This window comes from Sphingobacterium sp. B16(2022), assembly GCF_012030425.1.
In the GTDB taxonomy this organism is placed as follows: Bacteria; Bacteroidota; Bacteroidia; order Sphingobacteriales; family Sphingobacteriaceae; genus Sphingobacterium; species Sphingobacterium anhuiense.
The window spans coordinates 1-115,343 of sequence record NZ_JAAUVN010000002.1; the positions used below are offsets into that span (position 1 = coordinate 1).

The 115,343-nt window shown below is 35.3% G+C and carries 110 protein-coding genes, 2 tRNA genes and 2 rRNA genes (1 of these 114 running past the window's edge); 47 read left to right on the forward strand and 67 right to left on the reverse strand.

Annotated features, from left to right (window positions below; genetic code table 11):
- The 4 genes from HCX49_RS10385 to HCX49_RS10400 form a co-directional block, all read left to right on the forward strand.
- A 23S ribosomal RNA gene (locus HCX49_RS10385) occupies positions 1–120 on the forward strand; the annotation flags it as partial.
- Positions 121–253: 133 nt separating this feature from the next.
- A 5S ribosomal RNA gene (gene rrf, locus HCX49_RS10390) occupies positions 254–365 on the forward strand.
- Positions 366–460: 95 nt separating this feature from the next.
- Complete coding sequence (locus HCX49_RS10395; protein WP_168127080.1) at positions 461–2,002, forward strand: sulfatase; 1,542 nt, start codon at positions 461–463, stop codon at positions 2,000–2,002.
- 311 nt (positions 2,003–2,313) lie between these two features.
- Positions 2,314–2,517 (forward strand): hypothetical protein, encoded by a 204-nt coding sequence (locus tag HCX49_RS10400; RefSeq protein WP_168127081.1) that lies wholly within the window; start codon positions 2,314–2,316, stop codon positions 2,515–2,517.
- 61 nt (positions 2,518–2,578) lie between these two features.
- On the opposite strand, the gene HCX49_RS10405 is transcribed toward HCX49_RS10400, so the two are convergent.
- Positions 2,579–3,604 (reverse strand): LacI family DNA-binding transcriptional regulator, encoded by a 1,026-nt coding sequence (locus HCX49_RS10405; RefSeq protein ID WP_168127082.1) that lies wholly within the window; start codon positions 3,602–3,604, stop codon positions 2,579–2,581.
- Positions 3,605–3,718: 114 nt separating this feature from the next.
- On the opposite strand from HCX49_RS10405, the gene HCX49_RS10410 reads away from it, so the two are divergent.
- The gene (locus HCX49_RS10410; protein WP_168127083.1) at positions 3,719–4,666 is read left to right on the forward strand and encodes a TIGR01212 family radical SAM protein; all 948 of its coding nucleotides are present in this window, start codon (positions 3,719–3,721) and stop codon (positions 4,664–4,666) included.
- A 32-nt stretch (positions 4,667–4,698) separates the two neighbouring features.
- Here HCX49_RS10410 and HCX49_RS10415 read toward each other — a convergent pair whose 3' ends face one another.
- Both HCX49_RS10415 and HCX49_RS10420 read right to left on the reverse strand, forming a co-directional pair.
- A complete protein-coding gene (locus HCX49_RS10415) occupies positions 4,699–5,169 on the reverse strand; it encodes a nucleoside triphosphate pyrophosphohydrolase family protein (RefSeq protein ID WP_168127084.1) in 471 nt (156 codons plus the stop codon).
- 104 nt (positions 5,170–5,273) lie between these two features.
- Positions 5,274–6,902, reverse strand: a complete 1,629-nt coding sequence (locus HCX49_RS10420; protein WP_168127085.1) for a pseudouridine synthase — start codon at positions 6,900–6,902, stop codon at positions 5,274–5,276.
- A 246-nt stretch (positions 6,903–7,148) separates the two neighbouring features.
- Between HCX49_RS10420 and HCX49_RS10425 the strand changes: the two genes are divergently transcribed.
- The gene (locus HCX49_RS10425; RefSeq protein WP_168127086.1) at positions 7,149–7,955 is read left to right on the forward strand and encodes a lytic transglycosylase domain-containing protein; all 807 of its coding nucleotides are present in this window, start codon (positions 7,149–7,151) and stop codon (positions 7,953–7,955) included.
- 53 nt (positions 7,956–8,008) lie between these two features.
- Here the strand turns inward: HCX49_RS10425 and HCX49_RS10430 are convergent, their stop codons facing one another.
- Entirely contained in the window at positions 8,009–8,665 is a 657-nt protein-coding gene (locus HCX49_RS10430; protein WP_168127087.1) for a LolA family protein, read from the reverse strand.
- Between the two features lie 3 nt (positions 8,666–8,668).
- On the reverse strand, positions 8,669–11,356 hold the full coding sequence (locus HCX49_RS10435) for an FtsK/SpoIIIE family DNA translocase (RefSeq protein WP_168127088.1): 2,688 nt from the start codon (positions 11,354–11,356) through the stop codon (positions 8,669–8,671).
- Between the two features lie 154 nt (positions 11,357–11,510).
- Between HCX49_RS10435 and HCX49_RS10440 the strand changes: the two genes are divergently transcribed.
- Positions 11,511–12,209: a DUF4397 domain-containing protein gene (locus HCX49_RS10440; protein WP_168127089.1), complete on the forward strand. Its 699-nt coding sequence runs from the start codon at positions 11,511–11,513 to the stop codon at positions 12,207–12,209.
- Between the two features lie 71 nt (positions 12,210–12,280).
- Here the strand turns inward: HCX49_RS10440 and HCX49_RS10445 are convergent, their stop codons facing one another.
- Both HCX49_RS10445 and tyrS read right to left on the reverse strand, forming a co-directional pair.
- Positions 12,281–13,255 (reverse strand): energy transducer TonB, encoded by a 975-nt coding sequence (locus HCX49_RS10445; RefSeq protein ID WP_168127090.1) that lies wholly within the window; start codon positions 13,253–13,255, stop codon positions 12,281–12,283.
- A 117-nt stretch (positions 13,256–13,372) separates the two neighbouring features.
- Positions 13,373–14,656, reverse strand: a complete 1,284-nt coding sequence (tyrS, locus tag HCX49_RS10450) for a tyrosine--tRNA ligase (protein ID WP_132771011.1) — start codon at positions 14,654–14,656, stop codon at positions 13,373–13,375.
- Positions 14,657–14,768: 112 nt separating this feature from the next.
- Here tyrS and HCX49_RS10455 point away from each other — a divergent pair, with 112 nt between their 5' ends.
- Positions 14,769–15,452: a hypothetical protein gene (locus HCX49_RS10455; RefSeq protein ID WP_132771010.1), complete on the forward strand. Its 684-nt coding sequence runs from the start codon at positions 14,769–14,771 to the stop codon at positions 15,450–15,452.
- Positions 15,453–15,532: 80 nt separating this feature from the next.
- On the forward strand, positions 15,533–17,227 hold the full coding sequence (locus HCX49_RS10460) for an amino acid permease (RefSeq protein WP_132771009.1): 1,695 nt from the start codon (positions 15,533–15,535) through the stop codon (positions 17,225–17,227).
- Positions 17,228–17,290: 63 nt separating this feature from the next.
- On the opposite strand, the gene rlmF is transcribed toward HCX49_RS10460, so the two are convergent.
- Both rlmF and HCX49_RS10470 read right to left on the reverse strand, forming a co-directional pair.
- Positions 17,291–18,202 carry a 23S rRNA (adenine(1618)-N(6))-methyltransferase RlmF gene (gene rlmF / locus HCX49_RS10465; protein WP_168127091.1) on the reverse strand — a complete coding sequence of 304 codons (912 nt, stop codon included), beginning with the start codon at positions 18,200–18,202 and terminating at the stop codon, positions 17,291–17,293.
- Between the two features lie 139 nt (positions 18,203–18,341).
- The gene (locus tag HCX49_RS10470; protein WP_132771007.1) at positions 18,342–20,288 is read right to left on the reverse strand and encodes a KUP/HAK/KT family potassium transporter; all 1,947 of its coding nucleotides are present in this window, start codon (positions 20,286–20,288) and stop codon (positions 18,342–18,344) included.
- A gap of 257 nt (positions 20,289–20,545) precedes the next feature.
- Between HCX49_RS10470 and HCX49_RS10475 the strand changes: the two genes are divergently transcribed.
- The gene (locus HCX49_RS10475) at positions 20,546–21,019 is read left to right on the forward strand and encodes a T9SS type A sorting domain-containing protein (RefSeq protein ID WP_052764493.1); all 474 of its coding nucleotides are present in this window, start codon (positions 20,546–20,548) and stop codon (positions 21,017–21,019) included.
- A gap of 57 nt (positions 21,020–21,076) precedes the next feature.
- Here HCX49_RS10475 and ispG read toward each other — a convergent pair whose 3' ends face one another.
- Positions 21,077–23,089 (reverse strand): (E)-4-hydroxy-3-methylbut-2-enyl-diphosphate synthase, encoded by a 2,013-nt coding sequence (gene ispG / locus HCX49_RS10480; RefSeq protein WP_183917192.1) that lies wholly within the window; start codon positions 23,087–23,089, stop codon positions 21,077–21,079.
- Positions 23,090–23,135: 46 nt separating this feature from the next.
- Positions 23,136–24,080, reverse strand: coding sequence for a LiaI-LiaF-like domain-containing protein (locus HCX49_RS10485; RefSeq protein ID WP_132843025.1), 945 nt, complete (start codon positions 24,078–24,080; stop codon positions 23,136–23,138).
- Positions 24,081–24,369: 289 nt separating this feature from the next.
- Here HCX49_RS10485 and HCX49_RS10490 point away from each other — a divergent pair, with 289 nt between their 5' ends.
- The 3 genes from HCX49_RS10490 to HCX49_RS10500 are packed head-to-tail and all read left to right on the forward strand — an operon-like array spanning position 24,370 to position 26,834.
- Positions 24,370–25,104: an MlaE family ABC transporter permease gene (locus tag HCX49_RS10490; protein ID WP_021188651.1), complete on the forward strand. Its 735-nt coding sequence runs from the start codon at positions 24,370–24,372 to the stop codon at positions 25,102–25,104.
- Between the two features lie 17 nt (positions 25,105–25,121).
- Entirely contained in the window at positions 25,122–25,874 is a 753-nt protein-coding gene (locus HCX49_RS10495) for an ABC transporter ATP-binding protein (RefSeq protein WP_132771004.1), read from the forward strand.
- A gap of 54 nt (positions 25,875–25,928) precedes the next feature.
- Positions 25,929–26,834 (forward strand): class I SAM-dependent methyltransferase, encoded by a 906-nt coding sequence (locus HCX49_RS10500; RefSeq protein WP_132771003.1) that lies wholly within the window; start codon positions 25,929–25,931, stop codon positions 26,832–26,834.
- 103 nt (positions 26,835–26,937) lie between these two features.
- Here the strand turns inward: HCX49_RS10500 and HCX49_RS10505 are convergent, their stop codons facing one another.
- Together HCX49_RS10505 and HCX49_RS10510 are read right to left on the reverse strand one after the other, a co-directional pair.
- Positions 26,938–28,719 (reverse strand): hypothetical protein, encoded by a 1,782-nt coding sequence (locus tag HCX49_RS10505; RefSeq protein ID WP_132771002.1) that lies wholly within the window; start codon positions 28,717–28,719, stop codon positions 26,938–26,940.
- Positions 28,720–28,954: 235 nt separating this feature from the next.
- Positions 28,955–30,826, reverse strand: a complete 1,872-nt coding sequence (locus tag HCX49_RS10510) for a DNA topoisomerase IV subunit B (protein ID WP_021188656.1) — start codon at positions 30,824–30,826, stop codon at positions 28,955–28,957.
- A 203-nt stretch (positions 30,827–31,029) separates the two neighbouring features.
- Here HCX49_RS10510 and HCX49_RS10515 point away from each other — a divergent pair, with 203 nt between their 5' ends.
- Together HCX49_RS10515 and HCX49_RS10520 are read left to right on the forward strand one after the other, a co-directional pair.
- Entirely contained in the window at positions 31,030–32,160 is a 1,131-nt protein-coding gene (locus tag HCX49_RS10515; RefSeq protein ID WP_132771001.1) for an SPFH domain-containing protein, read from the forward strand.
- Positions 32,161–32,169: 9 nt separating this feature from the next.
- Positions 32,170–33,279 carry a zinc finger domain-containing protein gene (locus HCX49_RS10520; protein WP_168127093.1) on the forward strand — a complete coding sequence of 370 codons (1,110 nt, stop codon included), beginning with the start codon at positions 32,170–32,172 and terminating at the stop codon, positions 33,277–33,279.
- 71 nt (positions 33,280–33,350) lie between these two features.
- Here the strand turns inward: HCX49_RS10520 and HCX49_RS10525 are convergent, their stop codons facing one another.
- From HCX49_RS10525 to HCX49_RS10540, 4 genes are all read right to left on the reverse strand, one after another.
- A complete protein-coding gene (locus tag HCX49_RS10525; RefSeq protein WP_132770999.1) occupies positions 33,351–34,343 on the reverse strand; it encodes a hypothetical protein in 993 nt (330 codons plus the stop codon).
- Positions 34,344–34,371: 28 nt separating this feature from the next.
- Entirely contained in the window at positions 34,372–35,481 is a 1,110-nt protein-coding gene (locus tag HCX49_RS10530; protein ID WP_021188659.1) for a hypothetical protein, read from the reverse strand.
- An 11-nt stretch (positions 35,482–35,492) separates the two neighbouring features.
- Positions 35,493–36,224, reverse strand: a complete 732-nt coding sequence (locus tag HCX49_RS10535) for a hypothetical protein (protein WP_168127094.1) — start codon at positions 36,222–36,224, stop codon at positions 35,493–35,495.
- Between the two features lie 255 nt (positions 36,225–36,479).
- The gene (locus tag HCX49_RS10540) at positions 36,480–36,977 is read right to left on the reverse strand and encodes a phosphomannose isomerase (RefSeq protein WP_021188662.1); all 498 of its coding nucleotides are present in this window, start codon (positions 36,975–36,977) and stop codon (positions 36,480–36,482) included.
- 258 nt (positions 36,978–37,235) lie between these two features.
- Between HCX49_RS10540 and HCX49_RS10545 the strand changes: the two genes are divergently transcribed.
- From HCX49_RS10545 to atpG, 9 genes are all read left to right on the forward strand, one after another.
- On the forward strand, positions 37,236–39,476 hold the full coding sequence (locus HCX49_RS10545) for a helix-turn-helix domain-containing protein (protein WP_168127095.1): 2,241 nt from the start codon (positions 37,236–37,238) through the stop codon (positions 39,474–39,476).
- An 81-nt stretch (positions 39,477–39,557) separates the two neighbouring features.
- Complete coding sequence (locus tag HCX49_RS25565) at positions 39,558–39,746, forward strand: AtpZ/AtpI family protein (protein ID WP_259194211.1); 189 nt, start codon at positions 39,558–39,560, stop codon at positions 39,744–39,746.
- A complete protein-coding gene (locus HCX49_RS10555; RefSeq protein WP_132770996.1) occupies positions 39,739–40,143 on the forward strand; it encodes a hypothetical protein in 405 nt (134 codons plus the stop codon). Before HCX49_RS25565 ends, HCX49_RS10555 begins: the two co-directional genes overlap by 8 nt.
- 32 nt (positions 40,144–40,175) lie before the next feature.
- Positions 40,176–41,333: a F0F1 ATP synthase subunit A gene (atpB, locus tag HCX49_RS10560; RefSeq protein WP_232789408.1), complete on the forward strand. Its 1,158-nt coding sequence runs from the start codon at positions 40,176–40,178 to the stop codon at positions 41,331–41,333.
- 36 nt (positions 41,334–41,369) lie between these two features.
- On the forward strand, positions 41,370–41,558 hold the full coding sequence (gene atpE, locus HCX49_RS10565) for an ATP synthase F0 subunit C (protein WP_021188666.1): 189 nt from the start codon (positions 41,370–41,372) through the stop codon (positions 41,556–41,558).
- 92 nt (positions 41,559–41,650) lie between these two features.
- Positions 41,651–42,151 (forward strand): F0F1 ATP synthase subunit B, encoded by a 501-nt coding sequence (locus tag HCX49_RS10570; RefSeq protein WP_168127096.1) that lies wholly within the window; start codon positions 41,651–41,653, stop codon positions 42,149–42,151.
- Between the two features lie 31 nt (positions 42,152–42,182).
- On the forward strand, positions 42,183–42,728 hold the full coding sequence (locus tag HCX49_RS10575; RefSeq protein ID WP_021188668.1) for a F0F1 ATP synthase subunit delta: 546 nt from the start codon (positions 42,183–42,185) through the stop codon (positions 42,726–42,728).
- A 49-nt stretch (positions 42,729–42,777) separates the two neighbouring features.
- Positions 42,778–44,352, forward strand: a complete 1,575-nt coding sequence (atpA, locus tag HCX49_RS10580) for a F0F1 ATP synthase subunit alpha (RefSeq protein ID WP_021188669.1) — start codon at positions 42,778–42,780, stop codon at positions 44,350–44,352.
- Positions 44,353–44,431: 79 nt separating this feature from the next.
- Positions 44,432–45,325 (forward strand): ATP synthase F1 subunit gamma, encoded by an 894-nt coding sequence (gene atpG / locus HCX49_RS10585; RefSeq protein WP_168127097.1) that lies wholly within the window; start codon positions 44,432–44,434, stop codon positions 45,323–45,325.
- Positions 45,326–45,386: 61 nt separating this feature from the next.
- On the opposite strand, the gene HCX49_RS10590 is transcribed toward atpG, so the two are convergent.
- The 4 genes from HCX49_RS10590 to HCX49_RS10605 all read right to left on the reverse strand — a co-directional run bounded on the left by HCX49_RS10590 (position 45,387) and on the right by HCX49_RS10605 (position 49,156).
- On the reverse strand, positions 45,387–45,875 hold the full coding sequence (locus HCX49_RS10590; protein ID WP_168127098.1) for a GDYXXLXY domain-containing protein: 489 nt from the start codon (positions 45,873–45,875) through the stop codon (positions 45,387–45,389).
- The gene (locus tag HCX49_RS10595; protein ID WP_168127099.1) at positions 45,862–46,953 is read right to left on the reverse strand and encodes a DUF4401 domain-containing protein; all 1,092 of its coding nucleotides are present in this window, start codon (positions 46,951–46,953) and stop codon (positions 45,862–45,864) included. Before HCX49_RS10595 ends, HCX49_RS10590 begins: the two co-directional genes overlap by 14 nt.
- Entirely contained in the window at positions 46,943–48,007 is a 1,065-nt protein-coding gene (locus HCX49_RS10600; protein WP_168127100.1) for a DUF2157 domain-containing protein, read from the reverse strand. The genes HCX49_RS10595 and HCX49_RS10600 overlap by 11 nt, the downstream gene beginning before the upstream one ends.
- Before the next feature lie 102 nt (positions 48,008–48,109).
- Positions 48,110–49,156: a 3-oxoacyl-ACP synthase III family protein gene (locus tag HCX49_RS10605; protein WP_168127101.1), complete on the reverse strand. Its 1,047-nt coding sequence runs from the start codon at positions 49,154–49,156 to the stop codon at positions 48,110–48,112.
- A 72-nt stretch (positions 49,157–49,228) separates the two neighbouring features.
- Here HCX49_RS10605 and HCX49_RS10610 point away from each other — a divergent pair, with 72 nt between their 5' ends.
- The 3 genes from HCX49_RS10610 to HCX49_RS10620 all read left to right on the forward strand — a co-directional run bounded on the left by HCX49_RS10610 (position 49,229) and on the right by HCX49_RS10620 (position 52,927).
- Positions 49,229–49,510 (forward strand): ATP-dependent Clp protease adaptor ClpS, encoded by a 282-nt coding sequence (locus HCX49_RS10610; RefSeq protein ID WP_132770990.1) that lies wholly within the window; start codon positions 49,229–49,231, stop codon positions 49,508–49,510.
- Positions 49,511–49,618: 108 nt separating this feature from the next.
- A complete protein-coding gene (locus HCX49_RS10615; protein WP_168127102.1) occupies positions 49,619–52,063 on the forward strand; it encodes a TonB-dependent receptor domain-containing protein in 2,445 nt (814 codons plus the stop codon).
- A gap of 57 nt (positions 52,064–52,120) precedes the next feature.
- Positions 52,121–52,927: a DUF1080 domain-containing protein gene (locus tag HCX49_RS10620; protein WP_168127103.1), complete on the forward strand. Its 807-nt coding sequence runs from the start codon at positions 52,121–52,123 to the stop codon at positions 52,925–52,927.
- A 77-nt stretch (positions 52,928–53,004) separates the two neighbouring features.
- Here the strand turns inward: HCX49_RS10620 and HCX49_RS10625 are convergent, their stop codons facing one another.
- Positions 53,005–53,709 (reverse strand): YjjG family noncanonical pyrimidine nucleotidase, encoded by a 705-nt coding sequence (locus HCX49_RS10625; protein WP_168127104.1) that lies wholly within the window; start codon positions 53,707–53,709, stop codon positions 53,005–53,007.
- A gap of 133 nt (positions 53,710–53,842) precedes the next feature.
- Here HCX49_RS10625 and HCX49_RS10630 point away from each other — a divergent pair, with 133 nt between their 5' ends.
- The 6 genes from HCX49_RS10630 to HCX49_RS10655 all read left to right on the forward strand — a co-directional run bounded on the left by HCX49_RS10630 (position 53,843) and on the right by HCX49_RS10655 (position 58,938).
- The gene (locus HCX49_RS10630; RefSeq protein WP_132770986.1) at positions 53,843–54,718 is read left to right on the forward strand and encodes a sensor histidine kinase; all 876 of its coding nucleotides are present in this window, start codon (positions 53,843–53,845) and stop codon (positions 54,716–54,718) included.
- Entirely contained in the window at positions 54,708–55,415 is a 708-nt protein-coding gene (locus HCX49_RS10635; RefSeq protein WP_021189964.1) for a response regulator transcription factor, read from the forward strand. Before HCX49_RS10630 ends, HCX49_RS10635 begins: the two co-directional genes overlap by 11 nt.
- A 6-nt stretch (positions 55,416–55,421) precedes the next feature.
- Positions 55,422–55,940, forward strand: a complete 519-nt coding sequence (locus tag HCX49_RS10640) for a hypothetical protein (RefSeq protein ID WP_231577776.1) — start codon at positions 55,422–55,424, stop codon at positions 55,938–55,940.
- Positions 55,940–56,977 carry a uroporphyrinogen decarboxylase gene (hemE, locus tag HCX49_RS10645; protein ID WP_132843008.1) on the forward strand — a complete coding sequence of 346 codons (1,038 nt, stop codon included), beginning with the start codon at positions 55,940–55,942 and terminating at the stop codon, positions 56,975–56,977. The genes HCX49_RS10640 and hemE overlap by 1 nt, the downstream gene beginning before the upstream one ends.
- 121 nt (positions 56,978–57,098) lie before the next feature.
- A complete protein-coding gene (locus tag HCX49_RS10650) occupies positions 57,099–57,644 on the forward strand; it encodes a CopD family protein (RefSeq protein WP_132770985.1) in 546 nt (181 codons plus the stop codon).
- 151 nt (positions 57,645–57,795) lie between these two features.
- Positions 57,796–58,938 carry a DEAD/DEAH box helicase gene (locus tag HCX49_RS10655; RefSeq protein WP_168127105.1) on the forward strand — a complete coding sequence of 381 codons (1,143 nt, stop codon included), beginning with the start codon at positions 57,796–57,798 and terminating at the stop codon, positions 58,936–58,938.
- Positions 58,939–58,978: 40 nt separating this feature from the next.
- Here the strand turns inward: HCX49_RS10655 and HCX49_RS10660 are convergent, their stop codons facing one another.
- The 3 genes from HCX49_RS10660 to HCX49_RS10670 all read right to left on the reverse strand — a co-directional run bounded on the left by HCX49_RS10660 (position 58,979) and on the right by HCX49_RS10670 (position 60,164).
- Positions 58,979–59,431 carry a hypothetical protein gene (locus HCX49_RS10660; RefSeq protein ID WP_132843002.1) on the reverse strand — a complete coding sequence of 151 codons (453 nt, stop codon included), beginning with the start codon at positions 59,429–59,431 and terminating at the stop codon, positions 58,979–58,981.
- A 35-nt stretch (positions 59,432–59,466) separates the two neighbouring features.
- Positions 59,467–59,799, reverse strand: a complete 333-nt coding sequence (locus HCX49_RS10665; RefSeq protein WP_021192112.1) for a low molecular weight protein tyrosine phosphatase family protein — start codon at positions 59,797–59,799, stop codon at positions 59,467–59,469.
- Positions 59,800–59,876: 77 nt separating this feature from the next.
- Complete coding sequence (locus tag HCX49_RS10670) at positions 59,877–60,164, reverse strand: putative quinol monooxygenase (protein WP_132843000.1); 288 nt, start codon at positions 60,162–60,164, stop codon at positions 59,877–59,879.
- Between the two features lie 422 nt (positions 60,165–60,586).
- Here HCX49_RS10670 and HCX49_RS10675 point away from each other — a divergent pair, with 422 nt between their 5' ends.
- Positions 60,587–61,477 carry a sugar phosphate isomerase/epimerase family protein gene (locus tag HCX49_RS10675; protein WP_132842998.1) on the forward strand — a complete coding sequence of 297 codons (891 nt, stop codon included), beginning with the start codon at positions 60,587–60,589 and terminating at the stop codon, positions 61,475–61,477.
- Positions 61,478–61,573: 96 nt separating this feature from the next.
- On the opposite strand, the gene HCX49_RS10680 is transcribed toward HCX49_RS10675, so the two are convergent.
- The 5 genes from HCX49_RS10680 to HCX49_RS10700 all read right to left on the reverse strand — a co-directional run bounded on the left by HCX49_RS10680 (position 61,574) and on the right by HCX49_RS10700 (position 66,707).
- Positions 61,574–63,004: an NAD-dependent succinate-semialdehyde dehydrogenase gene (locus tag HCX49_RS10680; protein ID WP_168127106.1), complete on the reverse strand. Its 1,431-nt coding sequence runs from the start codon at positions 63,002–63,004 to the stop codon at positions 61,574–61,576.
- Between the two features lie 11 nt (positions 63,005–63,015).
- The gene (locus HCX49_RS10685) at positions 63,016–63,414 is read right to left on the reverse strand and encodes a thiol-disulfide oxidoreductase DCC family protein (protein ID WP_168127107.1); all 399 of its coding nucleotides are present in this window, start codon (positions 63,412–63,414) and stop codon (positions 63,016–63,018) included.
- A gap of 56 nt (positions 63,415–63,470) precedes the next feature.
- On the reverse strand, positions 63,471–64,685 hold the full coding sequence (locus HCX49_RS10690; protein WP_132842993.1) for a bifunctional 3,4-dihydroxy-2-butanone-4-phosphate synthase/GTP cyclohydrolase II: 1,215 nt from the start codon (positions 64,683–64,685) through the stop codon (positions 63,471–63,473).
- A gap of 77 nt (positions 64,686–64,762) precedes the next feature.
- Positions 64,763–66,238, reverse strand: a complete 1,476-nt coding sequence (locus HCX49_RS10695) for an LptF/LptG family permease (protein ID WP_031289548.1) — start codon at positions 66,236–66,238, stop codon at positions 64,763–64,765.
- Between the two features lie 91 nt (positions 66,239–66,329).
- Positions 66,330–66,707 carry an START-like domain-containing protein gene (locus tag HCX49_RS10700; RefSeq protein WP_021192118.1) on the reverse strand — a complete coding sequence of 126 codons (378 nt, stop codon included), beginning with the start codon at positions 66,705–66,707 and terminating at the stop codon, positions 66,330–66,332.
- Between the two features lie 60 nt (positions 66,708–66,767).
- On the opposite strand from HCX49_RS10700, the gene HCX49_RS10705 reads away from it, so the two are divergent.
- A tRNA-Met gene (locus HCX49_RS10705) sits at positions 66,768–66,841 on the forward strand.
- A 303-nt stretch (positions 66,842–67,144) separates the two neighbouring features.
- A tRNA-Met gene (locus tag HCX49_RS10710) sits at positions 67,145–67,218 on the forward strand.
- A gap of 232 nt (positions 67,219–67,450) precedes the next feature.
- Here the strand turns inward: HCX49_RS10710 and HCX49_RS10715 are convergent.
- The 23 genes from HCX49_RS10715 to rplM form a co-directional block, all read right to left on the reverse strand.
- Positions 67,451–68,551 (reverse strand): alpha/beta fold hydrolase, encoded by a 1,101-nt coding sequence (locus HCX49_RS10715; protein WP_168127108.1) that lies wholly within the window; start codon positions 68,549–68,551, stop codon positions 67,451–67,453.
- Positions 68,552–68,659: 108 nt separating this feature from the next.
- A complete protein-coding gene (locus HCX49_RS10720) occupies positions 68,660–70,060 on the reverse strand; it encodes an aldehyde dehydrogenase family protein (protein ID WP_132842988.1) in 1,401 nt (466 codons plus the stop codon).
- Between the two features lie 40 nt (positions 70,061–70,100).
- Positions 70,101–71,174: an SO2930 family diheme c-type cytochrome gene (locus HCX49_RS10725; RefSeq protein WP_168127109.1), complete on the reverse strand. Its 1,074-nt coding sequence runs from the start codon at positions 71,172–71,174 to the stop codon at positions 70,101–70,103.
- Positions 71,175–71,176: 2 nt separating this feature from the next.
- Positions 71,177–72,463, reverse strand: coding sequence for a parallel beta-helix domain-containing protein (locus tag HCX49_RS10730; RefSeq protein WP_168127110.1), 1,287 nt, complete (start codon positions 72,461–72,463; stop codon positions 71,177–71,179).
- 37 nt (positions 72,464–72,500) lie between these two features.
- The gene (locus HCX49_RS10735; protein ID WP_168127111.1) at positions 72,501–75,254 is read right to left on the reverse strand and encodes a TonB-dependent receptor; all 2,754 of its coding nucleotides are present in this window, start codon (positions 75,252–75,254) and stop codon (positions 72,501–72,503) included.
- A 92-nt stretch (positions 75,255–75,346) separates the two neighbouring features.
- On the reverse strand, positions 75,347–75,949 hold the full coding sequence (locus HCX49_RS10740; RefSeq protein ID WP_132770972.1) for a TetR/AcrR family transcriptional regulator: 603 nt from the start codon (positions 75,947–75,949) through the stop codon (positions 75,347–75,349).
- 366 nt (positions 75,950–76,315) lie between these two features.
- Positions 76,316–76,744 carry an SRPBCC domain-containing protein gene (locus HCX49_RS10745; RefSeq protein ID WP_168127112.1) on the reverse strand — a complete coding sequence of 143 codons (429 nt, stop codon included), beginning with the start codon at positions 76,742–76,744 and terminating at the stop codon, positions 76,316–76,318.
- A 65-nt stretch (positions 76,745–76,809) separates the two neighbouring features.
- Entirely contained in the window at positions 76,810–78,483 is a 1,674-nt protein-coding gene (locus tag HCX49_RS10750; protein ID WP_168127113.1) for a hypothetical protein, read from the reverse strand.
- 6 nt (positions 78,484–78,489) lie between these two features.
- Entirely contained in the window at positions 78,490–79,266 is a 777-nt protein-coding gene (locus HCX49_RS10755) for an ABC transporter ATP-binding protein (RefSeq protein ID WP_132842974.1), read from the reverse strand.
- A 202-nt stretch (positions 79,267–79,468) separates the two neighbouring features.
- Positions 79,469–79,840 (reverse strand): hypothetical protein, encoded by a 372-nt coding sequence (locus HCX49_RS10760; RefSeq protein WP_132842973.1) that lies wholly within the window; start codon positions 79,838–79,840, stop codon positions 79,469–79,471.
- Positions 79,841–79,897: 57 nt separating this feature from the next.
- Entirely contained in the window at positions 79,898–80,473 is a 576-nt protein-coding gene (locus HCX49_RS10765) for a pentapeptide repeat-containing protein (RefSeq protein ID WP_168127114.1), read from the reverse strand.
- Positions 80,474–80,550: 77 nt separating this feature from the next.
- The gene (locus HCX49_RS10770; RefSeq protein ID WP_168127115.1) at positions 80,551–81,024 is read right to left on the reverse strand and encodes an OsmC family protein; all 474 of its coding nucleotides are present in this window, start codon (positions 81,022–81,024) and stop codon (positions 80,551–80,553) included.
- A gap of 61 nt (positions 81,025–81,085) precedes the next feature.
- Positions 81,086–81,526: a VOC family protein gene (locus tag HCX49_RS10775; RefSeq protein WP_132770966.1), complete on the reverse strand. Its 441-nt coding sequence runs from the start codon at positions 81,524–81,526 to the stop codon at positions 81,086–81,088.
- A gap of 11 nt (positions 81,527–81,537) precedes the next feature.
- Complete coding sequence (locus HCX49_RS10780) at positions 81,538–82,080, reverse strand: SRPBCC family protein (protein ID WP_168127116.1); 543 nt, start codon at positions 82,078–82,080, stop codon at positions 81,538–81,540.
- Between the two features lie 18 nt (positions 82,081–82,098).
- On the reverse strand, positions 82,099–82,557 hold the full coding sequence (locus tag HCX49_RS10785) for an SRPBCC family protein (protein WP_132842963.1): 459 nt from the start codon (positions 82,555–82,557) through the stop codon (positions 82,099–82,101).
- Positions 82,558–82,565: 8 nt separating this feature from the next.
- Complete coding sequence (locus HCX49_RS10790; protein WP_132842961.1) at positions 82,566–83,420, reverse strand: NAD(P)-dependent oxidoreductase; 855 nt, start codon at positions 83,418–83,420, stop codon at positions 82,566–82,568.
- A 190-nt stretch (positions 83,421–83,610) separates the two neighbouring features.
- Entirely contained in the window at positions 83,611–83,838 is a 228-nt protein-coding gene (locus HCX49_RS10795; protein ID WP_021188570.1) for a VF530 family DNA-binding protein, read from the reverse strand.
- Positions 83,822–85,378, reverse strand: coding sequence for a serine hydrolase (locus HCX49_RS10800; protein WP_168127117.1), 1,557 nt, complete (start codon positions 85,376–85,378; stop codon positions 83,822–83,824). Before HCX49_RS10800 ends, HCX49_RS10795 begins: the two co-directional genes overlap by 17 nt.
- An 88-nt stretch (positions 85,379–85,466) precedes the next feature.
- Positions 85,467–86,348, reverse strand: a complete 882-nt coding sequence (locus HCX49_RS10805; RefSeq protein ID WP_021188572.1) for an SDR family oxidoreductase — start codon at positions 86,346–86,348, stop codon at positions 85,467–85,469.
- Between the two features lie 235 nt (positions 86,349–86,583).
- Positions 86,584–87,420 (reverse strand): translation elongation factor Ts, encoded by an 837-nt coding sequence (tsf, locus tag HCX49_RS10810; protein ID WP_021188573.1) that lies wholly within the window; start codon positions 87,418–87,420, stop codon positions 86,584–86,586.
- A 193-nt stretch (positions 87,421–87,613) separates the two neighbouring features.
- Complete coding sequence (gene rpsB, locus HCX49_RS10815) at positions 87,614–88,411, reverse strand: 30S ribosomal protein S2 (RefSeq protein ID WP_021188574.1); 798 nt, start codon at positions 88,409–88,411, stop codon at positions 87,614–87,616.
- An 18-nt stretch (positions 88,412–88,429) separates the two neighbouring features.
- Entirely contained in the window at positions 88,430–88,816 is a 387-nt protein-coding gene (rpsI, locus tag HCX49_RS10820) for a 30S ribosomal protein S9 (RefSeq protein ID WP_021188575.1), read from the reverse strand.
- Positions 88,817–88,827: 11 nt separating this feature from the next.
- Positions 88,828–89,271, reverse strand: a complete 444-nt coding sequence (gene rplM / locus HCX49_RS10825) for a 50S ribosomal protein L13 (protein ID WP_021188576.1) — start codon at positions 89,269–89,271, stop codon at positions 88,828–88,830.
- A gap of 283 nt (positions 89,272–89,554) precedes the next feature.
- Between rplM and HCX49_RS10830 the strand changes: the two genes are divergently transcribed.
- From HCX49_RS10830 to HCX49_RS10850, 5 genes are all read left to right on the forward strand, one after another.
- Positions 89,555–91,264, forward strand: a complete 1,710-nt coding sequence (locus HCX49_RS10830; protein ID WP_132770962.1) for a tetratricopeptide repeat protein — start codon at positions 89,555–89,557, stop codon at positions 91,262–91,264.
- A complete protein-coding gene (locus tag HCX49_RS10835; RefSeq protein ID WP_132770961.1) occupies positions 91,254–92,045 on the forward strand; it encodes a DUF4292 domain-containing protein in 792 nt (263 codons plus the stop codon). Before HCX49_RS10830 ends, HCX49_RS10835 begins: the two co-directional genes overlap by 11 nt.
- 103 nt (positions 92,046–92,148) lie before the next feature.
- Positions 92,149–93,444 (forward strand): murein hydrolase activator EnvC family protein, encoded by a 1,296-nt coding sequence (locus HCX49_RS10840; protein WP_132842951.1) that lies wholly within the window; start codon positions 92,149–92,151, stop codon positions 93,442–93,444.
- 95 nt (positions 93,445–93,539) lie between these two features.
- A complete protein-coding gene (locus HCX49_RS10845; protein ID WP_031287456.1) occupies positions 93,540–93,740 on the forward strand; it encodes a twin-arginine translocase TatA/TatE family subunit in 201 nt (66 codons plus the stop codon).
- A 152-nt stretch (positions 93,741–93,892) separates the two neighbouring features.
- Positions 93,893–95,359 carry a lytic transglycosylase domain-containing protein gene (locus HCX49_RS10850; RefSeq protein WP_168127118.1) on the forward strand — a complete coding sequence of 489 codons (1,467 nt, stop codon included), beginning with the start codon at positions 93,893–93,895 and terminating at the stop codon, positions 95,357–95,359.
- A gap of 80 nt (positions 95,360–95,439) precedes the next feature.
- On the opposite strand, the gene HCX49_RS10855 is transcribed toward HCX49_RS10850, so the two are convergent.
- Together HCX49_RS10855 and HCX49_RS10860 are read right to left on the reverse strand one after the other, a co-directional pair.
- A complete protein-coding gene (locus tag HCX49_RS10855; protein ID WP_132770958.1) occupies positions 95,440–95,952 on the reverse strand; it encodes a phosphoribosyltransferase family protein in 513 nt (170 codons plus the stop codon).
- A 105-nt stretch (positions 95,953–96,057) separates the two neighbouring features.
- Positions 96,058–96,642, reverse strand: coding sequence for a C40 family peptidase (locus HCX49_RS10860; RefSeq protein ID WP_021188582.1), 585 nt, complete (start codon positions 96,640–96,642; stop codon positions 96,058–96,060).
- Between the two features lie 540 nt (positions 96,643–97,182).
- Between HCX49_RS10860 and thrA the strand changes: the two genes are divergently transcribed.
- The 5 genes from thrA to HCX49_RS10885 all read left to right on the forward strand — a co-directional run bounded on the left by thrA (position 97,183) and on the right by HCX49_RS10885 (position 104,559).
- Positions 97,183–99,630 carry a bifunctional aspartate kinase/homoserine dehydrogenase I gene (gene thrA / locus HCX49_RS10865; protein ID WP_168127119.1) on the forward strand — a complete coding sequence of 816 codons (2,448 nt, stop codon included), beginning with the start codon at positions 97,183–97,185 and terminating at the stop codon, positions 99,628–99,630.
- A gap of 55 nt (positions 99,631–99,685) precedes the next feature.
- A complete protein-coding gene (locus tag HCX49_RS10870; protein WP_168127120.1) occupies positions 99,686–100,666 on the forward strand; it encodes a homoserine kinase in 981 nt (326 codons plus the stop codon).
- 7 nt (positions 100,667–100,673) lie between these two features.
- The gene (thrC, locus tag HCX49_RS10875) at positions 100,674–101,981 is read left to right on the forward strand and encodes a threonine synthase (RefSeq protein WP_021192493.1); all 1,308 of its coding nucleotides are present in this window, start codon (positions 100,674–100,676) and stop codon (positions 101,979–101,981) included.
- A gap of 141 nt (positions 101,982–102,122) precedes the next feature.
- Positions 102,123–103,310 (forward strand): class I SAM-dependent rRNA methyltransferase, encoded by a 1,188-nt coding sequence (locus tag HCX49_RS10880; RefSeq protein ID WP_132770955.1) that lies wholly within the window; start codon positions 102,123–102,125, stop codon positions 103,308–103,310.
- 46 nt (positions 103,311–103,356) lie between these two features.
- On the forward strand, positions 103,357–104,559 hold the full coding sequence (locus tag HCX49_RS10885) for an MFS transporter (protein ID WP_168127121.1): 1,203 nt from the start codon (positions 103,357–103,359) through the stop codon (positions 104,557–104,559).
- A 51-nt stretch (positions 104,560–104,610) separates the two neighbouring features.
- Here HCX49_RS10885 and HCX49_RS10890 read toward each other — a convergent pair whose 3' ends face one another.
- From HCX49_RS10890 to HCX49_RS10940, 11 genes are all read right to left on the reverse strand, one after another.
- Positions 104,611–105,372, reverse strand: coding sequence for an SGNH/GDSL hydrolase family protein (locus HCX49_RS10890; protein WP_021192491.1), 762 nt, complete (start codon positions 105,370–105,372; stop codon positions 104,611–104,613).
- A gap of 36 nt (positions 105,373–105,408) precedes the next feature.
- A complete protein-coding gene (locus HCX49_RS10895) occupies positions 105,409–106,596 on the reverse strand; it encodes an aspartate aminotransferase family protein (RefSeq protein WP_132770953.1) in 1,188 nt (395 codons plus the stop codon).
- A gap of 56 nt (positions 106,597–106,652) precedes the next feature.
- Entirely contained in the window at positions 106,653–107,081 is a 429-nt protein-coding gene (locus HCX49_RS10900; protein WP_021192489.1) for a hypothetical protein, read from the reverse strand.
- Positions 107,081–107,905, reverse strand: coding sequence for a hypothetical protein (locus HCX49_RS10905; protein WP_021192488.1), 825 nt, complete (start codon positions 107,903–107,905; stop codon positions 107,081–107,083). Before HCX49_RS10905 ends, HCX49_RS10900 begins: the two co-directional genes overlap by 1 nt.
- Positions 107,906–107,939: 34 nt before the next feature.
- On the reverse strand, positions 107,940–108,485 hold the full coding sequence (locus HCX49_RS10910) for an RNA polymerase sigma factor (protein ID WP_021192487.1): 546 nt from the start codon (positions 108,483–108,485) through the stop codon (positions 107,940–107,942).
- A 26-nt stretch (positions 108,486–108,511) separates the two neighbouring features.
- On the reverse strand, positions 108,512–109,465 hold the full coding sequence (locus HCX49_RS10915; RefSeq protein ID WP_132770951.1) for a transketolase family protein: 954 nt from the start codon (positions 109,463–109,465) through the stop codon (positions 108,512–108,514).
- 114 nt (positions 109,466–109,579) lie between these two features.
- Positions 109,580–110,428, reverse strand: coding sequence for a transketolase (locus HCX49_RS10920; RefSeq protein ID WP_021192485.1), 849 nt, complete (start codon positions 110,426–110,428; stop codon positions 109,580–109,582).
- A gap of 358 nt (positions 110,429–110,786) precedes the next feature.
- The gene (locus tag HCX49_RS10925; RefSeq protein ID WP_021192484.1) at positions 110,787–111,341 is read right to left on the reverse strand and encodes a NifU family protein; all 555 of its coding nucleotides are present in this window, start codon (positions 111,339–111,341) and stop codon (positions 110,787–110,789) included.
- Between the two features lie 74 nt (positions 111,342–111,415).
- Positions 111,416–112,765 carry an adenylosuccinate lyase gene (purB, locus tag HCX49_RS10930; RefSeq protein WP_132770950.1) on the reverse strand — a complete coding sequence of 450 codons (1,350 nt, stop codon included), beginning with the start codon at positions 112,763–112,765 and terminating at the stop codon, positions 111,416–111,418.
- A gap of 125 nt (positions 112,766–112,890) precedes the next feature.
- Positions 112,891–113,109 carry a hypothetical protein gene (locus tag HCX49_RS10935; RefSeq protein WP_021192480.1) on the reverse strand — a complete coding sequence of 73 codons (219 nt, stop codon included), beginning with the start codon at positions 113,107–113,109 and terminating at the stop codon, positions 112,891–112,893.
- 148 nt (positions 113,110–113,257) lie between these two features.
- Entirely contained in the window at positions 113,258–113,482 is a 225-nt protein-coding gene (locus HCX49_RS10940; RefSeq protein WP_021192479.1) for a hypothetical protein, read from the reverse strand.
- Positions 113,483–113,715: 233 nt separating this feature from the next.
- Here HCX49_RS10940 and HCX49_RS10945 point away from each other — a divergent pair, with 233 nt between their 5' ends.
- Positions 113,716–115,065, forward strand: coding sequence for an acyl-CoA dehydrogenase family protein (locus tag HCX49_RS10945; protein WP_132770949.1), 1,350 nt, complete (start codon positions 113,716–113,718; stop codon positions 115,063–115,065).
- A 190-nt stretch (positions 115,066–115,255) separates the two neighbouring features.
- Here HCX49_RS10945 and HCX49_RS10950 read toward each other — a convergent pair whose 3' ends face one another.
- On the reverse strand, positions 115,256–115,343 hold the 3' end of the coding sequence (locus tag HCX49_RS10950) for a ZIP family metal transporter (RefSeq protein WP_132770948.1). The gene runs 731 nt beyond the window's last position; 88 of the gene's 819 nt are visible here — the last part of the coding sequence; the start codon falls outside the window, past its right edge; the stop codon is at positions 115,256–115,258.

Consider the following 115,343-nt stretch of genomic DNA (forward strand, 5'->3'; position numbering starts at 1 on the left):
ACTAGCCACGAGATGAGACTTCCTTATAGGGCCGTAGTAGACTACTACGTTGATAGGTTGCAGGTGTAAAGGTAGAAATACCATAGCTGAGCAATACTAATCACCCGAAGCTTTCTCAAGCAACGCAAACACTGTTGTCTTCCTCTTTTAGTTTTTCTTTCAATTGTCTATAGATTACAGGAGTATTTAGTACATAGTATTTAGAGAAGTCTAACTACTACTATCTAATTACTGCTGATCTAACAAAAACATTTTAGGTGCCTATATCGGCGGTGTCTACCTCTTCCCATTCCGAACAGAGAAGTCAAGCCCGCCAGAGCCGATGGTATTGCCGTAACAGGTGGGAGAGTAGGTCGGTGCCTTTTTTTATACAGAAGCCTTTGCTATACAGCAGAGGCTTTTTTGTGTTTAGACCTTTTTTATCAAGATTATCTTATCTTTAAGAATAATTTTGATCAATATGTCACAACCTACTTTTTATAAACTCTTCGCATTATTTATACCCATATGGTTTTCATATGCTAGTCCAGCTCAGGATGTGAAACATAAGAAGCCGAATATTATTTTTATCTTGTCAGATGATCATACGAATAAAGCAATCGGTGTATATGGCAATAAATTAGCAAAAACTCCTAATATTGACCGGATCGCTAATGAAGGTGCTTTATTTAATAATTTTTTTGTAACCAATTCTATTTGTGGTCCCAGTCGAGCAGCGCTATTAACGGGTAAATATAGTCATGTGAATGGTTTTATTTCAAATGACAAAAAATTTAATATTAATCAGTTTATTTTCTCCAGATCTTTAGCTGAATCTGGATATCAAACTGCATGGATAGGAAAATGGCATCTGGAAACATTACCTCAGGACGCATTCAGTTATTGGACTATTCTTCCTGATCAAGGTCATTATTTTAATCCAGATTTTATTACACAGACGAATGATACGGTTAATCATAAAGGTTATGTCACAGATATTATTACAGACCTTTCAAAGGACTGGATAGAAAAAAGAGATAAGGATAAACCATTTTTTCTTGTAATTGGTGAGAAAGCCACACATCGCGAGTGGTTGCCTGCATTAGAAGATCTCGGAGCATATGATGATGTTACTTTTCCAGTTCCGTCAACTTTCTACGATACTTATGAGAATAGGAAAGCTGCAGCTCATCAGGATATGAGTATTTCAGGAACAATGAAACTGGGCTTTGATCTGAAAGTAAATGTTGATTATGAAACCGACTGGATTTATAGCCGATTGGATAGCGAACAACGTAATGCTTACCGTGCTTATTACGATGATCGGATAAGTAAAGAATTCAATGATAGAAAACTAACCGGTAAGAAGCTCGCAGAGTGGAAATTTCAACGTTACATGCGCGATTACTTCTCTACAGCTAAGGCGTTGGATCGTAATATCGGAAAGATTTTGAATTTCTTGGATGACAATGGTTTGGCTGAAAATACGATTGTTATTTATGGTTCGGACCAAGGGTTTTATTTAGGCGAACATGGATGGTTTGATAAGCGCTTCATATATGAAGAATCTTTGAGAACTCCTTTTATGATCCGCTATCCTAGGGTTATCAAAGCGGGTACAGTCATTGAACAGCCTGTTTTGAATATTGATTGGGCTCCCACATTGTTAGCGATGGCAGATGCTCCTGCTTCAAAAGAAATTCAAGGAAAATCTTTTTTTGATCTTTTAAAAAATGATGAAGTATCTTGGCGCGATCGAATTTATTATCATTATTATGAATATCCACAACCTCATCGTGTGATGCCACATTTTGGTATCAGAACTACAAAGTTTAAGTTGATTCGTTTTTATGGAGAACAAGATTTTTGGGAACTTTACGATCTTGAGAAAGATCCTCAAGAATTGAATAATATTTATAGTGAGGTTGAAAATAGCGAACTATTAATTGCATTAAAAAAGGATCTGGCAATATCAATTAAAGAATACAAGGATGATCTTGCTGCAGAGATAATGAGTAAATAAAACATCTACCTTTTTTTTGTACTTGTATTGACTTTTTAGGGATATGTATGGTACTTTTAGAATTCCTATATCGGATTTATTTTGCCAAGATTATAACTATGACAGCATATATGGCTTTTGCTGGTTGATTAGTTCATCCAATTATTAAGGTTAATCTGATCTCCTATTTAGTTGTAATTTATTATGTCAGATTTATTTGTTGTATAAACTACTTTATAAACAGGCTGTTATGAGATAAAACAGCTGTAATTTTTATCTATGGACTCTTTTGGTATAGTATTTGGCTATTTTCTGAAAAGAATAGGTTATTTATGAAGGCAAAATTTGCAATTTTTTTGGGAGGGTTAATGTTATTGCTGTCTGTTAGTTCTTGTGTAGGATATTATCATGATCATGGTCATAGACCTCAACGGGGGCATCATCACGGTCACCATAAGAAAGGACATAATAAAAATTACAAGAAGGGGCATAACAAGCACCATAAAGGTAATGGAAGAAATAGAGGTGGACATTAACATAATAAGGGGATATATAATCCCCTTATTATGTTATGATATAATGATCATTTCTGACTGCTTAGATAGATTCTCTAATGGTAATCTCTGCATCTAGTTCTATCGTTTCGTAGACAATTTCTCTCTTTTTTAATCGAAATTCTAGGATATGAATCATTTTTTCAAAAGCTAATTTTCCTATTCTTGTAGCTGGTTGAGAAATGCAGGTCAATGGTGGATTAAAAGAAAAGGCATAATTCGTATTTGAAAATCCAATAAGGGCAATTTCCGATGGAATTTTAATTTTTTGTTGTGCTAATAAACCTATTGTACGATTTGTCAATAAGTCTGTAGCAGTAAAAATGGCATCAGGACTTTTATTGTCATTTTTTAATTCTTCTAATTTATTTAGGATTTGCTCTTCAACGATTTGAATTTGTGATAGATCGCATCTCAGTAATTTTTTGTCATCAAATGGGATGTTATTTTGTTTTAAGGCCTCCTGGAAACCTAGAAGTCTTTCATTTGTAACACCATTAGCAACTCCTGTAATGTGCAGTATATTGCTGTAGTTTCTATCAATAAGTTCTTGCGTTGCTTTTTGTGCCGCTTTTTTATTATCAATTCCTATTTTGAAGGTTTGTAAATTATTATTGATACGATCGAAGATAACAATAGGACAGTTGCTATTATGTAGTTGTTGTAAATAACTTAAGTTAGCACTATCTGATACAGGGGAAATTAATATACCATCAACGCCTTTAGAATATAGAATATCAATACATTTTTTTTCTACTGCAGGGCTTTCTCGACTTTGCATAATAATGATATTGTATTTCTGAAAAAGCGAGGACTCTTCTATTCCTTCCAATATTTGTGAAAAGAATGAATTACTGATAGTCGAAACAATAACTCCTATAATATTGGTTTTACCGGTTTTTAAACTTCTAGCTAATGCATTATATTGGTAATTATGTTTATGGGCATAAGCAATGATCTTCTCTTTTGTTTCTTTATTTATTTCGTAACTATCGGATAAGGCTTTGGAAATGGTGGGAGCTGATAAGTTTAGCGCTTTTGCGATATCTTTAAGAGTTAATCTTTTCATAATTTCCTAATATAACTTATAAAGATACTAAATTGTGTAAAGATTCGATCATTGTAAGGGACATAATGTGTTTCCAATAATTAAATCCTATGAAATCTTTCTATCTTTGTATTTATGAGTACATTATTAGATATAGGACAAAAGCCATATAATCATTATGGATCTTACTTGAAAAAGAAATATAATGGTCAACGCGTATATAAAGTCATTGTGGATGGGAATTTTACTTGTCCTAATCGTGATGGAAGTAAGGGGTATGGTGGTTGTTCATATTGTAATGTAGATTCATTTACTCCCGAATCTGCACGTAAATTGCCTACAATTCGTGAACAGGTGGAAGAAGGTATCAAAAGAGCGCGAGAAGGGTATCGTGCTGATAAATTCATTATCTATTTTCAACCCAATACGAATACTTATGCCCCTGCACATTTTTTGAAGGCGATGTATGATGAGGCTTTAGCAGTTTGTCCTGAAGATACTGTTGGTCTTTCTGTTGGAACTAGACCAGATTGTATTGATTTTGAAAAGGTAGCTTTGTTAGAAAGTTATTGTGATCGTTATGATGTTGACCTGGAAATGGGAATGGAATCAATTTATGATGAAACTCTGGATAGAATTAATCGTGGTTGTTCTCATGATGAATTACAAAAAGCACTTAAATTAGTTGAAAATAGTCCATTGGAAATATGTGTACATACAATTTTTGGTTTCCCTTGGGAATCGCATGAAATGATGTTAAGATATGCTGATGAAATAAATAAACACCCGCAGATTAAATTTGTGAAGTTACATCATCTGCATATTGTTGAAGGATCGATCATGGGCGTTCAGTACAAGCGTGAACCTTTTCATGTTTTCTCCATTGATGAATATTGTGACTTTCTAGCAGAATTTATTCCACTATTGCGACCGGATATTGTTATTCAACGATTATTTGGGTTGGCAGATCAAGATTTACTGATTGCTCCAAATTGGGGAATGAAGAAATCAGCTATTCAAACGTACATAGATAAGGCTTTGGAACGTAAAGAGGCCATACAAGGCTCGAAATATATAGGATAAAAAAAGGTTGCTATAATTATAGCAACCTTTTTTTATTTTTCTATGATTGATTTTAAATCGGCCGGAGAGTAATTGATCGATTTTAATGTTTTGTTATCTTCTGTTCTGAATACTAAGAATAGACCATCTACTTCTTTATAGTAACTATCGACACCTTTTGAATTTTTGTAATGTGCTATTGTTGCTTCAGCCTCTTCAATGGATTGACAGGCTTTACTCATGTTTGAACGTTGCACTTCTTCGAATAGCTCATTAAATTTGTCTTTTAAACCAAATTCAAGTACAGCACCTGCTAACACATACTGTATATCACATAATGCATCTGCTACTTCTACAAGATCATTGTTTTGGATAGCTTCTTCCAACTCTTTTAATTCTTCAGCAATAAGAGATACACGTAATGCACTGCGTTTTTCACTTGGGATTGTTGGTTTTTCTAATATCGGATGCTGGAAAACTTTATGAAATTCGGCTACGGATGTTAATGTTTTTGGATCAGTCATGTTATATTTTATTTTTACTAAATTATGCAATATAATCTAATTTAAAAATTGAGTCAAATAAAAAAAGCAGCTGTGAAGCTGCTTTCTATATAAAGGAGTAAATATTAAATTAAATGTTTCAATTGAACTAGCTCGCGCTCTTCAATGTATCTCCAACGACCTCTTGGTAAATCCTTTTTAGTCAAGTTAGCATATACAACACGGTCTAGTTTTACTACTTCATATCCTAACGATTCAAAAATACGTCTTACGATGCGATTTTTACCACTATGGATCTGAACACCAACTTCTCTTTTACTTCCGCCAGTTACGTAGCTTAAATCATCAGGTTTTACAAAACCATCTTCCAGTTCAAGACCGAAAACAATTTTATTAAAATCACCTTGTGTTAAGCTTTTATTCAATTCTACGTTGTAGATTTTACTGATGTTATTACGAGGGTGCGAAAGTTTTTCAGCTAAATTACCATCGTTTGTCATTAATAATAAACCAGTTGTATTTCTATCTAAACGACCTACTGGATAGATACGTTCTTTAGTAGCTTTTGAAACTAATTCCATTACTGTGTGACGCTCCTGAGGATCTTCGGTAGTAGTAATGTAATCTTTAGGTTTATTTAATAGGACATAAACCATTTTTTCACGTTTCAAACGCTCACCATTATATTTAACGTCGTCTTTAGCTGGATCTACTTTAGCACCTAATTCAGTAACGGCTTCACCATTAACACTAACAACGCCAGCTGCGATTAATTCATCTGCTTTTCTTCTAGAACATACTCCAGAATTAGCGATATAACGATTTAAACGAATTAGGCCGTCATTTTGAGAAGATTTTGAACGTTGAGGTCTTTCTGTTGATCTTCTTTCAGTAGAACCCTCTTTACGATCTTCGTCATTATTGAATTTTTTATAAGAAGATTTATATTGTCTATCTGATTTGTCTCTAGCTGGACGTTTAAAGTCAGTTTGATCACCATCAGATTTTTGAAAAGATTTGCCTTCTTTGTTAAAAGGTTTGTCAAAAGTTCTTTTTCTGTCGGAGCTATCACCTTCTTTTCTGAAAGGTCTCTCACCGCCAAAAGATCTACCTTCTTTGTTGAAAGGTTTGTCAAAAGTTCTTTTTCTGTCGGAACTTTCACCTTCTTTTCTGAACGGTCTATCACCACCAAAAGATCTGCCTTCTTTGTTGAAAGGTTTGTCAAAGCTTCTTTTTCTGTCGGAACTTTCGCCTTCTTTTCTGAAAGGTCTATCACCACCAAAAGATCTGCCTTCTTTGTTGAAAGGTTTGTCAAAGCTTCTTTTTCTGTCGGAGCTATCACCCTCTTTTCTGAAAGGTCTATCACCACCAAAAGATCTACCTTCTTTGTTAAAAGGTTTGTCAAAGCTTCTTTTTCTGTCGGAGCTATCACCCTCTTTTCTGAAAGGTCTGTCACCGCCAAAAGATTTACCTTCTTTATTGAAGGGTTTGTCAAAGCTTCTTTTTCTATCGGAGTTTTCGCCATCAAATTTTTTGAAAGGTCTATCACCTCCAAAAGATTTTTTGTCGTTATTATATGGTCTGTCTGTGTTATCTTTATTGCCGAATGATGAACTTCTCGGTCTTTTGTTTTCTTTGAAATTAGAGGATCTATCATCCTTTGAACGATCGCCTCTTGGTTTGAAGTTTTCTGAGGTACTTCTTGAGTTTTTGGACTTGTCATCACGACTGTTCCTTTTATTGCTGAATGGCATCTTATTACTATAAAATAATGTGAACGGCAAATTTACCCATAATTTTCTTTTTTTCTAGAAATAAATTTAATTTTTTTTTTGAGGGATGAAAAGTTACAAAAAAATCAAGCTTGAAACATGTTTAAACCTTGAAAAGGTTAAGTGTTTGTTTTTTAAGTAAATAGTCTTTATCTTTGTAGCCTTGAATTTGTACCAAGCTATTTTTTGATCGATTTTATCGTGGATAGGGTAGCATTAAGGGAGTGAATGTTTAGAAAAAAAGTATTATGTTGTAGTCTGATTTTGTCGGCGTTAGTGTTGTCAAAATTGTACTCAAACCCAAACACAATTGCTGCAGGTGATGATAAGATCATTACTGTGAAAGCGCCAAGTAATCTTTCTAATGGGGAAGATGAAAAGGAGAAAAATGAAAATAATGATAATAATCATTATTTGAGTTCGTTGACATTTGCCAATGATACGTTGCCGATAAATCGGCCACATGTTGAAAGCAAGTTGTTGCGATATTTTAAAAACTTCTCTTTCAAAAAGAGAGGCTCTTACAGTCTACATAAAAAAGCAGAGGCCTATCTGCCGCAGATTGAGAAGATTTTAGCATCCTACGGTATTCCTGAAGACTTTAAGTACGTTCCATTGGTAGAAAGTGGATTGGATCGAGGAGTCGTTTCTTCTAAAGGGGCTGGTGGCTACTGGCAGTTTATGCCTGCAACTGCTAGACTTTATGGATTGAAAGTGAATGGAAATGTTGATGAGAGACGAGATTTGACGAAGTCTACTCATGCCGCCGCTAAGTACATTAAATCACTTTATAAGCAGTTTGGAAACTGGACTCTTGTAGCTGCTGCTTATAATGTAGGTGGAGGAAGTTTAAAGGGTTCTATTAGACGCCAGAAAGAGGATAGTTATTACAATTTAAAGTTGAATAATGAAACTGGTTCTTATGTCTATAAGTTGATTTCGATGAAAGAGATTATCGAGAATCCTGAAAAACATGGTTATACGCGCTATGCGAACCGATCGGATCAGAAAGATCCAAATGAGAATATGTTATAAGAAAAAGGCTTGAATTATATAATTCAAGCCTTTTTTTCTAGTGTCTGTTCTACCTATCTTAGGTCTACAATTTCATAACCGCTGTATTTGCTTTTGTTAAAGCTAAATAAACTGTTATCCAAATTCTTATTGGGAACCTGACTCTTAATCGTGTAACTGTATTGACCACCGTTTTTATCATAGATAGTCGCATCATATATCAGTTTTGTTGCTCTATTGATGCGGAGTTTTATCTTAGAATAGTTCTTTTTACTATCAGTTGGTGTTAAATGAACGACATTTAAAAGTGTGTTTCCAGCTTTTTCATTTGCAATCAAGTTATATTTAAATCCGGTTTTATAAAAGCTAAAAATATTACTGGGATCTATTGCATCTGTGCTATTCTCTATTGCTGCAATCTGAACTTCTTTTTCTTCTTTCAAAATAGTATATAAGCTCTTTGCATCTGATATCATTTCTTGACTATTCATCGTAATATGATATCTATTGTTTTTCTTATCTAAATAGAGTGTCCCTGCGTCGGTGTAGGCAGATTTATTTGAACCCTGAATTGCTGAAAATGAAAACTTTGCTTGTACCGTTTGATAACTATCATACTTTTTACTGACTTCTGTCAATATTTTTTTTGCAGCAGCATCTTGTTGTGCCAGTGCTGGAGTTGCGACTGCTAAGGTTATGAAACCTAGCATGATGCCCATTGTTTTTTTCATCTTTTAATCCTTCCTTAATGTTTCTAAAAACTGTTCTAAAGAATATTCATCGGGATAGAGTACTTCACGGGCCTTGCTTCCTTCAAAAGGACCAACGATTCCTGCAGACTCTAACTGATCAATTATTCTCCCAGCTCTATTGTACCCCAGCTTTAATTTACGCTGGATGAGTGATGTTGACCCCTGTTGATGCATAACAATTAGGCGTGCCGCTTCTTCGAATAATTGATCTCTATCTGAGAAATCAAAATCTGTAGAACCTGAACCATCGCCACTTTCATCAACATATTCAGGTAGCATAAATGCGGATGGATATCCACGTTGACCTCCGATAAAGTCAGAAATCATTTCGACTTCTGGAGTATCTACAAATGCACATTGAATACGAATCAAGTCACTACCTGTTGATAAAAGCATATCTCCACGACCAATTAATTGATCTGCACCTCCTGAATCTAAAATAGTACGTGAATCTACTTTAGATAATACGCGGAATGCCAAACGTGCCGGGAAATTGGCTTTAATCGTACCTGTAATGATATTGACCGAAGGACGTTGGGTGGCAATTACCAAGTGAATACCAACCGCACGTGCTAATTGTGCTAAACGTGCAATGGGTGTTTCAACTTCTTTACCAGCTGTCATCATCAGATCGGCAAACTCATCTACAATAAGAACTATAAAGGGTAAGAATCGATGACCCTCCTCAGGGTTTAATCTGCGATTGACAAATTTTGCATTATATTCTTTCAAATTACGTACTTGTCCATTTTTTAGCAAGTCATAACGTTGATCCATTTCAATACAAAGGGAGTTTAATGTGTTGATAACCTTCTTTGTATCTGTGATAATAGCATCTTCTTCTCCTGGTAATTTCGCGAGAAAGTGTCGCTCTATTTTTTTGAATAAAGAAAGCTCTACTTTTTTTGGATCGACCAATACAAACTTTAATTCTGCAGGATGTTTCTTGTACAGTAGCGATGTTAAGATCGCATTGATACCTACGGATTTACCTTGTCCTGTAGCACCGGCTACCAGTAAGTGGGGCATTTTAGCTAAATCGGCAATATAAACTTCATTCGAAATTGTCTTCCCTAAGGCGATTGGCAAGTCCATATCCGTCTTTTGGAATTTTTCTGTTGCAATAATTGATTTCATGGAAACCATTTCAGGATTGCTATTAGGAACCTCGATACCAATAGTTCCTTTTCCCGGCATCGGAGCAATAATACGGATACCTAAAGCCGCTAAACTCAGTGCAATATCGTCTTCTAGATTTTTAATTTTTGAAATACGTACTCCAGGTTTAGGAATGATTTCATATAATGTTACCGTAGGACCGATTGTAGCCTTGATATGTTCAATCTCAATATTATAATTACGTAAGGTGTCAACAATTTTATTTTTGTTGGCCTCCAGCTCTTGCTGGTTGATCGTGATTTTTCCAGTTCCATAATCTTTTAATAGATCTAAGGTTGGATGTTGATATCCTGATAAATCTAATTTAGGATCATACTGACCGAATTGTGCAACTAGATCATTAGCCGTAATCGTCTTTTCTTCTTTAGGTGATTCTACTTCTAATTCATGACTTTGTACCGGCTTTTCTTCTACAATAGGATCTATTTGAAGAGGTTCGTCTACCGTAAATGAAACGGTATTTTCATTCATTATATTCGTATCCTCATCCGCTGGAGTTGGTTCTTCGATTTCGAATGGGATGAGCACTTTGTTCTCAGGTTTTATTTCCGAAACAGGTAAAATGATTTCTTTATGAGGAGGAGTGAATTCTTCATTTAATTGAATATCAGCATTTCTACTCGATTGAAATCTGTCATTCAGACTAGGTGCAGGTGTATAGGTTTCCCTTCTATTAATTAATGGTTCAGATACTGATGGTTCTGTTGTACGGATGGAGTTTGTGTAGTTTGTTTCTTCTTCTTCCGTATCAAAATTTTCATCTTCCTCATCTTGTTTTTTACGCGAGTCAAAAATACTAAATTTTAGATCTAGGTTATATACCAGTATCAATGTCGTCAAATAGGCAAAGATTAAAATTCCGGCAACACCAACTGTTCCAATTTGAGCTTCTAATAATTTATTAGTCCAGAAACCAAACTTACCTTCTAAAATGTGAGGCACTTTTGTAATGAAGCTATGCAAGAAACCTAATGTAACAGATATAAATACGATCGCGATAAAAGAGTATATAATGGTACGGTAAACTGGTAATATTGATTTTTTGTACAATAATTTATATCCGATTACAAAGAAGACCAGTACAAAGAGGAAGGACGCAATGCCGAACCAATTGTAAATAAATTGGTTTGCAAACAATGCACCATATTTTCCCAATCTATTTTGTACTACAGGTAGTTCGATATCGGGATTGTCAATTTCTTCCGCTGTATTCATCACTACGCCCCAACCACCATTATTGGTTGCAATATAGCTTTGATCTTCAGACCAGGTGAATAAATATGAAACAAAAGCTATCCCCAATAATATCGCACATAGTATCAGGAAAGCCCCTAAAATTTTAATTAATTTTTGTTGCAGTTCTGATAAGTCTCTAGCGGGAGCTTCTTCTTTATTTTCTACTTTCTTATTATTGGGAGCTTCTTTTTTCTGACTCCTTTTAAATGTTGTATTAGCGCTAGATGGTCTAAATGTATTTCCTTTATTTGACATGAATTTTCACAGTTATCCTTCATACAAACTTAAGTATTTAGGAGGAAATTTAATTGGCTTACTAAACCTTTTATTTTTTCTTGTAGCATTTTGTTTCTAACATACGTTTTTTAATGAGACGATCGTTGAATTTTGTTGTAAATAAAAAATGAAAATGAAAAAAGCATTATTTTTTGGAATCAGTATAATGGTTTTTATGCTGACATTAAATTCATGTAATAAGCTGGATGATGATTACGCTTATGTGGAAATCTCGGCTGTGTCTGCTGTGAATGCTGTACCTGGATCTGAAGGATTAGATATTGGTCTCGACCAGAATAAATTGAATAATAACTGGGAGGGTGTTTTCTCCTTTAATCGCGTTTTGAGTTATAAAAATGCGTATCCTGGTAGTAGACTCGTGCGGGTATTTGATCCGAAATCAACTCCTGGTGATACAGCACTAGTGAGTAAAAAAGTAGATTTTACTCCAGGCAAATTTTACAGCCTCTATGTGATCGGTAAAGATAAAGTTGATGTATTGGCTACTGAAGATGATTTTGGAACTTTGAAAACAGGATATGCAAAATTTAGATTTATGAATTTGAGTCCTGAAGCATCTAAGTTGACGCTTACATTAAATGATGTTGATAGTTTAGCTGTTAAAGATAAAGCTTATAAAGAATTGGCTCCTTTTAAGAATATTAAAATTGCTGATGTATATAAACTGAAAATAAATGGTGTTGGTATGACTGAACTGTTGGGAGATTTTAAACCTGAAGATAAGGAAGTTTATACCATTTATGCCGCAGGTTTGAAGTCAAGTAGCGATACCAATAAAAAATATAGCTTCCAAATCGTTAAGCATAAATAAGTAGAAGATCTGGTTATAATTGTGGTTGATTATAATAACTAAGCCTGTTCTGAAAAGAACAGGCTTTTTATTTATCTTGCTGAATTTAAACGAATGGGAAGTAAATATTTGACATTGACCGGTATACCTCTTTGTCGCCCTGGTTCCCATTTTTTCATCTTTTTAGCGACTCTGATTCCAGCTTCACCGGCTCCATAGCCTATATCTCTTTTAAGTTTAAAATCGCGGGGTTCTCCACTTTTATCGATAACGAATTCGATCTCTACTACACCGTGTACACCAGCACGCAGTGCTTGCGTAGGATAATTATAATTTTGACCGATGAAGCTCATCAGTGCTCTAATACCTCCTGGATAAGTAGGTTCTTTCCAGCCTGTAATTGAATCATAAGGTGTTTTATTGCCTATTGAATCTGTGGTAATGCCTGAAATCAGTTTCCCTTCTATGAAAGTTTCTGTAAAGGTATATCGCTTTCCATTAAAGTGCCCCTTCCAATCACCTTGTTTTTTGTGATTGACATAGTTACCTTCTTCGTAACTATAGGAGTTATCTGATACGGCGAAACCATTGCCATCTTTTAGCAGGATCTTTCCTGTTGAATCTGCGTAGGCTAAATAAAGTGTTTCTTCAATTTTATATTTACCTTTTTTATCGATCGCAAAGGGATAATATAGAATAGATTTTATTTTACCATTTTGATGATAGTAGAATGCCGTATCGATCTGTTCTGAATAATTTGAATACATCTGCTCTGATTTGAGATTCCCATTTTCAAACATTTCGTATTTCTTACCTTTAAATTTTGTTCCGGAGATATTGGTTACTTTTCCTTGCAATTTGAGTGCATTATTAGAAAGATAAAATTCTTCAACTAAGGTATCTTTTGTATTTTGATCTGGAATGCTGACAAGACGTACATAATATGCTTTATCTAACTCTTTTGTTACTTCGTTATTTTTTGTATAAAGTGTTTGAATGTTTACTTGTGCATAACTAAAAGTACACGTTATAAGATACAGCAGGCTTATTAATGCGATTTTTCTCATCTAACTTAATGTCTGTTTGGATATGTAATTTTTTTTAAAGTGTAAAGATAGTAAAAGTTCATAAAATAAAAATGACCGATCAAGTCGGTCATTTTTATTTTATGTAATTAAAAAAGTTTATTCAGCAATAATTAAATAGTAGTTTTTCTTTCCTCTTTGTGCAATGATATATTTATCATTAATCAAGTGAGAAGCATTGATTACTTGTTCAATATCTGTCGCTTTTTCGCGGTTGATTGACACACCACCACCTTGTAGCATTTTACGCGCTTCACCTTTAGAAGGGAATACCTGTGTGTTGACTGCTAGTAGATCTAATATGTTAATACCACTGCTCAAAGTTTCTGGTGAAACATTGAATTGCGGAATACCTTCGAATACATCTAAAATAGCTTCATGATCTAATCCATTTAAGAATTCAAGCGTACCATTGCCGAATAAGAAATCAGAAGTTTTGATTGCTGTTTCATATGCTTCTTCCGAGTGTGTACGAATAGTAATGTCTTTTGCTAAGGCTTTTTGTACTGCTCTTGTATGTGGAGCTGCATCGTGCTCGGCAATGATGTTATCAAGTTCTTCTTTAGATTTTAAAGTAAAGATCTTAATCCAATTTTTAGCATCATCGTCCGAAGTATTTAACCAGAACTGGTAATATTTGTATGGTGATGTTTTCTTAGGATCTAACCATACCGCTCCGGATTCAGTTTTACCAAATTTTTGGCCATCAGCTTTTTTAATTAACTGTGTTGTGATAGCAAAAGCAGTCCCTTGATCTTGGCGACGGATAAATTCTGTACCCGTTACGATATTTCCCCACTGATCGGAACCTCCCATTTGTACTTTACAGTTGTGATGTTTCCATAGATAATAGAAGTCATATCCTTGAATCAATTGGTACGAGAATTCTGTAAACGAAAGGCCGTTTTCACCTTCCAAACGTTTTTTTACAGAATCTTTAGACATCATATAGTTAACAGTAATTAATTTACCAACATCACGAATAAAATCTAAAAATTTGAAATCTTTAAACCAATCGTAATTGTTAACCATTTTGGCATCATTTTCACCTTCTCCAAATGCAAGGAATTTACCTAACTGAGTTTTCAAACAATTCACATTGTGATTTAATGTGTGTTCGTCCAATAAGTTACGTTCTGCAGATTTGAATGAAGGGTCTCCAATCATTCCTGTTGCACCACCAACCAAAGCAACAGGCTTGTGTCCTGCATTTTGGAAGTGTATCAACGTCATGATTTGTGTCAAGTGACCTACGTGTAAAGAGTCTCCTGTTGGATCAAAACCAATATAACCAGATACCTTTTCTTTATTTAGTAAGTCCTCAGTTCCGGGCATAATGTCTTGAAGCATGCCTCTCCAGCGTAATTCTTCTACAAAGCTCATTGTGTAAAATGGGTTAAAAATTTTTAATATAAGCCACAAATATAAGAGATTAAGCTGTATATTGAGTGAATATTTCTCGTTAAATGACTACGGTAGGTATAAAAATGCTGTTATGAATTTTTTATCACACTTTTATTTTGAACGTTTTGCGACGACTCCTGAAAGAGTTGTTGGTAGCTTATTACCTGATCTATTGAAAAATGCCGATAAGGCTTTTATCCTCAAACCCAATAATTTTGAAGATCAGATAGGAGCCAAGCCGTTACAATCTGAATTACTTAAAGGGTGGAATGGGCATATTGAAGTTGACCGTCTGTTCCACAATTCGGATTACTTTTTCCACCATACACATGAGATCAAAGAATCTGTCAAGAATGAATTGATCGGACTTCCGATTAGGCCTTCTTTTTTTGCGCATATCGCACTAGAACTGTTATTAGATCATCTTTTAATTGAACATAAAGCTGTTTCTATTGCTAAGTTTTATACCGCCCTTGAGCGGGTAGACCGTAACTCTTTAAGATCTTTTCTAGTTACTAGTGAACTAAAGGATGTCGCGAAGTTTGATACTTTTTTTGATAGATTTATTGCCTCTCAGTACATTTATGAATATACGGATCTGGCACAGGTTACCCGTGCGTTATTTCAGATTTGTAAACGTTTATGGTCTTTTGATGTTCATGAAGATCAAGTTTTATCGGTAAGCAGTAAATTAAGCCTTTATGTAAAAGAAAATATGAAGGATTTTCATGACATCTATCAATATATTCATTATGAAATGATAGATTTTGAATAGTATTTGTGATGCATTACTATTATCCGTATTATTTTTTTTTATTTTCGTAGCAAATTACTTAACATATTAACATAAACTACATGTTTAAAAGACTTTTTCGTAAGAAAAGTGTTGATCAGATTATCTACGACTCGCAACATGGTGAGGGTTCAGGACTTGCAAAGGTACTCGGTGTAAGAGATTTGGTTTCACTAGGTATTGCGGCTATTGTCGGTGCAGGAATTTTCAGCACAATCGGCCTAGCAAGCTATGAAGGGGGACCTGCGGTTTCACTTCTGTTTATTTTTACAGCTTTTGCCTGTGTTTTTACGGCTTTGTCTTATGCTCAGTTTGCCAGTACAGTTCCAGTTTCGGGAAGTGCTTATACTTACGCATATGTTGCCTTTGGGGAATTATTTGCTTGGATTATCGGATGGGCTTTAGTTTTGGAATATGCCGTTTCTAACACCGTAATTGCAATTTCCTGGTCTCAGTATTTTGCTTCAATGCTGGAAGGGTTTGGGATACATATACCCGCTTGGTTATCGATGGCTCCTGGCTATGCATTGGACGCATCACAAAAGCTTGCTGAGCACGGTGCAAATGCATTGACGGCAGCAGATAAGCAGGGATTAGAAGCTTATTTAAGCGCTCCGCGAATCGGAGGAGTACCAATCATCTTTGATCTCCCTGCAGGTATTATTACTGTACTAGTTACTGCTTTAGTCTATATTGGGATTAAAGAATCACAACGTGCTAGTGCGATCATGGTTATGATCAAAGTCGGGATTATATTGGCTGTAATTTTTGGGGGTATCTTTTATGTGAAACCGGAAAACTGGACACCTTTTGCTCCAAACGGAATGCACGGTGTTATGGGAAGTGTTGCGGCTGTGTTTTTTGCTTTTATTGGTTTTGATTCGATTTCAACGACTGCAGAGGAATGTAAGAACCCGCAACGTGATTTACCTAAGGCTATGATCTGGTGTTTGGTAATCTGTACGGTCTTATATGTCGCTATAACCCTCGTATTAACTGGTATGGTTAATTACACGGAGTTGAATGTAAAAGATCCTTTAGCTTTTGTGTTTAAGTATGTTGGGTTTGATTATATGGCTGGTGTTATATCGGTTACTTCCGTAATTGCGATTACAAGTGCATTATTGGTGTACCAATTGGCGCAACCGAGAATCTGGATGACGATGAGCCGGGATGGGCTGATGTCTAAACGCTTTGCACGTATACATCCTAAATATAGAACCCCTTCTTATGCAACTATAGTAACAGGTATCGTTGTGGGAGTTCCATCATTGTTTTTTAAGATGGATTTTTTTGTCGATTTAACAAGTGTAGGTACTTTCTTTGCCTTTATTATGGTATGTGCGGGTGTTCTTTATATGGATTATTCTGGATTATCTGAAAAGTCAAAATTTAGAGTTCCTTATGTAAATGGTAAATATTTAGTTGGTCTAGGCTTACTGGGTGCTATTGTTTTGATGTGGATTTATGGACAGGCAATCCTATTAGAATGGAAGAACCTGACTTTTATGGAGATAATCGAACATAAGGTGTTGATCATTATTTTTTGGTTAACCTGGTTAGGACTTAGCATTTATAGTTTTAAAATGAATTTCTCTTTATTGCCGGTAACTGGTATTTTGATTAATCTTTATTTAATGACAGAATTGGGAGCGAGTAACTGGATTATCTTTATTATTTGGCTTATTGGTGGATTAGTTATTTATTTCCTTTATGGATATAAGCACTCGAAATTAAATAAAGAAAGTATTTCTTAACGTGCATCATGCTACTAGATAAAAAAAAGCTCTAAACATTGTTTAGAGCTTTTTTTATATCTGCTAGAATCTCCAGAGAAGGATTCTGCCAACTTTATTTCCCTGTTCCATTCGGATGACTTCCATTTCGGTTACATTCAGCTTTTTAAGCTTGTGTTGTAAACCTCTGATATCTTCGCGGTGAGCTACCAATGTCGAAAACCATTTTACTTGATCTTTATAAAATTGGCTTTCAAAAATCATTCGTCCGATAAAAGCTTTTTCGCCACCATCGCACCACAGTTCGCTTCCTTGACCTGCAAAACTTTGAACGATATTTTCTTGCTCAGCGGGCTTTAAACTTTTTATTTTGCGGTCTGCTTGTGCCAATGCTTCTAATTGAGAGGAAAAGAATGGTGGGTTACAGATCACCATATCATATTTTTCATTTTCGAGAATGATATCCTTGAAGATAGCTTTGGGGTTATTCTGTAATCTAATCTGCACATTGTTTTTAAGTTCTGGATTTAACCGAACGATTTCAATGGCATTTTTGTACGCTTTCTTTACAATTTCTGAACCTACAAATGACCAACCGTATTCGTGATGACCGACAATTGGGTAGATACAATTTGCGCCAACTCCGATATCAAGGATTTTAACTTGTTTTCCTTTTGGAATTTCATTATTGTTGCCTTTCGCTAATATGTCAGCAACGTAATGAATGTAGTCTGCCCGCCCTGGAATAGGAGGGCAAAGGTTCTCTTTAGGAATATCCCAATATTGAATGTTATAGTATTGCTGAAGCAATGCTTTATTTAAATGTCTTACTGCTTCTGGATTTGTAAAATCTATTGTTTTTGTTCGGTAATCGTTAACAAAAATGAATGGTTTGAGTTCAGGAACGACTTTGATTAATTTCGCAAAATCGTATGCATCAAGATGTTTATTTCTAGGGTGAAGTTTTTTTGTGGGAGTTGTTGCTGTTCCTGCCATAATGTTGTATTTGATGCAAAAATAAGCTTTTATTTTAAGAGATCGCTGAAATAAAAAATAGCTGGTGGTAAATGCTCAATAAAAAAACCTCCAAGCTGTGTTTAACTTCTTGGAGGCTTATGGTATAAACAGGATACTATCAGTTGTTTTTCCGCTTTAAATCTATGGTTGTTGTTTGCGGTAAACTTAGTGGTACGCGTTCTATAGTTACAAAACTAGCATCTAAACCAAATCCTTTTTCTTCGGATAGACTTAATTTTTTAAGATAACCATATATCTCCATGATAATACGTTCGGACCAACTTAATTGATTTCCTTTTGAGAGTACTTTTTCTAATACAACAAATTTAAAATCTCCTGGGATTTTGTGTTTCTTTAAAGTATCGTACTGGCTGGTAATATCAATTTCACCTTTTTGCACCATATCTTCCACTACTTTGCGGAATAGCAAACTGATACGTTGCTCCTCCCTAAAGCCTAGTTTGAAATCTATACGAATTAGTTTTCCAGGAATTAATTGATCGATTGTATACTCACGTGTGTGGGGATGATCCATAACATCAACGTGAACCAACCAGTACACGTCGGCACGTTTTGGTTTTTTATTTAATATCGAATAAATTATTTTGGATTCAATTTCTGATTTGAAGTTTGCACTTGTTAGATACACTAAATGTGAAGCGTATGGAGGTACAGACTTGTCTTCGCTCAATTCTGAAATGATCGGATAGTACTTATCGATATTGATGAAGTTAACAAATCTGTTTTTAATACGTCTGGCACTCCACCAAGCGTACATAATGAGAAATAGAAGCGATGCTAATAATAATGTAAGCCATCCTCCATGCGCAATTTTTACACCATTTCCGACTAGAAACATCAATTCTAATATTAAATAGAAGCCTGTAAATAATGCAATGAAATATTTATTGACTTTTTTAGCTGCAAGAAAGAAAGTCATCAAAATTGTTGTCGTTAAGAATGTCAAGTTGATGGCCAAACCATAGGCGGCTTCCATATTACTAGATTCTCCAAAAATTTTAATGATCAGCATACATCCAGCCCACAAAATTAGATTGATGGAAGGAACATATAATTGGCCTTTATGATCACTTGGATAGCGAATAGCAACCTTCGGCCATATATTTAAGCGTACAGCTTCCGAAATAAGGGTATATGACCCTGAGATCATGGCTTGACTGGCGATTACTGCAGCCATGGTTGCAATCGCAATACCGTAACCAAGAAACCAATGTGGCATGATGGCATAAAAAGGATTATTTTCTCCTAGTACTTTGCCTTCTTGTGTCAATAACCAAGCACCTTGACCAAAGTAGTTCAATACGAGTGTTAGTTTTACGAAAATCCAGCTGATGCGGATGTTTCCTTTACCACAATGTCCCATATCAGAATAGAGAGCTTCTGCTCCTGTTGTACATAGGAATACAGCACCAATGATGAAAAGGGCATTCGGATATGCTATGAGTAGTTTAATAGCATAATAAGGATTAAGCGCCTTTAATACTTCATATTCAAGATGAATATTACTAATACCTAATACTCCGATGGTAGAAAACCAAACGAACATCAGTGGACCAAAGATTTTACCAACTACCGATGTTCCAAAGCGTTGGATAGCAAATAATAAGGTAATAATTGTTACCACAATTGGAATTGTTGGTAGACCCGGATACTTAATGTCTAATCCTTCAATCGCCGAAGAGATGGTGATGGCAGGTGTAATCATGCCATCTGCAAGGAGAGTAGCTGCACCGATCATTGCTGGAAAAATCAACCAAGGTGCTCTTTTACGTACCAATGAAAAAAGAGAGAGAATTCCTCCTTCACCTTTGTTGTCTGCCTGAAGGGTAATCAGGACATACTTAACAGTTGTTTGTAAGGTAACTGTCCAGAAGACACATGATAATCCACCCAGAACAAGGTCTTTGTCAATGACACCTTTGTTCATAATGGCTTTGAAAACGTAAAGTGGAGAGGTACCAATATCTCCAAATATGATCCCTAAACTAATTAGTAGACCAGCAAGACTTACTTTTTGTGCGGTACTTTGATGACTAGTCGTCATTTTTTTATTTGATTTAAGTAAAAAAACCTTCATTTTAACACGAATATGAAGGTTCGTTGCAATAGAAAAACTCGTGCCAAATTTTAGCAATTAGTTTGACAACGGCAAATCTTGTTAAAAATTGTTAAATGGCAAATTTTTATTCAATATAAGTTAATAATATCTAAACAAATAACCTACTTTTGTTGTTGATAAATTGATTGGGAAATATTATATTTGATTTAAACTATAACCGATCTAAGAAGTCCTATATACAAATGAAAATTATTATTAAAAAAATAGCTTATTTAGGCCTGCTCTGTGTGATTACGCTGACAGGAAGTTTAGGCTATGCATCTGTATTGCATACTTCGAATTCTACTGAAACGGCCAATAACGATGGACTATCTTATTTGGATAAGGCTGATCATCTGGCTTATTCTATGGGATTAACCGCTAATTCTGATAATACGAAGGAAGTAGATAAGCTGATTAATAATGTTAAAGTTTTTTATAACCCGATTTCAGAACAAATAAGTTTATCATTTAAATTAGGGAAACAAAGTTCAGTTGCGATTAAAGTGATGGACGCACTTGGAAATGAAGTCGTTCAGTTAATGAATGGAAGTTTAGATGCTGGTAATCAAAATCTTTCTTTTGATCCAACTGGTAAACTTAATTCAGGATTTTACTTTATCCGTGTTGTTTCTGGCTCAGAAACTGTTGTAAAGAGATTTTCTGTGCGTAAATAGAAATTAGAACGATAAAAAATATAAAAGGCTTAAATGATATCATTTAAGCCTTTTTCGTTAATTAGGAATTTCACTTTCTTCTATCCACAAGCCATCCGATTTAATGATGTTGATGAGCTCGTCTAAAGCATGTGCTGAACTTACATTTTTCTTAACAACTTCTTGTCCGCGATAAAGTGTAATCTTATCAGGTCCGGCTCCTACATAGCCATAATCGGCATCAGCCATTTCACCTGGACCGTTAACAATACAGCCCATAATACCTATTTTTAATCCTTTTAAATGATTTGTTCTATTTCTAATCATCTGCGTGGTCTCTTGCAGATCGAATAATGTACGTCCACAGCTTGGGCATGATATATATTCTGTTTTAGAAATTCTAGATCTTGTTGCTTGTAGAATTCCAAATGATAAGGATACTATTTTGTCCAAAGGTGTTGCTGGCGAATCAATCCAAACTCCGGATCCAAAGCCATCAATTAAAAGTGCTCCTAAATCGGTCGCCGCGTATAACTGAAGTTTCGAAATTGGTTCTTCCGGATTCATGAAATCACCTATTGGTCCAGAAAATGCCACGGCTTCGTAGGTTCTTTTAATGATAACCGGGTTATCTAAGCCAATTTCTTGAAGATTTTTGAAGAATTGTCTTTGTTCTGCCATGCCATGAACTGCTGTTGTCTCTAAAAGAAACACAATAGTTTTATCAAGTGGTAGCGTTTCAAATAAACTTGTTACTAAATCTTCGTTTTTAATTTTTACTATATTTAAAGAAGCATCCTTCTCATTAGCTTGATTGAATTCTTCCAGCGTAAATAAAGGGTGTATATTGGCTTTATTTTGAATACTTTTCCACGTGTTGTAATTATACAGTTGTTTTAAATTTGCCGGCATGTTAAAAGATGGCAATTGATCGCCTAGATAAACAAAATCAACCGACTGCTCTCCCATGTGATATTTGTCTAACAGCATATCGTAGCGGTAGCCTGCTTGCGACAAGAAACCGGCATCTTTTAGATTTTGTCTGGATATGTCAACTACCACACGTGGGACCAATGATCCTCCAATAAAAGTATTGACTTCTTTTGAGATATAGGGAGTAGGACTGTTATTGTCTGTTAATTTTAAGATTGGAGGAATCACAGACGTATTGAAATCGTGCTGTCTTTTTGTATATCGATTAACTAAAGCAATAGCAACTGGAGCTTCTTTTTCTGGCTCTTCAGTCAGCGAAACACGTACTGTATCACCTAAACCATCTTCTAATAAAGTTCCTATTCCAACAGCTGATTTGACGCGTCCATCTTCTCCATCACCAGCTTCCGTTACACCTAGATGTAATGGATAGTTCATGTTCTCATTAATCATCTTCTCGACCAGCAGTCTATAGGCACGAACCATCACTTGCGGATTGCTTGATTTCATGGAGATACATAAATTGTAATAATTTAAGTCTTCACAAATTCTGATGAATTCCATAGCCGATTCAACCATTCCTTCTGGAGTATCACCATAGTGACTCATGATTCTGTCCGAAAGGGAACCATGATTGGTTCCTATGCGCATAGCAGTGCCATATTCTTTACAAATATTGACTAAGGGTTTGAATTTTTTATAAATACGGTCTAATTCAGCTTGATACTCACTGTCTGTATAGCTCAGTTGGTCGAACTTCTTCTTATCGGCATAGTTACCCGGATTTACACGTACTTTTTCAACGATTCTTGCTGCAACTTCTGCCGCATTGGGGGTAAAGTGAATGTCTGCTACTAGAGGAACATGATATCCTCGAGCGCGTAATTCTTGCTTAATATTAGCCAGATTATTAGCCTCTTTTATAGAAGGAGCTGTTATTCGTACATATTCGCAACCAGCATCGACCATTCTGATGGTTTGTTCCACAGAACCCATGGTATCCATGGTGTCGATTGTTGTCATACTTTGAATACGTATCGGATTGTCTCCACCCATGGGTACATCTCCAATTTGTACTTCTCTTGTCTTCCACCTTGAATAGGTGGTTTGCGAGTTGCAATAAATACCAGGTAATGTCAAAAGTTTACTTGTGTCCATATCTAATGCAAAGTTATGCATTCTACTGCACTTCTCTAGGGTCTTTTTAGTAGCGGCTAACTGTTACTGAGGTTATACCACCATCAATTGAAATTTTGAATTTATTTTTGGCATTTTCAAAATTAGGACTTGTCAGTATTCCTTTGTCTCCACCTTTTATAAAACTGTCATCAGCATCTACAGTTGACAGTGCCATTTCTGTAATAATCTGGCATGCGACTTCTCTTGGTAATGCTATTTTTATGGAAGAAGCACCGGCGTCAATATTAATATTAGAAATCATTTGTGGATTTCCGAGTTTAAGATCTAGATTACTCGCGCCAGCATCAACTGTAAGATTTTTAATTTTAAAATTTGATAAGTCACCTTGCATATCTGCAGCACCTACGTCAAAGTTTAAATCCCAGATGATATTTTTGTTTAGTTTGATAATGGTGGAATTTCCTTTTGAATCTATTCCTTTTTTTGTTTTTCCACTTAAATTAAGTGTCGCAGCCCCGTCGTTTTTAACATCAGTATTTAAGGACAGAAAATACTTGTCAGATGTATTGGCTGCTTCAAAGAGATTTGCTACGGTTGTATCTTTTAATACCAGCTTGGTCGCTCCTAAGTCAATATTGGCAGTCGCATGGCTGGTATTTATATTTTTTTTGGCAGAGACAGCGTTTGAGGTTCCGATGAAATCTTCTTCATTTTCGGAATCAATATCCAGATCTCTGTTTTCCATGATTCGGGATAAGAAACTTTGGTTAGGTGTTGTGATGCCTATAAAGGTGAATATTGCTAAAATGACGCATGTGGTTCCGATAGATATCATATATCCAATGTCTTTCTTTGGAACAAGAATATTTACGCCCACCAAAATGATTAATAATGGCCAATAGCGAAAAACTTCGAACCAATTAAACTCAATAATATCCATTTTACTTAAGAGTAAGATTACTCCGATGAATAAAAATATAATGCCTGTGGTGATTCTTTTTGCGTCCATAATAAAATTATTTGTTCGTTTGTTTTTAAAACTACAATACAAATGTAATCTAAAATAAATTTTTGATTTTATGAATTAGGTTATTCATGTACTAATCTCGGTAAAATATATGATTTCATCGGTAATTGAGTGATTGTATTTCTTGGGGACGATCTATTTTTAGTTGTTTTGAGTTTATGGTATTCTTATGAATCTTGTATCGCTATCGTAATGTTATGGCAAACCAATTTGTAATATATGGTGTTATAATAGTATATTAGACGTTAAAGAAGAAAAATACTATTTATATATGATATTTCACCATATTGGTTCTTATTTGTTATTGCTGCGGTCGGTTTTTAAGAAACCAGAAAAAGGAAAGATTTATTGGAAGGAAACGATGCATGCCATGAACGAAATTGGTATAGGGTCTTTAGGTCTCATTCTTATAATTTCTACGTTTATCGGGGCAGTTATGACGATGCAAATTGCCTTTCAGTTGGTTTCTGATTTGATTCCAAATTCAATAATTGGTTCCATTAACCGAGATTCCAATATTTTGGAACTGGGACCTACGATTTCTGCTTTGGTGCTTATGGGAAGTGTTGGGTCTTCTATTTCATCACAAATCGGCTCCATGCGTGTGACTGAGCAAATCGATGCCTTAGAGATTATGGGTATTAATGCACCAGGTTACCTTATATTACCTAAAATATTGGCTGGAATTACCATGGTTCCTGTATTGGTTATCTTAGCAATTTTTTGTGCTATTTTGGGAGGACTTATGGGAGGAGCTCTTTCTGGAGCAGTAACACCATCAGATTATATTATGGGAATTCAAGAAGGCTTTAATGGGTTTACTGTTACTGTTGCAATTGTGAAAGCATTTGTTTTTGGGTTTATCATCACTTCCATATCTGCATACAAAGGTTTTACGGTTCGAGGTGGGGCTTTAGAAGTCGGTCAAGCGAGTACTAAAGCAGTTGTTATTGGCTGTATTACAATATTGGCAGCTGATTATTTAATAACGGCACTCATGCTTTAATTTCTTTTAAAATAATTATGATAAAAATAGAGCAGATTTATAAATCCTTCGGAAGTAACGAGGTATTGAAAGGTATTGATGCCACTTTTGCACCAGGTAAAGTAAGTTTAATTATTGGAGGATCGGGCTCTGGAAAAAGTACCTTGCTAAAATGTATGGTGGGGCTACATGAGCCGGACAAAGGTCGTGTTCTCTTTGATGGTAAGGATTTTTCAAAACTTAGTTTTGAAGACCGTATCCCAATTCGAAAGGAAATAGGCATGTTATTTCAGAATTCCGCATTATTCGATTCCATGACTGTGGAGCAAAATATTATTTTTTCATTGGATATGTTTACGGAGATGTCTAAATCTGAAAAATTGGACCGTGCTAATTTTTGTTTGGAACGGGTTAATTTAAAAGGAAGGAATAAACTTTATCCTTCAGAGTTATCCGGTGGGATGAAAAAACGAGTTGGAATTGCTCGTGCAATAGCCATGAGTCCAAAGTATCTTTTCTGTGATGAACCAAATTCGGGTTTGGATCCAGAAACTTCGATTTTGATTGATGAGCTAATCCTAGAGCTAACAGAAGAGTATAATGCGACAACAATTGTGGTTACGCATGATATGAACTCGGTAATGGGTATTGGAGAATATATTCTATATCTCTACAAAGGGCAAAAGTTTTGGGAAGGTTCAAATCAAGATATGATGCGGTCTGATGTAGAAGAATTAAATAATTTTGTATTTGCAAGCCCACTGATGAAGCGAGCAAAAGAAACCATGTAATCTATTCATCATTGCGTATTTGTTTTTAGATTTACGTATCTTTGCGCCAAATTATTGATTTTGACTACTACAGATATACAATTATTAACACCACAACATTGGAAAGATTACGAGTTAATCGATTGTGGTGATTTCGAGAAATTAGAACGCTTTGGCAATTTAGTTTTGATTCGTCCAGAACCGCAGGCTGTATGGCCAAAAACGCTATCTGCAGCGGAATGGAATAAACGCCATGATATTAAATTTAAAGGTCGCTCTGCTACTTCGGGAGAATGGTTGAAAAAAAATCCTAAAGCGCAGGATCGTTGGCATATTCAATATAAAAATGATGATGTTGCGATTAAATTCCGTCTGGGATTAACTTCATTTAAGCATGTTGGTATTTTTCCTGAGCAAGCGGTTAACTGGGATTATATTTCACAGTCAGTGCGTGCTTTTGAAACTGAAAATCCTAAGGTCTTAAATTTATTTGCTTATACAGGTGGTGCATCATTGATTGCGCGTGCCGCTGGAGCAGATACAACTCACGTGGACTCTATTAAACAAGTAGTTAGCTGGGCTAATGAAAACCAAGAGTTGTCGGAAATTGATAATATTCGTTGGGTAGTAGAAGATGCATTGAAGTTTGTAAAGCGTGAGGTAAAAAGAGGAAATAAATATAATGGTATTATTTTAGATCCTCCGGCTTATGGTCATGGTCCTAAAGGGGAGAAGTGGAAACTGGAAGATCATATCATGGAAATGATGCATGATGTGGTGCAATTATTAGATCCTAAAGAACATTTCTTGATTTTAAATACTTATTCGTTAGGTTTCTCTTCTGTTATTGTGGAGAACTTAATTCGTACTGCGTTTCCAAAAGTAGAAAATCTAGAAGTCGGAGAGTTATATTTGCAAGCTACTGCGGGACCAAAATTACCTTTGGGTGTTTTTGGTAAGTTCAGAAAAGTTGCTAAATAGATACGATAACAAAATATAAATTAATAAAAGGATAGCCGATTGGCTATCCTTTTACTATTAATAAGTTTCTCTTTAATTCAGTATATTGTATTGTTGGAACTTATTAAAATTTTATTTCTGCGAGTTCTCTTTCTGCACTTTTGAGTTGCTCCGGTATACATTCTACAATTTGATCTGAAAACCCCTTTAGCTCATTTTTTAATCTGCTGTAATAAGCTATTCCTTCTATAAGTTGATTTTTGAACTTTTCAACATATTTTATTTTTTTGTCATTGACCGTGTCGGCATTCATTTCTACATATTTTTTGATGTGTGCTACATATAAGTATAGTTCACTAATAAATAAAAATGGCCTTTTATCATTTTTGATCAAATCGTCTTTGCCATAAATATGATTAATCATCTGATCAAGGGAGAACTTATTTTTAAACCAAACAGTATTTGGACCTGGACAAATGGATACAGCATCTTGTTCTTTATGTTTCAGGATGTTATATTTTAAATATGCCGGGGCAGCTAGTCCATCACATAAACATGTCTTTTCTGTAATAAGATCATATTCCATATTATAGGTTTTTTGATCTAATGATTTTCCCTGTAATTCTTTTATTTTTTTATCTTGATATGCACGTGAAGCTGTACATAGCGGTTCATTACTGAAATCTAAGTTTGATACGAGATATTTCTTTTTACATGGACTTCCGGGTCTTCCTTCTTTTATTCTTTTTAAGCGAAGGCGTTCTGCAGAGCTTTTTCTGAAATTATTAAAAGGTACTCCGAGAGGAGAAGCTCCACTGATATAAAAGTCTTCTTCTTCCGATGTGGTCAGTGCTAATAATGTTTCATCATCGACTGTGGTTGCTTCAGGGACCAATAAAAATGGTGATCCCCATCCTACAGCATCAAATTCATAATGTTTCAGTAGGAATTGATGTTCACTTGATGTGCCCACACCTCCTTGAACAGTGTATTTAATCGGCGGAGCAGCTTGGAAGTTGCAACCTTTTTGTAACCAATAATTCTGATAAATGCTGAATAGTTCTTCCTGTAATTCGTGTTTTTTATTTTTAAATTCGGATAGGATAGGACCTAATAAAAATCCTTCTGTTGCAAAGGCATGTCCGCCACAATTTAGCCCAGACTCTACACGAAATTCTGAAACCCAGATTCCTTTTTTCGCTAAAAACTTTGCTTGAATCAATGCCGATCTGTAGTCGCTAACTTTTAGTGTTATTTTTTTCTGAAAAGTTCCATCTTCTTGCTGGCAGAAAGCAGGCAACTCTGCTAAATAGGCGTATAGTCTTGGATTCATACCTGCTGATAAGATGACAGACGACTGCAGGTCTGATTGTGCAAAACCTCGTAAGGCAGCTAGCGCGTCTGAGTAAGTATCATCTAATGCAATTCCATCTTTATCATAATTAATTTTGTCGACTTTAGACATGATATTGACATCGATATCTCCAGCTTTGATAAAGGATCTAAGGATTTGCTTTTTTTTAGCCTTTTCTAAGATATCTGTTTCTGAAAGCATCGCATAATAGATATTTTTTGCGGGGTGGGATTCGGGGATGAGCTGGAAGTAGCGATCGATCTCTGATCCTTTTTCAAAAAACTCTATACGCATATGCTCAATTTGTTCTTGAACAATGTTGGAAACCAGATTTAAATAACTGGAAATACGATGAGCTCTGTAGTCAGGTTCTTTTTTTGTTATCGGATGGTATTCTTTTTTGTTTAGGGTACAATAGTATGCTCGAATACGCTCAATTAATTCATCATCTACAATGGATATCACAGATGAAATACCAAATCGAGCGACTTTTAAAGGGGAATCTATTGAAAATGCTAGACCCAAAACGGGAATATGGAATGAATGCGTCATATCAGTTTTATTTCAATACGAAATACCGAATAAAAAGGATATGAAAAAGTAATGTCTGTGTGTTTAAAAAATGATATGCGTCACTTTTATTATATACCTAAAGAATCTTCTGCCCGATCTCATGTAATAGTTATGATTCTTTTACACCTTTAGTTGTAGTACAGTTTTACAGCAGGTGAACGAATGGGATTTCTAAAATGGCTGTATGGATAATATGAAAGAAAAACAAGCGGTCTTAACCCGCTTGTTTTTCTAATTTCGCCAGTTTGGCTAATTCTTCTTCTAGATCTAGTTCTACACGAAGATTATTGACGATATGTTTTTGTCTATCGGGAGTGTTTTTACCCATATAGTATTCTAAAAGTTGCTGTATTTTATTGTCTTTAGATAAGAAGACAGGGTCTAAGCGCATATCTTTTCCGATAAATAAACCAAATTCGGAAGGAGAAATCTCTCCAAGTCCTTTAAATCGGGTAATTTCGGGCTTATTTCCTAATTTTGCAATTGCGCGTTGTCTTTCTTCATCGGAATAGCAATATATGGTTTCTTTTTTATTCCGTACACGGAACAAGGGTGTCTGTAAGATAGACACGTGACCAGCCTTTACTAAATCAGGAAAAAACTGAAGGAAAAATGTCAAGAGAAGTAAGCGGATGTGCATACCATCTACATCGGCATCTGTAGCAAATACAATGTTGTTATAACGTAAGCCATCTAAACCGTCTTCAATATTTAAAGCATGTTGCAGTAAATTGAACTCTTCATTTTCATAGACAATTTTTTTAGACATGCCGTAAGAGTTTAAAGGTTTTCCTTTTAAACTAAAAACAGCTTGTGTCTGTACATCTCTAGATTTAGTAATTGAACCTGAAGCTGAATCCCCCTCGGTGATAAATAAGGTTGTTTCCTGATTACGTTCGTTTTTATCGGAGAAATGGACCTTACAGTCGCGTAATTTACGGTTGTGTAACGAAGCTTTCTTGGCACGTTCATTTGCAAGTTTTTTGATACCGGCAATATCTTTACGTTCTCTTTCCGATTGTAAGATACGTTTTAACAGAGCGTCTGCTGTATCTGAATTTTTATGCAGGTAATCGTCCAATGCTTTTTTTAGAAAGTCATTGATAAATGTTCTTACAGTTGGACCATCAGGACCGATGCTTTGGGAACCAAGTTTTGTCTTGGTCTGTGATTCAAAGACCGGCTCTTGCACTTTGATTGCGATCGCGCCAATGATAGATGACCGTACGTCTGATGCTTCAAATTCTTTTTTATAGAACTCACGGATTGTCTTCACTAAGGCTTCGCGAAACGCTGCTTGGTGTGTTCCTCCTTGCGTTGTATGTTGTCCATTGACAAAAGAGTAGTATTCTTCACCGTATTGCTGTCCGTGGGTAATCGCGATTTCAATATCCTCACCCTTTAGGTGAATGATAGGATAACGCATGGATTCGGTGTCAATATTCCGCTCTAATAAATCTTTTAGACCATTTTCAGAGATGAATTTCTGTCCATTGAAATTAATAGTTAATCCAGAATTTAAAAAAACATAATTCCAGATCATGTTTTCCACAAACTCTAAACGATATTTGTAATTTCTAAAGATGGTCTCATCCGGGTAAAATATAACTGCGGTACCATTACGCTGTGTTGTTTCTTTTTCTTCATCTGATAGTAACTCACCTTTACTAAACTGTGCGATACGGGTTACTTTTTCGCGGTACGATTGTACCGTGAACTGTCCAGACAAAGCATTGACAGCTTTAGTACCGACACCATTAAGACCTACAGACTTTTGAAAGGCTTTGCTATCGTATTTACCTCCGGTATTGATTTTGGATACTACATCTACGACAGAACCAATGGGAATTCCACGTCCGTAATCCCGAACAGCGACTTTATTGTCGTTGACCGTAATATCGATCGTTTTTCCAGCTCCCATCACAAACTCATCAATAGAGTTGTCGACTACTTCTTTTAATAAGACATAAATACCATCGTCGTAAGCAGAACCATCTCCTAATTTCCCAATATACATACCGGGACGTAAGCGAATATGTTCTTTCCAATCGAGGGAACGTATACTATCTTCGTTATAAGTACTCATGTTTTTTAATTATTCTTCGGTGTGTAGCAAAAATAGCAAAATAAAGATTAAATAAGTGCAGTCACGATCTGAAAACATTTATTTAGAATAGAAGATCTCTCTAGAGGAGCGTTTGTGTAATTGTTCTCCAATAAATTGTATAAATATTTATATTGCATTCCCTATTATTTACTTAAATTTAGGAAACATTATAAATAGAAATTATGGGCTTATTTGATAAAATACGGAATGAGTTTATCGATATCATTGAATGGGTAGATGATAGTCCTGATACTATAGTCTGGAAATTTCCACGGTATCAGAATGAAATAAAAATGAATTCGCAGTTAACAGTACGAGAAGGACAAGTTGCTGTGTTTATGAATGAGGGGGTGATTGCGGATGTCTTTACTGCGGGTAGACATGTGTTGACAACTCAGAATATGCCTATCATGACGACCCTCCAAGGGTGGAAATATGGATTCAATAGTCCATTTAAAGCAGATGTGTTTTTCATAAGTTTGCGTCAGTTTACTAATCAAAAATGGGGTACTAAAAATCCTATTATGTTACGGGATGCTGAGTTTGGTCCTATACGGCTTCGGGCTTTTGGATCTTACGCTTTTCAGGTTAAAGATGCTGCTGTCTTCTTAAAGCAAATTGCGTCGACTAATCCAACTTTTACGGTTGAAAGTATTAATGAGCAACTTCGAAATATCGCTGTAACCAGAGGGATGGATGCAATTGCAGAGTCAAAAATTGCTGTCTTAGACCTAGCTTCTCATTATGATGAGGTATCCAACTTTATACAAGAGAAAATACGTCCTGAATTTGAAGAGATCGGTTTGAATCTAAATAAATTTCTAATTGAGAATATTTCATTGCCCGAAGAAGTTGAAAAGGTACTGGATAAAAGAAGCAGTATGGGTATTGTTGGAAATTTAGGTGCTTATGCTCAATTTCAAGCAGCTAATTCCATGGAAAAAGCTGCTGAAAACCCCAATGGCGGTGGTCTTATGGGCGCAGGAATGGGTGTTGGATTAGGTGCCGGAATGGCTGGCCAGATGTCAGGTATATTTCAACAGAATAAATTTGAAGGCAATAATCCGACGGGTGCCTCTCCATCGGTGGCACCACCGGCGATACCGCAAGCGGTTCAGTATTTTCTAGCGATTAATGGTGTTCAAGAAGGACCTTTTTTGATTGATCAGTTGAAAGACGAGGTAAGAAGCGGCAAACTAGTTTCTTCTACACTCGTTTGGAAAGCTGGGCTGGAAAATTGGATTGAAGCGCGTGAAATTGACGAATTGACAAGCTTGTTTAATGCTGGCCCTCCGCCAATTCCGGGGGCATAGATTCTGTTTATGAGTTTTGAGGAAAAGACAACGGAAGTTAGTCAGGATTTAAAGTGTCAGGGTTGTGGGGCGATTTTAGCTTACCAACCAGGAACGTCATATCTAAAATGTGCTTACTGTGGTACTGAAAATCAGATTAAGGAAAGTGAGTTAACGAACCAAGTTATCAGTCCGGTTGATTATGAAGAATTTACAGCAGCAATGCAAGATATTCATGACGCTCGGTTTACGGTTGCTGCTGAGGTGGTGCATTGTCAAAACTGTGGAGCCAATTCTACATTAGATCCGCATGTTACAGCAGATTTATGTGCTTTTTGCGCTTCTCCTTTGGTGATTGACCATCAAGAAAAACGTATTGTAAAACCACATGGGGTGATTCCGTTTTTTATTGAGGAGAATAAGGCATTTCCGCTTTTTAAAAAATGGGCTGGAGGTTTATGGTTTGCTCCTAATGATTTTAAGCGGATTTTTAGTGCGCAAAATAATAGGTTGAAAGGTGTTTATATTCCTTTTTGGAGTTATGATGCCGAAGCGAGTTCTTCTTATGAGGGGCAACGAGGTGAATATTATTATGTCACTAGAACTAGAAGAACTGCTGATGGCAAAACAGAGACCTATGAGGAGCAACAGACCAGATGGTATTATGCTTCTGGACGTGTTTTTAATCGATTTAAAGATGTTATAGTTAGTGCTTCAACGTCATTACCTAATAATTTTGCTTCAAAAATAGGTCCTTGGAATATGGAATATCTGAAGCCTTTCAATGATCAATATCTTAGCGGATTTATCGCAGAAACCTTTAGTATTGATCATGTGGCTGGTGCTCATGCCGCCAAAAAAATTATGGATGATGAGATCGCTGATACCGTCAGATCGGATATCGGCGGAGATACGCAAAGGATTGATGATATTGATTCTGTTTATAAGGATATCAGGCTAAAGTATATCTTACTTCCGGTTTGGCTGTCGGCTTATCGATATAAGGGTAAAAGTTATCAGATTATGGTTAACGCATTTAACGGTAAGGTTTATGGACAACGACCATATAGCTTTTGGAAGATTGCGCTCTTGATATTGTTTGTAATAATTCTAGTTGTTTTGTTAAGCCAAATGGGATAATCTTCTTATAAATAAAAAATGGTCTTATTGAAAATACAATAAGACCATTTTTTATGATATGATCGATAGCTTTATTTGTTTAAAGAAAGTAAGAAGCCTATTGTAAAGTTGGCATCCCAGTCAAATACAAAGGTATCGCAGTTCGTAGCATCTTTAATTGCTTTATAGATATTTACCCCACTTTTGATTTTTACTTTATCGGTATTATAGGTTTCTGGATTATTTAATACTGTGAAACGTTCTTCGCCAGTACGTGTTTGTTGCGCCAATTCAAATGGCACTCCCCCTATGATAAAACAGATTTCTCTGTTGGCTGCAGGAATTTTTGCTGTTAACGTTTTTACTTCAGTATAAACATCTTCATCTTTTAAGTTCTTTTCGTAGTATTTCGCACCTGGTGCTTCAAGTGATTTTGTTTCACCAGCAACCCATGAAATTTTAGTATTACCTGAGCCAATATCTACGACAAAGGAATTGTCCTGATAAGAAGGAGGAAGTACGCATTTTAGTGCTAATTTACCTTCTTGTTCTGCTGTTACTAAATTAACAACAAATCCCATTTTCTTTAGTTCGGAAACAATAACTGCTGTCTTAGGTTCTTTTTGTGCGCCGGAGCTGATGACAAAGTGTATGTTTTTTGATTTAACACCTTTGTCAAACATAGTTCCAATGTAGTCTTTAAGTCCTTTCCGGATATCTTCTGTACTGGCTAGACCTTCATAGACAAATGATTTGCCAAAATCTTTGGAAATGATTTCCCAGTGATTCTGCTTATCGATATTTACGACAAAAGAATTGAAACCTGAGGCTCCGACTTCGATTACTCCTTTATATTCACCATTTACAGGTTTTTCAGGTTGATAGTTAAATGTTCTTTTATCGTCAGTTGATTGTTTCGATGGATTGGACGATATATTAATAGCTGTGGTATCGGAGGTGCTCGTTGATTGTCCATCAAATTTACCAGAGTCGAAAGCCCAATAGCCCAGAGCCAGTAATGGGATTGCAATAATTATTGCTTTAATTGGCCAACGTAATCTAGCCCATGTTGATTTTTCTTCCATAATTATAGTGTATTTTTTTTTAAATTGATTAATCTAATAATGTAAATCCCTTATCTATTTTTTCTTCCGGTTTGAGTTCATAACTTGCGTCTGCCATCTGGCTTACATTCAGTACTTTCAAATTTCGTTCATCTACTTTACGGATAAATTCTTCTAATTCTACTTGGGTAGGAGCTCCTCCTACTGTTATGTTATTGTTTTGATCTAAAAAGTCAAGGTTTGATCTGATCGAAGCAATATTTTGGCTGATGGCTCCTGTTGCGGCATTCATGGCTTCTTGGAAAGCCCAACCGTCTTTTATATTAAAGACATCGGCAAGCCCTTCTGTAGCATTTTTCATCTTTTGAGTAGCTTCTAGTTTTTTTGAGATAATCGAAATACTGCTGTCTAGAGTACTTACGTAAATTCGAGCAGCACTTTCATTATCTTTTAGTACTTCTAGTACCTTTGCAAATTGATTAGCATACTGTACATAGCTTCTCGCATTTTGCTCTTCAGACTCTCCTTCTTTTCCTAAGAGAAATGCTTTTGTCCGTGTTTCTTTTGCATTTCGCATATAAGCATTCGCTTTCTCCGTATTGTTATTTTTCGATTCATTTTGGGCATTTTCATCTTGACTTGCCGCTTCTGCAGTGAAACGTTTTGCATAAATGTATTTTTCTTCTGCTGTTTTTTGTGCGGTTTCACCGCTTTGAATCATATCGATACGAACGCCATCTACATTACTTATTTTTTCTTTTACTCTTTTTAAGGTATCTTTTGCGTCTTTTGATAAAAGCTGTAAGGTCTCTATTGGATTATTACGAATAATGGCTTTTTCGCCTTTAAATAAAAGGACAGTGCCAAAGCGATGTAATAGCTGAATAATTTTTGGCGCTAATAGTAATAAGGTTATTAATAAAATACTGAATATTACGAACAAAATACTTTTAGCGGCATATTCAAGCATGACGGGTAAAAACTTGAAAAAAGCAATTGCTCCGCCAATAACCAATGCCCAAAAGAATATACTGGAGATTGTCTTTTTGGCTTCTGGTGTTTGCATCTGAGCAGGCAGATGGTCTCCTAATACTTGAAAAATTGGTAGCTGTGATTTTATTTCAGCTGGAATATTAATGTACTGTTCTTTCTTTTCCATTGGTTTATATCTTATGAGATTGACCTTTCTATAATTGCTAAGGTTGTTTGTATATCATTGACGACTTCATTGACAGCGGCGTTTCCAATTGATATCTTTTGCTCTATCTCTTTTAGTTTTGGCTCATATTTATCATTAATCTGGGCTAGGGTAATTTGTTTCTTTTTCAAATCATCCTGAAGCTTTGCAATGCTATCGGTCAATGTTTTTATTTCATTATTTAAGGTTGTCTTTTCAAATTCACGGTCTTGTTCTGCTTTATGCTTTTCCGATTCTTTTTGCTGTGTTTCTTTGGCTATGGTTTCTTTCAGTTTGTTAGCATAATTAGTGCCAGTTGTTTTCAGCTTGCCCTTTGTTAACGTATTATCAACAAACTTAAGCGAAGTATAGGCTGCTTTCAGTGTTGTTTCGTCTACTTTTCCCATTGCAGCTGCAGCATTCCATACCTCAAAAAAGTCTAATCCTTGTTCATTGAGTCTTTCCAGTATTCCGAGCACTTTCAGTTTCATTTGTTTAATATCGGTGGAACCGTCATTGGCTGTAATGGGTATGGCTGGAGGCTGCTGGTTTGAAACTGTTTTTATTTCGGGGGATGTTGAATAATCTTTTATTTCTGTAGCGGGTGGATTTTTTTGGATATCGGGAGACGGGTTTTTGAGCTGAGTCTCTTCCTGATCTGTAAAAATTAGCTTTTTAAGACTATCCAATATACTATAGTTTTTATTGTTTCCTTGATCAGTCATAATTTTTGTTAGTTAAGTCTAGTAAAAATAATAAAAAATGGTAATCTAGATTCATATTACTACATTTTTAAAACATTTATTTTATATCACGATTGCACTGTCGGGTAATCCGAAATTTAATTGTAATCTATTTAATGATAAGGGATAGGCTAGGAGGGATATAAATCAATCTATTGAGTTTGGGATAAAAAAAACTCGGAAAGCTAATTTCCGAGTTTTCGTGATGATAAGAAATAATAATTTGAAACGATTATTTTATCTACCAAAATCATCTTGAACACGAACAATATCGTCTTCGTTTGAAGGATTTTCGATATCGGTATGTTGCCATATTTCAGCTAATATACCGTAACCATCTAATCCGATTAATCGGTGGCGTTGACCTTGACGAAGTTTGATGACACTACCTGCTGTTAGCGTTTGTACAACTGATTCGTCATCTGTATCCGATACCATAACGCCCACAGTTCCGTGAATTACTTTCCAAATTTCGGCACGACGGTGGTGATACTGCCATGATAATCTTTTTTCGGGAGCTACAACGAGAATTTTTGGACTTAATTTGCCAGAAATTTTTAGATCTTTTACATCTAATCCGTCGAAATACTCATCGGCAAATTTTTGTGCTTGATCTTCGTTGATTACAAAGAAACCTCCCCAGGGTCTTGTCTGATCTGATTTATCAATTTCAAATCCTTTTTCTTTTAACGCTTTATCTAATTCCTCAAATAGCGTTGATTTATCAGTTACCATAAATATGTGTCTTAGTAAGAATGTACGGTTATTTTAGTGCTAAATATAAATAAAATCTTTTAAATAAAAAGTGCATAAACGTTTTAGCGATATTTTTTTTGTTTACAATTTAGCTATTGTTTTTATTTCTAGTTACGTTTGGTTTCATCTGAATCGGATATTTATTAGAAGTTGCATACGTCCTATTTGAAGTGTGCTATGATTATATCCTCTCAAAATATTTGATTAGTTTTGTAATCCTATATTAAAATTATCAGTATGTCAGAAATTAAAATAGATCGTGAAAATACGTCTTTTATGCAAGCTGTTGCTTTTGTTAATCAGACAAATCAACATGTTTTTCTTACAGGAAAAGCAGGGACCGGAAAAACGACATTTCTGAAATATATACGTGATCATAGTTATAAAAAAATGGCGATCACCGCGCCAACTGGTGTTGCTGCTATGAATGCGGGAGGAACAACCCTTCATTCACTTTTTTGGTTGCCTTTCGGAACTTTTATAGAAGATCACGAGCTGAAATGGGATGAACAAGATGGACATATTTATAATAAAAGCCGCTTATTCAGTACTATTAAACTAACTAAACAACGTCGGATGATTCTTCAAGAATTGGAATTATTGGTGATTGATGAGGTATCGATGGTTCGGGCTGATACATTAGATGCTATTAATGTTATTCTGCAATCTGTGCGTCGTGATATGCGACCATTTGGAGGTTTACAATTACTTTTTATCGGCGATCTTTATCAATTACCACCAGTAGTGCGTGATCATGAGTGGCAGGTTTTGCGAAATCACTACAGCTCTGTATTCTTTTTTAATGCTAAGGTTCTTCGTGACAATCCACCGATTTTATTAGAGTTAGATAAGATTTATAGACAGCAGGATGAAGGTTTTATTTCCATATTAAACGCAATTCGAAATAATAACTGTGATAGCGAAATGTTGAAAGAATTGAATACCTACTATAAGCCAGATTTTGAGCCAAAGGAAGGAGAGCAGTTTATTACGCTTACTTCACATAATCGAAATGCTGATGAAATTAATGGAAAAGCATTGGCTAATCTGTCTGGTAAGATGCTGAATTTAAAAGCTGTTGTTAAAGATGATTTTTCTCAAGGATCTTATCCCGCAGAAGAGATTCTTTCTTTGAAAATTGGTGCCCAGGTGATGTTTATACGTAATGATACGGGTGAGGATCGGAAATATTATAATGGTAAGATCGGTACTGTGAAAGATATAAATTTGCAAGCTGGAACTGTGGTTGTTAAATTCCCCGATGGAAGTGAGGATGTGACGGCTAAGCGAGAAACTTGGGAAAATATCAAATACAACTATGATAAAGGGCAGGATCAGATCAAAGAAGAAGTACTGGGGACATTTTCACAGTTTCCGTTGCGGTTAGCTTGGGCGATTACTATTCACAAGAGCCAGGGACTGACATTTGATAAAGCAATTATAGATGCGGGTACTTCATTTGCTGCAGGACAGGTTTATGTTGCATTAAGTAGATTGACGAGTTTAAAAGGGTTGGTCCTGAAATCCATTATACCGACCTACGCAATTAGAACAGATAGTCAGGTTGTTGATTTTGCATTGCGCTCTTCTTTTCAAACCGATATTAAAGAAATATTGGAACAGTGTCAGAGGTCTTATTTGGCACAAAACCTAATTCAATGTTTTCGCTGGGATTATCTAACTATTTCATGTCAAGAGCAAGTTACTGCATTAGCTGATCGTAATATCGATAATAAAGTGGAGGCAGAGGCTTTTTGGTCTACCATACAGTCAAATCTGCTCACACAAGAAAAAGTAGCACATAAATTCATTACACAATTATATGAGCTTTTAAAAAAAACAGATCAACATGTAGACTACGCTTTGATCTGTGACCGTACGACTTCAGCGGTCAATTGGTTCTTACCTAAGATGGATCATGATCTCGTTGGTGCGTTGGAACAGCATATTAAGGAATGGCAGATTAAGAAACGAACTAAAAAATACATTGATGAGGCTAAAGAACTGTTGTTGGATTTTAAGCGTAAGCGTGAGCAACTTCAGCAGTGTTTGATTATCGCAGATGCATTATCTAAAAAAGATAATTTTCAGGAAGCTTTGGAACAGGTGCAGGAGCAGTCAAAGACAAAAGAAAAAGAAGATTTAGTCGTGCAAAGTGAAGAGGGGGAGAGCTCTAAAAAGTTGGATACAAAGCAGGTAACTCTTGAACTCTACAAAGATGGTGCTAGTATTGAAGAGATCGCGGTGAAAAGAGGTATGGTAGCGGGAACAATTTATGGACATCTTATTCATTTTGTTGGGACAGAAGTGGAGGCCACAGAATTGATTGAACAGGATAAGCTGGATCTCATCATTAATACCATAAAAGCACATCCAGATAAATCTTCGTCAGAATTAAAGATGATGCTGGGAGCGAGTATAGACTATCCGCATATTAAAATCGGACAAAAAGTTTTAGAAAATCCAGTTCATGATTAAGATGTTTCAAAATATGTGTATGTTTGTAAAAGTTAGCTATAAATAGCCATGGGAAAGTCTAATAAAAACCCAAATAAGTGGATGGTTTTTATCTCATTGCCTCTGCAAATGGGAGTCACAATTTATTTGATGTATATGTTAGGCACCTGGCTAGATGAGAAATACCATTTTTCTAATGGTCTTGCCATGAAAATATGCACATTTATAGGTATTTTCGCCTCACTTTATCATTTTATACGAGAAGCTAATCGATTGAACAGGGATGAATAATTACATTAAATTTATTGCAATACTTCTAATTTTTACTGCAGTCCTCTTTGGGGCGCACTACTTTGCACTACCCTCTTTTGGGATTGCTGATTTTAAAAGTTTAACTGGTTTTGAATTGTATAGTTTATACGCATTTGAATCTGTTGCTTCATTAGTTGTATTAATTGTTATCCTGATCTCCGATTCCGTAATGCCTAAAAGTATAGGTTTCATTTTTTTGGGCCTAATTACGTTAAAAGCAGCATTAAGTTATGTTTTTTTTAGAGGAGGATTGAATCATTCGTCCGATGATATATTCGAATATAATTTTTTAATCGTATTTTTTCTATACTTGTTTTTTGACGTATTAGTTGCTTTTAAGGTCATTAATAAAGAAGTGGAATCAGTCAATAAGTAGTTTTAATAAAAAGTTCAAATTAATCGCAAAAAATGACAAATAATATTGTATTTTTGCGCAAAAATAAAAAACAGAACATGGGGAGCGTTAAGAAAGCATTTCTTTTTTTTGCAGTAATTTTATTTGCTGTTAGTCCATTTTTAGTAAAGGCATCTGAGTCTCATACAGCTGAGATTTCAACTCACGCAGAAGAGCCAAAAACTCAGCGGGAGGAAATAGATGAGTATATTGATCACCACTTACAAGACGATCATTATTTCTCTTTGTATACAGATAAAAAAGAAGGTAAGACTTATGGATTTCCTTTGCCAGTGATTATCATTGACGGGGGTGTTAAAATTTTTATGTCCTCAGAATTTGATTTTGGTAAAAATACCGTTGAAAAAGATGGACAGTTTTATAAATTATACCATGGTAAAATCTACAAAACAGATGCTACCGGTACACTTAATTATGATGAACACCATCACCCGACAAATGCTAAGGCATTAGATCTATCAATTACTAAAAATGTTGTGGGTTTAATTTTAGCAACTGTTTTGTTATTCTGGGGATTTATCGGCCTAGCAAAAACATACAAAAAGGGAGCGAATAATTTACCTAAGGGTGCAGGTCGCGTGTTAGAACCTTTAGTTTTATATGTACGTGACGAGATGGCGGTTCCAAATATTGGACATCGTTATAGAGAATTTATGCCGTACTTATTGTCTGTTTTCTTCTTAATTCTAGTTTTAAACCTATTAGGTTTAACACCGCTGGGATTCAATGTTACAGGTAATATTTCAGTAACGATATGTTTAGCAATTTTTACATTTTTATTTGTGAATATTAAAGCAAATAAGGACTACTGGAAGCATATTTTCTGGATGCCAGGAGTACCAGTTCCTTTTAAATTTGTTTTGGCACCAATTGAAGTATTAGGAATGTTTACAAAACCATTCTCTCTAATGGTTCGTTTGTTTGCCAATATTACAGCTGGACACACTGTTATTATGGGATTGATTGCAATTGTTTATGTATTGCAACAACAATTAACATTGGGAGGTAGTATCGGGGTGTCTATGCTATTGACAACTTTCCTGATGGTAATTGAAATATTAGTAGCATTTTTACAAGCGTTTATCTTCACGATGTTGTCATCGCTATTTATTGGAATGGCTGTTGAAGAGCACAACGAAGCACATCACTAAGAAATTTTTTGTTTAATTATATTTAAATCATTTATTATGTACAATTTAATTGGAGCGGGTTTAATCGTTATCGGAGCAGGATTAGGTCTAGGTAAAATCGGTGGTTCAGCAATGGAAGCTATCGCACGTCAACCAGAAGCAGCATCTAAAATCCAAACTGCGATGATCATTATCGGAGCCTTATTAGAAGGTTTAGCTTTCGGTGCGTTATTATTAGGTAAATAATCACCCAATGAATTTAAAAGTATTATTTATGACGGTTGGTCATAAATAATACTTTCAATTAGACGAAATACAAAAAATATTATCATACATCAATGGAAAAATTAATAGAACAGTTTTCATTTGGTTTGTTTTTCTGGCAAGTCATCATCTTATTAATCATTATCTTTTTATTAGGTAAATTTGCTTGGAAACCTATCATCGCTGCTTTAGCAGAACGTGAACAAGGTATTTCTGATGCTTTGGAATCTGCTGAAAAAGCTAAATTAGAGATGGCGCGCTTAACCAATGAAAACGAATCCTTACTAAAGGAAGCTCGTGTAGAACGTGATCTAATCTTGAAAGAGGCTAAAGAAATGAAAGATAAGATTGTTGCTGAAGCAAAAAATGTAGCCCATACTGAAGGTGCTAAGATGATAGCTCAAGCATCAATTGAAATCAATGAGCAAAAAAACAAAGCAATGGCAGAAGTAAAGAATCAAGTTTCTACTTTGGCATTGGATATTGCTCGTAAAGTATTAAGCAAAGAATTTGAAGACCAAAATAAGCAAGAAGCGTTAATTGCAGATTTGCTTAAAGACGTGAAAGTAAACTAATCGGTCATTCAAATTTTATCATTAAAGAAGTATGTCAGTATTTAAAGTAGCATCAAGATATGCGAAATCATTAATTGATTTGGCAAAAGAACAAGGTAGTTTGGACGCTATCAAAACGGATATGGATCAATTCATCGAAGTTTTGAAAGCTAATCCTGAGCTACGTGCAGTATTATCTAATCCAATTATTAAATTGGACAAGAAAGTAAATATCTTAGAGGCATTATTTAAAGATAAAATCAATCCTGCTATTTTATCATTCTTCAAGATCATGATTGAAAAAGGTCGTGCTGAAGTGATCGAGGCTGCTGCTCATGAATTTGTTCGCGAGTACAATGAAGTAAAAGGAATTGTAAAAGCTACAGTGATATCTGCAGCACCACTTTCTGATACTAATTTATCAGAATTAAAAGCAACAATTGCAAATCAAGTTAATGCGCAGGTTTTGATTACAAATAAAGTTGATCAATCTTTGATCGGTGGGTTTGTAATCACTATTGGTGACAAACAATATGATGCAAGTATTGCAGGTAAATTAAATAGATTAGAAAGATATTTTGAAGGTCAACGCGTTTAGTGTTGATTTTAGCATTTAACAAAATCAAGAACCCCTTATAATAATAACAATGATAGAGGTAAGACCAGATGAGGTTTCGGCAGTTTTAAGAGAACAATTGTCGGGCTTTAAATCAGAAGCCGAACTAGAGGAAGTTGGTACCGTACTTAGTATTGGTGACGGTATTGCTCGTATTTACGGCTTAACTAAAGTTCAGTCCGGTGAATTGGTTGAATTTGATAACGGATTACAAGGTATCGTATTAAACTTAGAAGAAGACAACGTTGGTGTTGTACTTTTAGGTCCTTCAGACATCGTGAAAGAAGGTGATACTATTAAACGTACTAATCGTATTGCATCTATTAAAGTAGGTGAAGGTATGTGCGGACGTGTTGTAAATACATTAGGTCAGCCAATCGATGGTAAAGGACCTATTACAGGTGAGACATACGAAATGCCAATCGAGCGTAAAGCTCCAGGTGTATTGTTCCGTCAGCCAGTAACGGAGCCATTACAAACAGGTATCAAAGCGATCGATGCAATGATTCCAGTAGGTCGTGGACAGCGTGAGCTAGTAATCGGTGACCGTCAGACAGGTAAGACTGCAGTATGTATCGATACAATCTTAAACCAAAAGGAATTTTATGATGCTGGTCAACCAGTATTCTGTATTTATGTTGCTATTGGTCAAAAGAACTCTACAGTTGCGAATATCGTTCGTACTTTAGAGGAACGTGGTGCTATGGCTTATACAGTTGTTGTTGCGGCTTCTGCTGCTGATCCAGCTCCATTACAGTTTTACGCGCCAATGGCGGGTGCTGCTATCGGAGAATTCTTCCGTGATACAGGTCGTCCAGCATTGATCGTATATGATGATTTATCAAAACAAGCGGTAGCTTACCGTGAGGTTTCTTTATTATTGAAAAGACCTCCGGGACGTGAAGCATACCCAGGTGACGTTTTCTACTTACATAGCCGTTTATTAGAAAGAGCTGCGAAAATCAATGCTTCTGATGAGATTGCTAGAAATATGAATGATCTTCCTGAGTCTATCAAACACTTGGTAAAAGGTGGTGGTTCATTGACTGCTCTTCCAATTATTGAGACTCAAGCGGGTGACGTTTCTGCTTATATTCCTACAAACGTAATTTCAATTACTGATGGTCAGATTTTCTTGGAGTCTAACTTGTTTAACGCAGGTATCCGTCCAGCGATCAACGTAGGTATTTCTGTATCTCGTGTAGGGGGTAATGCTCAGATTAAGCCGATGAAGAAGGTAGCTGGTACATTGAAATTAGATCAGGCACAATACCGTGAGCTAGAAGCTTTCGCGAAATTTGGTTCTGATTTAGATGCAGCAACTAAAGGAGTTTTAGATAAAGGTATCCGTAACGTTGAGATTTTGAAACAAGCTCAATACTCTCCGGTTTCTGTGGAAAAACAAGTAGCAATTATTTATGCAGGTACTAAAGGTTTATTCCGTTCAGTTCCAGTAAATAAAGTGAGAGAATTTGAAGAAGAATACTTAACGTTGTTAGAGCAACGTCATCCAGAAGTTTTAAATGCTTTTAAAGCAGGTAAATTCTCAGATGAGTTAACTTCAGTATTAGAAACAGTAGCTAAAGATTTAGCATCAAAATATTAATTAGATATGAGTATAGAGTATTGAGTATAGCGAGTTATACTCAATACACAGTACTCAATACTCAAATCTCAAATTAAATATGGCAAATTTAAAAGAAGTAAGAATCCGTATCGCATCGGTAACATCAACACAGCAGATTACTAAAGCGATGAAAATGGTATCTGCAGCGAAACTAAAACGCGCTACTAATGCAATTGTTCAATTGCGTCCGTATGCGAATAAACTTCGTGAAATTTTGGCAGATGTATCTGCAAGTGTAGAAGGGAGTAATTCTCCTTATACGGTAGATCGTGAACCAAATAAAGTGTTGATTATTGTTGTTTCTTCTAATAGAGGTTTGGCTGGTGCTTTTAATGCGAATGCAATCAAAACTGCAAATAATTTAGTTGCTGAAAAGTATGCTGATCAATTACGTAAAGGTGATGTAAGTATCATTACTGTAGGTAAGAAAGGATATGATTTCTATGCTAAAAAGCCTGCTTATAATATTATTGCCAATCATAGTGATTTATTCGGTGCTTTAAATTTTGAGAATACTTCAAAAATCACTGAATTTGTAATGGAACAATTCAAAGAAGGTAACTTTGACCGTGTAGAAGTGGTGTATAACCAATTCAGAAATGCAGCGGTACAAATCTTGACTTCGGAACAAATTTTACCATTACTTCCTACGGAAGATACCCTTTCGACTAAGGAAAAAACTGCTGAGGTTGATTATATTATCGAACCTTCGAAAGAGAAGATCATTGAGGAATTAATTCCTAAAGCTATTAAAATTTCATTGTATAAGGCTATTTTGGATTCTCATGCTTCTGAGCATGGTGCCCGTATGACTGCAATGGACAAAGCAACTGATAATGCTGGAGATTTGTTAAAAGCATTAAAGCTTTCGTACAACCAAGCACGTCAAGCTGCTATTACAACAGAATTAACAGAGATTGTTTCTGGTGCAGCGGCATTATCAAACGGATAATTAAGAGTAATATCAATATAGAAAAAGGCGGTGAATTTATTTTCATCGCCTTTTTTATGCTTTACCTGATCATTTTTTCCCGCTCGTCATAAAGCCCGACTAACAAACTATTTCCTTTATTATCTACTCTGATCCCTCCGAACTTTGCTTGTTCATATTTTGTGGCATGCCCTTCTTGAAAAAAGAAGGATTCGGCACCAATATTTAAACTATGTCTATTAGACATAGTGTATTTGATTAAGAGTTCGTCTTTCTTTAACGGTGTCGTATTGTTTTGCAAGCGAACCCCACTTGCTATACCTTTAGTATTTAATTTGACAACAACGTATCCACGTGGAGGCACTTCTGAAGGCGTTATACTGTCTGCTATACTATATCTTAAGCGCATGTAATCGCCTTGCATAAGTGATCTCGGATCGACAGGTGCTAACTCTAAAAGAATCAGTTTACCCTCTTTTAGAATTTTTTCCTTCTGCAGGATCGTAAAAGTGAAATAAGCAATGATGGCCAATAAGTTCACTGCAATGATCCAGTTTTTATATTTTTTCATTGTTGATTTTGTTTGAATTTATAACAAAGTAAATGGCTAAAAATAACAGTCCGGAAATAACTAAAATCAATGACTTTATCAATAATGAAAAGGTTAGATTATAGTAAAAATGCCATAAGGAAAGGAGTAGGGAAATAAGACCAATTGATAGACCCATCCTATATTGATAATTAAAACAAGTTAAGATGAGTAGTATTGAACATGCGATACCAGGATTAATAACTGTTGAACCTAGCATCAGTATGAGAAGCGCATATGTAGGAAAAAGTACTTTGGATGTTGTGATCTTAAATTTACTTGTGATTTTATAAACCACCCATAAAATTGCAAATGCATATAGTACCGATAATATATATAATGCGAATGAGTTGTTATTTACTTGCTCATTGTAAGTCTCATAATGTGATAGTATAATGAATGCTGTCGTGGCTACTGTTGCAAGAATAAGCCCTAAGCGCAATGGATTATAGATTGTACTGATTAAATTTCGTTTGGATAGTACAGCTGCTTCATGTGATAAAAAATAGATCAATGCAATTATGAGAATAGCATTGATCAGTGTAATGAATAATATATTTTGATAATTGTGATTGATTAAAGCTATTATGGAATAAATAATGCCAAGTATATTTAACAGGGATAACAGGTGGCGTTGTACAATTAATAGTGTACATAAGCTGATGATAAAACAGAGTATAAATATGTAATTTAAATCATGGATATCGAAACCATATATGAGCATCCATCCTCCTGCAATATAAAATGCAATACTTGCGGTATCAATGATAATGGCATTATATTTTTTAATGCAATATAGAGAAAGAACAAGAAAGATGGATCCACAAATGATTAAATTCAACTTGTCGTTTAAGATGTTTAGTAAAAATAAAGCTCCTAAAAAACTTAAAACACTTAATATAACTCCAAGTATGGATAATATTTTTATAGTCAGATTTGATCTGTTTTCCTCCAAATGTTGATACGCCGTTAGTGTATCATTTATATTGATCTGAAAATTGGGCTCGTTGCCTTTCCTCAATAGTTCTATTTTGTTTAGTATTTCTTGTTTATTTTTCATTGGTCCATTTTCTTTGAATATTTAACAATAATTTAATAATGGCTGTTACCATTATTATTACAAAAAGACTGATGATGATCAAGACAAATTCATCTTCAAAGATTCTAATAAGCAGACAATTAGTGATAATTAAAATACTGAAAGCTATGGTTCCAATGAAAAATGTACTTTTTGTCTGTAAGGCATAATAGATGTAGTAAGAGTAGCATGCTAGCGTACCAAAAATTAATAATAATCCGTTTAGGAGTCTTGAGTCAAATATGAGGTAACACAAACCGATTGTTGCAATTGAGGTTACAATAAGAGTAAACGTATTTCTAAACCATAGTGGTATCTGTATTTTCCGATAATGATTTAGAGATAATAAGGCCGTTAACGCACTACCGTTGATAAAGAATAGTAGCGTGGACATACTAACGGGGTCAAAACTATTTAGAACTTGATCGTTGAAAAGGAAAATGGTTGTGTTAATAAGAATTATATGGAGAAGGAAAAGTGGATAAAATCGTGTTGCGATTACCCAAATCGTGATAAATATCGTCCAGGCAAGAAAAAAGTCATAGGCATTAGCTCCTGTTTGGTATATTTGTCCAAATACCGCAAATAATACACCGACTAACATGGAAGCAGCGGTCAATAATGTATTTCTATATACTTCATTTATTTTTAATATAAGTGCACAAAGTACAGTTGCAACCAATAGAAGAAGTATAATTCCGATTTTAATGAATTTGTTTAAATCTGCCCAATTGAATGCAAAGAAAAATATAATACCAGATACAACAAATCCAATTCCTAATACAAGTAAGAATAAATCTAAGAATCGCTTCCAGTCTTTGGTATTTACATAGACATTTTCTTCTAAAAGATTTTCTATCTGCTCTCTTGAAAGATTACTATGCTTACTTGCAATCGATATGTCTTCACGATTTAGTTTTTCCATTACTAAATCTAACGAAAAATTGTGGTAATTTTCTGAAATAGAATGGATCTGAAAAAGATTGAAGGTGAGAGAGGCTTCGGAATCTGATACTCTATATGATGTTTTCCACATGAGTTATTAACACAATGTTAATAACTCATGTGGAAAACACAGTTTTAATTCGGAGGGCTAACAGTAAATTTTAATTTTTTAAAAAAAATTACGGTGTGTTTTCTACCAACGGATGAGGGCTGATCCCCATGTAAATCCTGCGCCAAAAGCAGCTAAACAAATAAGATCTCCTTCTTTAATTTTTCCAGCTTCCCATGCTTCACACAATGCAATTGGAACTGATGCCGCGGTTGTATTTCCATATTTTTGAATGTTATTAAATACTTGATCGTCATTTAGCTTCAATGTCTTCTGGATGAATTGCGAAATTCTAAGATTTGCTTGGTGGGGTACTAAGAGGGTAATATCTTGTGTTGTTAAATTATTTTTGGCTAATGCTTCTCCTATTACTTCTGGAAATTTTACCACTGCTTTTTTAAATACAGCCTGACCGTCCATGACTGGAAATGCTGTTCCATCTTCTAGCATTTCTGCTGTCATTAACATTCCGCCAAGCTCTTGTTCAGGCCATTTTGGTTTTTCATCTAACCATATGCCACCAGATGCACCAGGGTAATACATCGCTAACTTTTCAGCATCCGCACCGTCAGAATGTAAATGTGTACTTAGAATACCTTTATCTACTTCAGTTGTAGGTTGAAGAACAACTGCTCCGGCGCCATCTCCAAAGATAACGGAGACACTTCTTCCGCGTGTTGAGTAATCTAGGGCAAAAGAATGTTTTTCAGAGCCAACGACAAGAATATTTTTATACATCCCCGTTTTGATAAATTGGTCAGCGACAGATAATGCATAAATAAAACCTGAACATTGGTTTCTGATATCTAAAGCACCTACTTCTTTCATACCCATTTCCCGCTGTAGAAGTACGCCGCAACCAGGGAAATAGTAATCAGGCGAAAGCGTTGCAAAAATAATAAAATCAATTTCTTCAGCTGTTGTATTAGCGCGTTCAATCGCTATTTTTGATGCTTCAACAGCCATAGTGGTAGTTGTTTCACCAATTCTATCCGCATAACGACGTTCTTTAATACCTGTTCTTTCCTGAATCCATTCATCGCTTGTATCCATGAAACGGGTTAAGTCTTGATTGGTGTAAACATTTTTTGGTACGTAGTATCCTATACCTGCAATTTTGGATTGAAACATATGATTGTATTTATGTTAAGTTCAAATTAAGTAAAATTACGTAATTTTTGAAAATTAAAGTACTTTTGTAGTATGAGTACAGAAACTGCACAAGAAACCTATTCCTTATCCGAAATTTTAGCTTCAGTTAAAGATTCCAACCGACTGATTTTGTGGAATGACGATATCAATACTTTTGACCATGTTATTTTTTGTATGATGCATCATTTGCAATATTCGGAACCTGAGTCTGAAAGAATTGCTTTTAAAGTGCATAATGATGGTAAATGTGCAGTCTTGGAGGGATCTTTGACGGAGATGGAGGTCTATAGAAAAATTCTAAAAGCAGAAGGTCTTACTGTATCTGTCGAGTAGATTTTTTTTTCCGATATAGGTCATTTTATTGAGTAATAAAGTGGTTACGAGTCGTTTTAGTTCAACAAAAAAATACATTTTTGTAGTATTACAGCTTATAACTTTATTATGTTCTCTAAAAATCAGACCCATTTCTTTACTTTTCTTATTACGTTTTTATTCTTTCCGATAATTACTTTCGCTCAATCTGGTAAAATATCTGCTACTCTTATTGATGAAAAAACCGGATCTCCAGTCAATTTTGCTAGTGCATCATTACTGACGGGTAGTGCTCAAGCTTATTTAAAGGGTGCCCAATCTGATGAGAATGGCGTAGTCATTTTTCAAGATGTTCCAAATGGTACTTTTACGTTACGTGTTACTTATGTTGGCTATTCCGACTTCGTGAAAACAAATATTGTCGTATCAAATTCTTCCAATCTTAATCTCGGTAAATTAGTTTTAAAACCTTCTGGTGAATTGCTTAGTGAAGTTGTAATTGAAGGAAGAGCACCGGCGATGCAGATTGGAATCGATCGTAAGATTTTTAATGTAGGAGAAAGTTTGGTGAGTGCAGGTGGTACAGCCACCGATTTATTAGCAAATGTACCAACTTTACAAGTCGATCAGGATGGGACGGTTAGTTTAAGAGGATCTAATGTTAAGATTTTGATTGATGGTAAAGAATCTGCAATGGCAGGTAATGATGTGACGGCCTTATTACAGAGTTTACCAGCTAATTCAATTGATAAAGTCGAAATTATAACCAATCCTTCTTCCAAATATGACTCAGAAGGGCAGACAGGAATTGTAAATATTGTATTAAAAAAAAATATCCGTACGGGATTGAATGGTGCTGTTAATACATCCGCAGGTTCTTATGATAACTATATGGCTGGATTGACGCTTAATTACAGAGATAAGAAGTTCAACTATTTTGGTAGTTATAATTTTAATCGCCGTAATATGGTTGGGAGCGGGAAGGTTGATAACACTTTTTTAGATAATAACAGCCGTATCTATAATGAATCTGAGTCTTCCCGTAAAGGAAACGGACATAATATTAAGGCAGGAGTTGACTATAATATAACGGATCGTACTACTTTGGGGCTTTCTGGTAATATGAGTATCCGTAATAGTGATCGTTCTGAAGATTTGAATTACCAATATTCTAATCATCCTAAACTTTCGGGGACTAGTAATCGTAATTCACGTCAATTTGAAGATGACTTTGCTTATGATTTAAATTTTGATTTTAGACATCAATTTAAGCGATCTGGAGAAGAGTTGACTGCGAATGCAAGTTATGGAAATGATAAAGAAGATGGAACAAATGATTTTTTACAGAACTTTAGTGGTCCCATACCTGCTGATGGTCGTAAAAATGTGACTTCTGAAAACGGAAAGGTGATTAATCTACAAGCTGATTATGTATTGCCATTTTCTGAGACGAGTAAGTTTGAAGCTGGATATAGAACGCAGATTAGAAAATCTTTTGATACGCAGTTTTCTGAAATCTTAGTTGATAGCCTTGGGCTTTATTTCCCCGATTATAAGATCAGTAATGATTTTGATTTTACGAGTTCGGTTCATGCTTTATATGTCAATTATCAGAATAAATTAAGTAAAAAAATTGGCTATCAATTGGGGTTACGTGGCGAGCAATTTGAATTAAAATCAACTTACTTTTCAAAAGATCCCGAAGCGCCATTAGAAACTCCTGCAAATCAAAATTTCTTTCGTCTATATCCCACTGTATTTTTAACGTATGATTTAGATGATAGTGGTGATAAGTTACAGTTGAGTTATTCCCGAAGAGTGCAACGTGCTCGCGGATGGCAAATCAATCCATTTCCAGATGTGACTGATAATATGAACAGACGTCAGGGTAACCCTAATTTGAAACCAGAAGATGTGCATGCTTTTGAGTTGAGTTATGCGAAAACTTATGGTAAAGTTAATTTGGTCAGTTCAGCATATTTTAATCATACTAGTGAAGTGATTCAACCTTACGTGTTCTTTGTAGATTCGAATAGTGTGACTTATAGTAAATGGGAGAATTTAACAAGCCGTACTTTATCTGGTTTTGAATTTATTGCCAAAGTCAATGCAACAAAAGATTTTGATTTTACATTCAATCTGAACTTGATAAATATCAATTATAAAGCTAATGAGCTGTACCAGTTGCCAATTAGGAAGGGATTTTCTTATAATTCTAATTTAACCATGAATTATAGAATGACACCAACATTTTCTGCACAGGTTAGGGGTGAATATAATTCTTCTCGCGTAATGGCTCAAGGAAAGATGAATGCGATGAAAGGTATAGATGTAGCTTTGAAAAAAGATGTTTTTAATAAGAAAGCTTCTGTTATGTTGAATGTACGTGACGTATTCAATTCTAGAAAAATGGAAGGGTATACGGAAACGCCTCAGTTGATTTCTAATTTTGAAAGACGCTGGATGAAAAGAATGGTTACTTTGTCAGTTTCGTATCGATTCGGAGGTCAGGATTTAACAAAGTCTAAGAAAAGGGAGACTAATACAAATGAAATATCCGGAGAAGAATATTAAGATATATTCTTGATTCCGATGATTTTTTTTTAAATTTAATCCATATAAATACTAGATATGAAATTAAGAACAATCGTTTTAGCAGCTACTATGCTCGCGGGTACTGCAAGTGTTGGTACTGCTGTCGCTCAACAGAAGAAAGAAGTCCCTTCATATAAGGTTTTGGATCTACCTAAGGTAGATTTGAAAAATTTTAAAAAAAATAAACAAGGTGCATATGTTATTTTTGATGGTACTTCTTTAACAGGATGGCGTGGTTATGATAAAGCTGTATTGCCTAAAAAATGGATCATTGATGGTGGTGCTATAAAATTTGACAGCAAGGCAAATGTTGGAAATAATGAAGGTGGAGATTTAATTTTTGCTCATGATTTCAAAAACTTTGAATTGGAACTGGAATGGAAAGTGGCAAAAGGAGCGAACTCTGGTATTTTCTTTTTAGCAAAGGAAATTGAAGGACAACCAATTTATATTTCCAGTCCAGAATGTCAAGTGTTGGATAATGAAAATCATCCTGACGCGAAGATGGGGGTTGATGGAAATCGTAAATCAACGTCGTTATATGATATGATCCCTGCGAAGCCTCAAAATGCTAAGCCTTATGGTGAATGGAATAAAGTGAAAATCGTTGTTAATAAGGGTAAAGTTGAACAGTGGCAGAATGACGTCAAAGTTGTTGAGTATACACTGTGGGATCAATCATGGATTGATCTATTACAAAAAAGTAAATTTAGTGAAGAAAAATGGCCTTTAGCTTACGAATTATTGAAGAATGTCGGTGGCAAAACTAAATCAGGCGTTATCGGATTTCAGGATCATGGTGATGACGTATGGTTCAAAAATATTACTGTAAAAAAATTGTAATTACCATAAAGCATAAAAAAAGCGAGCTTGAAAATCAAGCTCGCTTTTTTTATGCTTCTGTTATTTCCTTCCTTTATTTATAGAATGGACTGTAATTCTTTTAAATTACTGATCATATGTATTACATCTTGTGGTCTCTCACCTTGATTAGGATTAAAGAATATGGCATCCATGCCTACATTCATTGCTCCTCGAACATCTGCATCAATATTATCACCGATCATGATGGAATTGTCAATTTTTGCGTCGGCTTTATCTAATGCGAAATTGAATATTCTGGGATCAGGTTTATTGACCCCAACCACTTCGGAAATAAAGATATTTTTAAAATATTTATTGAGATCACTTTTATCAAGCTTTACTTCGCAAGCTTCTTTGAATCCATTTGAAATCAAATGTAAGTTGTAATTTTTATACAGATATTGAAGTGTTTCATGTGCATGTGGAAATAAATTGGTTTTCTGCGGGCACATGCGTAAATATTCTATTTCAAAACTAGAGGGAAATAGGGAAGGATCTACACCAAGTTGTGTAAATGTATCTGCAAAGCGGGCACGGCGTAATTCTGTTTTATCAATTTTACCATGATGATACAGATTCCATACGCGATGATTATTGACCGTATAGGTTTGGATAAATTGGGCAGAGCTTTCTTGCTGAAATAGCTGATCAAATTTGTAATGATAATATAGTTCGTCCAATGTCTCTTCTGCATTTTTATCAAAATCCCAAATGGTATGATCTAAATCGAAGAATATATCTTTTTTTTCTTGTTGAAACATAGTACAAATATAGCGTAATATGGACTAATGAAAGAAATAGGGGCTGTTCGATTTTCCTCTTAGTGTCATAAAGTCCAACACATTTTTTTATACCTCTGTTTATCGTTATTTTTGTTCTGTTGCAATATATCGTATGAAAAAAGCACTTGTTTTATTTTATTTTCTTGTTTTTTATGCCACCTCCCAATTGATCTGGTGGGGTGTTATGCTTGCTCGATTTCAACCACAAAGGAAATCGATGATTATCGGTGAAGGTATATTTTTTTTACTGATCTTTCTTTGGGGCGCTTTACGTTTAAAAAAGCTTTTTGTTCGTGAACAAAAATTACAACAACAGCAACAAAACTTTTTATTGGCCATAACTCATGAATTAAAATCTCCGCTAGCTTCGGTCAAATTATATATTCAAACAATTTTGAAAAGGGATTTGGATAAGGAACAGCAACAAGTTTTTTTAAGGAATTCTTTGAAGGATATTGAGCGACTGGATGATTTGGTTGAAAATGTATTAATCACCACTAAGCTTGAAAGCCGCAATTATAATCTTCCGAAGGAAAAGTTTAATCTCACCGAATTAGTAGAACAAATTGTGGACCGCCTTCAAAAGAATGCTTGTAGAACGCAAGTGTTGAAACCTAATTTGGATTCGGATGTTATGATCTACGCTGATAAGTTTGCAATAAGTAATGTCGTGACTAATTTGATCGAGAATGCAATAAAATACTCTCCACCATGTGCAAATGTTGTGGTTAAATTAACAAATGAAGAGCATGGAATAATTTTTTCTGTTGCTGATCATGGAATTGGTATCAGTGATGTGGAGAAAAAACTTATCTTTAATAAATTTTATCGTGTAGGAAGTGAAGCGACACGTAAAACTAAAGGTACCGGTTTGGGGTTGTATATAGTGAAGACGGTCTTGCAAAAGCATAACGCGTCTATTAAGGTAAAAGATAACACTCCTTCGGGGAGTATTTTTGAAGTAACATTTGATAAAAATGCAAAGTAAACAACGCATACTGCTCGTAGAAGATGAAGAACACTTGTTAGAGGCTATCAAGTTAAATTTGGAGTTAGAAGGTTACCGTGTAACAACAGCTACAGACGGTAAAAAGGCTTTGAAAATATTCAAGGAAGAACGTTTTAATTTGATCATTCTGGATGTCATGATTCCTGAGATTGATGGATTCCAGGTTGCCGAAACTATTCGACTACAAAATACGGAAGTTCCTATTATGTTTTTAACTGCTAAAAACAGTAGTGAAGATCGTATCACTGGTCTTAAAAAAGGTGCAGATGATTATTTAATCAAACCTTTCAATTTGGAAGAACTTATCCTTAGGGTAGGTAATTTGGTGCGAAGAAGTTTAAAACCTGATGATCTGAAAGAATTAAACTCTTATCAAATTGGTGATAAAACAATTTATTTTAATTCATATGAATTGCATCATGCAGATGGTACTATTACTTCTTTAACAAAGAAAGAAACCATGTTGTTGAAGCTATTGATTGAACGCCGAAATGAAGCTGTTTCTCGCGAACAAATATTGGAAACAGTATGGAATTATGATGTTTATCCTTCCACTCGTACGATTGATAATTTCATCTTGACTTTCCGTAAATATTTTGAACCTGATCAAAAACACCCCATTTATTTCCATTCTATTCGTGGTGTTGGATATAAATTCACGGATAATAATGCATAACGTTTTATGATGACATTTAAGGCTCGTGTAGCTGTTATTATCATTGCATTATTGTTAATTGGATATGGCGTTTATGCTGGACATTATCAAACTTCGATCCTGATTGCAGGTGGTGTTTGTTATCTGGTGTGGAGTCATTTACGCGAGAGCTCAGTAGCTATGGCTAGTGATTCATTTCATAAGCAGGACTATGCTAAGGCAAAAGTTTTACTGGCTGAAGTGAAAAATCCTGATCGCTTGAGGAAAGGACGTCGTAATATTTATGAATATATGATGGGTACTATTTCACTTCATGAGGATCGCATTGATGAAGCTGAATACCATTTCCAATTAGCATCAAGATTACCGTGGAAAAAAGATAATGAAAAAGGGATGGTCTTAATCAATTTATCGAATATCAGTTTAAGAAAAGAAGAGTATGAACGTGCTCAAGCTTATATTGATGTGGCGAAGAAATTGAATTTAACAGAACGTCAAGCCAGTATAATTGGCAAAATACAAAACGAAATTTCAAAACATATATAGTGATTACTACTTTACAAAACGATTTATTGATTAGAGCTGCACTTTCGCAGCAAACTGAACGCCCGCCTGTATGGATGATGCGTCAAGCTGGAAGATTTATGCCTGAGTACTGGGCAATAAAAAATAAATATTCCTTTTTGGAAATGTGCAAAACTCCGGAGATTGCTGCAGATGTTACCATGTTGCCAGTTGATTTACTAGGTATAGATGCCGCAATTTTGTTTTCTGACATTTTGGTTACAGCAGAAGCAATGGGTGGAGATTTAAGTTTTGAACAAGGAGTAGGTCCGCGTTTCGCTAATCCAGTGCGTTCTTTTGCTGATGCTGATAAATTAGCTACAGATTGTTTACCTAAATTGGAATATGTAGCTGATGCTATTAAAGTAATTCAACAGCGTTTGAATGGTAGTATTCCTCTAATTGGTTTTGCAGGTGCACCATTTACAATTTTAAGTTATTTAGTTGAAGGGGCTTCTTCAAAAGATTTTAAGTTGACCAAATTGATGTTGAATAATGAACCAAAATTGGCTCACACTATTCTTCAAAAGATAGCTGATGTAACCGTCGAGTATTTAAACATGCAAATTGCTGCTGGTGTTAATGCTGTTCAGTTATTTGATAGCTGGGCTTTAGCTTTATCTTGGAATGATTATAAAGAGTTTGCTCATTATTATAATAATCAAATCATCTCTCGTTTGAATCGAAAAGATGTTCCCGTAATTTCTTTCTGTAAAGGATCTTCTGTGTTTGCCCCAATAATGGCAGAAGCAAAACCGGATGTGATATCTGTCGATTGGAATGCAGATTTAAAAAATATCAAACAATCGTTACCTGCGGGAATTGCTGTTCAAGGTAATTTGGATCCATTTGTATTGTATGCTGATAAAAAAGTAATCAAAGATAAGATCCTTCAATTATTTGAACGTATGCGTGGTGAAAATGGATTTATTTTCAACTTAGGTCATGGTATTATGCCTGATATCCCTTTTGATAATGTGAAATACGCAATTGAAGTTGTTAAAGAATTTAAATATTAACAAGTATCAGTTTAACAAACAAAACAAGGAACAAATATTTGTTCCTTGTTTTGTTTGTAGTAAATAAGTTCTTCTCAATAACTCAATATTCAATTATCTTTGTATTCATACTTTTAGGATTATGATTTATCTTTACGCTAAAGCGATACATATCATATTTGTCATTTGTTGGATGGCGGGATTATTTTATATGCCCCGACTATTCATCTATCATACAGAGGCAAAAGATCAATCTAAAGAGGCATATACCGTTTTACATAAGCAGTTTTCAATCATGGAGAATCGATTGTGGTGGGTAATAACTACTCCTGCTATGTATATTACAGTTTTCTCGGCTTTAGTAATGCTGTATGTTAATCCATCATTATTACAAATGGGGTGGATGCATGTCAAGTTGCTATTTGTGGCAGCTATGATTGCTTACCATTTTATCAGTCAACGGATGATGTTTAATCTTAGAGATGAAAAATCAACGCTTAGTTCCTCAAAACTTAGAATGTGGAATGAAGTATCTACTGTACTGTTGTTTTCCATTGTTTTTACCGTTGTTTTAAAATCTGCATTGAACTGGATCTATGGCGTTGTCGGTCTGCTATCACTGGCGATTGTATTAATGATATTGATCAAAGCTTATAAAAAATATAGAACTTCAAGAGAAGGCAAATAATGATTTTTTAATTTCTAAAAAATCGGGATCATTCCAAACTAATTATTACTATTAAATTCGGTTATTTAGACTAGCAGATGTTGATCTGATCTTTACTGGATAACTATTGAGAATAAATAATAGTGTACATTTGCAGTAAATAAAACATTTTATGTCATTTGAGTCTTTAGGTTTATCACACAATATTATCAGTTCTGTCAAGCAATTAGGTTATCTGAAACCTTTTCCTATTCAAGAACAAGCTATTCCAGTTATCTTATCGGGCAAAGATCTGATGGGTATTGCGCAAACAGGCTCTGGGAAAACTGCATGTTTTGTGATGCCTATATTAGAGAAGTTACAAATTGAGGTTGTTAAAAGAGATCGGAATATTGAAGTACTGGTACTTGTTCCTACCCGAGAATTAGCCATTCAGATTGATGAAGTTTTTAGAGCCTTTACGGGTAATCTAAAGCGAGAGATAAAAACTATGGCGGTATATGGTGGTGTATCTATTAATCCACAAATGAAAGGTATGCTTGGGGTAGAAGTTTTAACAGCAACTCCAGGTCGCTTATTGGATTTAATTAAGAACAAGGCGCTGAGCATTAGTCATATTCAACATTTAGTTATTGATGAGGCTGATAAGTTATTTCAAATGGGTTTTGAGGATGAGCTCAGGGAACTTTTGGCTTTAATGCCTAAGAAGAAACAAATTACCTTGTTTTCTGCGACATTAAATGATAAAATAACTGAAATAAATAATCTTCTTTCAATTAAGCCTGTTGTTGTAGAGATTGAAAGTGAAGAAGCCAATATTGATCAGATCGAACAGATCGCTTACCATGTAACTCCTGAGACTAAAGGTCCATTTTTGCGTTATCTTATCAAAGAGCAAAAGATGAACCAAGTACTTGTATTTGTATCTTCTACACGTACGGCAGATAAATTGGTGGAAAAATTATTGAAAAATAAAATTAGAGCAATTTCTATCCACGGTCAGAAATCGCAAAGTAATAGAAAGGATCACCTCGATTATTTTAAAAAAGGAGATGCACAGGTTTTGGTAGCTACAGATCTGATCGGCCGTGGTATTCATATCGATTCTCTGCCAGTCGTTATTAATTTTGAATTACCTCGTTCTCCGTTAGATTATGTTCATCGTATAGGAAGAACTGGTCGTGCAAATAATTTAGGAACTGCTATTACCTTATTAACAGATGAGGAGTTGCATCATTTTTCTGTTATTCAGAAGAAAATGGGCAAAAAGGTCGATATTAAACGAACAGATGAAGTAAATCTGCACGGTTATTAATATAATTTTATTAGCCCGCTTTTTTAGCGGGCTATTTTGTTTAATGTAAAATTTCTGTGAAGACAAACTTGACACTATCATAGTTGATTGCAACGTCAGGCGAGTAACTGGGAATATCCAGAAATCTTACTATAGCTCCATTTCCTAATCGTAGTGTTTTTCCATCCTGCAGTAGTGCAAATGGTGTTCTTTTTTTTACTCCTCCACTATGTGGCATATAAAAATAGTCTCCAATTAATGTGTCTCCCTTTATATTTCCTCTAATTTCTCCTGAGTCTTTGCCGCTATTACCATATTGGATCGTATAGTGTCCGTAAAAATGGTTTTCATTTTTAGTAAGCTGAAGGTATGCTGTATCTCTTTTTGAAACTGCACGATAATGTTTAGCAGGAAAATTGACCGCACTAGGCTGGCAACTTAAAGTGAATAATATTGTTATTAAGTAACAATATGTTTTTATGGAGTGAAAAGTGCTCGGAAAAAAGGCTCGCATAGATTAAATCTGTTTTTTTTGATAATCAAGGTTACTTATAATTTATCGGAAATATAACATGAAACGGAATCTTGTATTTCTTCGATGAGTTCTTTATCCATGTATTTATATTCATCAGGTATTTCTAATATAACGATTTCTATATTATTACATTCATTTGGAAATTGCTGTATTATTTTCTCTTTGTGATGATTTTCCATGACAAATACGATATCTGCCCAGTTTAGATGTTTGGCATTCACTTTAATTCTTGCATTATTTTCTGTACCAGCAGATTTAACGCGAACAGTTTTATGTTTTTTATAAATTGTTTCTGCAGTTAAGCTTCTCCAGCGGTTGCGGCTGCAAATAAATAATATGTTAAGCATGATTATAGGTGAATTATATGGAAAGAGGAAGAAGATAGATTATAGATCAGCATGCTATTGATAATATTTTTTCTCATTTAAATCATAACGGTCTTAATCAGTGTTGGTTCTTCTTGTAAAAATACGCCATATTTTGGTCCAAAATCTTTGATATAGGGTTGGGCATTATGGGCATCAAGACCTGCTTGATCTTTCCAAATTTCATAAAATGTGAATACATTCGGGTCTTCTATGCCTTGATGTAAATTATACAGTTCGGCGGCTGGTTCAAGTCGTGTTAAACGAACCATTTCCTGCAGTGTCTTTTTTACTTGGTCGCGATATGCTTCTTTTGTTCTTAGTACAACAGTAAGGTAAATTTTCATTTATAATTATTTATGGATTAGATTTTATTAAGCTTGTTTTATTATATCCAATTGGATTTAGGGATATAACATTTTTTCTAAAGTATGATTTTTCAATGAAATTTCATTCATCAATGTTTTCAATACGATCAATAAGCTCTTAAAATTGGTCTTTATGAAGTCCTTACTTTATTATATCTGAGGAATTAATGTATTAAGATTTATTTCTACTTATAGATGAGATTAGTAATCATGCGATATTATTTGTCATGATTGTACCTGAATTGTTATCTAAATTTTAAATGTTGTTGTTGTATTTTTTTGAAATAATGTATAATATTACATTTAATCTTCCGATAGTCTTTATTACTATTTACAATGAATAAACATTATTTAATAAAGTTCAATAATGTTTTTACGGAAGATTTTTAGAAAAATAAATTATGAAGAAATTAAAATTTTTAGTAGCTGTCCTTTTGATGGCAGGATCTAGTCTTACTGGATTCGACAGTGTTGCTCAAACATTGAAAAAGAAAGATATTGGCTTGCAATTGTATTCTGTTCGAAGTTTGATTAAAAATGATGCAGATTACTTTCCTGTATTGAAAAAATTGTCGGCCATGGGATATACGGCAGTTGAAGCCGCAGGATTTAGCGACGGGAAATTTTATAATAACTCTCCACAGGATTTTAAGAGTAAAGTTGAGAAGGCGGGAATGAAAGTTGTTTCATCCCATGCCACTAGAAATCTTTCCAATGAAGAATTAGCTTCTGGAGATTTTTCAAAAGCATTGGAATGGTGGAGTAAAGCGATAGAGGCACATAAGGCGGCTGGTATGCAATATATTGTTACTCCATGGATGGAAGTTCCAAAAACAATTAAAGATCTAGACACGCAATGTAAATATCTAAATGAGGTTGGTAAATTATGTCGTCAAAATGGTCTTAAGTATGGCTATCACAATCATGCTCATGAGTTTCAGAAAGTGGAAGATAAAGTTATCATGTTGGACTATATGATTGAACATACAAATCCGCAAGATGTATTTTTTGAAATGGATGTTTATTGGACAGTTATTGGTAGATCTAGCCCTGTAGATTATTTTAATAAATATCCAGGAAGATTTACTGCTCTTCATATCAAAGATCGCCGTGAAATTGGTCAAAGTGGTATGGTTGGATTTGATGCAATCTTTAAGAATGCTAAAACTGCAGGAGTGAAGCATATATTTGTTGAACTCGAAGAGGTTTCTGTTGATTTGGAAAAAGGCTTGAAAGAAAGTATCGATTATCTTTTAGCCGCACCATATGTGCAAGCTAGCTACGCTAAATAGTATATCAGGTCTACTGAATTATAAAAAAGAAAAGCACGAGTCATTTTGATTCGTGCTTTTCTTTTTTAATTTATTTGCATGTTAATGTCCTTCTTATTATTCAGCGATGCAAAGATATTTTATTTCCATGTATTCATCCAATCCATGTTTGGATCCTTCTCTACCGACTCCTGATTCTTTAACTCCTCCAAATGGTGCCGCAGCATTTGAAATTAATCCGGTATTAATACCGACCATTCCTGCTTCTAATTGTTCGGCAACACGAAAACAGCGGCTGATGTTTTGACTGTAGAAGTATGAGGCTAGACCAAATGGTGTGTCATTGGCTAATTGAATAACGGACTCTTCTGTGGTGAATTTAAATAGGGCGCATATGGGGCCAAAGGTTTCTTCTTGTGCTATAAGTGCATCATGAGGTAAATCTGTAAGTACTGTAGGTTCAAAGAAAAGTCCAGTTAAAGGGTTGCCTCCTGTTGTAATTTTTGCGCCATGCTTTAGGGCATCTGAAATGTGCTGTTTTACCTTTTCTAAACCTTTTTCATTAATTAGTGGGCCGACTTGTACGTCTTTATCCAGTCCATTACCTACTTTCAATTCTTTCACTGCTGCTGTAAGTTTTTCAGCAAAAGCATGATATACTGTTTCCTGAATATAGAACCTATTAATGGATACACAGGTCTGGCCTGAATTACGAAACTTACCTGCAATTGCTCCTTTTACCGCTGCATCTATATCTGCATCATCAAAAACAATGAATGGCGCATTGCCCCCTAACTCCATAGATATTTTTTTGATATTAGAGGCGGCTTGAATTGTTAATGTTTTTCCTACTTCGGTTGAACCTGTAAATGAGAGTTTTCGTATGGTCGTGTTGGTCGCTAGTTCTTTGCCAAAACCAGAACTGTCTTTACTTGTTACCACATTAAATACACCTTTAGGAATGCCTGCTTCTTCGGCTAATTTTGCCAATGCAATTGCTGAGAACGGGGTTTGTGAAGCGGGCTTTAAAATAATAGTACATCCTGCCGCTAGCGCCGGTGCTACTTTACGTGTTACCATCGCTAAAGGAAAATTCCAGGGTGTAATGGCAGCTACAACACCTATGCCTTGCTTTATCGTCATCATTCGATTTCCATTTTGAGCAATTGGTATTGTTTCTCCATAAGCACGTTTTCCTTCTTCGGCAAACCATTCGACAAAAGAATTACCATAGTCAACTTCAGTTAAGGATTCCTTTAACGGTTTTCCACTTTCTAGCGTTATAATTTCAGCTAGATCGACTTTATTTTTTAGGATTAATTCGTACCATTTTCTAACAAGGTTGCATCGGTCCACTGCAGCTGTTTTACGCCAGGTCACCCAAGCTTTTTCTGCTGCGGTTATTGCTTTTTTACATGAAGCGATTTCTAAATCTGGAACGGTGTCTATAAGATTTCCTGTGGCAGGATTGATAACATCGAATGTCTTTGTGTGGGAAATGAATTTTCCATTTATATATGCTTGATTAAGCAATAAGGGATTTTTCATAGCTTTTATATTTATGTGATGAATTTTTTGCGGTTTTGTTCTGTTGGTATTTCGCATTGATCTATTTTACCAAACCAGCGATACCTATTTTTCGCGATATAATCATAACAACTGTCTCGCCAGGAAGTTGGTATCAACCTGAAAATAGCAAGGATTTTAAAGGGGTATCCTAAATCCATTGCGATATATAATGCCGCAGTACTTTTTACTAAAACCTTTTGATTTCTAACGTATACAATGGAGTCTGTATTTGACGGCAGACCGATGATAAAATCCTGTGCAATTTTCGACTGTAGGGAAGCAAATCTAAACTGATCTTTTTTGTCTTTCTTGATGATAAAATTGACTGTCTTGTTGCAAAAATTGCAGACCCCATCAAATAAAATAAGCTGTTTAATAGCTGCTTTCATCAATTGAAATTATAAATAAAAAGGGAGAACTTCCGAACTCCCTTTTACAAGTATGATTAAAGATTCTTCATAATGGTATGTCCCATTCGATCTCTTTTAGTTTTTAAATATTGCTCGTTATAAGGATTTGATTTGATTTCTATAGCAACATTATCTACGATTTCTAATCCATAACCTACTAATCCAGCTCTTTTTGCAGGATTGTTAGACATTAAACGCATTTTTGTTACTCCTAGATTGCGTAAGATTTGTGCTCCGATTCCGTAATCGCGTAAATCGGCTTTGAAACCTAATTGTGTATTGGCATCAACAGTATCAACTCCATTTTCTTGCAGTTTGTACGCTTGTAATTTATTAACAAGGCCTATTCCACGACCTTCTTGATTCATGTAAACAATAACCCCTTTACCTTCTTGTTGGATCATTTCCATTGCTTTGTGCAATTGTGGGCCACAGTCGCAACGGCAAGAGCCAAAGATGTCTCCTGTAAGACAAGAGCTATGTACGCGTACTAGAATTGGTTCGTCTTCTGTCCATTCCCCTTTATAAAGCGCGAGATGATGTTCTCCTGTATCTTTTTGAGTGTAAGCTTTCAATTTGAAATCACCAAATGCTGTTGGCATATCCACTTGAACTTCTTCGACGATAAGTGAATCATGTTTAAGACGATATTCGATTAGGTCTTCAATACTTACAATTTTTAAATCAAATCGCTTTGCTACTTCCATTAATTCCGGAAGTCTAGCCATTTCACCATCTTCTTTTAAAATTTCGACCAATACACCTGCAGGTTCGAAACCAGCAAGGCGAGCTAGATCCACAGTAGCTTCTGTGTGTCCTGTACGACGTAAAACACCACCATCTTTTGCAATTAGTGGGAAAATATGTCCTGGACGTCCAAGCTCAACAGGATCAATATTAGGATCAATAAGCGCTTTGATCGTTTTTGAACGATCTGATGCTGAAATTCCTGTTGTACAACCGTAACCTTGTAAGTCAACTGAAACAGTGAAGTTAGTCTCATAAACAGCGGTATTTTTACCTACCATTAATTCTAAATTCAATTCATCACAACGCTCTTTTGTTAAAGGAGCGCAGACTAACCCTCTTCCGTGAGTTGCCATGAAGTTGATCACTTCTGGTGTTGCATTTCTGGCTGCAGTAACAAAATCACCTTCATTTTCGCGGTCTTCATCATCCACTACGATGATCACTTTGCCAGCTTTTATATCTTCGATTGCTTCTTCAATCGTGTTTAATTTGAAATCCATTGATATCTTAAATGTATTTATACAAAGGTACTGTAGTATTCTCTTTTAATTATAATGTGCAAGTCAAAATGAGCTTATTATTGCAATTTTGCCTTCTTTTTACCAATCTTACTTTTAATCCAATTCAATCCAGCTTCAGCTTTTATTTTGTACTGATCAATATCAAATAAGGCCGAGTCAGTGGTTGATTTATACGTTAAAAATCCAGCTAATGGCGATAATATGATAATGGCCATCCACATCCCTAAAATAGGTGAAATTGCACCGTCCTTTGCGGATTTCTCTGCTACGGTAGAAATAATGTGGTAAATAAGAAAGAATATAATAGCCATGATAACAGGTAGACCAAGCCCACCTTTACGAATAATCGCTCCTAAAGGCGCACCAATAGCAAATAATAAAAGACATGAGACAGCTAATGTAAATTTCCGATGAAACTCAATGCGGTACCGGATGTCTTTGCCATTTAAATCTTTGTAATCAGGCAATTTGTTACTCAAATCGTCTTTCATGTAGTTTAACTGACTCAACGCATTTCCTGTAATCTGTGCACGCTGTTCGGGAAGAACAAGATCTTCTAATAAATTATTAAAAGGTTTTACCGAAGCAGGTTTTATCTTTTTGCCTCCTTCTTGGGTATTAAAATATGGAGAATATAGATTAAAACGATTATCTACAGTAAGCGAGAGAGAGTGCTTAAGACTGTCTAATTTCATTTTATTAGAATCGGTATACACTTTTAACTGTTTTAAGTTTAACATGGCGTGATGGCTCTTAAACAAATTTTCATCTGTTCGTTGCATCTTATTCCATTCCATATCAAATTTTTGCTCAGTTTCTTTAAATTTAAATCTCGTGAACTGCTGACGGGGATCGTAGCTTTTAGAACTTTTTACGCGTGCATCTTCATAGCGAATTCCATCTTTAAGTTTTAAGATCATATAGCTATTATCAGGAGAATTATAAATAAATCCTTCTTTAGCGATTAAAACCGTATTGCCAGCATTTCCACCTTGATTATCGTAAATCATCAAATCGTACAGGATTGTACCATTCTCATTTTTACCTTTTGCTCGTATTGAATAACCTGGAATAGTATTATTGAAAATACCAGGTTTTATTAAAAAATCAGCCTTTTTATTGCGGACATCATATAATAATGAGCCCATCTTTAAATTTACGATAGGTAATATGTAATCCGAAAAGAGAAATGAGCTTAAACTGAAAAAACCTACTAAAATGAATAAAGGAGTCATGGCTCTTCTGAGTGAAACTCCTGCGGCTTTGATGGCAACTAGTTCGTAACTCTCTCCAAGATTACCAAAAGTCATAATGGATGACAATAGCATAGAAAGTGGCATAGCCATAGAGATCTGAACCGCACATTGATAGCCGATTAGTTTCAGTATGACATACCATTCAAAACCTTTACCTATTAAATCATCTATGTATTTAAATAAGAAAAGCATTAAAAGCACAAACATCACAATACAAAAAGTGACGAAAAATGGCTTTATAAAGGATTTAAGAATAAGTAAATAAATCTTTTTCATCCGATCATATGTTCCTTTCTAAAGCTATGATTTTTTTGAAGCTTTAGAGATCTATTTAATAGACCTTATTAAGATGCAAAGATATACTTTTTTATCCTCCAATTACACTTTGGAGATACTCAATTGAATTATTCCAGATCATTTTGCGATTTTCTACATCTTCTTCTTTTGCAAAATCAGTAATGCGGAGTGCTACATCATTTGTTAATTCGTCCTGATCAATTTCTAGTTCAAAGTAATAAGGCTCGTCCTCAAGCCATTTATAGCGGATTAGTTTGTTTTCTTTAACATTTACAATTTTGGCTTTTTGACCTTCATCATCCCAAATAAATTCATAAATAGATTCGCGGTAATTGACATCATCGGCAAACCATTGTGATAAGGCATTTGGCTCCTGTAAATAGGGGAATAAAATCCTAGGTGAAGAATTTACTATATATTCTAAGTTCAATTTTATTTTTTCAGCCATATTATATGAATATTTATTTTTTATTTACTTAAAAAAATCTATATTTGCATTCCCAAAAACGGCGGGGTAGCTCAGATGGTTAGAGCGCAGGATTCATAACCCTGAGGTCGGCAGTTCGATTCTGCTCCCCGCTACAAAACTCTAACATACTTTCTAACTGTGCATTGGTTATACTTATATATATTATTGTAATAATACATATTTATTTTGTCTTTGCAATTATTTTACAAAAAACTTTTCGATTTTAAAAATTAAAAATATTGCATGCTTAAGCTACTGATATTTTATGTTCTCACTTTTGTTTTTTTATTATTACTATTTGTTTCATTATAAAGTAATTGCGTTTTTTTTATGCGCTAAGGCGCTAAAACAGTGAAAAAAAATAAAAAAAAGCTTTTTATTTGAAGTGTTATTGCTATATTTGCATACCGAAAAACGGCGGGGTAGCTCAGATGGTTAGAGCGCAGGATTCATAACCCTGAGGTCGGCAGTTCGATCCTGCTCCCCGCTACTTAAAGGAGACACTATATATTAGTTGTCTCCTTTTTTTATGCCTAAATTTGGTGATACGGTATCTACTTCTTTATTTTTCTTAAAAAAATACTATTATATCAAAACAGTTTAACTTGGGAATGACTGGCGGTGCACTACAGCCGGGAATACCATTTGTACAATGATCTTGCAAGCGGTAGTAGTATATTTCCGGATCCTATTCTAGTTTCATGCTCTTTACCACTGTTAGTTCAGTCTGTAGTTAATTTTACTTCGTTTAAGAATTTAGTAATAACTTTTAGAAATTGCTCAGGATATGCGAAATGAATATTGTGATCCACATTTTCAAAAGCAATATGTTTGATGAAGTTGGAATGCTTTTCAGCAAGTATTTTGTTTTCTGCATCAACAGGCATAGGATCGTGAACTGAAATTGCATCTAGTATGAGTACAGGAATGTCTACTTGTTTAAATATTTCAAATGGAGCTATTTTTATAATGGAGGAAGCATATTTACTGACATTGGGATTGCCGAATATTGCTTCTGACATCTGTAGACTGTCTCGCATATGATAGTATTCTTGTTGTCCGCGGTAGGTGATCCATTTTTGATCTAGCGGTTTCAAAAAACTTAAGATTTCAAATTGATCTGATTTATTGCTGTCATCATAAAGGCTTTTATAGGCAGCAAATTGATCGTTATAAAAGCCGAAATACTTTTCTTCTATGTCAGCAGGGAGATTGACTTCTTGTAATTTTTGTTCTAATTGTCTTTTATTCAACTTGAAGTAGCTGGTATTAAAGGCTACTGATCCGCCATCCTCCAGTATTAAACCTGCGACATATGTAGGAAACAGTTTATAAAAATTTGTTGCTAGGTAGCCTCCACGGGAAAATCCTCCTATAACAGCATGTTGAATTTGTAAAGTGTCCATTAATGATTTGATGTCAATACAGAGATCATCGAATGAAGCATCAAATGGTGGCAGAGGAGTTTTTCCGGCATTATATTGATCTATTGAAATAATACGGTAACCGATTTTGACAAGGTCTAATGCAAAAGGAGCAAATTCGTAAGCGTTACTTAGACTGCCATGGAGCCATATTAGCACTTTAGTTTTATTTTGATTGTCGCCCCATTGGAGATAGGATAAATTTACATTTTTAGTCTTTGTAGTCCTGCGATGTTTTTGCTCATAAGTATTGAACTGTTTTGTAGCAGATTCATAATGAAGTTTAAGTTGAGTTTTATCTATTTCTTGAGCAAGCGAGGCTGTACATGATAAGCAGCCGATTAGTAAAATGAAATGGAAAAGGACATGAATTGATTTATGGCACTTTGTGGGTACCATTGTAATTTTTGATTTTAAGAAGTTTAACATACAGGAATCAAAGCTAATTTTGACTGTTAAAGATAGTGTATAATCAGCTCGTAAAAAAATAAGTGAATATTCTTATCCTTACATAAATTTTCGAAGTAATTTCATCACCCATTCTTTTTTTGTATAAGGAGGATAGATAAGTTGCGACATGTTGAATGCTGATTGAAAAGCTACTGACCTTTCATGTGAAAATGTTTTAAAGCCGAAAATGCCATGACAACTTCCCATTCCGCTACCATTTACGCCACCAAAAGGAAGGTTTGGGTTAGATACATGGATGACAACATCATTTATACACGCGCCACCTGAACTCGTGCTTTTTAACAAGCGTTTTACGGTAAGTTTATTTTTACTGAAAATGTATAGGGCCAAAGGTTTACTCTTGCTATTGATGATATTTAATGGCATCTCTAGATCGTCATAGGGAATAACGGGGAGTATTGGGCCAAAGATTTCTTCCTGCATAATTTTGCTGTCTAGCGGTACATGAGATAGGAGGGTAGGATAAATGGTCAATTCGGGCCACAGTACTTCTCCTCCCCAAGCTATGTAGGCCCCATTGTCTACAGCATCAGTGATCAATCCTACTAATCTTTCGGCATGTTGTCGATTGATGATCTTACTATATTGTGCCATATCCAGTTGCTGTTGGTCATTAAAAAACTGACGGGTAACAGCTTCTTTGTACTGCTGTATAAACTCTTCAAGTTTGGATCTTTGTATAAATACATGATCAGGTGCAATGCAGGTCTGACCTGCATTGATGAGCTTGCCCCAAGCAATTTTTGAAGCAGCATCTTTTATATCGGCGGTTTCGTCAATGATGACTGGTGATTTTCCTCCTAATTCGAGTGTAACGGTACTTAGATTTTTGGAAGCTGCCTGCATAACAGCTTTTCCTACCGTAGTACTTCCTGTAAAGAATATGTGATCAAAAGGAAGCTGAAGTAGGAATTCTGAAATAGCACGATCTCCTTCGAAGCAAGCTATGTCCTCTTCTTGAAAAGTATTTTTAATTAATTGCGTGATGACATTACTCGTTGCAGAGCTGATTTCTGAAGGTTTTAATATGATGCAGTTTCCAGCTGCAATTGCAGATATTAATGGACTCATAATCAGTTGAAATGGATAGTTCCACGGTGCAATGATTAGACATACGCCTCTTGGTTGCTGATATATGCGATTTGTTGCCAATATACTTGTCAATGTCCTGCGGACCCTTTTTGGCTTCATCCATTGTTTTAAATTCTTGATGGCAAAATCAATTTCACTGAGTGCGAAAAATACTTCCGTAAGGGCGGACTCAAATTTACTTTTTCTTAGATCAGTCTGTAATGCATCGTAGATCTGTTCTTCAAATTCTTCAATTGCAGTTTTTAATCGACGTAATTTTAATATACGTTGTTGTGCTGTACTCCATTGGAGTACAGCTTTGTTTTTTTGCTGAAGTTCAAAAATGGTTAGGATATGATCTGTCATTAGTCAAGTATGTTTATAAGCTATGCTTCAAAAGTTATTTTTATTGTGGCAATTGCTGTATCCATTCTCGGATCAATGCAACTCCTTCTTTATGAATGATGGTACGCGCGAGTTCTGGCATTGCTGTTCCAGGTTCTACACTATTCATGCGATGTAGTAGAATAGACTGCGTTGGATTTCCGGGAATGATATCAAAATCTAATCCTCCAGCTCCTCCACCAGCTGAAACGGGTGCTTTTTTTATGCCTAAATGATTTGGATTATTTTCTTCATAATCCAAAAATAGACCAGTATTAAATGCATCGCCACCTTTTGTATGACAATGTGCACAATTAATATCTAAATATGCACGTGCCCGCTTCTCTAAACTGTAATGTTTATTATCTGTCCATACTGGTAACTGTGATACTTTTGAAATTTCGGGTAAGCCAACGAGTTTACCTTCTAAAGTCCATTTTGTTAGCTGGTTGTTCATTTGATCTTTAGGAATAAAGTTCAAATTTCTTGCTTTTGGACCTATTGGTGTTAGTGTACCGTTGTTAGTATGACACCTTTTGCAATCATTTGTATTTGGAACCATATAATTAGTGACATGTTTATTCCCATTTTCATCAAGTAAAGTAATCGGTACTTTAGCTCCTGTAATGTGTCTAATGGCACCGGTCTGTTCTTTATTCCAAAGGTAATTCATGACTATCCATTTTTTAGTTTTGGGATCTTTCACTAATAACCGGGTTTCAATCATGATCTTTTGGTGCGCCTCATTAGTATAAGCAAAATTTTTGATGATAATGCTTGAATCTGGAAATTCTAAGGGGCCACTAGCCCTATAGTTGATCTGCTTTCCGTGCGGAAGTACAATAAATCGATCTTTTATAGCATAGTCTGTAAATAAGGGTGTACTTAAATCATATCTGGTAACGCCTTTTACTGGTTCTAAATTTTTAAGGTTTCCTTTAAAAAATCCGTAATCTGAAAGTTTTTCCTTAAATGTAAACCCTTCACTACTATTATCGGATTTTGCTTTATTTGTGTTATTGCATCCTTGATGCATGAGCAAAATTAGGAATGTGCCGAGCAAGATGCTTATGGTTAAAAGGTAAGACTTTTGCATGATCATTTACATTGAAATGGTGCACTATCCGTATTTGGTTTCCAGTTTTCCGGCTTTGCAGCATTTTGGAAGTCAGCGTTTACAAATAGATTTTCTTCAGGTTGATTGATGCAGATAGAATCTGGATTTAATGCTGTTCCTTTTGTTAATACATTACTACTGAAACCGTCATATACGATTAATGGAATTCTTTTAAATTTGCGATTAGGGTCCAATTTATTTAGTTGTTCTTGAGTTGCAACTAATACTTGTCCAATTCGATGTTCGAATGCGGGTTTTGGAAATTCTGGTCCCATTTCAAGTTTATTGCTGTGTATTTTAATGTTTTTGGAAATAGGAGAATAGTTGGCATTAATTTTTTCTGCAGCTTTGTCATCTGTTGCAAAGCCTGATGCAATTGTAATTGCTGCGGTATTGTTTCCAGTAATTTTATTGTCGTAGATTTCAATATCTGAAGCTGCCAGGATGATAATACCACTTCCGGGCGAAGCATTTCCTACTCCCCAAGAGGTCCCAAAACTTCCGCTTTTGGCAAAATTTCTAAAATTGTTGTCATAAATGTTGTTGTTATAAACTTTTACTTTACCACCCCTTTTCGATAAGTCTGGCAAATCAAAAATTAGAAACCCTGCTGTATTGTTATAAAATTCATTATTATATACTTCTGCATTTGACGTATTTTCAATTTCACATCCGGCCACATTTTTGGCTGCCTTACAATTGCGAACAATTGCGCCGTCTGTTTGGCCTACATAGATTCCTGCATCTGAAGAACCTTCTGTATAGCAATTTTCAACAAGGACATTTTTGCAGAGCACAGGATAAATCGCATAGCCTCCACTTGTCGAATCTGCTTGACTCCATAGCGCATGTAAATTTGCAACTTTCACATCACTACTATTGCTGATTTTTAACAAATCACCTTTAGAGTCACGAATGGTCATGTTCTCGATAGTAAATCCTTTGACATCGGTAACTCGGATACCTTCTCCGCCTTGCGTTTGACTGGAAAAATTGAGGACCGTTTTATCATGGCCTTCTCCATGAATTAAAATATGTTTGACCTGTACGATACTTAAATTGTCAAATTTGTAATTACCTGCCTGAAGTAAAATACTTGTACTGTCTTTTATTGATAAGAATGCCTCTTCAATCTTTGCTTCTTCGCCAGGTTTAAAAGTCAAGATATTAGCATAGTTGTCCTGCTGTTCTTTTGTTCCTTTACAGGAGCTTATCATTCCTACTATCATAAATAGTAAAGTAAGCTTTAGATAAAATGATTGTTTCATAATGGTTATGGTTTATAAGTTTAAAGGTTAGGGTTGGTTATAATATATTATAAGCATAGGTGACATAATATACTGCTCCAATTCTGGGATTTGCGATTCCAGTTGAATAGTATTTATTGGTTATGTTAGTTGCACCGAGACGAATTCCTGAGCGTGCTTTGATCAACTTATAGCTAATTTGTGCATCTATTACTGCAGAACTTGGTACTTCTCCCGAAGCTAATCCTCCCGATACGACATAATGATATCCGGGTTTGTACCGTAAACTGGTATTGAATGACCAAACTTGTTTTTTACCAAAGCCACTGTTTCCAAATTCCATATTGATATGATAATTTGGTGTATTAAAATTATTGATCTGACTATCATTTTTATTTTTCAGGTAGTCGGAATAGTAATTAATTTTACCCAAAAAGTTATATCCCATGTCAACACTTAGACTGGCGGCATAACCATAGGTATTTACTGTCTCACCTCCATTAAAAGCAATGTTATACTGTATGTAAGTGCTGTGATTTTTTAAGGCGTTAACATCATCAGTCCCTGGTGTGTTTGCTACATTGGCATAGCCAATGAAATTCTTCCAAGTGGAGAAATATCCTAGGATATCAATCATAAATCTATTGCCCAATAAGGCAGCATAACCCAATTCAAAAGCATTTACTGATTGCGGTTTGATGTCGTCATATTGAAATTTTTTAAGTACACCTGGATCACCTGTTTCTTGAAACTTGAGTACACTTTCATAGACATATGGTGGGTACTTGTCAAATTGATAATTATCGTTTAGTAAGCGTGATGAACCTCCAGATGAATAGCTGTTGTATCCATTTAAAGTATTTTGCAAGGCTTGTATATTGGAAGGAAAGCTATAGGCATTTTGGTAGGAGAAGCGAATGAAATTTTGGTTCATTGCTTCGAAAACCAGGGACGCCCGTGATGTAACTTTTGGTGAGGAGAACAGCGTGTTTTTATCATATCTAAATGAAGCTGCTATGTTCAATCGTTCTTCAGCTACTTTTTTAGCCATTTGCACGTATGCACTATATTCATTTACATTTATGGGTTTATCTTTATCAGGAAATAGGGTGTTTTTACTGTTTAAATTATATAAACGCCAATTGACTCCGGCAATCACAGTCATAAATTTGATTTGATTACTGAAGTTGTATTGGGCTTCGGTATTGTATAATTTACTACGATCAAGAAAGAGTGTGCCCCCTTCTGAAATAGGTGTACTTGTGATACTATCTCTAAGTCGATTGAATAGCGGAGTGCCTAACTCTGCTCGTCCCTGATCTGCAAATGATCGCGCAGCTAAGTGTGCATCATTGAGTGCTGCTCCTCCGGCAAGTGAATTGATCAACTGGTATGTATACTCAGGATACCAACCACCGGCTTCTCCATCATAGCTTGTTTTCCAAGACTCATTAATGTATTGTGCTGTAGGTCCTGCTACTAGTGTACGGCCAGAATTTTCTTGGGTAGTATAGGTTCGGACAAACCAGTTGTCGCTTTTTAATTCCAGTCTGTACTGTCCTACTTTGAAACCTTTTAGTTGATATCGGGTATCATTGGTGTAAACGATATTTCCAGTGCCGAAAGTTCCTGATGCTATGGCTTCTATTTTTGGGCTTATCTTATAACGTAATTCTCCATTTATTTTAAAAAGTTTGGCGGTATTGTCTAAGTATCCATATTCTGGATATCCGGTACGAGCAACATAGTTGGGTTTGCTCAGTAGTGGTTCTATAATAGGGGCTAGATCCGGATTTCCGGCAAGAGCCGCCTGTAGAAAGGGCGAAATATCGGTGGAGGTAGAGCCTCCGTAAAAATTTACGCCATTGTAGTTGGGATCAGTTAGGCTGGTTCCTGGTCCATTTTTATTGCTAGCATCATTGGCGACCCAATCTTTAGCCTGAGTATATTGTGTATTTATTTTGAAGGCGATTTTATCATTTATTTTTTTGGCGAAACGAATTGTCCAATCGTAATAGGGAGAAGGCGATACGGGGTCATTTTTTTTCTTATTATTGATGTGATTGACCCCTTGAGTGATTAACACGCTAATTCCTTGGTATTTGAATGGATCTTTACCTGTCATAACCATGGTTCCATTTAATCCCCTTGAACCATATAATGCAGAGGATGCTCCTGAAAGAAGTTCAATATTATCCACATCGAGCTGAGTTAGACCAATTGCGGAGCCGAGCGGGAAATTTAACCCAGGTGCCTGGTTGTCCATACCATCTACGATTTGGGTGAAATTAGTATTACCGCTTGTATTGAAACCTCTAGTTGTTACACTGGTAAATCCCAGACTAGAGACAGTTACATCTACTCCTTTTAGTCCTTGCATCATATCCATGTAATTGAGTTGCGGGGAGTTAACGACATCTTTGGCACTGATCTGTTCGATGGTAACTGGAGACGACAGTTTATTTTGTACTGTTCTGCTTGCCGAGACGACGACTTCTTGACCAAGAATCTGAGCTGGTTTTAAAAGTAGTTCTAATGGAGTTGAAAAACTTTCTACGATGAATTCTTGAGGTTCATAACCTATTGAGGAAATCAATAATGTAATCGGAAGTGATTTAGAGGTTTTCAATTGAAACCTACCCCGATCGTCACTATAGGTGCCATCGGTGCCATTTTTAACGCGAATCGAGATTGCGTATGCGGCTTCATTGGTGGTACTGTTTTTAATGCTTCCTTTAATAAAGCTCTGCGCGAGGACTGTGCCGGGCATACAGAGATAAAGGATCAGATTGAGTAAAAGGACCTTTTTCATATTTATAATTGGTTAGTTTTAGCAACAACATTAAAAAATATCAAAAATAGCTTTTACCCTTTCTCTAGTTTCTATCGAATACTACATTGCGGCTACTTTTTAATTCCTTTAAAAATCAAAGACACTAAAAATTTGGTATCTTGCAGACTTTGCGAATAATCAATTTCAGGCTCTTGTTTTAGTATAGCCTGCTGTTCCACACTGTGTTTTAGTGCATTGGAAAAATTGATCAATACGGAAGCTGTATTTTTTGGATCTTTTAATTCCAATTCTTCCTCTTTAACTGCTTCTTCCAATAGCTGTGTGAGGAATGCTTTTTCTCGAATCATCAAGGCATCATATAGCTCGAAGAATCGCGGAAGTAACTTACCCATTGATTCTACCGAAACACGATTCATGTTCAATACATTTTTATAATAATTGAATCGTGATTCGAGATAAAATGCTGTTCTATTTTCAATTCCTTCTTTCTCAACCGTAGCACTTTGTAGCGAATGAATATAGTTTTCGCCTTCTTCTAGTGCTACCTCAATGAATATATCTTCTTTGCTTTTATAGTAATAGTATAATGATGTTTTATTGAGACCAACAGCTTTGGCAATGTCTTCAAGGGTTGTTTTGTCCAAACCGAATTTCGCAAAACATTCCATTGCTGATTTACCAATTTTTTTCTTTACTTCTTCTTTCTTACTCATATTGCTTAGACTAAAGTTATAAATACAAATTCAATTTTCCAAACATTTTATTAAAAAGTTTGAAAAGTTGAAAATAACCTGTTTTAATTTTTTAAACTTAATAAAATTAAGGTATTAATAGTTTTTTATTGATGATCATCTTTATTTTTTCTTTATCAAAATAGAAAAGATGATGGTTAATTAAGATTAGTACACATGAGTATCCTTAATAAGGAGTGAAAGAATAGAGTAATGTTATTCAGGATCTATAGATTTAAGCTACGTGGTTATTTGTTGAAGTTAATCAGGATCCAAGATAGGATGTTTTGAATAATAAAAGAATTACGGGGGCCATAGCCCCCGTAATTCTTTTATGCTTAATTAGGGTTAAGCATCTTTTTGCTGAAATTGTGTTTCAACGTATTTTTTAAAATTATTGAGGATGGCCTGCCACCCCGAGTGTTGTTGTTCTTCGGAATGTGAGGTTTCGCTATCAAAACTCTGAACGATTGTTACCACGTTTTTGTTTTCAAAAAATGTAGTACTTACCTTTCGGTTGTCTCCAAGCGTATATGCTATGTGCCTAAGGGGCCTCACTTCATCATATTGTCCTTCAAAATTAAAATCAAAACTTTTATCCTTTGCGGCCATGTGAAAACTGAATCGACCTCCATTTCGCAAATCATTGGTTGCGCTTGTTGTTTCCCAATCATCGCTTGCAGCATTCCAGTGAATAATATGCTCTGGTTTGATAAATAGTTTCCACACATATTCTAAGGGGGCATTTATATCGGCACTGACTGTAATTGTTGACATAATTTGTAATTTATAAGGAATTAGTATAAAGGTAATTAATATTTTTATCAGGTTGAAATTTCCTGTTAATTATCATCAAAAGCTAGACTTTTCCAATTTTCTTTTTTCAGATATTTAATCATGATTAAAAATATAATCCACGCTATAATGGTAATCACCCAAATTATAATTTCGTATTCGTGAATAACGATATGTAAGTAACCTACTAATGCTAAAAGTCCTAATATAAACAGGTTGATGATTGTTCTACTTTTTCCGTTTTCTATAGATTGTGAAAAGGGAAAAGATTTGACTAGGAATAACATAACAAGAACACTTTCTATACCTCCTATGGCTGTTGCTAGCAGAATATCATTGGTCACATGTGCACCAAAAAGGGGGACACAAATGATTAGAAAAATTAAATTGAAGGGAACAAAATATTTTAAGAATGCTGATTTTAAAACTCCTGACATTAATTCTCCTGTTTGTTGAATAGGGGCTGCGTAATAGATCCATGCCGCTTTGTATTTTTCACTTTTAGTGATTAGTTGGAAAACAGTTAATACTGTAAAAAGCGATAGATAGAAAATCATAATATAAAGTCCTGATGTATTCACACGGTCAATTTGTTCAGCCAATGTATTATTTTTCCCCTGCAGAAATAGAAAGATGAAGTAGATCGGTAAGTAAGCCATTGTGGGATACAGTTGCATTTTAAATTCTCTAGAACGTGAAGTTATCAACCAAATGATAGAAAACCCAGCTTTTTCCAATGGTGTATTTGTGAATATTTTTTCTATTTTTTTATAAAACGAAATTTTCCCTTCTTGTGATAGTTCTTCTTTTTTAACTGGGCTGTCTCCGATAGCTAACTGTGCTATTTTATTATTAAAATCTTTCGAAAATAATTGTGATGACCCTAAAATGGCCACAATAAGTAAAATGATGCTAAGAGAAGCAAAAATAAGTGTCAAACCACTGAAATCTTTAACTAGCATGGCTTGAAAAGATGCGATCCATGTTCCTGGAGAAATCCATAGTAATTTAAGATGATAAATACTGTTTTCTCCTTCTGTAAAACTTTGCATTACTCTAGGGCCAATTTGATAACCTAGAAAAATAAAAATGGAAAAGAATATCTGGATGTAACTGATTGTATCTTTAAATTTTTGAATAGACAGAAAACGTAGACATAAGGAATAGAAAATATTGACAAAGAAAACCGCTATTAAAGCTGCTATTACAATTTGAATAAGAAACATCGATGCCGCAAAAATATTCCAACTGATAAATACATAGATTAATGCCGGTAATGTTATGGGCAGTAATTGCGTAGAAATCTTTATTAGCATGTATAATATTCTTGAAAAAGCAACTGTTTTATCATTCACTGGTCTTGGTAAAATGATATATTGGTCCTTGTTATCAAGCAGAATTGTTGAGAAGTCTGTTATCAGCGATAATGATAATATGGATAATATAAATGTTAAGAATAATGATGTCGCTAAGAATTTATCGGGGATGATAATAACAAATGATAAGAACATGAGCCCCATAAGGGAGAAAATAAAAAATTGAAACCAGGTTGAATTTTTAGCTGGTTTCTTATTTTGATTCTTCGTGAACGAGGCTAAAGGACGACGATCATCTATTGTTAATTTTGTTTCAATTATTATCCTTAATTGGGCAACATCGATACCTATGCTTGTCCATAATTTGCTGAAAAGCAAAATGAATTTTAATGTTAATTTCTGCATATTATTTTATCGAATTGCTGAAATAATATGTGATGCATCTATGTTTCCATCTTCTTTTCCTGTGAGTTTTGAGAAAATTTGTTCCAACGTATCCGATTGGTTCGTTTTTAATTGCTCGAAACTTCCATCAGCTATAATATTACCTTCTGAGATTAACATAATGCGATCGGATACTTTTTCGACAACGTCCATCATGTGCGAGCAGTAAAATATTGTTTTACCTTCTTTAGCCAAAAGGGAAATCAATTCTTTTACAATAATAACAGCATTAGCATCTAATCCGGATAATGGTTCATCTAAAATTATAATTTGGGGATTATGTATTATACCTGAAATTAATAATACTTTTTGGCGCATACCTTTAGAAAATGTATCCATCCTGTTATTTAAATTTTCTTCAAGACCAAAAGCTTTAAGTAATTGTTGTGCCCTTTGTTGAATTAATGTATCTTCCATACCATATAATTTACCTACAAAATCAAGGTATTCCATAGGCGTCAATACATCATATAGTTCTGCATTTTCTGGTACATAACCGATTTGACTTTTTACGGTAAGCGGATCTTCTTTAATATCTATATCATTAATAAAAACTTCTCCTTCAAAATCATTGATCAGACCAGTAAGTATTTTAACTGTAGTGGATTTACCGGCACCATTGGGGCCAATATAACCGATTACTTGACCGGGATAAATATCAAGATTTATGCCCTTTAATATTTCTTTTGATCCGTATGATTTTCTAAGATTTGAAATTCGGATAATTGGTTTGCTCACATCCATAAATAAATTATTCTGAGCTAAAGATATAAAATTTGAAAGGGTAATGATACTAATTTATGGAGAAAGAAATATTTGATTAAAATGGTTTAAGAAATTAAGATTTGGATATCGTATTATAGAGAGTATTTAACGATATCCATTTCTAAAATGAATCTGTGGTATATTCATTTGTATATGTTTCTAGAAATTTACGCTAGATCCCTTAATCATAATTAATGGGATAGCCTTCCTCATCTAAATCATCGCGTAAATCTTCCGGTGTTTCGGCTAGTTTCTTATCTATTGGCTTTAATTTTACTTCTCCTTCTATCCGCATTCCACCTTCTTCGAGATCGTCTTCGATGAGTTCGTCTAAATCTGCATATTCATCTCCAACGTAGGGGTTTGAATTGTCGTAAGTTGAATCGTCATCTGCAGCCCCTTCAGCGACAGTATCATAATCACTTGGGTGATCGTAATCAGGGTCGCTATCTTCCACATCTAATGAAAATGATTGTTTATCTGGATCGTAAGCTAATTGGTCTGCGTTTGAATTTTGAAGTTCATCTTCATTCGCGATTTTCTTTTTAGACATTTTAAATTCTCCTTTCTATATATAAAGAGAACAAAAGAACACTAGAAAAGTTTAAAATTAAGACTCGATTCTGATATCATATTCGCTAAGTAGGCCCGGCAGACTTAGGAGTGAAAACTTTGCTTTTTTTAATTTGTTTTTATTCGGTGATAGCATCAGATTTTGTGCATCTCGAAAATCGACCTGCTCCAAATTGGTCTGATCAAATATTGCTTGATTTAGATCACAATTTTGGAAAGATGACCCTGTTAGATCTGCTTCAGAAAAATCTACTTCCCGTAATTGGCAACTTCTAAAGGTTGTTTTTTTTAGCTTCAATTGATAAAATGAAGCATGATCGATATTGCAGTTTTCAAAAGTAAAAGATAAACCGAAGCGGTTGCATTGCTGAAATTGTAAGCCTAATAGTTTACAGTTTTTAAATCGGACTTGTTGGAATGTTGTTCCGGATAATTCGGCTAATGAGAAATTACAATCTATAAATGTACAATCTGCAAAAATGCTATTGTTTAATTTATTGTTTGAAAAGTCGCAGTTTTCGAAACGGCAATTATCGTATTCTGCTTGTTCAAAGTTATTTTTTTTATAATCGATGAAAGTTATTTTTTCTCCTTCGTAATATGCTGCGGTCATATCCAAAAATAGAAATTTTAATTTAGGAATATGTTATAAATAGTCCTCTTTATTTATTTTTATCAGTTCATAAGATGCTACAGAGCTATGAGAATAATGGGTTCATGATGAACAGGAACCCGAATTGATTTTGCAATAAAACAATATGCATTGGCCTTAGTATGTAATTCTGTGGCAAGTGTCATCAATTCTGGATTTCTGATCCAGACGGTTGGTTGGAGTGTAACTTTTGTAAATTGACCAGCCCCAGATTTCTCTTCTGTTAGAATACCTATCGGTTGATCTTCATATCGTACTACTTGTATACCCGATTCGGCACAAAAGTGTAAATACCAAAGCATATGACACGTTGATAGTGAACTTAGGAATAAATCTTCTGGGTTATGTTTTGTTGGATCACCTAAAAAAGCAGGATCTGAAGATCCTGCAATTACTGCTTTGTGCGGTATGCTGATTTCAAAATCACGTTTATAGTCTTTATAGGAAGCGGTATCTTTTCCAGTATTTCCCGTCCAGATTACTTTTTGCTTGTATTGATGTTCTTTTGCCATATTAACGTATTTAGAAAGCTGAATTGATCATTCAGCTTTCTAAAATTAATATAATAATTTTCTATTCCGGGGTATTATTATCAACATTGATCATCCAATTAATGCCAAATTGATCTGTTAACATGCCAAAATATGCTCCCCAGAATGTTTGAGTCATTTTCATAGACTGTATTCCATTGACTGAAAGTACATCATAGAGCCTATCTGCTTCTTCTTTATCTGTACTGTTAATTGATAGTGTAATATTCGTTCCTTTTATATAATTTCCACAATTACCATCAATACTATCGCTACCCATTAAAATACTATCTCCGTGTATGGGTAATGAAACATGCATGATTTTATCTTTCTGTTCTGGTGATAGCGGTGTTTGTCCCTCAGCTGTAGGCATCTCACCAAATTTACCTATGTACTGGAATTCTTTCTTGAAAACATTTTTATAGAAGTTAAATGCCTCCTCGCAGTTGCCTTCAAATGTTAAATAAGGATTGATTGTTGTCATGGTATTTTTATTTACTCCGTTTCTAGTTTTGTTTTTAACCTTTCTAAGCCTGTCGCTAAATCACCGCCTAACATTTTATCAAAATCCATACAGAGCAGCATGAGATTCATCGGGTAGCTCATGTGTCCATCAAATCCCCAGATTACTCTTGTTGCAGTTGGAGATATTGAATCAGTGATCATGTAAGCCTTATCTTTGGATTCAAATGGTTTAATAAATCGAATTTCAAAATCAATTCTTTTACCGTCTTCGATTTTAACAATTTCCTGCTCCCCTTTTCCTACACTATCTGCTTTACTGTCCCAAGCTGAAATAAATCCAACAGTTCCATCTGTACCTTGATATGTTTTTGTCATCAAAGGATCCATCATTGCCCATTTACTGAAGTTATTTTGATTGCGTAGGTATTTGATATAATCAAATACTTCTTGTTTTGGTTTGTTAATGGTGATTTCTCTTTTAACAGCATAATCTTTTTTAAGAAATAGAGCTGTTATTAAAAGTACTGCCACTATGAGAAGCAATACAATAACTATTTTCTTTAGAATTTTCATATTGGTAGTTTTAGTAGTTTATAACATCGCTTCTTTGGGAAATTTGTCTGCAATTAAATTTAAATTTATACCGTGTTCAAGGTATGCTTTGCAACCATCCAGTACTGTTGTAAATCCTCCGGTAGAATCTATTAATACCTGCAATAATTCATCTCCTGTTTGCTGGAAACCTTTTTGATGGATTGTGACATACGTACGATCTGGAGACAGTGATTTAAATTTGAACTCTACTAAAGTTTCGGGTGGTCCCCATAGTACTGTAATTTTTTCATTGGTGATGATATCCTGTACTGTAGCAGTACTTTTTACATCATACATTTCCCATTCCCAAATAACTGTTTTTCCTATTTCTAGTTTTCCGGAGCTTTTGGTAAACCAAAAATGCACAGTAATTGCAGGATCTATAAATGCTTGAAACACCTGTTCAACAGGTTTTCTAATTAACATTTGAGCTTCTACAGATATTTGATTTTTCATAACGGGTATTACTGAATCTGTTTTAAATAATTAATAATACTGATAACATCCTGTTTTCCTAATCCTGCATCATGTGCTTTTTGATACGTTTCCAGTAGCACTGTATTCATTGGGGTGTTAACACCTTCTTTTTTTGCGAGGTTTAGATCTTTTAACATGAAGTCCAATGCAAATGCGGGTGGATAATCTTGCTGTAATAGGAGTGGAGTTTTTACTTTAGTGGCTCCACTTCCACAGGCACTTTCATTGATTATTTCTAACATGTCTTCTGTTTTAATTCCACTTTTTTCAGCAAATAAAACTGTTTCGGCAAGGCCCTGATAGATGATAGAGAGAAAATAATTTATAGCCAGTTTAGCTGAAATGCCACTTCCTACCGGTCCAACATGCTTTACTGCCTTGCCTAATTTATTTAAATAGGGTAATACTTCTTGCAGGTCTTTTTCTTCTCCACCAGCCATGATAATCAATGTTCCTTCTTTAGCAGGCACAGTACTCCCTGCTACAGGTGCATCCATAAACCGAGCTTGCTTTTCTTGAATTTTTTGTGCTATCGTTAAAGTAAGGTCTTTGGAAATCGTACTCATATCGATAAATATCTTTCCTGATATATCTTCAAGATGAAATATATCTTCATAAAGATCTATTATTGCCGCATCGTTCGAAACCATGGTGAAGATAATATCACAGTTTTTGACTAATTCGATGGCACTTATATAAACTTCTGAAAGATCTGTGAATGGTTCTGATTTACTTGGGGTTCGATTGAAGACGGAAAGGGGAAATCCTGCATTTTCTAGATTTTTTGCCATTGGAAATCCCATGTTTCCCAATCCGATCCAACCTATATTTTTATGATGCATATGTATTAAGTTTATAACAGGTATAACAACTATTTTTTAAGATGGTTTTTACTTTTAGAGATGATTATTTGTTTGATAAGCGTGATTACAAGAAAAGGTTATTTACGGCTTCGTTAACGGAAGAGTTTTGTAAATAACCTTTTTTATAAATGAATTGAATAGGCTTAGAAATAATCATCTTTAATGATAACTACTTGTTTTCGTATTCGTAAATTTTAAGATATAATTCCTCGACCTTTTTTCTTGCCCACGGTGTTTTTCTTAAAAAAGCTAGCGATGATTTAATACTGGGGTTTTCGTTGAAACAGCGAATATTGATCCGTTCACCTAATCCTTCCCAACCTTCAAAATAAGCAATTAGATATTCTAGTATTGTATCCAGTCTTTTTCCGTGAAGTGGGTTATTTTTTTGTTCCATTGTTTGTGTGTTTTTTAATATTTAGATCTTGAAAGTCGAAACTAAAATCTGTCTGTGGTGATACCGGGTTCATTGTAAAACCAGCTATTTCTTTGTCTTGAATAGTGAAGTGTACAAATGCATCTGCATACATCAAGCGATTGTACCATTTGACAACATACGTGCTGTCTTGATAATAGTAAAGTTCACCAGTGAGTTGGGGAGAACGTTTTGAAGCGAACGTTAATCGTCCATTTTCAGCTTTAATTGATACTTCTCCAAGCCAGTTGTCAAGATATTTACCTGGTATTGTTTGCCGGTATTTGTCCTGAATGTTTTTATTCTCTTCTACGATTTGCCACGTTTTCTGTGTTATGAGATCAGCTTCAGCATTGTTTTTGGCAATTGAAGTTTGATAGGTGGTAATCCAGTGTTGATCGTTAATACCTAAATAAAAATCTTTTATCGTATTACTGATGGCACTGAATGCTGCACCTTCTTGCTGATTGGTGAGCACTACAATGCCCAGTTTTAATTGTGGAAGCATAACGATTTGTGTGACAATTCCTTCTAATCCACCCGTATGGGAAACCTCTAATTTACCCGCCATATCTGTCAGACGAAAGCCAAGGCCATATGCTCTGAATATCGAGTTGTAAGGAGGAACAGTACTGACAGGCATGATTGTCTGTGGTGTGATCAATTCTTTTAATTGCTTCTTGGTGATCAGCTGATGTCCATTATTTTCGCCGTTGTTGAGGTGAAAAATCATCCATTTGTTGAGATCGACCACATTGGAGTATATGCCTCCGGCTGCATCCAAAATGGTATTGGTATAGCGTGTACTGACATGATTTATACCATCTAGAGGTACATGTGGAGCGATCACATCTTGGCGATCTTGCAACATGTTCCAATTTGGTGCAGAATGATTCATTGCCAACGGTTTAAATATCCTTTCCTGAATAAATGTCTGCCAACTTTGGCCTGATACTTTTTCTAAAACTTTTCCAGCTATAATATATAGCAGATTATCATAATCATATTTTGTGCGAAAATCGGATGTAGGTTTTAAATACTGGATGTTATGGATAATGTCATCGGGAGTAAAGTCATGTCCATCGGGCCATATCATTAAATCTCCGGCACCTAGTCCCAAACCACTTCTGTGAGTTAGCAGATCACGAATCGTGAAGTTTTTAGTTACATAATCATTATACATCTTGAATTCCGGGAGGTATTTTTGTACGTGGTCATCCCAGTTTAATTTACCTTCATCTACTAAAATAGCCAGGGCAGTGGTTGTAAAGGCCTTTGAATTGGAGGCAATTCCAAAGTTCGTTGAAGCATGAACTTTATTCATTCTATTTAAGTCGGCAATACCATATCCTTTGGCTAATATTACCTGGTTATCTTTTACGATACCCACGGCTATTCCCGGCACATTAAAGGTTAATAATGTTTTCTGGACAATGGAGTCTACGACACTTTCTTGTATATGCTGTGCAAATAAAGAAGTGCTGCTAAAAAATAGAAGAGCTATACAAGCTATTTTTTTCATTCATTTGTGAGATTATATTCAAATATCTAAATAAAACAGCAATTGTATAGTCTTAATATAAGAAATACAGTAATTTTTAAGGGATGTATTAAGTACTTTTTGCTCCTCTGGTCAATTTTTCAACCGTGTCCCATTGTTCCTCTGAAACGGCATCGAGTCCATTAAATTCTCCAGCACCTTTTAACCATTCTCCGCCATCGATTGTGATCACATCACCATTGATGTATGCTGAATAGTCGGAAACGAGGTATGCAGCCAAATTGGCTAATTCTTGTAAGTTACCAGTTCTTCCAAGAGGTATCCTGTTGACAGGGTTGAGGGTGTCACTTAGGTTACTTGGAAAGAGGCGGTCGAAAGCGCCAGTTGTATGAAAAGGGCCGGGAGCAATTGCATTTAATCGAATTCCTTTGCGTCCCCACTCAACTGCTAACGATCTTGTCATCGCTAATACTCCAGATTTAGCACAAGCAGAGGGTACGACATAACCTGAACCGGTACTTGCGTAGGTCGTTACAATATTAAGTACTGTTTTATCTTTATCCTTGTTTGCAATCCAAATTTTTCCAAGTGCCAGTGTGCAGTTTATGGTACCTTGAAGTACAATTCCTAAAACAGATTCAAATGCACGGTGGCTTAATCTTTCTGTCGGCGAGATGAAATTTCCGGCGGCGTTATTCACTAATATGTCAATTGAGCCAAGCTGTTTAATACCATAATTAATAACTTTCTCTACTTGGTCATAATCGCGAACATCACAAGCAATTGCTATACATTTACCATTAGTTTCCTTACTAAGCTCTGCTGCGGTTTGTTGGATAACATCGTCTTTTCGACTCGTGATGATGCATTGTGCCCCTAATTGTAAAAAGTATCGGGTCATAGCTTTACCAAGACCTGTTCCACCTCCGGTAATCAATATGTTTTTTCCCATTAGTGCATCCTCACGAAGCATTCCTTGTGTTGTACTCATGTGATATTATTTAGTGTTTGTAATCAATTATATCATCCAATTTACAAAAAAAAAATCTTCCTTTTCGAGTTATTTATGATATGCTTTTTAATGTCTTTGATAAACTTTGTTCCTGGTGGTTGGAAATACGGGAGGGGGAGTAAGTTATTTAAAGAACAAAAGGCCTGTCTCATTGAGACAAGCCTTTTATGATTATATGTTTAAGACGCATGAGCTAACTCATGTTCTCTTGCATTTATGCTCCTAATTGAACACGTTTGAATGCAGTAACAGTTAAGCCTTTAGAAACTGAATCTAAGAATTGAGCGATAGATTTAGAGTTATCTTTCACGAATTCTTGGTTCAACAAAGTAGTTTCTTTGAAGAATTTGTTCAATTTACCAGCAGCGATTTTTTCTGCCATTTCAGCAGGTTTACCTTCAGCCATGATTTGTTCTTTAGCGATAGCAATTTCACGCTCGATTGTATGCGCATCAACACCATCTTTATCAATAGCAATAGGGTTCATTGCAGCGATTTGCATAGCTACATCTTTACCAGCTTCTTCAACACCATCAACATTTGCAGATAAACCAACTAATACACCTAGACGGTAGTTTGCGTGGATATAAGCAACAACTTTCTCAGCAGAAACAGTTTCGTATTTAGAAACGTCAATTTTCTCACCGATTTTACCAGTTTGCTCGATTAATAAATCAGCAATTTTAGTACCGCCAATTTCTAATGCTTTTAGGTCTTCTAAAGTAGCAGGTTTGTTTGCTAAAGCAACTTCAGCAACTGAATCAGCGAAAGCCACGAAGTCAGCATTTTTAGCTACGAAATCAGTTTCACAGTTAACTTCAACTACGATACCTGATTTACCATCAGTTGCAGCTTTAGCAATGATAACACCTTCGTTAGAATCACGGTCTTGACGGCTAGCAGCAACTTTAGCTCCTTTTTTACGTAAGTAATCAACAGCAGCTTCGAAATCACCGTTTGCTTCAACTAACGCTTTTTTACAATCCATCATACCTGCGCCTGTTTGTTGACGCAACTTGTTTACATCTGATGCAGAAATTTGTACTGACATGATATATTCTTTTTAAATTTTTGACTTATTATTTTCTTGACAATATTAGCATAACTATTGTTAAGCTAATATAAAGTTTATCATTTCTTATTCGAGAAATGATAAACCAAAAAACCGGACAGATAGGTCAGTCTAAGAAAAGAATTCTTTTCCAGAAACCAACGCTACGCTATCCGGTTTGGAATAAAAAATATTATTCTCCGTCTTTCGCTTTACGAGGACGTTTAGCTTCTGAAGCTTCAGTAGTATCAACTTTAGCCTTAGCTGCAGCTGCTTCTTTTTCTGCTTCGTCTTCTTTATCACGTTTGCGCTCGTCCAAACCTTCTTGGATTGCTTGACCAATGATACCAGCGATTAAGCTAATAGATTTACTAGCGTCATCATTTGCAGGGATTGGGAAATCAATGTTTGAAGGGTCAGAGTTTGTATCAACCATTGCAAAAGTAGGGATGCTCAATTTGATTGCTTCAGTAACAGCGATGTGTTCTTTTTTCACATCGATGATGAATAAAGCAGCCGGTAAACGGTTCAAATCAGCGATACCTCCTAATAGAGACTCTAATTTGATACGCTCACGTTGAATCATCAACTTCTCTTTTTTAGATAATACATCGTATGTACCATCTTTTTGCATTTTGTCAATAGTAGACATTTTTTTGATGGACTTACGAACTGTTGTGAAGTTTGTAAGCATACCACCTAACCATCTTTCTGTAACGAAAGGCATGTTAACTGCTTTCGCTTGTTGAGCGATGATTTCTTTTGCTTGTTTTTTCGTTGCTACGAATAAAACCTTACGACCTGATTTTACGATTTGTTTGATAGCTGAAGCAGCTTCTTCCAATTTCGTAAGCGTTTTGTTCAAGTCAATGATGTGGATACCGTTACGTTCCATGAAAATGTACTTAGCCATTTTCGGATCCCATTTACGTGTAAGGTGACCAAAGTGCACACCTGCATCCAATAAGTCTTGATAAGTTGTTCTTGCCATTTTTTGATCCTCCTTTGATTAACGTTTACTGAATTGGAATCTCTTACGAGCTTTCTTGCGTCCTGGTTTCTTACGCTCAACCATACGGTCATCACGTGTAACTAAACCTTTAGCACGTAAAGCTGGTTTAACTTCTGGGTCTAATTCAACTAATGCTTTCGCAATAGCTAAACGTACAGCCTCAGCTTGTCCTTTTACACCACCTCCATTAACGTTCACTTTCGCATCAAAATTCCCTGCTTGACCTGCTACTTCTAATGATTGAGTAACAATGTATTGCAAAGGCAATGTTGGGAAATATTCTTTGTAGTCTTTACCATTGATTGTAAGGACTCCGCTACCAGCAGTTAAGTAAATGCGGGCAACAGCAGTTTTTCTTCTTCCTGAAGTATTAGTTGTTGACATGTCGATTCTCCTTAAAATTTAACTGGTTTTGGATTTTGAGCCTCTTGTTTGTGCTCAGTTCCAGCATAAACATAAAGGTTTTTAAACAATTGACGACCTAAACGGTTTTTAGGAAGCATACCACGAACAGCTTTTTCAATAACGCGCTCAGGGTGTTTTGCCAATAATTCTTTTGGAGTGATGAAACGTTGACCACCCGGGTATCCCGTGTAGCGAACGTAAGTTTTGTCACCCAATTTATTACCTGTCAATCTAATTTTTTCTGCATTGATAACGATAACATTATCTCCGCAATCTACGTGAGGGGTAAACGATGGCTTGTGCTTTCCGCGAATTACTTTCGCAATTTCGCTTGCCAAGCGCCCCAAAATCTCGCCTTCAGCATCAACAACGATCCATTCTTTGTTGATGGTGTTCTTGTTGGCAGAGACAGTTTTGTAACTTAACGTATTCACTTGCTTTTAATTAAATAATTAATAAAATTTTATTCACTTCTTTTCCCTGTGTCTCAAGGGTCTGCAAAGGTACTTTTAATTTCTTGATTACGAAAATCTATTTTACTTTATTTTAGACAGTTTCATTTTAATCTGAAGCACTTAAGATTAATTTAAATGCCGGGTAATGTCATAATCATCAAAAAATAACCTATTGAAATGCAATAGCACTATTTAACAGTTGTCCATTATTAGTATATTGCAACATATTAATACAGTAATTGTTGAACGAGAAGGATTATTTATGTTTAAGAAATATTTGAAATACGCGCTATTGGTAACATTGTTAACTACGGTTGGACAAAGGGTTTCAGCACAGGAGAGCAAGCAAGAAAAACCTTATTCGCAACAATTAAAAAATATTGAAGTTTTTTTGAGGAACGGTGATTTCAAGCAGGCCATGGATTCTTTGGATGCCATTACTACGCGATATCCTAATGCTGATGATGCTTATTTTACTAAAGCCGTTTTATTTGGACAGATGCGTAATGCTGATCGTGCTTTGGAGGAAGTAAATAAAGCTTTGGAAATTAATCCTAAAAATGAATATTTAAGTTTCAATATCGATGTTAATAAAGGAAAAGGTGATCTCCCTAGTGCGATCCGTTCATTGGATCTGCTGATGACAAAGGAGAAGGTCAACATTGCGGCCTTGAATCGCGAGAAGATTATGTTGTTGTTTAACAGTGACAAAAAAGATGAGGCTTTTGCTTTATATAAGGATGTTAGAGAGCGAGCGGGAGCTACCGATACGCTTGACGTTATAGGTGCTACTTTGCTATTGTCAAAAGATGATTTTCCTGCTGTAATCCAGGTTCTTGAACCTTGGGCAATTAAAAAATCTCCTTTGGCACAGGTGTACAGTCAATTGGCACAGGCTTATCGTGGAATTAAAGATCCTAAAAAAGCTATTGCGATATTAAATACCGGTGTTGCGAATGCGAAAGACGATTACTTATTTTTAGATCTGGCTGATGAGTACCGTTTGTCTGGGAAGGCTAAGCTTTCTTATGATTACTTAAAACAAGCCTTTTTATCTAAAAGTGTTGATTTCTCGGAAAAAAATAGAATTATCTTATCTTTATTAGCTCCTAATAGTGGATTTTCATTCGACCAGGCACAAGAATTAGCTAATATATTGGTTGATGTACATCCTCGCGTAGCAGAAAGTCATGTGGCTAAGGGGCAGGTGAATTGGATGCGTAATGATTTAGTTGGGGCACAGTCTTCCTTTTCTATTGCAGTAGGTATCAATCCTTATCAAATTGATGCATGGCGTATGCTCATGAATGTTGATTTGGCGTTGGAGCAATATGATCAAGCTATAGAACATGGCGGTGAAGCTTTACACAATATTCCCAATAATCCTGTTATTTTGTACTTCAGTTCAATCGCATATACATTGAAAGGAAATTATGATTTAGCTAGAAATTTGATGGAGGCAGCTTTGAATAATGGTCAAAATGAGAATGCCATTTTTCAATCAAATATTTATAGTGGTCTGGGCGATATTTATCATTCGCTTAAAATGGAAGCAGCATCAGATGTTGCGTATAGAGAGGCTATTAACTTAGATAGTACAAATGTAAGTGCGATGAACAATTTAGCTTATTATTTAGCGTTAAGAAATCAGGATTTAGATGATGCGGCTCATTTTGCAGAGACAGCAAATAAGTTACGACCTAATGATGCGACATTGGAAGATACTTATGCATGGGTTTTATTTCAACAGGGTAAATATGCTGATGCATTGCTTTGGATTGAAAAGGCAATAAAAAATTCAAAATCGCCTTCAACAGTCCTATTGGAGCATTATGGTGATATTTTGATTAAAAATAAAAAAATAACAGAAGCGATGAAGCAATGGAAAAGTGCTTTGGCTATGGGGGGATCTACTGAAACCAATATGGAGAAGTTGAGAGAGAAAATAAATAAGAAATCGTATGTGGAATAAATCTGTTGTTACACTTTTATTGCTTGTTGTATTGGCATCCTGCAGTACTAAGAAAAAAATGAGTAAAGTAGAGAGTAAGCCTGAGGTAGTTGAAACGATCAGTAAGGAAGATTCTAAAAATGCGGTAGTTCAGAAATTTTTGTTGTCAAATCTGGACTTTACTACGTTCTCTGGCAAAGCTAAAAGCAAAATAGATTTAGGAAAGTCATCATACGATGTGACAGCTAATATAAGGATTGAAAAAGATAAAAGAATCTGGATTTCTATTACGGCATTATTGGGTATAGAAATAGGCCGGGTTTTGATTACTCCAGATAGTGTTCAGATATTAAATAAATTTCAGGGGGAATATATAGCAAAACCCTTTAGTTACTTGTATCAATATGCAAGTGAGGATTTAACTTTTTCAAATGTTCAAGATTTGTTTTTAGCCAATTTTTCAACGAATTTGTTAAATACAACCGACTTTGAGGTTGATCAAACGAGTGTACCAATTCAGTTGCGTGGTCAAAAGAATGCATTGACTTACTTATATTTAGTTAATCAACAGAATAGATTAGATTCATTTCGTTTGGAGCAGCCTGAAAAAGGACAGAAATTGGAGGCTAGTTATGCAGATTATTCAAATGGAGGTGGACAATTGTTTCCGATGGGTCTAGAATTACTGATTTCAGGAGGCGATATGAATATTAAAGCAAACTTCAATTACAGCAGAATTTCATTTAATGAAGCTATTGAAATGCCTTTTACTATCTCCAATAAATACAAAGTAATTAATTAATGTTAGTACGATAATCCTTAAGATTTATTACTTTCGCATTTGAGACTATATTTAATTGAACATATTATATTCAGACTCAACTGCTAGTAAAAGATTACTATAGATGAATTTAAAGAAAATAACACTAAGTCTAACTGCGTTTTTTTTGATGCTGGGAATCGGTTTTTCGCAGACTCGTGCAGAGCTTGAAAAAAAACGTGAAAAAATAAATCGTGAAATAGCGGAATTGCAAAAAACGCTAAAAGAAACGACTACAGAAAAGATTTTGACGCAGAAGCAGGTCAGTGCTTTAAGTAGTCAGATTAATCTTCGTGAAGAGAAAATTACAACGATAAGTTCTGAATTAAGCTTGATTAATCGCCAGATTAATACGAATACCAGCGCTGTAGATAAATTGAAAGCGGAGTTGGAGAAAATGCGTAATGATTATGAAAAGATGATTATGTTCGCTTTTCGTAACCGCAATGCCTATAATAAGTTGATGTTTATTTTTGCTTCAAAGGATTTTAATCAAGGTTTTCGTCGTGTAAAATATTTGCAGCAATTCAATGATTCTCGAAAATTGAAAGCAAGTGAGATTGAAGGAACTAAAAAGCAGATTGAGCAAAAAATAGCACAGTTACAGGCTGATCGTAATAAGCATAAGCAGTTATTGAATGAGCAAGAGCAAGAGAAGAAAACTATTGCACAACAACGTGCTGTGTTCTCTAATGAATTGAGTTCATTAATTACGACTGAACGAGGTGTAAAACGCGATATTACACAGAAGCAAAAAGAAGAACGTAAGTTAAGATCTGCAATTCAGGCTATCATTAAGAGAGAAATTGAAGCAGAGCGTAGAAGACAAGAAGCTGCTCGTAGAGCTGCGGAAGCTGCTGCAGCAAGGAGCGCGAAGAAAAATGACACTAAAGTTGATGATAAGGAAACTTCTAAATCTACATCACGTAAATCGGATTCAGAGGTATTACGTGCTACTCCAGAGGCCGCTCGACTTTCGGCAGATTTTAGATCCAACCGTGGTCGACTTCCGTGGCCGGTTTCCAATGCTAAAATATTACAAAGTTTTGGTACGGATAGAACAGGTCGGAACGTCTCAGTTAGTCATGAGTCATTAAAATTACAAACTTCTAGTGGCGCAACTGTTAAGGCAGTGTTTTCTGGAACTGTAACAAGTACGTTAACTTTAAATGGATTGAAGGTGATTATTATTTCACATGGTGAATTCTTCTCGGTGTATAGTAATTTAGCTAGTTTTAGTGTGTCTAAAGGACAGAAAGTGTCAGCAGGTCAGGCTATTGGAACAGTAGCTAATGATCCGGATTTAGATGCGCCAGTTTTAGATTTCCAGGTTTGGCAAGGACAAATCCCGATGAATCCGCAATCATGGTTAGCGAATTAAAAAAATATAGAAATAAAAATTATTATGTACATTTGTTTTTAGGGTATAAGTGTATATACTTAAAGTGAATATTGAAAAACAGTAAATTATAAGTTATGTTGACATCAGGGTTATTAATAATGGGTATTGGAGGTCAGGAATTAATTATAATCGTTGTAATATTATTATTATTATTTGGCGGTAAAAAGATTCCTGAATTGATGCGTGGATTAGGTAAAGGTGTAAAAGAATTCAAAGACGGACAGAAAGAGGATTCTACAGATGATACTAAAGAGAAAACAACTGATAATAAGTAATTTATGTTGTTTTTGAGGGATAAGATTTTACAGCAGTAAAATCTTATTTCATTTTGTACAGTTTCCAGTATTGTTAATGAGGGTATGTAGTAAAATACATGCTTTGTAATAAGGACTACTTAGGTTCTATTTATCAACCATAATTAAAAAAGATGATTGAAAGCAAGAAGACTCTCTTGACGATTGGCTTAGCATTTACGACATGTTGTCTGTTTGCACAAGAAAAGTCTATTGAAGAGATGAGAAATTCTACTCAAGCAATCATGTTAGCGAGTATAGATCGTGAAAATGCATCTATTCTGCAGCAGCTTGATAGTATCAAATTTGTAAATGCCGGTGAAAAAGAAGTAGAAGGAATTTTATTTGATATCGAAGATGTAACTGTCGTTCGAAAACTAAATTCCTTAGAACGTGAAGTCCCTCTAGACTATAACCAACATGTTCGAAAATATATTGATCTTTATAATTCTAAGAATTATGCAGGGCATATGTCCCGCATGTTAGGATTGGCGCAGTATTATTTTCCGCTTTATGAACGTATTCTTGCTGAAGTAGGAGTTCCAAAAGAAATTAAATACCTCTCCATTATAGAGTCTGCGTTAAATCCACATGATGTTTCTCGCGTTGGTGCTACAGGGCCTTGGCAATTTATGTATGGGACAGCAAAGATCTATAATTTAACAATGGACAATTATGTTGATGAACGTAAAGATCCAATTGCTTCAAGCTATGCTGCCGCAAAATATATGAAGGAAGCGTATGCTGAATTTGGGGATTGGTTGTTGGCGATAGCTTCTTATAATTGTGGAAAAGGTGGTGTGAAACGAGCTATTTTAAGATCTGGCAAAATTCAACCTTCATTTTGGGAAGTTGCTCCTTTTCTGCCAAAAGAGACCAGAAATTATATTCCTGCATATATCGCTATGACTTATACTTTAGGATATGCACAAGATCATGGTATTGAAGCTAAGGATGGAGACATTGCCTTAAATACGCAGGTATTAGAGATTGATAAATTCATTTCGATAGCAGAGGTTGCTAAAGCGATAAACGTTTCTGAGGAGAGTTTAAAAGTGTTAAATCCAGCATATAAAAAAGGGATCGTTAATGGCTCTGATGAAATACATCGTCGTTTGATCATTCCTGCTTTAGCAGCTGATATGAATAAGGATAAACTTTATCTTGCTTTAAATACAACAGTAGAAACTCCTAGTCAAGTAGTGGCTTTAGCGAATGATGATGTGCGTGTGAGTAATAAGCGAAGCGCTCAAACAAGTACACATCGTGTTAGAAGAGGTGAAACTTTAGCTGTTATAGCGAAGAAATATGATGTGAGTGTTCAAAATTTAAAAGCTTGGAATAACGTAAAGGGATCTTCTGTAAAGACTGGTGCTTCATTAATTGTTAGCAGTAGTGGTGTCAATACGCGTTTAGCTCAGAAAACAAGTGCTGAAACTCAAAGAAAGTCGAATTTTGCTTTTTATACTGTAAAAAAAGGTGATACGCTATCAGAGATCGCAAATAATAAAGGGGTGTCATTATCTAAGTTGAAGGCTGATAATAATTTATCACATTCGAGGTTAAAGCCTGGTATGAAATTGAAGATTAATCGGGGATAAATTTCGACCTAAGTTTCTGTAAAAATAAAGCGTCCAACTCTATAAAAAGTTGGACGCTTATTTTTTATAGCTTTATGATGTTATACCAGCCATGCAGCATCATCTTCTGCTTCATAGCCTAGTAAGTTAACTTCCACATGTTCTTTTAATATCGTTGATAATTTTAGCCCATAATAATCGCTTACAATGGGGAATTTTGGATGACTTCTATCAATAAGAACTGCAGTTCTCATCTTTTTAATAGGGACATTCAAAAATACGCCTAAACCATATGCAAGCGTTCTTCCGCTATTCAGTACATCATCAACTAGTATTAACGTTTTATTTTTAACATTTTCGATGGGTTGATCTGTTTCAGCTTTTAGGGAACGGCTTGTTTTGCTCATCGTCACTTTAAGTAACTCAATATCTTTATCCGATATTTCTTCTAGAATCTTTTGCAGTCTCTGTGCAAAAACATAACCTCTATCAGCAATACCGACCAATACAAGCGTATTTTCTTCAAAATTATCTTCTAAAATCTGATAAGCGATACGTATCGATTTTTGTTTAATCTGTTCTTTATCTAATATGAGCGTTTTCTTTGACGACATAGTGGTACTAAATTTATATACGGGTAAAAGTACTAAATTCTTTGCAAAAAAAAGTCCGAATGTCATGACATTCGGACTCTTGAAAATATTATTTAGAAAAATTTATTAATTAAATTTTTCAGATTTCTCAGCATTTATAATTTCGGCTGTAAGCGATTTGTTGTCATCAGGTAGTCTACCACCATCATAGTAATAACGTCTCCAATATGCCTCTCCTAAATTACTTATCATTACACCTTTGCTCGAAGAAGCATGTGCGAATTTGTTATCGCCAATATAAACTCCAACATGTGTAATGCTTTTACTTCGGATTTTAAAGAATACTAAATCTCCTGCTTTTAGATCATCTTTCTTAACAGGTTTAATTTGAGAGTATTGGTTACGGCTGTTATATCCTAATGTTGTATTGAATACTTTTTCGTATAATTCAAATGAGAATTTAGAACAATCGATTCCTCTTTTGGAGTCACCTCCTAATCGGTAGGGAGTTCCTAACCATTCATAAACAAACTGATATAATTTTGTATTTGTAGTTGCTGAAACCGCAACACCCATTATTTGGGAGAAGTATTCTTTAGCTAGATTGTCCGGGTCTGATTCCGGTTTAGATTGGGTTTTGGTTGATTGTGCCTGCGACACTAGACATAAGCCTATAAATAGCATTGTTGCTAATATTTTCTTTGTTTTCATTAAATCGCTTTTTTGTACAACTTTAAACTTATTCTTTTTTGTTGTTGGATGTTAACTATTTTGGACATCACTGTTGCGAATATAATACAACTCATCTTACTTTGCAAAAAAAATGACATGTATTTAACGAATTTTTAACGTTTTTAACACTTTATTTATTGAGATGCAATTTAACTCCGATGGGTAAATTGTAAACTTTAAACTACAGTGATGATAAATGATACGTGCCTAGATTTGTTGTAGTAATGTGTTATTCATATATAAGAAGGTGTTTTATTAAATTTATATCAAAAAAAAGAGATTTTATTTTGATAGTTGATAAATAATGCATTATATTTACGAAAGTAAAGCAACAGCAATGAAAAATTCTATAATTATTACATCGATTATTATTACCACCGGGATAAAACTTAGGAGGAGGTAGTTTCGTTGTATAGAAATGTAGACAAGATATTTCATAAACGCCTTCCTCTCAGAGTGAAGGCGTTTTTTTTTATGCTTAAAACAAACAAACAAACAAACAAACAAACAGTATATATTATGAAGATTTTAAAATTTGGAGGAACGTCGGTGGGCTCTGCAGCTAGTATCAAAGCAGTACTTAGCATTGTGAAGAAATCGTACAACTCCGGAGAGCAACCGTTGGTCGTCTTGTCTGCCATGTCAGGAGTTACTAATTTACTTTGTAAAATGGCTATTGATGCTTCTGAAGGCAAGTCTTTCCAAGAAGATTTAGCTTTGATAGAAACTAAGCATTTCGATGTTATTAAGGCATTAATAGTTGTGCGACACCAAAATCCTGTTTTTACTAAACTCAAATTGTTTTTCAACGAGATCGAAGAATTATTGCAGGGCATCTATGCATTAAGAGAGTTAAGTGAGCAAAGTAAGGATTTGATTGTAAGTTATGGTGAACGTTGCTCTACCTTCATGGTATCTAAAATTTCGGAACAGGATTTAGAAGCATCTTTATTTGTTGATGCATCTCATTATATTAAAACAGATTCTCATTTTGGACATGCTCATGTTAACGATCAGTTGACAGAACAACTTGTTAAGTCATTGTATTTAACAAACAATGATAAACTTATGTTCGTCACTGGATTTATAGCTTCTAATGAGAACGGACGTATGACAACCTTAGGTAGGGGAGGATCAGATTATACTGCCGCTATTTTTGGTTCTATTTTGAATGCTACTGCAATCGAGATATGGACAGATGTTAATGGTATGCTGACTGCGGATCCACGGATTGTAAAAAAAGCATTTTCGTTGCCTGTTCTTTCTTATACAGAAGCTATGGAGCTTTCTTATTTCGGCGCCAAGGTCATCTATCCGCCAACGATGATTCCTGCTTTTCTAAAGAAGATACCTATTGTGATCCGTAATACGTTTGAGCCAGATTTCGCAGGTACTTTTATTCAGTTTGAAAGTGGAAAAACAACTTTACCAATTAAAGGTATTTCTTCGATAGGAGAAATATCTGTTATTAACCTGAGCGGTTCGGGAATGATCGGTAAATCTGGATTTAGTGGCAGGTTATTTACTTTATTAGCGAGAGAGCAGATTAATGTGGTCTTAATCACCCAGTCTTCTTCCGAACATAGTATCACTTTTGCGGTCAATCCAGAAGATGCATTACGTGCTAAGAGTTTAATTGAAAATGAATTTGAACTTGAAATACAGGCTAATAAATTAATCAATCCGGAAATCGAAAATGACCTGTCTGTATTGGCTATTGTTGGTGAGAATATGAAGAAAACTCCAGGTATGTCAGGAAGATTATTTTCTTCATTGGGCCGCAATGGAATTAATGTGCGTGCAATTGCACAAGGATCTTCGGAATATAATATATCTGTTATTATTTCGAAGAATGATTTATCAAAAGCCCTGAATGCTGTTCACGATGCTTTTTTTGCTGAACTTAAGAAGACACTTTATGTTTTTAATCTGGGAACTGGAAATATTGGTTCTACTTTATTCAAGCAATTGGAGAGTCAATACGATTTCTTACTTAGTAAAAATGATCTTGAAATCAAGGTGGTTGGTATTTCAAACAGTAAGAAAATGTTGTTTAATCTAGATGGTATTGATTTGGCAAATTGGGACAGTGAACTTTTGGAACAGGGCGAGGATGCGGATTTAGCGGTATTTGTGGAACGTATGAAAGGTTTCAATCTTCCTAATTGTGTATTTATAGATAATACTGCTAGTCGATTGCCTTCTAGTTATTATGAGGGTATTTTCCAATCTAATATTTCAATTGTTACCTGTAATAAAATTGCTAATTCAGGAAAATATGAACAATACAAAACATTGCGGGAGACGGCTCATAAGCATGGTGTTGATTTCTTCTATGAGACCAACGTTGGTGCCGGTCTTCCGATTGTGCGTGTTTTGAAAGACCTGATGTTAAGTGGTGACCGTATTGTTAAAATCGAAGCGATACTTTCTGGAACAATCTCTTACATCTTTAATAATTTTAAAGATGAGGCATCTTTTTATGATGTGGTAAAACAAGCGCAGGCTCTAGGTTATACTGAGCCGGATCCTCGTGATGATCTAGGTGGAGTTGATTTTATGCGTAAAATGTTGATTTTAGCACGTGATGCAGGTTATCCAATCGAAGCTGAAGATGTCAATTTAGGCGCAATATTACCTGAACCATGCTTGAAAGCAGATTCAGTGGAGTCTTTTTATGAAGAGCTTAAAAACGAGAACAGTTATTTTGAAGCATTAAAAGAAAAGGCTCGTCTTGAAAATAAAGTGATCCGTTATATTGGAAAATTAGAAGATGGAATTGTTTCTATTTCTGTACAGATTGTAGACGACAAGCATCCTTTTTATGCACTGTCTGGAAGTGATAATATTATCTCATTCACGACAGAACGTTATAAGGAAAGACCACTGGTAGTCAAAGGACCTGGTGCCGGAGCTGAAGTAACAGCTGCAGGAGTATTTGCGGATTTAGTAAATGTTGGCGCATAATCAAAAGTTTCACTAGACCTGTTATTGCATTGGATAACAGTAATAAATATTAAATATGAAAACTTCTCTATCGAAGAAAAAGATAAATCTGGATAATATGTTGGATCACATTCATGTTTTCGCTCCGGCGACAGTCGCGAATATGATTTGTGGTTTTGATATTTTGGGCTTTGCTTTAGAAGAACCAGGAGATGAAGTAATCATGCGAAAAACGAGTGTACCAGGAGTTGTGATCACTAAAATCACAGGTGATGATGGACGTCTTCCGATGGATGCCGACAAAAATACGGTGTCCGCTTGTGTACAGTTTCTATTGCAGCATCTGGGTTTAGAAGATCGAGTGGGAGTCGAAATTGAATTACATAAGCATATGCCTATTGGATCAGGTTTGGGATCAAGTGCTGCGAGTACTGTGGCAGGTCTATTTGCTATTAATAAAATGCTGGGCGATCCCCTTTCTAAAGAAGAACTATTACCTTTTTGTGTGGAAGGCGAACGATTAGCATGTGGACATGGTCATGCTGATAATGTTGCTCCTTCTTTATTTGGCGGTATTACCTTGATTAGAGGACATGATCCTCTGGATCTCATTCCTTTGCCTGTACCGGAAGAATTAGTTGCTGCTGTGGTATTTCCACAGGTTGATGTTCCTACCCGTGACGCACGCCAATTGATTAAAGAAAAGGTGTTGTTAAAAGATGCCGTAATTCAATGGGGGAATATTGCAGGACTTGTAGCAGGGCTCTTTAAAAATGATTATGATCTCATATCGCGAAGTATGCAGGATGTATTGATCGAACCGACTCGGGCCATTTTGATTCCTCAGTTTTATGAAATGAAGCAAATTGCATTAGAAAATGGTGCATTGAGTTTTGGCATTTCTGGCTCAGGTCCTTCTGTTGTGGCAATCACAAGGGATAAGGCTATGGCGAAGCAGATCGTTGAACAGATCAAGGCTCATCTAGCTGAATCAGAGATTGAAAGTTATGGATATGTATCGGGTGTTAATGTTGATGGACCTAAAGTATTAAATTAAGATTATTATGAAATTTTACAGTACCAATAATAAAGCATTACGTGTTTCTTTTAAAGATGCAGTTTTTAATTCACTACCTGCAGATAAAGGACTTTATATGCCTCTGGAGATTCCACAATTGGATCCCTATTTTATCAAAAATATACAACAATATTCGCTTCAAGAAATTGCATTTACAATAGCTCAAGCTTTTATTGAAGATGATATCCCTGCTGATGTGCTTAGAAATATTATAGCCGATGCTATTAATTTTGATGCTCCTGTTAAGTTTTTGAGTTCTGATACTGCGGTATTAGAATTATTTCATGGGCCTTCTTATGCCTTTAAAGATTTTGGTGCGCGCTTTATGAGTCGTGTTATGGCGTATTTTTCGGGTGCAGATGATAAGTTATTGGATGTACTGGTTGCGACATCTGGAGATACGGGCGGAGCAGTTGCTTTGGGTTTCTTGGGTGTTGCAGGTACACGTGTTACCATTTTGTATCCAAAAGGTAAAGTGTCTGATATTCAGGAGTTACAATTAACTACTAATGGCCAAAATATAAGAGCCATTGAAATTGATGGAACTTTTGATGATTGTCAAGCATTGGTTAAACGAGCTTTCAATGATCCGGAGCTTAATGAACAACTGAGATTAACATCGGCTAATTCCATTAATATTGCACGTCTGATCCCGCAGACATTTTATTATTTCTATGCTTATGCACAATTGAAAGCGCAAGGCTCGGACAGAGTTGTGTTTACGGTGCCAAGTGGTAATTTTGGTAATATCGGTGCCGGCTTATTGGCTTTCAAAATGGGACTTCCTGTAGAGCAGTTTGTTGCGGCTACAAATGCAAATGATACTGTTCCACGTTTTATTAAATCTGGAAAATATGAACCCAAGCCATCTGTACAAACTTTAGCAAATGCGATGGATGTCGGGGATCCGAGTAACTGGGTTCGTATTCAAGATTTATTTGATTATAATCTGGATAATTTAAAAGGCATGATCACCACATACACGTATACAGATAAGGAAACTCGGGCAGCGATGGAACAGTTGCACCATACTTATCATTATGTGGCTTGTCCGCATACGGCTATTGCTTGGTTGGGATCACAGGCTTACCGTGGTGAACATCCAGGTTCTTATGGATCTGTATTTTTATCTACAGCACACCCTTGTAAATTTCCGGATGCTATTTCGGAGCAGGTATTCAGTAAAATTAAATTGCCTTTAGGCGTTGAACAATTACACAATAAAGATAAGGTTGTAGAAGCTTTTCCTGTTGATTATGCTGTTTTTAAAAATTACTTAATCACGCATAAATAGTTGAATAGGCTCATTTAAATGGGCCTATTTAATTTATATTCTTTTTTTGAAGAGTTTTAGATAAACATCGAGATTTAAACTTATGATAAATTTAGGTGGCAAGATGTTTCAAATAAGTTGAAAACCTGTACTTTTGTTCCGATGAAAAAAATTATTCTGAATAAAGGAAAAGATAAGGCAGCTTGGCAACTTCATCCTTGGGTCTTTTCTGGTGCAATAAAGCGTATAGATGGTGCACCCGATAACGGGGATGTTGTTACTGTTTTTAATGCAGAAAATGAGTTTATTGCTTTCGGACTTTTTCACGATTCATCTCGTGTAGCTGTTCGTTTATTAGAATGGCATCCTGATCAACAGATCAACGAACAATGGTGGCGCAAGCGTATTCAAAAGGCTGTTGAAGCACGCCGTCATTTATTGATTGAAGGAAAGAATGATACTGCAAGGTTGATTTTTGCTGAGGCAGATTTTGTTCCTGGATTGATTGTGGATAAGTATGCTGATTATATCTCAATACAAGTTCATGCTGCAGGGGTTGAAAGAATCAAGGATGTGGTTATTGATGAGCTGAACAAATTATTAAGTCCTAAGGGGATTTATGAGCGTTCAGATCTTAAATCACGCGAGCATGAGGGATTGCCGGATACAAACGGTTTACTTTTTGGAGAACTTCCACCTGAGTTTGTTGAGATTATTGAAAATGGTATTCGTTATCAGGTGAATATTATAGATGGCCAAAAATCAGGCTTTTATTGTGATCAAAGAGAGAATAGAGCTTTAACAGCTCAATATGTGAAGGGTAAAAAGGTGCTGGATTGCTTTTGTTATTCTGGCGGTTTTACTTTAAATGCTTTCCATGAAGGGGCGGCAAGCGTTACTTCTGTGGACAGTTCTGCTTTAGCAATTGAAACGTTGAGACGTAATATTCTGTTAAATGGATATAGTGAAGAAGCACATGTTGCTATCCAATCTGATGTGAATAAGCAATTGAAGGTATTTGCTGAAGAGCAGCAAAAATTTGATGTCATTGTATTAGATCCACCAAAGTATGCTCCTTCAAGATCTTCGTTAGAACGTGCTTCACGTGCATATAAGGATCTGAATAGAAGAGGATTATTGCTTTTGGAATCGGGAGGTTTATTGGCTACTTTTTCATGTTCTTCTGCTATGGACATTGACACTTTTAAGCAAGTATTGGCATGGGCAGCATTGGATGCCGGCAAAGAAATACAGTTTATTAGACAATTTCATCAACCAGATGACCATCCGGTAAGAGCATCATTCCCAGAAGGGGAATATTTAAAAGGATTATTAGTAAGAGTTATTTAAAAAAATAAAAGAGGTTTCTAAATGTGGGGAACCTCTTTTTTACGTTATGGAAGTACAAAATAATAAGATTAGGCCCGAGTTTTCTATTTTACTCGCAGTTAGTTTCGCTCATTTATTAAATGATATGATTCAGGGTGTTATTCCGTCAGTTTATCCTTTATTAAAAGAAGAACATCATTTGAGTTTTTCTCAGATTGGAATTATAACGCTTGTATATCAGATCGCGGCATCTATTTTTCAACCTGTTGTAGGTTCGTTTACAGATAAGCGACCAATGCCTTATTCGCAGATTATCGGTATGACTTTTTCGATTTCGGGCATGGCACTTTTTGCTTATGCGCCAAGTTATGCTTTGATTTTGTGTGCTGTATTTTTGGTTGGGATAGGTTCTTCGATATTTCATCCTGAATCTTCCCGAGTTGCTTATATGGCATCTGGCGGAAAACGAAGTATGGCACAATCTATTTTTCAGATCGGAGGTAATGCAGGTACTGCGCTGGCTCCAATTATCGTCGCATATCTTGTTTTACCGAAAGGACAATCATCTATTGCCTGGTTTTGTGTTATTGGAATCATAGGGCAGATTGTTTCTTATTATATTGGCAGTTGGTATAGTGAAAAGCTTAAAAATAGAGCTAAAAATGCAAGTGCTGGTATGCGTATACCGGATCTATCGGAAGCTCGTGTAGTGCTAACGGTTGTTGTCCTGATGCTATTAATTATCTCGAAGTACTTTTACATTGCTAGTATTACTAATTATTTTCAGTTTTATACCATGGAGAAGTTTGGTTTAACGGAAATTCAAGCGCAAGTGTATCTATTTTACTTCTTAATTGCTGTTGCGGCGGGCACATTGTTAGGTGGAATTTTTGGTGACCGTTTCGGAAGAAAGTATGTGATTTGGTTTTCAGTTTTGGGAGTCGCGCCTTTTTCTTTACTATTGCCCTATGCAGATTATACCATGACTGGTGTATTAGTGGTTATTATAGGTTTAATCTTATCATCGGCATTCCCAGCTATCATTGTTTATGCACAGGAGCTGTTGCCTAAAAAATTAGGTATGGTTTCTGGCTTATTCTATGGTTTCGCATTTGGTATGGGTGGTTTGGGATCAGCGTTATTAGGCTGGCAGGCGGACCATACATCGATTGAGTTTATTTATCATGTATGTTCTTATCTACCGCTTATTGGCGTCGTTGCATATTTCTTGCCGAATCTACAAAAAACACCTTATAAAGATGTGATGTAAATCTTCTTTGCTTTACATAAAATAAATAAAGTGCTCCATGGAGCGCTTTATTTATTTTATAACATCGAGCCATCCTTTTGCCATTAAACTGGCTCCAGCTAACGAAGTGTGAACTCCATCTGTTGTCCAATAAGAGCCTGAGGCCTTTTGTTCGGCATTATCAAATATTGATTGATATGGAATTAATGAAGCATTAAATTCTTTTGAGATATCAACACAAGCTTGTTGGTAACCTGCGAAGTCGGGAAACCAGTCCTCTGTAACATGTTGTACATTTTTAACGCCGAATGGCTCTCCTATAATCAGCTTTACGTTCGGTAATTTTGATAGCGTCTGCTGTAATAAAGTCTGGTATTGTTTCTTAAACTGTTCTGGTGTATTTGTTGCACCACTATCCTTTGTTCTCCAAAAATCGTTTACACCGATCAGAATACTTAGAATAGTGGGTTGAATATCGATGGTATCTTCTTGCCATCTATTTTGCAAATCTGGTATTCGATTTCCACTGATACCGCGATTGTATATCTTGAGATTTTTATCGGCATATTTTTCTAACAGCACCGCGGCGGCTAGATTTGCATAACCAGAACCTAACGCCCAGTTGTCATTTGCATTTTTATTTTTTCTATCCCGACCATTATCCGTGATTGAGTCTCCTTGAAATAAGATTACATCGTCTTTGCTTATACTTATTCTTTTTGATTTATTTAGGTTGTCCAGGCTTTCAGCCTGAGCAGAAAATAAATTGGCGTTAGTTAATAAACTAGCGCCAATAATACTTTTTGTAATAAATGATCTGCGATTCGTTTTCATATTTAGTTATACGTTGATAGACTAAATATAAAAAAACTAAGTATATTTTTCTATACCATCAAGGATAATTTTACAAGCTTTTTCAATTTCATCGTTTGTGATGGTCAAAGGAGGAGCTACACGCAATGCTGTTTCACAATGTAAATACCAATCAATCATGATTCCTTGTTGTGCGCAATAATTACTCACATTATAAACCTGGTCAAAAGTTTCAAGCTGTAGACACATCATCAATCCTTTTCCTCTAATTTCTATAATTTTAGGATGTTGTAATAGTGTTCTGAATAGTTGTTCTTTCTCAGCAACTTGTTCTACCAATTGATTTTCTCTGATGAATTCTAAAGATGCTTTTGCGGCCGCACAACTAACAGGATGTCCGCCAAAAGTCGTGATATGACCGAGCATCGGATTGTCTTTGATTACATCCATCACTTGCTTCGATGCAACGAATGCTCCTAAAGGCATACCGCCACCGATACCTTTGGCAAGCATGAGAATATCAGGTACGATATCATAATGTTCGAATGCAAATAACTTTCCAGTTCTACCAAAGCCTGTTTGAATCTCATCAAAGACTAGCAATGTTCCTGTTTCATTACAACGTTTACGTAAAGCCTGCATATATGAAATATCAGGAACACGTACTCCAGCTTCTCCTTGTATAGCTTCAATAATTACAGCTGCAGTCTTTTCTGTGATCAGCGATAAGTCATCACTATTATTGAATGTTATGAATTCTATTTCGGGAAGTAATGGTGCGTATGCAGTATGATATTCTTCATTTCCGATAAGGCTTAATGCTCCCTGTGTACTGCCGTGATATGCTTTTTTCGCTGCTATAATCTGTCTTCTTCCAGTAAAGCGCTTTGCTACCTTCATACTTCCTTCGACGGCCTCTGCGCCTGAATTGGTAAAATAGACTGATTCAAATTGTTTTGGAAGTACAGCTAATAAGTCAGTTGCAAATTCAACTTGTGGAGCTTGTACAAATTCACCATATACAGTAACATGTAAGTATTTTTCAAGCTGATCTTTGATTGCCTGGATAACTTTTGGATTTCTATGCCCAATATTACTGACATTGAATCCTGAAACCAAATCCATATATTCTTCACCATTTGGTCCATATAAATAGACTCCTTCTGCTTTTGCTATTTCAATCATCCTTGGTGAATTTGATGTTTGAGCCGTATTTAGCAGAAAAAGTTCCCGATTATTTAGCATCTTATTAGTTGTTTAAAAAAAAGAAGAAGTCTTTTGGACTTCTTCTTATATGCGTATTAATTATTGTTTTTTCGATTATTGAGCGATTTAATCAAGTATTCTCGAAACTCCTGTTCGACTTGAAAAAATTGAGAGGAGCGTGAAGTTCCAATAACTTTGGAAAATTTTTCACGATAATTTTTCTTGATCTCTAGTTCTTTTGCATCATAAGCGATAACATCGCGAGAATTTCCACGGAGATTATTTCTCGAAGGACTATTTCCTGTTTTAGCTTTTTTAACATTCCACATTTCCTTTGAATATTCATTATAAATAGGAAAAAAATCTTGAGCTTCTTTTCGTGATAGATTTAATTCTCTTGTAATAAAAGCAATTTTTTCATTTTCAATGATTTGAAAACGTTCATTGTCCTGTGCATAAGTGGTTGATAGACCTACAATACAGAAACAAAATATGATAATTATATTCTTAATCTTTGACATCATTATAACGTGTATTTAAGATAATCCTCAATATCTTTGTCCTTAATTTTACCATTTGTTCCTACTATGTCTTCATCATCGATATATTTTGCAACATATAATAAATCATCACTATTTCCTGTTTGTGCTAGGTAATTAATGATTTCCTGGTCTGACACATGTGTAAGATTCTTCTGTTCTTGAGTGCTATTTTGGAATCCAAAATAACTTCCAATACCCAAAATGGCCACTAGAGATGCTGCTACAGCATATTTATTCCAAGGAATTTTCCTTTTAATAGAATGAATAGGAACTTCAGCTGGAAGATCTGATGGCAAGCCTGCATGAATCGATTTAGTAATTTTAGCCGTTAATGATTCAAAATATTTATTAGGAGCTTCAAAACCATCTGTAATAACTACTTGTTTTAAATTGTCCGTAATTATTTTTGCGGCTATCTGCTCGTTAAATTCATTGAAATATAAAGATGGGGTTTCAAATCCATCTTGAGTCACTTTAGATTTTAAATTATCTTCCGTTACTTTTAGTAATATATTATTTTGTAAAGACGAAAAGTAATCATCTGGATGACTAAAGCCATCGGTTTTAATCTGATCTTTTAGCTTTTCTTCAGCTACTTTGCCTAAGATATTTTGTTGAAGTTTTTCAAAATAGCCAACGGGTACATCTCGGATTTCTTTTGGTGATGATTCCAATTTGACTTGAGCAATCAAAGATTCATTTAAATCTTTGAAGTAATCTTTGGGCACGTCAAAAGGATTTACACGCAGTGAATCGGGTAGATTATTAGCTTCCATTCCCTCATGATATGTGTTATTTTCCTTCATTATAAATCATTAGAGTACCTAAATCAAAAAAGGTTTAATCGTTGTTATGAAAAAAAGCTTCTATTTTTTTTACAGCTAAATGATATGATGCTTTCAAGGCACCAACACTTGTTCCTAGTACTTCTGAGATTTCATCATATTTCATATCATCAAAGTATTTCATGTTAAAAACAAGTTTTTGTTTTTCTGGAAGTGTTAATAAAGCCTGTTGTAATTTCATTTGTGCTTTATCACCACTAAAGTAACTACCACTTGATAAAGAGTCTGCTAAATAAGCAGAACTATCGTCATCCAACGATACGTTCTGCTTAAGTTTTTTCTTATTCAAGAATGTAATACATTCATTGGTCGCAATGCGGTACAGCCAAGTATATAATTGGGAATCCTCACGGAAGTTCGCCAGATTTCGCCATACTTTAATGAATATGTCTTGGACAACATCATCTGCATCATCATGATCAATGACCATTCTTCTCACATGCCAATATATTTTTTGCTGATATTTGGTCAGCAGCTGATTAAATGCTTCTTCGCGCGTACTTTCGTTAGCAAATTTTGAAATAATTAAAGCATCTTCCATATATTGACGTTGTGATGTTTGTTTTTTTATTTTCTGTTAATAACACGTTGTGCTGCCGCAACAATTGCTGCCGCATTCAAACCATATTTTTCCATTAATTGAGCAGGAGTACCTGATTCGCCGAAGCTATCATCTACTGCTACAAATTCTTGGGGAGTTGGTAAGTTTTTAGCTAAAACTTGAGCTACACTATCTCCCAAACCGCCTAAACGATTGTGTTCTTCTGCAGTTACTACACATTTTGTTTTAGCAACTGATTTTAAAATAGCTTCTTCGTCTAAAGGTTTAATGGTGTGGATGTTGATGATTTCAGCATCAATGCCCAACGCTGCTAATTGCTCACCAGCCTGGATAGCCTCCCATACCAAATGTCCTGTTGCGATAATTGTTACATCAGTTCCTTCGTTTAGTGTTACTGCTTTTCCAATTACAAATTCTTGGTCAGCAGGAGTGAAGTTAGGAACTACCGGACGTCCAAAACGTAAGTAAACAGGACCTTCAAATTTTGCTGCAGCAATTGTTGCAGCTTTAGTTTGATTGAAATCACAAGGATTGATAACTGTCATTCCAGGTAACATTTTCATCAAACCAATATCTTCTAAGATTTGGTGTGTAGCACCATCTTCACCTAATGTTAATCCAGCGTGTGAAGCAGCAATTTTAACATTTTTGTCAGAATAGGCGATAGATTGGCGAATTTGATCGTAAACACGACCCGTTGAGAAGTTCGCAAATGTTCCTGTAAAAGGAATTTTACCACCAATTGTCAAACCAGCTGCGATTCCCATCATATTTGCTTCAGCAATACCAATTTGGAAGAAACGTTCTGGAAATTCATTTATAAAATCATTCATTTTTAATGATCCGATTAAATCAGCACATAAAGCAACAACATTTTCGTCTTGTTTACCTGCTTCTAATAATCCAGCACCAAATCCTGAACGGGTATCTTTTGATTCTGTGAAAGTATATTTTTTCATTTTTTACTAGTATGGAGTAGTTAGTATAGAATAGCTCGTACTTAGATTTCTTCAAATGACGTTTGTGGGTCAATTTCTAAATACTAATGTTTTAAATACTAATATCTAATATAATTAATAATCGCCCAAAGTTTCTGTTAACTGACCTAAAGCCGAAGCTAATTGATCATTATTTGGAGCAACACCGTGCCATTTGTGAGATCCCATCATGAAATCAACACCATTCCCCATTTCAGTATGTAATAATATAATTACTGGTTTACCTTTACCTGTATGAGATTTTGCTTCTTCAAGTCCAGCAACTACGGAGGTCATATCATTACCTTTTGCTACTTCTAATACATCCCATCCAAAAGCTTCCCATTTAGCGCGAAGATCGCCTAATGAAAGAACTTGATCTGTAGAACCATCAATTTGAGCACGGTTATAATCAACCGCTGCAATCAGATTGTCTACTTTATTATGAGGAGCATACATTGCTGCTTCCCAAACTTGACCTTCTTGCAATTCACCATCACCCATTAAAACATAGACTAAATTTGTGTCTTTGTTTAATTTTTTAGCTTGAGCAGCACCAATTGCAGCAGAAAGTCCTTGGCCTAGTGAACCAGATGCAATACGAATTCCAGGAAGACCTTCGTGTGTAGTCGGGTGTCCTTGAAGACGAGAATTGATTTTTCTGAAAGTAGCTAATTCGCTTACTTCAAAGTATCCTGCTCGTGCAAGTGTACTGTAGAAAACTGGCGAAATGTGGCCATTTGATAAGAAAAATAAATCTTCACCGATGCCATCCATATCGAAAGATGGATTACGTTTCATTGCATTGAAATAAAGAGCAACTAAGTAGTCCGTACAACCTAATGATCCACCTGGGTGGCCAGATTGGCAAGCATGTACCATACGTACGATGTCACGTCTTACTTGTGATGCAATTTGTTCTAGTTTATTGATATCTGCACTCATTTTAATATATTGATTTCACAATTAGCCGTAAAGTTAGTCATTTTTAATAGAGTAGGGGTTATAAATTGTAAATTTTAGGGACAAAATAACGATTCAAAATTGTCTTCTAGTTTGTTCTATTTAGAAGATGTGTTTTTTATTTAACTCATGAGTCATAAATAATGAACTTATCCAATTATGTATGTGTGTTATAATAGTTATCAGCTTGATTGTATGGTGGCTATGGTTCATTTTTTTATAAGCAAGAATTATATCGCATGCATATTTTATGGATATGAATATCACGTTTATAAATTAAGAATTCAAAAAAAAAGCCGTTCATAATAGAACGGCTTTTTACTTTAGATAACTGTATCTTTTACATCGATTCAGCTACAACTTCTTCGACTTCAGGAACCATACGTTTTAGTAAGCCTTCGATCCCAGATTTTAAGGTGATACTTGATGACGGACAGCCACTGCAAGATCCGCGTAACTCAACAGTTACAACGCCATCACTAAATGATTTATAAGCGATAGCACCACCATCTTGTTCAACGGCAGGACGTACATAGTCATGTAATACCTGTTGAATTTTAATTTCAATATCAGAACCTTCAAAAGCTACATCTTCGGTATGTTCAATAGGTTTTACTGCAAGTTCAGACTCTACTGCACCTTTTATAAAGTCTTTTAATAATGCTTCAATATCAGTCCACTCAGCATCTTCACTCTTGGTTACTGTAACAAAGTTGCTTGCGAAAAATACACCGTTTACAAAATTAAATTTGAATAATTCTTTTGCAAAAGCTGATTCTTGTGCTTTATCCTTATCCGCATAATCCAAGCTGCCGTTGATCAATAACTTATTGACCAAAAATTTCATCGTCGATGGATTCGGAGTGGATTCAGTATATACGTTAATTGTTGCCATATTAATCTTTGTCTATTTCGAATGACAAATATAAGTTAAAAATCAGGTGATGTTAGTCATTAAAGCGTAAAAGCTTATAGACTTACACCTGTGTAACTAGAAGGGCTTATTGATTTTAGTTCAGCCTTAACTTTATCTGTAACATTTAAATTGTCCACAAATTCAGCAATTGTTTCTTCCGTTACATGCGTGTTTGTACGTGTTAAATCTTTTAGAGCTTCGTATGGTTTAGGGTAGCCCTCTCTTCTTAATACTGTTTGAATTGCCTCTGCAACAACTGCCCAGTTATTATTTAGATCTGCTTGCAATGCCTGCTCATTTAATATCAATTTTCGTAAACCTCTTAAAGTAGATTTGATTGCAATTAGTGTATGCGCAAAAGGAACGCCGATATTACGCAATACTGTTGAATCTGTTAAATCCCTCTGTAAACGAGAAATAGGTAATTTTGCTGCTAAGTGTTCAAATAATGCATTTGCAATTCCTAAATTTCCTTCTGCATTTTCAAAATCAATCGGATTTACTTTATGTGGCATTGCTGAGGATCCTATTTGACCAGCAGTAATTTTTTGTTTGAAATATTCCATTGACACATAAGTCCAGATGTCGCGGCACAAATCAATTAATATCGTGTTAATGCGTTTGAAAGCATCACAGCTTGCTGCAAAATTGTCGTAATGTTCAATTTGGGTGGTTGTTTGTGAACGACTTAGGCCCAGAGATTCATTAACAAATTTATTTCCAAAGGCTACCCAGTCTGTCTGTGGGTATGCAACATGATGTGCATTGAAATTACCAGTAGCTCCACCAAATTTTGCGGAGTAAGGCACCGCTTTTAATTGATCAAATTGGCGTTGGATACGTTCCACGAAAACTTTGATTTCTTTTCCTAAACGTGTTGGGGACGCGGGTTGGCCGTGTGTACGTGCTAACATGGATACATTGGACCAATCACTAGATAATGTTGTTAATTCTTGGATCAACTCTTCTATCGCTGGTGTATAGACAGCTGCGATCGCATCTTTCCATGAGTATGGAATAGCCGTGTTGTTTATATCTTGAGAGGTTAAGCCAAAATGAATAAATTCTAAAGAGTCATGTAGGCCAAGTTTTTCAAATTGATCCTTTAAAAAGTATTCAACTGCTTTGACATCATGGTTCGTTACTTTTTCAGTATTCTTTATCCAAATAGCATCTTCTTCAGTAAAGTTTCTATATAGATCACGTAATTTTTCATTCAACGAGCCGTCAAAATGACTTAATTGTTCAATTCCTGATTGAGAAAGAGCGATGAAATATTCAACTTCTACTAAAACCCGATATTTAATTAAGGCAAATTCTGAAAAATAAGCGCCTAATTCTTGCGTTGCGTTATGATAGCGACCGTCTACTGGAGATACGGCGGTAAGTGATGATAAGGCCATAATACATTTTTGTTTGTGCAAAGGTAAAAAAATGAGAGGAGCTTATCAATTTAAATGCGAGGTATATAACAAAAAAAGCCCCAACATGTGGGGCTTTTTATATTTTTAAAATCAGTTCCCTGAAATTAGTGAGCAGCTTTTGCTGAATCAATAGCAACTTTAGCTGAATCAACTACAGTTTTAGCTGAATCAATAGCTGTGTTAGCTGAATCGATAACTGTGTTAGCTGAATCGATAGCAGTTGAATCAGAAGCAGTTTCTGATTTGTTTGCAGTACCATTACAAGAAGCGAAAGCTACAGTTAAAGCTAATCCTAAGAAAGCGAATTTGAATGAATTTTTCATTTTGATTTTATTAAATTTTATTAAAATTTCTTTATTTAAAGGTTTATACCTTAAAATTGAAAAGGTAACCCGTTTATTTTATCTTTTTTTTAAAAGAAAGCTTACATCGTTAAAATGCAAGCTTTTATGTCTTCGGACAGTACTAAAATTATTTTTTAGTAACAGCAGAATCAACTTTCGCAGCAGCAGAATCAACTTTTGCAGCAGCAGAGTCAACTTTGTTAGCTGCAGAATCTAAAACAGTAGCAGCAGAATCAACTAAAGCAGCAGCTGAGTCAGCAGTAGCATTAGTTTTAGTTTCAGCACCACCACAAGAAGCGAAAGCTACAGTTAAAGCTAATCCTAAGAAAGCGAATTTGAATGAATTTTTCATTTTGATTTTTCTAAATTAATGGAAACAAAATTGTTATTTAAACATTAATACTTAGAAAGTTAAAAGGTAACCTGAAAAAAATATTATTTTTTTAAAATTATGTAATGACTTGTAAATCAGTTTTTTATTTTTAATTATTATTTGGTCTTTTTCGATGTTATAGAACATTCTGTTTTAAATAGTGTATATTGAAAAGACAAATTGTAGACAACTGTTACTAAAAGAATGATGCTATGTTTGATAAAATGAAAAATATACTAGATCTGCTAAAAGCTGTTGATTTAGAACAATTGCAAAAGATTTCTCAAAAAATTGACTTGGGTCAGGTATTGAATGCTGTTTCGAAAATGGATGATAATCAATTGAAGAGTGCTATGAAATTACTGACGGCAACAAGCAAGAAAAAGGAGTTGCCTCCGATCAATGGAGATTTTTATCATATTGAAGAAAAATTGTCGACCGCTGATAAGATTACGCAATTGAAAGTTCGTGATTTTATGGAGAAGGAGATCAGTCCTATTGTTAATAACTATTGGTTACGGGATGAGTTTCCTTTTGAAATTATTGAAAAGTTTGCAGCTTTAAATATATGCGGATATACTTATGATGGATATGGCTGTGCTGGAGGAAGTTCTTTGATGGAGGGCGTTATTGCAGCAGAGATTGCCCGGGTCGATGCTTCAATTGCGACATTTTTTGGGGTACAGAGTGGATTGGCAATGGGGTCAATATATATATGTGGATCTGATGAGCAAAAGCAGGAATGGTTACCACGTATGCAGCAGATGAAGGTGATCGGAGCTTTTGGACTGACCGAACCTGAAGTAGGATCCGGAGCTGCGGGGGGATTGACTTGTACTTGTAAAAAAACTGAATCTGGCTGGGTTTTGAATGGTCAAAAGAAATGGATAGGAAATAGTACTTTTTCAGATATTACGATAATTTGGGCTAGAGATCTGGATGATGGACAAGTGAAGGGCTTTATCGTGCGAAGGGAAAATCCAGGTTTTGCTGTCGAAAAAATAAAAGGAAAGATGGCTTTGCGAATCGTTCAGAATGGTTTGATTACATTGACGGATTGTGTCGTTCCTGAATCGGACCGATTGCAGCATGCTAATAGTTTCAAAGATACTGCTAAAGTGTTGCAGATGACACGTGCTGGAGTTGCCTGGATGGCGGTAGGTTGTGCACGAGGAGCTTATGAAAATGCGCTTGATTATACCCGAAAGCGAGAGCAATTTGGAAAACCTATTGCATCTTTTCAGTTGATTCAAAATCATTTGGTTGAAATGCTATCTAATTTAACGGCTATGCAGACGTTGGTTTATCGTTTATCTGAAATGCAGGATAACGGCGACTTAAAAGATGAGCACGCATCACTTGCAAAAGTTTTTTGCTCATTAAGAACACGTGATATTGTGTCTAAAGCTAGAGAGGTGATGGGGGGAAATGGAATTTTACTTGAATATAATGTTGCTCGATTTTTAGCAGATGCGGAAGCTATTTACTCATATGAGGGGACTAAAGAAATTAATTCATTGATTGTAGGACGTAGCATTACAGGTTTTAGTGCTTTTGTATAATAATTGAGAGTCATGTTTAACTGTGAATTCTTTTACCGTAGATTATATTCAAAATTGGATTATTTAATTAACCGATGATCTTTAGCTTAGCTGTGGGTTATTTTATCCTATTTTCTTTGAGATTTCCGGTGCGACAATAAAAAAGGATCAAAATTTATTATTTTGATCCTTTTTTATGCTTAATTGAATTTTATCCTAGGGCTACATCTAAAGTCATCATTAAAATGAAACCTCCTATAAATCCGATTGTTGCGATGTCTGAATTTTTATTTTGTTGC

Coding starts and splice junctions, on each gene's coding strand:
- HCX49_RS10720 (WP_132842988.1), bottom strand. CDS start 70,060: ATGACAGATCATATCCTAACCATTTTTGAACTTCAGCAAAAAAACAAA.
- HCX49_RS10470 (WP_132771007.1), bottom strand. CDS start 20,288: ATGACGACTAGTCATCAAAGTACCGCACAAAAAGTAAGTCTTGCTGGT.
- HCX49_RS10495 (WP_132771004.1), top strand. CDS start 25,122: ATGATAAAAATAGAGCAGATTTATAAATCCTTCGGAAGTAACGAGGTA.
- HCX49_RS10760 (WP_132842973.1), bottom strand. CDS start 79,840: ATGTCTAAAAAGAAAATCGCGAATGAAGATGAACTTCAAAATTCAAAC.
- HCX49_RS10740 (WP_132770972.1), bottom strand. CDS start 75,949: ATGAGTAAGAAAGAAGAAGTAAAGAAAAAAATTGGTAAATCAGCAATG.
- HCX49_RS10640 (WP_231577776.1), top strand. CDS start 55,422: ATGATGACATTTAAGGCTCGTGTAGCTGTTATTATCATTGCATTATTG.
- HCX49_RS10940 (WP_021192479.1), bottom strand. CDS start 113,482: ATGAAAAATTCATTCAAATTCGCTTTCTTAGGATTAGCTTTAACTGTA.
- rpsI (WP_021188575.1), bottom strand. CDS start 88,816: ATGTCAACAACTAATACTTCAGGAAGAAGAAAAACTGCTGTTGCCCGC.
- HCX49_RS10435 (WP_168127088.1), bottom strand. CDS start 11,356: ATGTCAAATAAAGGAAATACATTTAGACCATCTAGCGCTAATACAACA.
- HCX49_RS10595 (WP_168127099.1), bottom strand. CDS start 46,953: ATGAAAAATAAACAAGAAATACTAAACAAAATAGAACTATTGAGGAAA.
- HCX49_RS10625 (WP_168127104.1), bottom strand. CDS start 53,709: ATGTTTCAACAAGAAAAAAAAGATATATTCTTCGATTTAGATCATACC.
- HCX49_RS10515 (WP_132771001.1), top strand. CDS start 31,030: ATGGGCTTATTTGATAAAATACGGAATGAGTTTATCGATATCATTGAA.
- HCX49_RS10700 (WP_021192118.1), bottom strand. CDS start 66,707: ATGGCTGAAAAAATAAAATTGAACTTAGAATATATAGTAAATTCTTCA.
- purB (WP_132770950.1), bottom strand. CDS start 112,765: ATGGCCTTATCATCACTTACCGCCGTATCTCCAGTAGACGGTCGCTAT.
- HCX49_RS10665 (WP_021192112.1), bottom strand. CDS start 59,799: ATGCTTAACATATTATTTATTTGCAGCCGCAACCGCTGGAGAAGCTTA.
- HCX49_RS10780 (WP_168127116.1), bottom strand. CDS start 82,080: ATGAAAATTCTAAAGAAAATAGTTATTGTATTGCTTCTCATAGTGGCA.
- HCX49_RS10635 (WP_021189964.1), top strand. CDS start 54,708: ATGCAAAGTAAACAACGCATACTGCTCGTAGAAGATGAAGAACACTTG.
- HCX49_RS10730 (WP_168127110.1), bottom strand. CDS start 72,463: ATGAAACAATCATTTTATCTAAAGCTTACTTTACTATTTATGATAGTA.
- HCX49_RS10910 (WP_021192487.1), bottom strand. CDS start 108,485: ATGGAAGATGCTTTAATTATTTCAAAATTTGCTAACGAAAGTACGCGC.
- thrA (WP_168127119.1), top strand. CDS start 97,183: ATGAAGATTTTAAAATTTGGAGGAACGTCGGTGGGCTCTGCAGCTAGT.
- HCX49_RS10915 (WP_132770951.1), bottom strand. CDS start 109,465: ATGAAAAAATATACTTTCACAGAATCAAAAGATACCCGTTCAGGATTT.
- HCX49_RS10460 (WP_132771009.1), top strand. CDS start 15,533: ATGTTTAAAAGACTTTTTCGTAAGAAAAGTGTTGATCAGATTATCTAC.
- HCX49_RS10655 (WP_168127105.1), top strand. CDS start 57,796: ATGTCATTTGAGTCTTTAGGTTTATCACACAATATTATCAGTTCTGTC.
- atpG (WP_168127097.1), top strand. CDS start 44,432: ATGGCAAATTTAAAAGAAGTAAGAATCCGTATCGCATCGGTAACATCA.
- HCX49_RS10575 (WP_021188668.1), top strand. CDS start 42,183: ATGTCAGTATTTAAAGTAGCATCAAGATATGCGAAATCATTAATTGAT.
- HCX49_RS10620 (WP_168127103.1), top strand. CDS start 52,121: ATGAAATTAAGAACAATCGTTTTAGCAGCTACTATGCTCGCGGGTACT.
- HCX49_RS10535 (WP_168127094.1), bottom strand. CDS start 36,224: ATGACTGATCAAGGAAACAATAAAAACTATAGTATATTGGATAGTCTT.
- HCX49_RS10660 (WP_132843002.1), bottom strand. CDS start 59,431: ATGCGAGCCTTTTTTCCGAGCACTTTTCACTCCATAAAAACATATTGT.
- HCX49_RS10945 (WP_132770949.1), top strand. CDS start 113,716: ATGTTTGATAAAATGAAAAATATACTAGATCTGCTAAAAGCTGTTGAT.
- atpE (WP_021188666.1), top strand. CDS start 41,370: ATGTACAATTTAATTGGAGCGGGTTTAATCGTTATCGGAGCAGGATTA.
- HCX49_RS10425 (WP_168127086.1), top strand. CDS start 7,149: ATGTTTAGAAAAAAAGTATTATGTTGTAGTCTGATTTTGTCGGCGTTA.
- HCX49_RS10415 (WP_168127084.1), bottom strand. CDS start 5,169: ATGACTGATCCAAAAACATTAACATCCGTAGCCGAATTTCATAAAGTT.
- HCX49_RS10765 (WP_168127114.1), bottom strand. CDS start 80,473: ATGACCGCAGCATATTACGAAGGAGAAAAAATAACTTTCATCGATTAT.
- HCX49_RS25565 (WP_259194211.1), top strand. CDS start 39,558: ATGGTTTTTATCTCATTGCCTCTGCAAATGGGAGTCACAATTTATTTG.
- HCX49_RS10920 (WP_021192485.1), bottom strand. CDS start 110,428: ATGAGTGCAGATATCAATAAACTAGAACAAATTGCATCACAAGTAAGA.
- tyrS (WP_132771011.1), bottom strand. CDS start 14,656: ATGAGCTTTGTAGAAGAATTACGCTGGAGAGGCATGCTTCAAGACATT.
- HCX49_RS10555 (WP_132770996.1), top strand. CDS start 39,739: ATGAATAATTACATTAAATTTATTGCAATACTTCTAATTTTTACTGCA.
- HCX49_RS10790 (WP_132842961.1), bottom strand. CDS start 83,420: ATGCATCATAAAAATATAGGTTGGATCGGATTGGGAAACATGGGATTT.
- HCX49_RS10615 (WP_168127102.1), top strand. CDS start 49,619: ATGTTCTCTAAAAATCAGACCCATTTCTTTACTTTTCTTATTACGTTT.
- ispG (WP_183917192.1), bottom strand. CDS start 23,089: ATGGACACAAGTAAACTTTTGACATTACCTGGTATTTATTGCAACTCG.
- HCX49_RS10890 (WP_021192491.1), bottom strand. CDS start 105,372: ATGAAAACGAATCGCAGATCATTTATTACAAAAAGTATTATTGGCGCT.
- HCX49_RS10845 (WP_031287456.1), top strand. CDS start 93,540: ATGTTGACATCAGGGTTATTAATAATGGGTATTGGAGGTCAGGAATTA.
- HCX49_RS10410 (WP_168127083.1), top strand. CDS start 3,719: ATGAGTACATTATTAGATATAGGACAAAAGCCATATAATCATTATGGA.
- HCX49_RS10485 (WP_132843025.1), bottom strand. CDS start 24,080: ATGGACGCAAAAAGAATCACCACAGGCATTATATTTTTATTCATCGGA.
- HCX49_RS10405 (WP_168127082.1), bottom strand. CDS start 3,604: ATGAAAAGATTAACTCTTAAAGATATCGCAAAAGCGCTAAACTTATCA.
- HCX49_RS10850 (WP_168127118.1), top strand. CDS start 93,893: ATGATTGAAAGCAAGAAGACTCTCTTGACGATTGGCTTAGCATTTACG.
- HCX49_RS10880 (WP_132770955.1), top strand. CDS start 102,123: ATGAAAAAAATTATTCTGAATAAAGGAAAAGATAAGGCAGCTTGGCAA.
- HCX49_RS10525 (WP_132770999.1), bottom strand. CDS start 34,343: ATGGAAGAAAAATCAACATGGGCTAGATTACGTTGGCCAATTAAAGCA.
- HCX49_RS10800 (WP_168127117.1), bottom strand. CDS start 85,378: ATGAAAAAAATAGCTTGTATAGCTCTTCTATTTTTTAGCAGCACTTCT.
- HCX49_RS10805 (WP_021188572.1), bottom strand. CDS start 86,348: ATGAGTACAACACAAGGAATGCTTCGTGAGGATGCACTAATGGGAAAA.
- rlmF (WP_168127091.1), bottom strand. CDS start 18,202: ATGGCAGGAACAGCAACAACTCCCACAAAAAAACTTCACCCTAGAAAT.
- HCX49_RS10400 (WP_168127081.1), top strand. CDS start 2,314: ATGAAGGCAAAATTTGCAATTTTTTTGGGAGGGTTAATGTTATTGCTG.
- HCX49_RS10540 (WP_021188662.1), bottom strand. CDS start 36,977: ATGGTAACTGATAAATCAACGCTATTTGAGGAATTAGATAAAGCGTTA.
- HCX49_RS10840 (WP_132842951.1), top strand. CDS start 92,149: ATGAATTTAAAGAAAATAACACTAAGTCTAACTGCGTTTTTTTTGATG.
- HCX49_RS10695 (WP_031289548.1), bottom strand. CDS start 66,238: ATGAAAAAGATTTATTTACTTATTCTTAAATCCTTTATAAAGCCATTT.
- HCX49_RS10860 (WP_021188582.1), bottom strand. CDS start 96,642: ATGAAAACAAAGAAAATATTAGCAACAATGCTATTTATAGGCTTATGT.
- HCX49_RS10670 (WP_132843000.1), bottom strand. CDS start 60,164: ATGAAAATTTACCTTACTGTTGTACTAAGAACAAAAGAAGCATATCGC.
- HCX49_RS10455 (WP_132771010.1), top strand. CDS start 14,769: ATGAATTTTTTATCACACTTTTATTTTGAACGTTTTGCGACGACTCCT.
- HCX49_RS10590 (WP_168127098.1), bottom strand. CDS start 45,875: ATGAAAAAATATAAAAACTGGATCATTGCAGTGAACTTATTGGCCATC.
- HCX49_RS10795 (WP_021188570.1), bottom strand. CDS start 83,838: ATGGAACAAAAAAATAACCCACTTCACGGAAAAAGACTGGATACAATA.
- tsf (WP_021188573.1), bottom strand. CDS start 87,420: ATGTCAGTACAAATTTCTGCATCAGATGTAAACAAGTTGCGTCAACAA.
- HCX49_RS10830 (WP_132770962.1), top strand. CDS start 89,555: ATGTTTAAGAAATATTTGAAATACGCGCTATTGGTAACATTGTTAACT.
- HCX49_RS10530 (WP_021188659.1), bottom strand. CDS start 35,481: ATGGAAAAGAAAGAACAGTACATTAATATTCCAGCTGAAATAAAATCA.
- HCX49_RS10505 (WP_132771002.1), bottom strand. CDS start 28,719: ATGACGCATTCATTCCATATTCCCGTTTTGGGTCTAGCATTTTCAATA.
- HCX49_RS10605 (WP_168127101.1), bottom strand. CDS start 49,156: ATGTTTCAATCCAAAATTGCAGGTATAGGATACTACGTACCAAAAAAT.
- HCX49_RS10885 (WP_168127121.1), top strand. CDS start 103,357: ATGGAAGTACAAAATAATAAGATTAGGCCCGAGTTTTCTATTTTACTC.
- HCX49_RS10735 (WP_168127111.1), bottom strand. CDS start 75,254: ATGAAAAAGGTCCTTTTACTCAATCTGATCCTTTATCTCTGTATGCCC.
- HCX49_RS10770 (WP_168127115.1), bottom strand. CDS start 81,024: ATGGCAAAAGAACATCAATACAAGCAAAAAGTAATCTGGACGGGAAAT.
- HCX49_RS10610 (WP_132770990.1), top strand. CDS start 49,229: ATGAGTACAGAAACTGCACAAGAAACCTATTCCTTATCCGAAATTTTA.
- HCX49_RS10445 (WP_168127090.1), bottom strand. CDS start 13,255: ATGAGAAAAATCGCATTAATAAGCCTGCTGTATCTTATAACGTGTACT.
- HCX49_RS10900 (WP_021192489.1), bottom strand. CDS start 107,081: ATGATGTCAAAGATTAAGAATATAATTATCATATTTTGTTTCTGTATT.
- HCX49_RS10600 (WP_168127100.1), bottom strand. CDS start 48,007: ATGTGGAAAACATCATATAGAGTATCAGATTCCGAAGCCTCTCTCACC.
- HCX49_RS10925 (WP_021192484.1), bottom strand. CDS start 111,341: ATGGCAACAATTAACGTATATACTGAATCCACTCCGAATCCATCGACG.
- HCX49_RS10835 (WP_132770961.1), top strand. CDS start 91,254: ATGTGGAATAAATCTGTTGTTACACTTTTATTGCTTGTTGTATTGGCA.
- HCX49_RS10745 (WP_168127112.1), bottom strand. CDS start 76,744: ATGTCAACAATTACAGTCAGTGCCGATATAAATGCCCCCTTAGAATAT.
- HCX49_RS10785 (WP_132842963.1), bottom strand. CDS start 82,557: ATGAAAAATCAAATATCTGTAGAAGCTCAAATGTTAATTAGAAAACCT.
- HCX49_RS10750 (WP_168127113.1), bottom strand. CDS start 78,483: ATGCAGAAATTAACATTAAAATTCATTTTGCTTTTCAGCAAATTATGG.
- HCX49_RS10420 (WP_168127085.1), bottom strand. CDS start 6,902: ATGCCATTCAGCAATAAAAGGAACAGTCGTGATGACAAGTCCAAAAAC.
- HCX49_RS10690 (WP_132842993.1), bottom strand. CDS start 64,685: ATGGATTTCAAATTAAACACGATTGAAGAAGCAATCGAAGATATAAAA.
- HCX49_RS10755 (WP_132842974.1), bottom strand. CDS start 79,266: ATGGATGTGAGCAAACCAATTATCCGAATTTCAAATCTTAGAAAATCA.
- HCX49_RS10870 (WP_168127120.1), top strand. CDS start 99,686: ATGAAAACTTCTCTATCGAAGAAAAAGATAAATCTGGATAATATGTTG.
- HCX49_RS10675 (WP_132842998.1), top strand. CDS start 60,587: ATGAAGAAATTAAAATTTTTAGTAGCTGTCCTTTTGATGGCAGGATCT.
- HCX49_RS10545 (WP_168127095.1), top strand. CDS start 37,236: ATGTCAGAAATTAAAATAGATCGTGAAAATACGTCTTTTATGCAAGCT.
- HCX49_RS10520 (WP_168127093.1), top strand. CDS start 32,170: ATGAGTTTTGAGGAAAAGACAACGGAAGTTAGTCAGGATTTAAAGTGT.
- atpA (WP_021188669.1), top strand. CDS start 42,778: ATGATAGAGGTAAGACCAGATGAGGTTTCGGCAGTTTTAAGAGAACAA.
- HCX49_RS10475 (WP_052764493.1), top strand. CDS start 20,546: ATGAAAATTATTATTAAAAAAATAGCTTATTTAGGCCTGCTCTGTGTG.
- HCX49_RS10715 (WP_168127108.1), bottom strand. CDS start 68,551: ATGGTACCCACAAAGTGCCATAAATCAATTCATGTCCTTTTCCATTTC.
- atpB (WP_232789408.1), top strand. CDS start 40,176: ATGACAAATAATATTGTATTTTTGCGCAAAAATAAAAAACAGAACATG.
- thrC (WP_021192493.1), top strand. CDS start 100,674: ATGAAATTTTACAGTACCAATAATAAAGCATTACGTGTTTCTTTTAAA.
- HCX49_RS10895 (WP_132770953.1), bottom strand. CDS start 106,596: ATGCTAAATAATCGGGAACTTTTTCTGCTAAATACGGCTCAAACATCA.
- HCX49_RS10570 (WP_168127096.1), top strand. CDS start 41,651: ATGGAAAAATTAATAGAACAGTTTTCATTTGGTTTGTTTTTCTGGCAA.
- HCX49_RS10680 (WP_168127106.1), bottom strand. CDS start 63,004: ATGAAAAATCCCTTATTGCTTAATCAAGCATATATAAATGGAAAATTC.
- HCX49_RS10685 (WP_168127107.1), bottom strand. CDS start 63,414: ATGAAAGCAGCTATTAAACAGCTTATTTTATTTGATGGGGTCTGCAAT.
- HCX49_RS10650 (WP_132770985.1), top strand. CDS start 57,099: ATGATTTATCTTTACGCTAAAGCGATACATATCATATTTGTCATTTGT.
- HCX49_RS10935 (WP_021192480.1), bottom strand. CDS start 113,109: ATGAAAAATTCATTCAAATTCGCTTTCTTAGGATTAGCTTTAACTGTA.
- HCX49_RS10630 (WP_132770986.1), top strand. CDS start 53,843: ATGAAAAAAGCACTTGTTTTATTTTATTTTCTTGTTTTTTATGCCACC.
- HCX49_RS10430 (WP_168127087.1), bottom strand. CDS start 8,665: ATGAAAAAAACAATGGGCATCATGCTAGGTTTCATAACCTTAGCAGTC.
- HCX49_RS10725 (WP_168127109.1), bottom strand. CDS start 71,174: ATGCAAAAGTCTTACCTTTTAACCATAAGCATCTTGCTCGGCACATTC.
- HCX49_RS10775 (WP_132770966.1), bottom strand. CDS start 81,526: ATGACAACAATCAATCCTTATTTAACATTTGAAGGCAACTGCGAGGAG.
- HCX49_RS10855 (WP_132770958.1), bottom strand. CDS start 95,952: ATGTCGTCAAAGAAAACGCTCATATTAGATAAAGAACAGATTAAACAA.
- rpsB (WP_021188574.1), bottom strand. CDS start 88,411: ATGGCAAGAACAACTTATCAAGACTTATTGGATGCAGGTGTGCACTTT.
- HCX49_RS10440 (WP_168127089.1), top strand. CDS start 11,511: ATGAAAAAAGCATTATTTTTTGGAATCAGTATAATGGTTTTTATGCTG.
- HCX49_RS10490 (WP_021188651.1), top strand. CDS start 24,370: ATGATATTTCACCATATTGGTTCTTATTTGTTATTGCTGCGGTCGGTT.
- HCX49_RS10905 (WP_021192488.1), bottom strand. CDS start 107,905: ATGAAGGAAAATAACACATATCATGAGGGAATGGAAGCTAATAATCTA.
- HCX49_RS10510 (WP_021188656.1), bottom strand. CDS start 30,826: ATGAGTACTTATAACGAAGATAGTATACGTTCCCTCGATTGGAAAGAA.
- HCX49_RS10395 (WP_168127080.1), top strand. CDS start 461: ATGTCACAACCTACTTTTTATAAACTCTTCGCATTATTTATACCCATA.